Raw genomic sequence first — 84,357 nt, 5'->3', positions numbered from 1 at the left:
GCGGAGAAATCTTTGCAAGCTTATCAATAATCCCCTCAGCAACCAATCGTTGTGTTACCCGTGTTCTGTATTTCTGTGCTCACGTCGTTATGACTTGTGATTAAAGCGGAGAAATCTTTGCAAGCTTATCAATAATCCTTCTCAGTAACTAACATTACTGTGTTTTTTACTTCTTATTAGATTATGGTGAAGTAGATGACAATATTTTGATTTTTCTAGTTAATGAATTGATTTTATTATTTTTTATTAATTAATTTGAATTGGTAGACCCTTTTGGTTAAGGGAAGAAGAAGATTAGATTAGCTCTAATTAATATCAAAAGTGTATAAGTTAAATCAGTATCTATAAATTATCATGAGTAGATAAAAAATATATAAAATCAGCTAGTTGCGTCTCTGCTATATTTGAAAAGAAATCAAGACAAGTCACTTGGCATGAAATTATTTCAATCACCCTTGAAATACTCGACAAGGTGCTTAACATTGGTTAGATTATTTAGCATTCTAGAAGTCTAAACGTATAAAAGTGTAAAAAGGGGATGAACGATGCCGATTCGTTTACCAGACGAGTTACCTGCTGTGAATTTCTTGCGCGAAGAAAATGTTTTTGTCATGACAACGACAAGGGCTAGCCTTCAGGAGATCCGTCCCTTGAAAGTATTAATATTAAACTTAATGCCCAAAAAAATAGAAACTGAAAACCAGTTCCTAAGGCTATTGTCGAATACACCTTTACAGGTTGATATTCAACTATTGAGAATTGACCAAAGAGAGTCAAAAAATACACCGATAGAGCATTTGAATAATTTTTATTGTGATTTTGAGGATATTAAAGGACAAAATTTTGATGGTTTAATTGTCACTGGAGCTCCTTTAGGTTTAGTGGAATTTGATGATGTGTGTTATTGGAGCCAAATTGAAAAAGTGATTACATGGGCTAAAGATCATGTGACTTCAACACTTTTTGTTTGCTGGGCGGTACAAGCAGCATTAAAAGTGCTTTATGATTTGCCAAAATGGACACGTACAGAAAAACTTTCGGGTGTTTATCAACATGATACATTAGAGCCACATGCATTACTAACTCGGGGATTTGACGCCTCATTTTATGCGCCTCACTCACGGTATGCTGATTTTCCGGAGGAGCTTATTCGAGAGTATACGGACTTGGAAATACTAGCGAGTTCTGAAGAAGCTGGAGCTTACTTATTTGCGTCTAAAGATAAACGCCTTGCTTTTGTTACAGGGCACCCTGAATACGATAAAGATACGCTTGCTCAGGAGTATTGGCGTGACTTTGATGCGGGGATATCTCCAGAGATCCCATGTAATTATTTTAAAAATAATGATCCAAACAACCCGCCATTGATCAGTTGGCGGAGTCATGGGCACTTACTTTTTTCTAATTGGTTGAATTATTATGTGTACCAGATCACACCTTTCGATCTTAGTCACATGGAGCCGACTTTAGACTAAAAAAGAATCATTATTTTGCTGGTTTTTTAATAATCATTAGGAATGTGGGACTTTATTAATTTTTATGGGGTTAAATTCCAGTTAAAAGATCATTTACAGTATAAAAGCAGCTACTTTGTAGCTGCTTTTTTGTTTTTCGGACAAACTATTCTAATTATAAATCGTTTGATAATTACTTTATTTAACAGATAGTTAACATATTTTATTTTAATAACGAAAATAAAAACCTAAAAAAATTTATAAAAAAACTCATATTTATCATTTAGTTATTAGTGTTTTTCATTAAAATGGAAATCGTTTTTGATTTATTTTGTTTTTGAGATTAAGCTTAATTCATAAACAAATATGAATGAGGGTTGCTCAATGGAACACCAATTATTAGCATCAGATTTAATATTTACTAAAGGAATAGCTGATCGAGATAATCGAGTATTACATAATGATTCTATTGAATTTCTTGTTCATTTAGTTGAGGTTTTTTTACCTCGCAGAAATCAATTACTGAAAGAAAGGCTGGAAAGACAGGCAAAAATTGATGCAGGTGAATTGCCAGGTTTTATTTCGGAATCGAATTCCATAAAAAATGAAAATTGGAAAATACAAAATATTCCAGAAGACTTACGTGATCGTCGTGTTGAAATTACAGGCCCTGTGGAACGCAAAATGGTTATTAATGCCTTGAACGCTAACGTTAAAGTTTTTATGGCAGATTTTGAAGATTCTCTTTCGCCTTCTTGGGAAAAGTTAATTGATGGGCAGATCAACTTAAGTGATGCTATTAACGGTGATATTTCCTATACCAATGAGAATGGTAAGGTTTATCAGCTTAAATCAGATCCTGCTGTATTAATTGCCCGCGTCAGGGGTTTGCACCTCGATGAAAAGCATGTGTTATTTGGTGACACGCCAATTCCTGGCGGGTTATTTGATTTTGCACTGTATTTTTTCAATAACTATCAAGCATTGTTAAAAAAAGGCAGTGGTCCTTATTTTTACATTCCAAAGCTAGAATCTTGGCAGGAAGCGAAATGGTGGAGTGATGTTTTTAGTGCTGCCGAAGACTTTGCAGGATTACCTCGAGGAACAATTAAAGCAACGGTTTTGATTGAAACATTACCTGCCGTATTTCAAATGGATGAGATCCTTTATCACATGCGCCACCATATTGTTGGATTAAATTGTGGACGCTGGGATTATATTTTCAGTTATATCAAAACATTAAAAGAGCACTCTGATAGGGTGTTGCCCGACCGGCAAGTCGTCACAATGACCCAAGACTTTTTAAGTGCATATTCTCGTTTGTTAATTAAGACGTGCCATCGTCGCGGGGCGTTTGCTATGGGGGGGATGTCTGCATTTATTCCGAGTAAAGATGAAGAAGAAAACCAGACGATTCTAGCCAAGGTAAGAGCTGATAAAGAATTAGAAGCAATAAATGGCCATGATGGCTCCTGGGTAGCGCATCCAGGTTTAGCTGATGTTGTCATGGCGGTTTTTGATAAGACACTTGGTGAGCGGGCTAACCAACTTGATGTGTCTCGTGATTCTGACCCAGAAATCACCGCTGAGCAGCTTTTAACACCTTGTTCTGGTGAAAGAACTGATGCTGGAATGAGAGCGAATATCCGCGTTGCAGTGCAGTATATCGAAGCTTGGATATCGGGTAATGGCTGTGTCCCTATTTATGGACTAATGGAGGATGCGGCAACAGCTGAAATTTCAAGAACCTCTATTTGGCAATGGATAAGGCATGGTAAATCCTTGTCAAATGGTGAAAAGGTAACCAAGGTTCTTTTCGAAGAGATGTTAGATGAAGAGCTTCAGGTTATCCAAAAAGAGCTGGGAGATAAGCGCTTTCAAAGTGGGCGTTTCAGAGAGGCGGCAGATTTAATGAGGCGCATTACAACGCAAGACGAGCTCATTGAGTTTCTGACTATCCCTGGATACCAATTATTAGACTAATAATTGCAAATATAACATTCGATAAACCCTACATATTTTTATAAAGGAAGTGGATCATGACGACATCGCGCTTAGAGCAAATTGCCCAATTAGAAAATGAATGGAAAAAACCACGTTGGAAAGGTATTACACGCCCGTATTCGGCTGAAGACGTTATTAAGTTACGTGGTTCAGTTAATTTGGAATATACATTAGCACGTAAAGGCGCTGAACGTTTTTGGGAACAGCTGCACGGGAAATCTAAAAAAGGCTATGTTAATGCACTTGGTGCATTAACGGGCGGGCAAGCTTTGCAACAAGCAAAAGCAGGCATTGAAGCGATTTATTTGTCAGGTTGGCAAGTCGCTGCTGATGCAAATACTGCTTCGAGTATGTATCCAGATCAGTCACTTTACCCTGTTGATTCCGTACCTTCAGTTGTGCAGAAGATTAATAATACTTTTCGTCGAGCTGACCAAATTCAATGGGCTAATGGGATTGGGCCAGATAACAAAGAATATATTGATTTCTTTTTGCCTATTGTTGCGGATGCCGAAGCGGGTTTTGGTGGAGTACTAAACGCCTTTGAATTAATGAAGAATATGATAGAAGCGGGTGCGGCGGCTGTACATTTTGAAGACCAACTTGCGGCAGTGAAAAAGTGTGGTCATATGGGGGGAAAAGTTTTAGTGCCGACCCAAGAAGCTATCCAAAAATTGGTTGCTGCAAGGCTAGCTGCGGATGTGTCTGGGGTTCCAACTATTTTAATTGCTCGTACAGATGCGGATGCTGCTGACCTTTTGACTTCCGATTGTGATGAGTATGATGCAGGTTTTGTGACGGGAGAACGTACATCAGAAGGCTTTTTCCGTACTAATGCGGGTATTGAGCAAGCGATCAGTCGTGGCTTAGCTTATGCACCATATGCTGACCTTGTTTGGTGTGAAACATCAAAACCTGACTTAGAAGCTGCAAGGCAATTTGCGAATGCTATTCATGCGAAATACCCTGGAAAGCTACTGGCTTATAATTGCTCTCCATCGTTTAACTGGAAGAAGAACTTAGATGATGCCACGATTGCCCGCTTCCAAGATGAACTCGCAGCTATGGGTTATCGCTTCCAGTTTATTACATTAGCAGGTATCCACAGTATGTGGTTTAACATGTTTGACCTTGCACATTCTTATGCGCAAGGAGAAGGAATGCGCCATTATGTAGAAAAAGTTCAGGAATGTGAATTTGCGGCAATGAATAAGGGGTATACCTTCTCTTCACACCAACAAGAAGTGGGGACAGGCTATTTTGATAAGGTGACAACTGTTATTCAAGGTGGAACTTCTTCAGTGACGGCTTTAACGGGGTCAACAGAAGAAGAGCAATTCTAGTCAGTATTTTCTTTATTCGGTGTTTCTGTTTATTTGATGTATCGGTTAACTTTCAGGCACGTTAAGTGCCTGTTTTTTCTTTAAAGAAATAAATGGGGGGTCAATATGATCCTGACAACTGAGCAGATCATCGCCCAAACAATCTTGCAGGGATTTGATGCGCAATATGGGCGCTTCCTTGAAATAACATCGGGGGCTCAAGAACGGTTTGAGCGGGCAGACTGGCATGCTGTGCAATCTGCGATGAAACAACGTATTCAACTATATGATCATCATGTTGGATTAGTTGTTGCTCAGTTACAATTTATGGGGTTAGTACAATCATTAACACCTGATAAATTGGCGTTAATCAAAAATGTTTATAAAACATTGTTACCTGATTATCCACGCTTTGAAATTGCAGAAAGTTTTTTTAACTCAGTATACTGCCGATTATTTCAGCATAGAGAACTGACCCAGGATAACTTATTTATCTTTACCTCGCAGCCAGCGAGGCGCTTTTCTTCTTCTCCGCGGCCTCTCGCGAGGGAATACCATGCGGATGATAATTTAGCTTCTTTGCTGTTTTCAATTTTGAGTGGGTTGCCATTAAGGTTACCTTGGAGAAATTTAAGTTTTGATATTCAATGTATTATAAAATCTCTTGAACATCAGTTTTTGAATGCTAATTTGCAAAAATGTAGACTGCATATTGCAAATGAGCTGTTTTACCGCAATAAAGCAGCTTGGTTGGTAGGCAAAATTTATATTAACGATAAAGTGTATCCATTTTTATTACCAATTCATCAAGATGAACATGGCAAAATATATATTGATACTTGTTTAGTCACATTTGATGAGGTGAGTATCGTATTTGGTTTTGCTCGTTCTTATTTTATGGTATATGCCCCTTTTCCTGCAGCACTGGTGTTTTGGTTAAGGGAAATCCTGCCAAGTAAGTCGATTGCTGAGCTTTATATGGCGATTGGGTGCCAAAAACATGGGAAAACAGAATATTATCGAGAGTATTTAGCGTACATTAACTTTTCTAGAGAGCAATTTACCATTGCGCCAGGGGTTAAAGGGATGGTGATGTTGGTGTTCACTGCACCTGCTTTTGATCGGGTATTTAAAATTATTAAAGATACATTTGCACCGCAAAAAAATGTGACAAAAGAAAGGGTGCAAGAGTGTTATCGGATCGTCAAAGAACATGATCGAGTCGGGCGAATGGCGGATACCCAAGAATTTGAAAATTTTGTGATAAATAAAAGTGCGATTAGCCACGAATTAATGAGAGAACTGTTAAATGAAGCACCATCACAGATTGAAGATCTGGGGGACAAGATATTAATTCGTCATTTATATATGGAAAGAAAGATGGTGCCGCTGAATATTTACATGGATAACGCAAATGGTGAGCAGCTAAATAATGCATTGAATGAGTACGCCTGGGCAATTAAACAGTTGGCCGCTGCAAATATTTTCCCAGGGGATATGCTTTTTAAAAATTTTGGTGTCACACGGCATGGGAGAGTTGTGTTTTATGATTATGACGAAATTTGTTATATGACGGAGGTCAATTTTCGTCATATACCCGAAGCACAGTACCCTGAGCAGGAATTATCTGGGGAGCCGTGGTATAGCATCGGCGAGCATGATGTTTTCCCAGAGGAGTTTGCTTCATTTATTTGCCAAAATAGGCAAATTCGTGATTATTTACAGCAACATCATGCCGATTTGTTTTCAGCGGATTATTGGCAAACACGACAAAAACGTATTTTAAATGGTCATGTAGAGGATGTTTATGCATACCGTGAAGAATTACGTTTTTGCTATCAATTTAACGAATTACTACCTTGTTGAGTGATCGTATTATTCCTTGTAAGGCGAGTTAGATAGAGACTCGGTGATAGCCGAGTCGTTGATAAATTTAGGCTTGTATACCTTGAATTGCATCTTGAGCTAACTGTGTGATTTTTTCATAGTTCCCAGAGTTCAATGCATCTTCAGGGACTAACCATGACCCTCCAATACAAAGCACGTTATCTAGAGCTAGATAGTCACGATAGTTAGTTAATGATATTCCACCAGTTGGGCAGAATTTTACTTGCGAAAATGGGCCTGTAATGGCTTTGAGTGCTTTAACGCCACCATTCGCTTCAGCGGGGAAAAATTTGAATTCTTTTAAACCATAATTCATACCAAGCATCAGCTCTGAAACGGTAGAAATACCTGGAATTAAGGGGATATTTCCTTGAACTGCGGCGGCTAATAGTTCTTCGGTTAAACCTGGGCTGATGGCAAATTGAGCACCTGCTTGGGAAACTTCCATGAGTTGTTTTGCATTAATGACAGTACCAGCTCCGACAATGGCCTCTGGTACTTCTTGAGCAATTAAACGAATTGCATCAATGGCACACTCAGTTCTTAGAGTCACCTCTAACACGTTGATACCACCATCAATAAGGGCTTTTGCGAGAGGTACGGCTTGTTCTAGTTTTTTGATAACAATGACGGGGACGACAGGACCTTGTTTAAGAATAGCCTCTGCTGACGTTTTCCAATTATTCATATTTTATTCCTATTAGTAAAAATAGATTAAAAATCAATACTGCAGGCGCCTTTTTCGGCATCAGATAAATTGCGTCTTAATGCACCGAAAAGCTCTCTGCCGCAACCCATATGCTTATCACTCAAGCCATGTTTACATACGGGACGTTTCGCGATTTCTTGCTCATCAATAAGGAGTTGTAGTTCACCAGTTAGCGCATTCACTCTGATCATATCTCCATCTTTGACTTTTGATAGGAGCCCACCAGTGTATGCTTCTGGTGTCACATGAATGGCCGATGGTACTTTACCTGATGCGCCTGAAAGTCGTCCGTCAGTCACTAGGGCAACTTTATAGCCCCTATCCATTAGCACACCAAGAGGTGGCATTAATTTATGAAGCTCTGGCATGCCATTAGCGGATGGGCCTTGAAAACGAACGACGATGATACAATCCCGATTTAAAGCTCCTGACTCAAATTGGGCGGCAATATCATTTTGATTATTAAAGACAACCGCAGGAGCCTCAATAATCTGATTTTCTTCAGGAACCGCAGATGTTTTCATCATTGCACGGCCTAAATTACCAGAAAGTAATTTTGTTCCACCATGATGGGAAAAAGGCTTATCAATTTGTGCAATGACTTCGGGATTATATGAATCTTTAGGGCCATCACGCCATTCTAAATGACCGTTATTTAGCCAAGGTTCTTGTGTATAACGGGAAAGGCCAAAACCTGCAACCGTGTTAACGTTTTCATGTAATAGTCCTTTTTGTAGTAATTGATGAATTAATAATGCAACCCCCCCTGCTGCTTGAAACTGATTGATATCCGCCTGCCCATTTGGATAAATACGGCAAATCAGCGGGACAATCTCAGAGAGATCAGAGAAATCATCCCAATTAATGATAATACCTGCGGCACGGGCAATGGCAACGAGGTGCATGGTGAGGTTGGTTGAACCTCCCGTTGCAAGTAGGGCAACAATACCATTGACGATCACTTTTTCATCAACTAAATGCCCGATAGGTAAATATTGGCCTGATTGTTCAGTTAAACGAGTGATTTGTTGTGCAGCTGCGTTTGTTAATGCATCACGTAGGGGCGTTTCGGGAGGAACAAAAGATGCGCCTGGTAAATGTAAGCCCATGACTTCCATAACCATTTGGTTTGAGTTAGCTGTTCCATAAAAAGTACAAGTTCCAATACCATGATAGGATGCGGCTTCGGCTTCTAATAATTCGCTTCGGCCAACTTTCCCTTCAACATATAGCTGGCGAATACGCACTTTCTCTTTGTTGGGTAACCCTGTAGACATGGGACCTGCGGGAACAAAAATCGCGGGAAGGTGGCCAAATGATAAAGCACCAAGCATTAAACCAGGCACAATTTTGTCACAAATGCCTAAATATAGTGCACCATCAAACATATTGTGAGATAAGCCAATTGCTGTTGACATTGCGATGACATCACGACTGAGCATAGATAGTTCCATACCATCTTGCCCTTGAGTCACGCCATCACACATGGCAGGAACGCCAGCTGCGACTTGTCCGATAGAGCCTGCATTAAGTAATGCTTTTTTTAATTGTTCTGGGTAGTGATCGTATGGACGATGCGCAGACAACATGTCGTTATAAGAATTAATAATGGCAATATCCGCCCGAGTCATACTTTTGAGTATTTGTTTTTCTTCTGTCTGACAGGCAGCAAAACCGTGAGCGAGGTTACCACAAGCTAACGAAGCGCGATGAACAGTTGTGGTACGAGCCTGTTCAATTTTGCTCAGATAAGCGGCACGTGTTTGTGCTGAACGACAAATAATGCGTTGAGTGATATGTGCCAGTTCATCATGGATAGTGGTTAATGTCATGGTTTCAGAGATACTTTTGCTCATGATAATTGCTCCATAAGGCGGATAAAAAATAATGATTTCTACTTGGTTTTAGATTGTGTCTTGTTCATTCAGCAGCCGTTATTTTTTCAAAATCAAAAATTGTTACCGGTAACATTGTTTAGCTAAAAAGTTTAAATAGCAATCATCAAAGTGAAAATTAAACACTAACTGTGACTTTAATCAAAATTAGCCAATCAACAGTTCTGTGCAGAAAAAGAGCAAATCGCATGCTATAGTGATAAAAATAAAGGTGTTAATGGCTGATTGATGCTATTTATACGATGATTGAGTTAAATGTAGCGGATAAAAATACAAGAGTCTTCGAATGCTAAAACACGTTGTTATTGTTGTAGTGTGGTTATATGCATCCATTGTGAATGCACAGGTAGCGCTATCCGCAGGGTCGTATACGGTTTTGATGAATATACTCAGCCAGCAACGTGAATTAAGTCAACATCATCAGCAAGCAGAAAAAGTTGAAATGATTACTCAGTCTTTAATAGGCACACCGTATAATAAATATACGTTAAATCAATCTCGGGCCACCATAGAAACACTCGTTGTGAACTTAAAAGCGATGGATTGTATGACGTTTATTGAATATACAGAGGCATTCAAACGCTCTGAAAGTTATGAGCAATTTATAACAAACTTAACAGATATTCGTTATGTTGATCAGAATATTAGCTTTACTAATCGGCGTCATTTTTTTTCGGATTGGGCACAAGAACCTAACCCAATCGCTTGGGATATTACTCCACAAATCAGTCCACATGCGGTAATGGTAAATAAAAGACTTAATTTGAATAACCAGGGTAGTTTTTTTATTGCAGGGGTGTCTGTAAAAGACAGGCTAATCCACTATATACCAGTGAGATTTGTTGATAATACTGTCATTAATCATTTAAAAACAGGGGATTACATTGGTATTTATTCTAAAAAAAGTGGGTTGGATGTCTCACATGTCGGTATCATTATTAAACAAGGAGATAATACTTTATTTAGAAATGCATCGTCACTAAAAGGAAACTTAAAAGTCAGTGATACCGAGTTAAAGCATTATTTAGCAGGAAAACAGGGCATTATTATTTTTAGGGCAAAATAGATTAATTATCAAATCATAAGGATTAAAATAATAGCTATTTAATCATTTTTGCTGATTATTTGTCATAAATAAAAGGGAGTTTCATTTAGGTAGCCAATTAAACAGTTAGTTTCACTTTTTTTAAAAAATGAAATTAAATTAAGAATATGAATTGGTATGTGTTTTTATTAGTTACTAATTATTACCAGTAACATTAAAAGTGTAAAAGGATATTAAATTATCGATTTGATCAATAAAGTATCACAATATATTTTAAATGCATTAAATTTAAAAAAAGCTTTTATAAAGCAATAGATTGCTTTATAAATAATACGAAAGTCTCTTTTTTTTGTATATAAAAAACAGGTTTATCTATCAATTTCTGTTATTTTGATTGTTCATAACTATTTTAAATGTATTCGATTAATTTTATAATGATTAATACTAGCTAAATTTTATTTTCTTATTTAGGAGATGGTTATGCATATCGTTAACAAGAAAAATATTTATGCATTATTGGGAAATCATTTACGAAAAGCTAGAGTGAGCAAGGGGTTATCTGGGAATGAGCTAGGTTCAGTTATTCAGTTAAGCCAGCAACAAGTGTCTCGTTATGAGTTAGGAATTAACAAATTAAGTTTAGATAAATTAATTGAAATAGTCATTTTTCTAGATATCGATATTAATGAAATTACTAAATTGATCATAAAACAGGTTGAGTATGAAAAAAATGAGCTAATACCAAGTTAAAAATTTTTTATGATATTTCAATAAATTTCATGGTTAATCTGCTGTATTAAAAAGTGATTCTACCTACAAGGAACTGATTTCTCATTTATTACGTTGCCTAATAAAAATAAATTAATGGATTGTACTTACTGTTATAAGTATCGTTATGATGATAAATTCTTAAGAGTGAAAAATATTCAAGTCTATTTTGCACAACTGTAATTAATTGAATTAATATTTTTTCAAATTAAAGCGATTAATATCTTCTTAATAAATTTTTGTATTTTTATTTCATTTTTTAAGTGGGTAACAACAAGCGCCTATTAGTAAAAAATGGTGATTGATGAAAGTTTTTTTGTTTCATTCTGAACATAAAAAATGTATTGTAGTATGAAAAACAAGCTTACTTATTTTTTCTATAAGAGATAGAAGAGGGTAGGTAAGCTTTAAAAAATGCACCTATGCTAATTTATTCTACCTACAATTTTTCTATTAAGTTCTACTATAGAAAAGCTGTACGGTTTCTATAGTGTTATCGATAACCTTGTGTTTAAATATGTAACACACTACAGGTAGGATAAGGTTAAAGTTTGATGTTGAAATATATAGGGATATTTTTCATTTTCTTACTTGTTGGGTGTACAGCTCCCACGTCAAATAATGGTTATTACGTCGATAAACGCTACCCTTCTCAAAATACCAGTGAACGCATCCAGTATGTTATTTTGCACTATACGGTGTCTGATGATAATCATTCTATTAAAATATTGACGAAAGGTAAGGTCAGTTCTCACTATCTAATTCCAAGCCATCCAGATACTAAAGAGGGTAAACCTATTGTATTGCAACTCGTTCCTGAAGAGTTAAAGGCTTGGCATGCAGGTGATAGCCGGTGGCTTTACCATACCAGCCTGAATGATTCGTCAATAGGGATTGAAATTGTGAATGCTGGCTTTCAGGGAGATAAAAAAGGGGACAAAAGCTGGCCTCCTTTTAATGAGTCACAGGTTACAGCCTTAATTCCGTTATTAAAAGATATTATGCAGAGGTATAACATTCCTCCCGAGAATATCATTGGTCATAGTGATATTGCACCGTTACGTAAGCAAGACCCTGGTAGAGCCTTTCCATGGCAACGCCTTTCACAACAAGGCATCGGGGCTTGGCCTGATCCTAAAACAGTGAGTAAGTACCTTGCAGAACGAAATGTGAATGAGCCTGCTAATATACTTCGTCTCCAGAAAGCGCTGAAGTTTTACGGGTATTCAGGTATTCCGTTATCAGGTCAGTTGGATGTACAAACGAAAAAAACCTTACGTGCATTTCAATTACACTTCAGACCGCGGGATATTGAGGGGTTAGCGGATGCAGAGACAGAAGCTATCGCCCTTGCATTGATTGAAAAATATCGCGATATATCAAAATTTAAAGCCTTTGAGAGAACGAGGCAGCTAGAACATGTTCCTACTACACAGCAAGGGGATTAGTTTTTTAAACACCCTTGGTTTTACAGTGTGTTACCAATAAAAGTGCGGGTTTCCCCGCATTTTATGTTTCTGAGATGCTGAAACTAGCGATTTGCCCCATACTCGCGGCTAATTTCTTTTGCCGCTTTGATAACCATCGCACCTAACTCTGTAATGCGGTCATCTGTGATTCGAGATAACGGCCCAGAGATAGATATCGCAGCAAAAGCCTCTTTGTGTTCATCATAAATACAGGCACCAATGCATCTTAAGCCTAAAGCATGCTCTTCATCATCATAAGAAAACCCTTGTTTCTTGGCTTGCTGTAAATTTTCTTTTAATGCAGAAGGGTTGGTTAAGGTAAAGGGGGTATAAGCATGTAACCCTTTACGGCTTAAAAGTGGAATGAGCTTATCTTCAGGTAAATTAGCGATAAACGCTTTACCTGCACCAGATGCATGTAAAGGGAGTTTGCCACCAATTGGCGCAGACATGCGCATTAATGCAGTACATTGTACTTGGTCGACAATAACGGCATCGTACTCAGTATGGTCAAGAATCGCTAAATTGACGGTTTCACCAGATTCATCCATTAAACGACGTAAAATAGGGTGAACTAACGCTAACAAATTCCGACTTTCTAAGAAACTACTACCAATAATAAAGGCGTTGGAGGCGATAACCCACAAACCTAAGTCACCCGTTTGGCGTACAAAGCCGTGCTGTTCTAAGGTCATTAATAGCCGGTGTGTTGTTGAGTTTGGTAAGCCCGCTTGTAATGCGAGATCAGTTAAAGCAATGCCCCCAGTAGATTCAGAAATATATTCCAACAGTGTGAGTCCACGGCTTAATGATTGAACTTGCCCTGCTGCGGTTGCACCACTTGCTGGCCCTTTTGCTTTTTTAAGTTTTTTTGTAATTGGTGCCGTTGCCATTAAGCCTCTCCTGACTGTAATGAAATTTGATTCTATTATGAACTAACTAAGCTGAAAATACTCATCGGATCAGTGAGGAAGTGCTCGTCACATAACCTGAGAAACTCTCATCATAACAGTGAATTTCAAACACAAAAGTTATGGTAGGATGTTAAGTGTAAAAATTTGACTTATTTCTCAGTGTTTCCGATCAGGAGGGCAGTGCAGTGTCCGAAAAAATGAATCAATTAGAACAAGAATTAAAAAAACGTATATTGGTATTAGATGGTGCGATGGGGACAATGATCCAGCAGCACAAACTAACAGAAGAACAATTTCGTGGTGAGCGTTTTGGGGATTGGCCTAGTGATTTAAAAGGCAACAATGACCTGTTAGTCCTCACTCAGCCTGAGATCATTCGAGAAATTCATAGTCAATATTTTGAAGCGGGCGCAGATATTGTTGAAACCAATACATTTAACTCCACATCTATTGCGATGGCGGATTATAAAATGGAAGCAATTTCCGCAGAAATTAATGAAGTCGCTGCACGTATTGCTCGTGAATGTGCAGATGAGTGGACACGGAAAACCCCTGAAAAGCCACGTTATGTTGCTGGGGTATTAGGGCCAACCAACCGAACTGCATCGATTTCTCCAGATGTGAACGACCCTGCTTTTCGTAATATCACCTTTGATCAATTAGTTGAGGCATATAGAGAATCAACTCGATCACTTGTAAAAGGTGGCGTTGATCTGATCATGATCGAAACTATTTTTGATACGTTGAACGCCAAAGCAGCTATTTTTGCAGTAGAAACTGAGCTTGAAGCGTTGGGCGTGTCATTGCCTATCATGATTTCAGGAACAATAACTGACGCTTCAGGCAGAACACTTTCAGGGCAAACAACAGAAGCTTTTTATAACTCATTGCGTCATGCGCAGCCGATATCATTTGGGCTGAATTGTGCATTAGGGCCAGATGAGTTGCGTCAATATATTGCAGAATTGTCACGAATTGCTGAATGTTATGTGAGTGCTCACCCTAATGCGGGGTTACCAAATGCTTTTGGTGAATATGACCTTGATGCACAAAACATGGCGCAGCAGATCCAAGAATGGGCAAAAGCAGGTTTCTTGAATATTGTTGGTGGGTGCTGTGGAACAACACCGCTGCATATTCGTAAAATGGCGGAAGCTGTAAAGGGGATATCGCCTCGTCAATTACCCAGTTTACCTGTTGAATGCCGCCTTTCAGGGTTAGAACCGTTAAACATTGGGGCAAAATCGTTGTTTGTGAATGTGGGGGAAAGAACCAATGTCACAGGATCAGCAAAATTTAAGCGTTTGATTAAAGAAGAAAACTACCAAGAAGCCTTAGATGTGGCTCGCCAGCAGGTGGAAAGTGGTGCCCAAATTATTGATATTAATATGGATGAGGGCATGTTGGATTCCCATGCGGCTATGGTGCGCTTTTTGAATTTGATCGCGGGAGAGCCCGATATTGCTCGAGTGCCAATTATGATTGACTCCTCGAAATGGGACGTTATCGAGGCAGGCCTTAAGTGCATACAAGGCAAAGGTATTGTGAATTCCATTTCAATGAAAGAGGGAGTTGAGGCCTTTGTTGAACACGCCAAATTATTGCGCAAATACGGTGCTGCTGTTGTCGTCATGGCATTTGATGAGGTAGGCCAGGCTGATACACGTGAACGGAAAATTGAAATTTGCCGCCGTGCCTACCAGATTTTGACGGAAGAAGTGGGCTTTCCCCCTGAAGATATCATTTTTGACCCTAATATTTTTGCTGTCGCGACAGGTATCGAAGAACATAATAATTATGCAGTTGATTTTATTGAGGTTTGTAAGGATATCAAAGAACAGCTTCCCCATGCGATGATTTCTGGTGGTGTTTCCAACGTTTCTTTCTCATTTAGGGGAAATGATCCTGTTCGAGAGGCGATCCACGCGGTGTTCCTGTATTACGCGATCCGTAATGGCATGGATATGGGGATCGTCAACGCGGGGCAATTAGCCATTTATGACGACCTGCCTACGGAGTTAAAAGATGCCGTCGAAGATGTGATTTTAAACCGCCGTGATGATAGTACGGAGCGTTTGTTGGAGCTGGCTGAAAAATATCGCGGTTCAGGCTCGGTTGAGCAGCAAGTTCAACAGGCGGAGTGGCGCAGTTGGGATGTGGAAAAGCGCTTAGAATATGCTTTAGTGAAAGGGATTACCGAATTTATTATTCAAGATACAGAAGAAACCCGCCAGCGTGCATCGAGCCCCATTGAAGTTATTGAAGGGCCATTAATGAACGGTATGAACGTGGTCGGAGACCTGTTTGGTGAAGGGAAAATGTTCTTACCCCAGGTGGTGAAATCGGCTCGTGTGATGAAACAAGCAGTGGCTTATTTAGAACCGTACATTCAAGAGCTTAAGCAGTCAGGTAGTAGTGCAGGGAAGGTATTACTCGCCACCGTAAAAGGCGATGTCCATGATATTGGCAAAAATATTGTTGGGGTAGTACTTCAGTGTAATAACTATGAAATCATTGATTTAGGTGTAATGGTACCATGTGAAACAATTTTAAAAACGGCGCGTGAGCAAAATGTCGATATTATTGGGTTGTCTGGTTTGATCACTCCATCTCTTGATGAAATGGTGCACGTCGCAAAAGAGATGGAAAGGCAAGGTTTCACATTGCCATTATTGATTGGTGGCGCAACAACCTCGAAAGCACATACTGCGGTAAAAATTGAGCCAAATTATACAGGGCCAACTACCTATGTACAGAATGCATCACGTACTGTTGGGGTTGTTGCTGCACTCTTATCTGAAACACAAAAAGAGGATTTTGTTGCGCGCACGCGTCGTGAGTATGACACTGTGCGTATACAACATGGGCGAAGAAGGCCGAAGACCCCACCCGTTACGCTGGATATCGCACGAGCGAATGCCGTGAATATTGACTGGCAAGCTTATCAACCTCCTGTACCAAAATCGCTAGGCGTTCAAGAAGTTAGTGCCTCAATAGCGACCTTGCGAGAGTATATCGACTGGACGCCATTTTTTATGACATGGTCATTGGCAGGCAAATACCCGCGTATTTTAGAAGACGAAGTCGTCGGGTCTGAAGCTCGTAAGTTATTGAATGATGCCAATGAGATGTTAGATAGACTTGAAAAAGAGCATTTACTGATTCCCAAAGGTATTTTTGGCCTATTCCCTGCCAACCGTGTTGGTGACGATGTTGAAATTTATACGGATGAAACTCGTGCTAACGTTCAAGCGCGGAGTTTGAATCTACGCCAGCAAACCTTAAAAACGGATTTTCCGAATTATTGCTTATCAGATTTTGTGGCACCAAAAGATAGCGGTAAAGCAGATTATATTGGGGCATTTGCTGTTACAGGTGGCCTTGAAGAGGATGCGCTGGCGGATGAATACGAAAAACAGCATGATGACTATAATAAAATTATGGTCAAAGCGCTGGCGGATAGGCTCGCGGAAGCATTTGCAGAATATTTACATCAGCAGGTGCGTACCCAATATTGGGGCTATGCGGCGGATGAAAATTTGAGTAATGAAGAGCTAATCCGCGAAAATTACCAAGGTATTCGTCCTGCACCAGGGTATCCTGCTTGCCCTGAGCACACAGAAAAAGAGAAAATTTGGCAGTTATTAGACGTTGAAAACCAAGTGGGGATGAAATTGACAAGCTCCTATGCAATGTGGCCAGGGGCGGCGGTATCGGGCTGGTATTTTAGTCACCCAGACAGTAAATACTTTGCGGTGGCGCAGTTGCAAAAAGACCAAATAATGGACTATTCACAGCGTAAAGGGATGTCGGTAACGGAACTGGAGCGCTGGTTAGCCCCTAACTTAGGCTATGACCCTGAAGATTGATAAAACAGTGTATTGATTTTTCAGGTGTTTGGCACCATCTTATGGATAAAGACATTAAAGGGGTCCAATGATGAGCTATGAATTTATTATTGAAAATGAACTGCCACAATCTGTGGCATTTCCTTATCAGAGCCAAAACAGTGCGGCACCTGGCACTTTTCTGATGAGTGAAGATGCGGTTAGTGCCATGATGAGCATCTTACAAATTATGGATAAGCTCGATACAGATGAGTCCCTTGATGAGCACTGTTTTAACCAAATTTGGTTAAAAAGTGAGTTAACCCCCGCACGTGCAGAAGAAATTTATTTGTTTTTGGAAGAGCGTTTAGCGGTAGAACCCTTGCCTTCGCAAGAAGAGATTGCGGCATTTCATCAGGCACAAGTGGATGAAAACAAGCTACTATCGCAAGAAAGTAGCAAAGAGGGCATGATCCCAGTCCATAAGTTCTCCACTAATGATGGTTGGTTAGTGACGACGAAAGAGTGCGAATGGATAGCAGAGGTATTCGCTCCCGAGTTGGTGAGTGAAAACCACTTTGTGGTGTCGCAAATTTCTGAGTTATGCAAAATTAGCCATCAAAAACTGGAGCATTTACTGATTGAATGGGGCAAATTTAATTTATTTGCTAGTAAACATGGTGGTTACCGTGTTAATTAAGTTTCTGATGGTTTAATCTTTGATTTAGGTGGTGGTCATTTTAGTCGTGAATGAACATCACCTAAGCTTTTCGACGAAATTCCTTTCTAATCGTGTTTTTTCAGCTTGAATCCCTTATGAATTTTTTATTGGAGTGTTATGTTAGCAATATAACGCCAATGAATAGGTTGTGGTGATGAAATTACGGTATTTATTTTTAGTAGTTTGTTTGGGTATAACTTCTCTTGCTCAGGCGACTTCTGAAGCGCCTTCCACAAAAAATAAACCAGCAGAAACGACAGCGCAGAGTCGTGATGTGGTGCTTCCCGATGATTTTAAAGCTCAGTTAAGATCGGCTAAAGCAGGGGATGTTGATGCGATGGTGGATATTGGGCTTGCCTATATGGAAGGAACTGATTTTTTAAACATTGATGATAAAGAAGCTTATCGTTGGTTTAAAAAAGTGTCTGATTTGGGTAATACTGATGGGGATTATTATCTCGGTATGTTATTGCAAAATCAGGAAAAATATAAACAAGCTGAGCGTTGGTATCGGCGTGGTGCAGAAAAAGGGGATGCATATTGCCAATATGCGCTGGGCTACTTTTATGAGCATGGTTTAGGTGTTACACAAAATTTCAAGCAAGCCAAAGCGTGGTATTCGGAAGCTGCAGAGCAAGAACATGCTAATGCACAATTTGCTATGGGGCTTTTTTACCATGATGGTCTTGGTGGGAATGTGGATTACCAAAAAGCTCGTGAATGGTATGAGCGAAGTGCCGTCAATAATATCGCCGCCGCCGTTAACAACCTTGCCGTGATGTATGAAAATGGTGAAGGTGTTGAAAAAAATGATGAAACCGCTATTTATCTCTATCGCCAAGCGGCCAATATGGGCTCTGCGATTGCGCAAAACAATATGGGTGACTTTTATCAGCAAGGCCATTTGCTCATCGAAAAAAATGGCTATCAAGCAATGTACTGGTATAAACGAGCCGCTCAGCAAAATAACGTTGATGCGCAACTGGCTATCGCAAGTGCCTATGAAGCTGGAGATGGCGTCGGAAAAGATTTAGCCGAAGCATTTGTTTGGTACGAGCGTGCTGCACAAAATGAGTCACTGGATGCGGGTATGAAAGTGGCTGAATTTTATGAAAAAGGATTAGGTGGTATTGAGAAAAACCCAGCAAAAGCCATTGAGCTATACAAAGCGTTAGCCAAGAATGAGTCTGATGATGCGCAAATTAAATTAGCGAAGATGTATGTTGCTGGTGAAGTAAATGATGTGAATATCAAGGATGTCGTCAATTGGCTGCAGCTGGCGGAAGACGATAGCCTTGAAGCCAAAAACCAATTAGCGATTTTCTATTTAACGGGAACGGGTGTTGCGCAAAATACACAGAAAGCACGCCAACTATTGGAAAAAGTGGCTTTTAAGAAAAATAGTGATGCGCAAAATAACCTTGCGGTGATGTATGCCCGAGGTGAAGGCGGAGAGAAAAACATTTTTCGTTCTGTGATGTGGTTTGAGCGAGCAGCAGAGTTAGGGAATGAAACGGCAAAACGTAATTTATCGCTCTTGCAGAATAATAAACAGGTTAAGGCCTCGATGCTGCGCTATACCGATAATATCAATCAATCGATGGAAAACTTGAAAAAGCGTTAAGTTTCCAATTAAAAGGCGATCATGAAGATCGCCTTATCGTTTTTTGATCGGATCGTGTGGATTATTCGAATAAGTTACTGTGTAATGTACGAACGATATCTTCCGCATCATCACCTGGAACTAACAAGCAAATATTGTGGCTGCTTGCTCCGTAGCTGATCATACGAATATTGAAGGACTCTAATGCACCGAAAATTTGTTTCCCGAGTCCATTCACTTGCGACAGTTCATTACCGATAATTGCCACTAACGCTAAGTTTTCTTCCACTTCAACACGGCATAATGCAGAAAGCTCTGTCATGAGAGCGTTGGTGAGTAAGCTGCCATTTGTCCCTGTTGAACCTGTGGTATCTAACGTTAATGCAACGCTCACCTCTGAAGTGGTAATTAAGTCCACGGAAATATTGTGGCGCAATAAGATAGTGAAAATTTCTGCTAAGAACCCACGCGCATGCAGCATTTTCAGGCTATGTAATGTTAATAATGTTTGTTTACGACGCAGTGCCAATGCCCTAAATTGCGGTGGATTCGTGGTTTTGTCACTGACAATTGTCCCACCCGCTTCTGGAGCTTTACTGGAGCCTACGAACACAGGGATACCTGAGCGTACCGCGGGTAGTAATGTGGCTGGATGCAGAATTTTTGCCCCAAAAGTTGCCATTTCTGCCGCTTCATCGAAGGCGATTTCATCAATACGCTGTGCATTTGCTACTACGCGCGGATCAGTGCTGTAGATACCAGGAACGTCTGTCCAAATATCGACACGAGATAAATTCAATACTTCAGCCAATAGGGCTGCGGTATAGTCGCTACCACCGCGTCCCAATGTGGTTGTTCGGCCTTTTTCATCGCGGCCAATAAAGCCTTGCGTAATCACGACTGACTCGCCTAAGCGAGTTTGTAAGTGTTGTTCTGCAAGGGCTTTTAACTGGTTGAGATCAGGCTCAGCACGTCCAAAACTGTCGTTGGTTCTCATGATCTTACGCACATCAAACCATTGTGAGTTGGCATTGCGTTGGCGTAGAACTTCAACAAAAAGCAGAGTCGACATCAATTCCCCATGGCTTACCATTTCATCTGTCAATGCATCTGAAGTGGCAAGAGATGCAGAATCTGCTAAATGGGCAATGTTATCAAGTAAGCGATTGATTTCTTCACGAATAACCTCTGCAGTCTGTAAGTTATCAATAATTGCATATTGAATATCTTTAACCTTTTGTAGTAGCGCATTGCGTTTATCAGCGTCACAACCTTCAGCCAATTCAATCAATAAGTTAGTAATGCCTGCGGAGGCGGAAAGTACCACAACGCGCACGTTGGGGTTGGAAAGAACAATATTTGCGCTGTTGTTCATTGCCTCAAAGTTCGCGACACTGGTGCCACCAAATTTTGCAATAACAAACTGATTGTTGTCTGACGAAGACGCTACGGTATTCATGGTGTCAATCCCTTTGGTTAAACCTAAACTTTATATAGATTTATCGGGTAAATAGAATCGCGTCAATCAAGAATCGAAGCAAATCAGTAATTCTAATGATGGGGGGGTTATTATCGGTTTTCGTCATACGCGTCATCCTTCAAGCTGCATGGGTGTTGACTGCGTTTAGATAGCCGAATCACATACTTGTGTATGCTCATCGGTCTATCTTCACTTATCGCCTACATGCAACTCGAATGATTTAGCGTATGTAGATTAGTCGCTTTTTTTAAGCTAAATGGCATTGAAAGTGCGTATTTCATATAAAAGGGATAATTAAGTCTGGAAAAGTACGGCAGAATTGGGGAATATCAATATAACGCAGAAAACCGATAAGCCCTGTTTCCTTGACGGGTTACAATCTATTTCTATTGAAAATTGTTTGGAGAGTGTTATCCATGAGAAGTATTAATCCAAGCCAGACGGCTGCATGGCGGGCGCTAGAACAACATTTTGCGCAAATAAAAGATGTGCATATGCGTGATTTGTTCGAGCAAGATAAAGACCGCTTTACCAAATTTTCGGCAACGTTCGATGGTCAAATCTTAGTGGATTTCTCCAAAAATAGAATAACGCAAGAAACCTTAGACAATTTATTAGCACTGGCAAAAGAAACTGAGCTAGAAAGTGCCATTAATAGTATGTTCAAGGGTGAAAAAATCAACCGCACGGAAGACCGTGCTGTGCTGCATACGGCTTTACGTAATCGCGACAACACACCAATTTACGTAGATGGCAAAGATGTGATGCCTGACGTTAATGCTGTGCTGGAAAAAATGCAGCAATTTAGCCAACGCATTATTAGTGGTGAATGGAAAGGCTTTACGGGTAAGGCGATTACCGATGTTGTTAATATCGGGATTGGCGGTTCTGACCTTGGCCCATTCATGGTGACTGAAGCATTACGCCCTTATAAAAACCACCTGAATATGCACTTTGTTTCTAATGTGGATGGCACGCAAATCGCTGAAACGTTGAAAACACTGAATCCAGAAACGACATTGTTCTTAATTGCGTCTAAAACATTCACTACGCAAGAGACAATGACTAATGCGCATTCAGCTCGTGATTGGTTCTTAGCATCTGCAAAAGATGAAAGCCAGGTTGCTAAGCACTTTGTGGCACTTTCCACCAATGGTGAAGAAGTCGCTAAGTTTGGTATTGATACCAACAATATGTTTGAGTTCTGGGATTGGGTTGGTGGCCGCTATTCATTATGGTCAGCGATTGGTTTATCCATCATTTTATCCGTCGGCTTTGATAACTTCGTTCAATTATTGAATGGCGCTCATGCAATGGATAAACATTTCACTCAAACACCGCTGGAGAAAAATATCCCCGTATTGTTAGGGTTGATTGGCATTTGGTATAACAATTTTTTTGAATCAGAAACTGAAGCGATTCTGCCATACGACCAATACATGCATCGTTTTGCGGCATACTTTCAACAAGGCAATATGGAATCCAATGGTAAGTATATCGGCCGTGATGGAAAACCCGTTTCATACCAAACTGGCCCAATTATTTGGGGCGAGCCAGGGACGAACGGGCAACATGCGTTTTATCAATTGATCCACCAAGGGACAAAAATGATCCCTTGTGACTTTATTGCACCAGCAGTCACACATAATCCACTGGGTGACCACCACGAGAAGCTGCTTTCTAACTTCTTTGCGCAAACAGAAGCGCTAGCATTTGGAAAAACGCGTGAAGTGGTCGATGCTGAATTTGCTGCGCAAGGCAAATCAGTGGCCGATATGGAATATGTGGCACCGTATAAAGTATTTGAAGGTAACCGCCCAACGAACTCGATTTTACTCAAAGAAGTTACGCCATATTCATTAGGTGCGTTAATCGCGATGTATGAGCATAAAATCTTTACTCAAGGGGCGATTTTAAACATATTCACGTTTGACCAATGGGGCGTAGAATTAGGTAAACAATTAGCGAGCCGCATTCTGCCTGAATTAGAAAGCAGTGAAAAAGTCAGCAGCCACGACAGTTCAACCAATGGCTTAATTAACAACTATAAAGCTTGGCGTTAATGGTTTATTGAAATTACGTCGTGAAATTAAGCGGGAAGCGTCGGTGGCTTCCCGTTTTCTTTATTGGAAGAAACATCAGAATAAGTTAATGTAAGCTAGATTATTAAAGTATTAACGAATTTTATTTTTGTTTATAACATGTTATTAATTATGGAATCTTTCACTATTTTTTTACAATTTGTGTTGAATTTGTGACTTTTTATATAAATTGTTAGCTAACTTTAACCTTGTAGCAAAACAACGTGATATTCTACTTGGTAAGAAATACAGAAATCATAACCATGTTATTCATGGTGGAATTTACGTAATGGATGAAACGCTATTTACCTCGCAGCCAATTGAATGGATTGCGCAGGATGATGAAAGAGTTCCCGCTAACATGCTCGATTGGTTACTTGAACTTGGCTCCATGACAAAACGTTTTGAACAACATAGCCAGAAAGTGACTGTCATTCCATATTTAGAACGCTATGTATCGCAAGTGATGCTGAGTACGGAAGAAGCACAAAATTTACCTGCAAGTCATCGTTACTGGGTGCGCGAAGTGGTTATGTATGGAGATGGTACTCCGTGGTTGCTTGGTCGTACGGTCATTCCGGAAGAAACACTCACCGATGATGACCAGCAATTAGTGGATATTGGTCGGATGCCATTAGGGCGCTATTTATTTAGTCGAGATAACCTAACGCGTGATTACATTCATATTGGTCGTTCCGCAGAACGTTGGGTTCGCCGCTCTCGATTAAGGTTATCCGATAAACCTTTATTGTTAACCGAGATATTTTTACCAGAATCACCTGCATATCGTTAATTATCCAAACTATTTCAAATTATAGATTTTGGCAAAACACGACACTAATACACAAAAATCCGTGATTTGCTCAACTGAGTGGTGTGAACACCTACCTATTTTGAAGTATGATGGAGTGAGAAAAGGAGCACGACAAAGTGGAGGGAAGTATGACGCTAAGTAAATGGCATGCATACAGCCGTTTAATGCGTATTGATAGACCCATCGGTTCACTGTTATTACTTTGGCCGACGTATTGGGCACTCTGGATAGCTGCTCAAAGCACGCCCAATTTGCACATTTTGATTGTGTTTACTGCGGGGGTGTTTTTCATGCGCGCCGCAGGTTGTGTGATTAATGATTTCGCTGACCGACATTTTGATGGTCATGTGGAACGCACCAAACATCGCCCATTACCCAGTGGGGATGTGACGGAAAAAGAAGCTAAAATTTTGTTTGCAAGTTTAGTCGGTCTCTCATTCCTATTGGTTTTAACTCTTAATTCAATGACGATTTGGTTGTCTATTGCAGGGTTAGCTCTAGCATGGATTTACCCTTTTGTTAAAAGAGTCAGTCATTTACCTCAGGTTGTACTGGGCGCAGCATTTGGCTGGTCGATTCCAATGGCTTTCTCTGCGGTGGGTGAAACACTTCCGTTAGTATGCTGGGTATTGTTTTTCATAAATATTATTTGGTCAGTGATTTACGACACGCAATATGCCATGGTTGACCGTGACGATGATTTAAAAATTGGTGTGAAATCAACAGCGATTTTATTTGGTCAATATGACAAATTAATTATTGGGTTACTGCAATTACTGATGGTCGGCTTGCTGGTGGCTGTGGGATCATTGGCTGCGCTGGGGAGCATCTACTATTTTTCTCTGGCGCTAGTTGTGGGGTTATTTGTTTATCAGCAAAAACTGATGGTCAATAGAGAGCGAGCTCCTTGTTTTAAAGCTTTTATGAATAATAACTATGTTGGTTTTATCTTATTTGTCGGAATTTTTTTGAGTTATTGGTAAACAGGTTGTTGACGATTAAAAGGAACATGCTTTTCAGCTGTTCCTCTCAATGGCTGGAAAAACCCTAACCAAATGGCTAGGGTTTCGAGTGAGCAAATTACCTACGCTGCAGTACTATGTTAGACGATTTCGCCTGGGCAAGTTTGCCGTTTGGAAAAGAAACGTGGACCACAAGATAAATAGTATCCCCGATACTGGATTGTGCATTCTTTCCAAACTTTATAGTGTTTCCGTCGTCAGTAACAATTGAACCACTGGAAGTCTTCTTACCAACCGAATACGTATTTTTCCCAATGAAATTTCCGTGTTTGTATTCATTGACGGTTATTGATATCGGTTTGCCATAACCGAGGTGCGAATAATTTATCACCATATTGTACCCATATCCAGAGCGATCCCCTATTTGGTTGCCGTTATATATTTCTACTAGATGTGATGGTATTACTTTAGCTACAGTGACCTTATTCGATTGAACTTGCGCACCTGTACTCGGTGTTCCGCTTGATGAGCGAGGGATGACATTGAAATAAATTTCACACCCTAAATCTGCATCTTGTATGTGATAAGTTCTGCTTGTTGATATCGCCTGATGATTCTTGTTACGCAAACAGAACCACTCGAAACTGGTTCCACTCTCAGGATCGCTCGGGCTGTCCCCATCGTGGTAGCGATAATTTCCGGTCAGTAATTCACCAGGCTCTGGCTGACCATCAATTTTCACATCATGAGCTTCTGGTGCCAGCCCTCTAGTAGTGAGAGTTGATGAAGTGAATATAGCGCCAGTTGCTGGTTCTGTGATTTTAGGGTCGGTTTGTGGCGTGACCTCGACCGACAGTTGTTTTCCATTGCCATCGCCGGGGACGAGTTTATAGCTATTTTGCGTGGCTCCTGAAATATTTTTACCATCGAGTTTCCATTGAAAAAGTGATGTCTCTAATGCATCCTTATCTGCATCCGTTATCTTTGGATCAGCGGTGACCGTGTCATTAACGGCGGGTGTCTTATTATTAAATTGAATATCAGTCACGACAGGTGCATGACCGATAACGGGAAGCGTTTGGGTATTGACTTCGATCACAGAAGCGGATGCGCCTCCTACGATGACCAATCCTGCTGCCAGCGTTATCAGACGAATAAGGGGGATAATTTTTGTCCTCTCTGCCATTTTATGAATATCCTCTTCTGTTATCGCAGTGTGTTATGGGTGCTTATTATCAAAAATACCGCAGCGAAATGTTTCGTTGCGGGGGATAGTGATTATTTGTTCGAAACGATAACCTGAATTTTTCGTTTCTGCTCTGTGCCCTTAACCGTGTATGTTGCTGCGGTTGCACCTGCAATATCTGTGTATTTGCTCGAATTCACAGAGTCTTGAATCTGCCACTTGTAAGTCAGGTTATTATCACAAGTCCCGTGACAGGTGACATTTGCTTTCAGCGAATCACCAACCAGCGGTCGTGACCCAGCTCCAGTGAGACCCGAAATAGTTACTGATTTCACGATATTGCCATTCACTGTTGGGATATTAGTGCCGCCCGCTATTGTCTTACCACTGATATCGATGAAGGTTGCTGCTGCTACGGCTACACTCTCTGACGGCTCCGTCTTAGCTGGATCCGTTTTTGCGATGGCCTTTACGGTAATGGTTTTACCTAACAACGCCGATGTCAGTCTCAGCATGTCGCTCGTTTGCCCTGCAATAACATTTTTGCCGTCATGCCATTCATAGACGATAGACACGAGTGTATCGTTGTCTTTATCACTGAAGTCAAAACCTGACGCTTTCAACTCATCATTCTCACCTAATACACCGTCATTGTTCTTATCTGTGGCCGTGATGGAACCCGCTTTTAGCTTTGGTGCATGACCAATAACCGCAGTTGTTGCTGGGGAGGTTATCGAGATCGGAGTCTGAGTCGTGGCAGCGAGTGCCGATGTACCAAAAGTCATGCCTAACACGGCTCCCGCAATCAGGACAGATAGGTTGTTTTTGCGGATCATTGGGGGTTGTTGATTTTTGTTGCTCATCTAATTATTACCTTATATTTTAAATTTATTAAGTTGCCCTATAGGCGTATTTATTTTGCGGTCACTCGCAACCTGCGTTTTTGCGTGTCTGCGGTGACTGTATATGTCATGGCTGTAGCGCCATTAATCGCTTGAAACTGTCCTGATCCTGGTATTGTCTCCACTTCCCATTGCCAAGCTGTCGGCAAAATGCAGTTGACTTGGCACTCTGGTGTTGCTGTTAGGACATCCCCAACGACGGGGCGCTTTTTTATAACACTGCCGTTATGAAATATTTGTAATCCTACGGGTGCTGCCATCACTTCTATTTTTGTTGACGCTAGATTGATCCCCTCTACCTTCGGACTAAAAATGAGGGTGCCTGGCAATTTTCCAGTGGTGATGATGGTGGTATAAACACCCAGTGCTGTTTCTTTCAATGCTTCCAACTTAACGCCACTTTGCGAAGGCGATAGTGATGACCCGCCTTTTTGTGTCGTGAAGGCGAACGGCAACTGAATCGATGAAGCTAATCTAGTCATCGGTGCATTCTGCTCATCCCGCATCGTCAGCGTTAATACCTCTGACTGACCGACATTCAGTACACCTGATCCAACAGTCAAACTTGAGTAGCGGTTAGAAAACCCTGCGTCGACAATCACTTTTATATAGGCTGGTTTTGATGCATTTCCCTTTCCATCCCATGCAATAGCCCTTAGGGTATAAGTATTGCTTTTACCCGCCTGCCAAGCAGGTAGGCGAATTTGCCAAGCTGTTAAACTTTTGCCAACAGACTGTACTTTCCCACCGTTGGATGAAAATTCTGTCAGCATTCCCCATTTCACACGTTCAGCACCATATTTTGCTTTTAAGATAGCGCTCAGTGACTGCAGGCTGGCACCTCGACCGCGGATTTCCTGCGGCAGTATTAAACTGATCAAATCCTGTTTACGGTATTCGAGTACAATGTTGTTATTGCGCTCAACCAGTGCCATTAGGCTGCCTGAGAGCGAACGCAGGCGAGCAACTGAACTCGATGATATTTGGTCTTTCCAAGGCACACCGAATGAATAGGTCAGTTGTGCCTGAAGTTGCAGATCATCAGTTCCTTGTCCTGTACGCCAGTCAGCCCCAAGGGTAATTAATGGAATAGGGGTGTAATTCAACCCTACAGTCATTGTTTTTGGCGACTTACTACGAGAGTCCTTGCCTTTCATTGCCACTTCATCACCGAAATATTGTTCATATTTCAGTTTGCCACCAAGTTGTGGATAAGATGGCAGCCAACCACTGGCGGTCATATCAAATCCGTTGGCGGGGCGTTCATCATAGTCGTCAAAATCCCGTGACTGATGCCAGTTGTTGAGTCGCAGATAACCATTGGTTGAAAAGCGTAGATTATCGGACCACAATTCTCCGCCAATACCGAGTCGGCTGTTCCCACCTGTAATATCAGCGTCATAAAAGGTGTTGACGCCATACATCCATTGCTCATTGAACCGACGAGCGCCCACCCCTAAGTTTAGGGTAGTGCGATCATTAAGGTTCCGACCTCCTAACTGGGTAAACACCAGCCAATCTGGGTTTTGATATACGGGTAATAGCATGTCGGCAGACAGCGTACTCTGTGACAGTTTATCTCCCGGCTGTACACTAATTTGTGCAGTACCATATTGATTTAACCAACTCTCCATGGTTGATGACGCTGTGCTCACCGCCATATCCTTGGCCTGTTTAGTCAGGTACTCCTCTGCACTTTGTGTGTTCATCGCTTGGAAAAAATTAGGGGCAGTTTGGGCCAACCAGTTCTCAATTTCACTATCTGAGTCGTTTACTTGTACACCTTTCTTCGTCGTTTTGTCTGTCGTATTGGCGATGTAAGTGCTTGGTACATCGATTTGATCTCCAGCTGAGAGTTGTTCAAAAGCGCGGGCGAAATTGCGTTTTTGATTTAATGTTTTTAATTCCTCCACCGTCAGATTGTATTGATGAGCCACACTGTGAACGGTCTCTCCTGTCTGCAGGTGGTAAGGCTTCACTTTTATTCCATCTACAAACCCAGTAGCAAAGACTGAACCAGTTGGTATGATGGATACGGACAGTAAAACGGGAATCAATAAGGGCATCTGAGATGATTTGATACTGTAGCGGTTAATACCAAAAATCATTTATTTATTCCTTTTATTCCTTCCTTTAAGTTGTTGTTTCCATAATGAGGATATTTCCATTGTGAATGAATGAACTATCAAAGGTGCTAAACACCAATAATAGAGTGAGATAAGCAGATATTGAGTTGCTGTTATAAATTTAAGTTATGTAATCTAATCTAATGCTTTATTTTGGTGATGGATGTTAATACTCGACTCAATGATTGCATTTCGTCTTGCGGTGAAATTTATATATTTAGATTGATAATGTGAACGTACTTGTTTGGACTAAATAAGAAGTCATAGAGAGTGGGATTAATTAAGAAATGATAATTGATTATGAATTGAAATTATTTTTTGATATTTACCATATTTCAAATTGCGTATTTTTTTGAACTTATTTTTTATTTATCAATTTGTTATGTTGTTTTTTGGCGGCTTTTCTTTTATTGAAATAATATTGAACACACATAAAAATCGCCTATCCTTCTAGCTATCAATATTAGGTATTGGCTGTTTTGGTTAGTGTGGCGGAATTCGATACTTTTTCAATGAGCCCTATATCTAGGAACCAAAAGTAAGCGCCATTGGTTTGGATTTTTTTAACGAAGCGATGCTCAGAGATAATACTAGATAAATAATTCAGCAACATCACCTTGATTAATCGAACTCAGTGGTTTCAAAAAACAATTCATCATTGATGCGGCACTTCGAATTATTTAGGACATAGATTATTGTTAGCACTAGCTCTATTAAATCAAAGGGGTAATGTGAATAACATTACCCCTTTTACTTATTTAGCTCCAAGATTTCTAGTCTGCATTTTTTTCAGCTTCTGTACTCTTCTCTATCGCAGTGGAAAGCTCATCGTCTTGGCTAACACTTTCAATGGTTAAACGGATTTCTGGGGACATTAACCGTGCAAGAACCGCATACAGTTTTTTAGCGTTAGTGGTGAAGATATCATTTTCATTATTATCGATATAACCTTCTTCTCTTAGGGTATCGACAAGTGTTGAAAACACTGCTTTATCAAAGAACTCTGGTGCGTTAATACCATGCAGAACGGAAAGACGCTGTGCGAGAATACGGCTTTCTTTTTCCAACGTATTACGGCTTATTTCAGGGCTGGCATTGAGTAATGACAGCGTGATTGCGTAGCGTTGTAATGTTTCACGGACACCAGCGGCTAAGAGTTGTAATGGACGAATACGGCGTGGGTTCAATACCACCATTTCGTCGTCTCTTAGACAGATAAGTTTTTGATTATTTAGCTCATCAATCAGAGTATCGACTGTTTCACGCAGCTGTTCGTCGTTATAACGCATAAACAGTTCAGCTTTTAAGAACGGATAGATTTGGCTGACTTGATGGTGAATTTCTTGACGACTGATACGCTCATGGTGCAACACTATACTGGTGATCAGTGACGGTAACACCAATAAGTGGTGGATATTATTACGGTAGTAGGTCATTAATACGGCATTTTCACGAGGAAGAATAATAATATCCCCCATGCTGTCTTTTTCTACCTCGAATTTATCCATTTGCAACGCGTGTTCGAGCAGTTGTTCAGCCGTTTTATTTGGCGTAGTCGCATCGGCGGTGTATGGCACATTGCGTAATAATTGCAGATAACATTCCACTTGCTCAATTAACTGCTCACGGGTTAATGAACGTTGACGTGAGGCCAGTAAAGCCGTTGCGCACAAGTTGATAGCGTTAGCTGCGGCAGCATTATTGATATTCACCATGATGTTATCTGCTAACGAGCTGACTGTTGGGTTTAACCAAGTTGGGCGCTGCGGCTCAATAGGGTCAATCGAATCACGCCAATCTGGCACGCGTTGGTTAAGGTAATGAGAAAGGGAAATTGGCTGGCCAAAGTTCACATACCCTTGACCTAAGTTACGCAGCTTGCGCAAGCCGCGGATCATTGAAAATAAGCCTTCTTTCTCTTTTTCTGCACCGCGCAGCTCTTTTGCGTAAGTACCTACTTCCATCACATGTTCATAACCAATATAGATAGGTACGATAGTGATAGGGCGCGAATCACCACGTAGCATGGCTTGCAGTGTCATTGATAGCGTTCCCGTTTTTGGCTGTAATAAACGGCCAGTTCGGGAACGTCCACCTTCAACAAAATACTCAATAGAGTAACCGCGAGCAAATAACTCACTTAAATACTCACGGAAAACCGTGGAATAGAGTTTATTTCCTTTAAAGGTGCGGCGGATAAAGAAGGCACCAAGGCGGCGGAAAATTGGGCCAGCGGGCCAAAAATTCAAGTTGATCCCTGCGGCGATATGCGGCGGGACTAAGCCTTGATGATAAAGAACATAAGACAGCAATAGGTAGTCCATGTGGCTTCGGTGGGAAGGCACATACACAATTTCATGGCCATCTTGCGCTAATTGGCGAACGCGCTCAGCATGCTGCACATTAATGCCTTGATAGAGGCGGTTCCATGTCCAGCTCAGTACACGGTCAGTTAAACGCACGGCTTCATAGGAGAAGTTCGCAGCAATTTCTTCCATCATATTCACCGCATTTTGCTGTGCTTTTTTCAGTGGAATTTTTTTACTGCGTGCTTCATCCTCGACTGCTTTTTCAATCGCTTTTGAGGTCAAAAGCTTATTGAATAGTTCATAGCGTGCGGGCAATTTCGGGCCGACAGCCGCAAGGCGTTGGCGGGAATAGTGAATGCGGGCGACACGTGCTAATTTATTCGCAATAATGGTATCTGTGCCGTGGTCTTGCGCCATTTTCCCGATGGAAACGGGGGGCGATAGGCGAACAAAGCTATCACGACCTAACCACAGGACAGCAAAGAATTTTTGCACCCCGTTTAATAGCTTCAGTGGTGGTGCAGGGGTATGCCCTTCACGACCTGGAGAGCGCCCAAACATAACCGATGCGGGGAGCATTTGAATATCCAGATTCGGATTGTTTTTATGCAAATCTAAATACGCATGGAATGTTTTGACGGAATCTTTACGCGGATCTGGTGAGTAATAACGAAATACGCGTGGGCCATCATCGATAAACACATAAGCAGGAAGCTTTGTTCCATTGATGTCGTTATCAACCAAAGGGTCAGGCAGACCGATAGCCAAGCATTGATGCCGTAGCGTTAGGAGGTCGGACTTAGAGTGATAAGGCAATACATACAGCGTCGGCCTGTTGGTATCAAGCTGCAGCTCTGTAATTGGGTCCGATGGAATTAGTTTACTTTTTACCAATAATTTAAGTGGTAAATTCAACGTGTTGTAATATATTTTACGCCATAGTGACATAAATGATTATAGCCTCTTGTTAACAATGCTGCTCAATCATACCAGAAATCCACTGGTAGATCTGTTACTGACGATTCACTTTGACTGTAAAAATCGATTATTGTTTGAATTTTTTAAGGAATAAATATGGCAAGTCAAACTAAGGGTTTTACCCGCGTGATTAAAGCAGCAGGGTACTCCCTTAAGGGGTTAAAAGCGGCTTGGATAAATGAAGCGGCATTTAGGCAGGAGTCTGTTGCCGCAGTCATTGCGATTATTATCGCCTTTTGCTTAGATATCAGTTACGTGGATAGAATATTGCTGATCAGCTCCGTTGTGCTGGTGGCTATCGTCGAGTTACTAAATAGTGCAATAGAAGCTGTTGTTGATCGTATTGGCAGTGAATATCATGAACTTTCAGGGCGCGCTAAAGATATTGGGTCAGCGGCTGTATTCATCAGTATTGGTTTAGCGTTATTTATATGGGCACTGATTTTATGGCAGCGTTATTTTTCTGCCTAGCCAATAAACCTTGTTTAGAGTCGAGAAAAGAGAGTCAATCGATAGCAAATGCCTAAATTCAGCAATTTAACTGTTTCAAATCTTCATTTACCTGTATATACTCACAGTTTGACTGTATAAACAAACAGGGGAACGGAATGAAAGCACTGACGGCTCGACAACAGCAGGTTTATGATCTGGTGCGTGACCACATTTCGCAAACAGGTATGCCTCCTACACGTGCTGAAATAGCAGCAAGTCTTGGTTTTCGTTCGCCTAATGCGGCAGAAGAACATTTAAAAGCCTTGGCTCGCAAGGGTGTAATTGAAATTGTTTCTGGGGCATCACGAGGCATCCGCCTACTTCTTGAAGAAGAGGCTGAAGATCAAGGGTTACCTTTGATTGGGCGCGTTGCCGCTGGCGAACCTTTACTGGCACAAGAACATATTGAAAGTCATTATCAGGTTGATCCTGAACTTTTCAAACCTCACGCAGATTTCCTATTACGTGTGAATGGTATGTCGATGAAAGACATCGGTATTATGGACGGTGACTTATTAGCAGTTCATAAAACACAAAATGCGCATAATGGCCAAGTGATTGTTGCGCGCATTGATGATGAAGTGACTGTTAAACGTTTTAAACAACAAGGTAATCGTGTTGAGTTAATCGCTGAAAATCCTGAGTTTGCGCCGATTGTTGTCGATTTACGCGAGCAAAGCTTCACCATTGAGGGTTTAGCAGTTGGGGTGATCCGTAATAGTGATTGGTATTAATTCTTAGATTATCAGGTAGGTAGCGGCGCGCTGCTTGTTTGATTTTTCCATTATTGCTGGCAGATTTCACATTGATGTATAGAGATCTGCCTGCTTTACTTAGTTCTTATCTTTTATATCCTTTTATATCCTACTTTTCGTATTCTTTTCTTATATAAGTAATGTCGTGGATTCTACAACGTTATTTGCTACTTTTTTTTGCAGTGATCGGTTGCTCATGGTCATGGCTACAGTGTGCGTGGTCTTTGCAGCTATCAATTTCATCACATTTTTTACATAAACCATGGTTTTCCACAACAGTATGCCTTAAACGGAACTGATTAGTTTCCGCTAGGCTAATAATGGCGGCTTCTATTGTTGCGCAATCACTTTCAGTCACACTACCGCAATGATCACAAATTAGCATCACTGAGATATGACTTGGGTTATCAAAGTGATGGCAAACAACGTAGCTGTTGGTTGACTCTATTTTATGAATAAAGCCTTGCTCCATTAAAAACTCAAGCCCACGGTAAACAGTGGGTGGTTTTGCTTGTGGTTCAACTTCACGCAGTAAATCTAATAAATCGTAGGCACTGATAGCACCGTGTTGCTGTGCAATAAGACGTAACACGGTTTCTCTCTGTGGAGTCAATCTAACGCCCCTTGATTGGCAGATACGCTCTGCCATCACAAGTATCTTATCTTCACTCATTTTTTTCATTTTTGACTCCAACTTCGAAAACTAAGTATCGACTATAGGAACAAGTTTATCATAGTTTTCTGACTGAAATAGCTTGAAAAGAGAAAGTAGAAGGGAGAAGGGCATGTACTCAACTGAATTTTGTTAGATAAAAATGAAAAATAAAAGAAATAATAAATGGAGAAAACAATGAATATATTTTTATTTATTAATAATAAATATTGGCATTCTATAGATACGATAATAAATATTAGGCAAAGAATTAAATCTCTACCTAATATATTATGGGTTAGTATTTATATTCAACACCTAACCAATAGTTGCGACCTTCTTCAATATAGCCATTGGTATATTCATAAGACTTATCAAATAAGTTATTCACTGAGCTATTGACGGAAACGCCTTGCCCTAAGTCATAATCTAAACGCAGGTCAGTTTTAGCAAATCCGCGCACTTTACTTTCAGCATCCACATAGTTAAATGCCCAGCTTCTGGCTTCTTCAGTCACCGTAATACTAAACGGTTCGTAAGGCGTAAATTTCACCCAAGCAAAGGCTTTATGGGTTGGCAGCTCAGCCACATGTTTGACGCTGTAGTGCTTAGGATCGGCATGAATATACCCGTAGCTTAAACCTGCTTCCATCCAATCGGTAATTTGGCCTGTCGTGCCTAAATCAATACCGAAGTAGTCGACTTTTCCGCTATTGCGGTTTTGTAGTAAATCGCCACCATCGTTATTTTTTCCGATATGGTGTGCCATGATGGCATCCGATACATGATTATAATAAGCGCTAGTTGTATAGGTCCATTGAGGAGTAACGTATCCTTTATAGGTTAAATCGTAGGTTAGTGCACGTTCTGCATCAAGATGAGGATTGATCTCGAAGGAGTCTTTATTTCTGATTTTATTCTTTGTATAGCGTTCTTTTTGTGTAGGGAAACGACTTCTTTCAGAAATAGAGAATTGTACTGTGTCTTCATTTGCTAAGTGGTAACGCGCCATGACTTCCCAATTAAAGGCATTTTGGTTGTTGCTATCATAGGTTTCAATGCCAGTGACGACATTCTGCTTATTATAAATATAACGTTTTCCATCATCGCTTTTACGCCAGTCGTAACCAATACCACCAATAATATCTAGTTTATCAGTTGCAACCCATTGGTATTCAGCAGCAGTAGACCACGTTTGGTCTTTATAACGATCAAATGGGACAACCTTATTACCACGAGAACGGTGAACGTCTTCTTTCCAGTGTGCGGCGAATGACAACATATCGAGTTCACGCACGGTGAAATCAACACGCATGTCGGCACCGTTGCTGTAGTCATCGTAACGACTGTAATTCATATTCCACTTTTTGTATTCGTCATAGCTAGTGCTTTTCACCTTACTTTTAGCATCAGTATATTGGTGAAGGGTATTTTTAAAGCTATCGTGATAAATCCGGCTTTGTAAGGCAATATCACTGGTTATCTGTGTTGTTCCGTTAAAGTAAATACTTTCTTTATCGTATGCAGGCCATTGCCAACGTTGTAATCCTTTTTTTACATCGGGAGCAATATCTGTAGCGCTATCTTTTTGTCCATCTTGTTTAATATAGGTCACCACATACTCATCGCTTTCTCGAGGTGTCCAACCTGCTTTAATCATTAAGCGTTTATCATCACTAGATGAGTTTGTTCTGCGGCCATGTGTGCCTGCAAAAGCATTATTATCATCAGAGCCAGGTAAGCCAGCAAAACGCTGCTTATACTGGCTACCACTGACTTGAATAAACCCTAAGTCATTGCGGCCACCTAATCGTGCGCTAATATTGTGGGCGTTATCTGCACCGCGGGCAAAACCTTGGTTTAAGCTGATATTGGCTTCAAACGGTTTTTTCGGTGTTGCGGTGGTTAAGTTAATTGCACCACCCATCAAGTTTGGCCCTTGCAGTAACGAGGTATAGCCCGTCGAAAGCTCAACACTCGCCAACTCGCTAGTCATAAAGCGGCCTAAGTCCAACGTACCATCATAGGGCACGTAGGTTGGGATACCATCAAAGAAGATAGGTACTTGGCGGCTATCGAAACCACGCACATTCACCTGTGTTTCGTTACGGTTACCTGATTTTTGAATAGAGACCCCTGGCATGGTGCTCAATGCTTGCGCTACGTTGGTTTTATTCAATTGCTTCATTTGTTCTTCAGTGATGACATTGGCATCCGCTGCAAGTGGCGTACTCCAAACAGACATCACGTCAGTATTTTTCTCTGCTTTAGGGTCAGATGCAGCGTGCCCTTGTGCTGCGAATAAAGCCATCCCAACTAAATAGGTTATTTGTTTTATTTTCATTATGTCTTTCCAGTTTCATTAATTACGATATGTTATTTTTTATATAACGATGTGCGTCATTAGCCATAAGTCAGTACAGCCTATGGGGGTAGGCTGTTTTAGCGAATGGTTTTTTTAACGCAGACTTCTTAGGTTACTGCTTAAAAATCTTCACTTTTATATCTCGAGGTGCCGCATAATATGGTGCGGAAGTCACCAACAATGGCACGCCTGTTTGGGCGAATTCTTCAATGGTTTTTAAATTGATTCCACCCGCTAAAGACAACTGACAAGGCCGATTCTGCGCGTTAGCCAGCTGCTGTAATTGCTGAATTTGGTTTGTTGGCAATTTATCGAGCTGCACAATATCTGCTTGCGCTTTGATGGCAAGTTCAGCTTGTTGATAATCGTCGGCTTCCACAATGATTAACTTTTCGGGTGCATTTTGGCGTAAAGCTTGCACATGCGCATTCCAATCATCTGGATTTTCAAGGCACTGGCGATGGTTAGTAAACAGCAAAATACTTTCTGCGCTGCCTGTTCGGTGAATAATGGCGCCTCCTGCCAAAATCGCAGTTAAGGCAAGAGGCTTAGTGTTTGGAATGGTTTTTCGCGTACAAGCGAGTTGCCCATTAGGTTGATACTGGCGCAAAATAGAGACCATTTGCTGGGTGTAGTGGCTAACACCCCCGCACCATTCAAGGACGTTTTGCACCGCTTTCCAGCCTTGATGTAACGCTTCAATCGGCCCTGTGGCACGAACTAAAATACTTTGCGGTTCGACAATCTGCCCATCATGAAAATGGCATTCACAGGTAATCCCTAGCTTTTCTAGCATGCGTTTTGCAATGTGAATACCACTGACGCAGCCCCCTTGCTTGGAGGCAAATGTCATTACGCCAAGTTGTGAGTGCAGCCCCAAGGCGCGAGTGGTTAAGTCTCCATATTGAATATCGTCTAACAGCAGCTGGTCAATTAATGCATCAGGTAGATAAATCATAATGTCAGTTCCGATTCATCCACAACATCCCACGAGACCATCGCCCAGTCCCTTGATGGATAAGATATTTTCTTACCTGATGCTGTTTGAACATCGTAATAGTGGCGAAGAATATCCGTTTCTTCTGGCGTGATATTTTTGAGTGACCAATTGACACTATCTACAAAGGCTTCAAAGTTATCAAAGCCGCCTTTATTTGGGCTCTTAATGAAATCGACACGGGCATTGATACCCATTTGATGCAGGATGTTCACCGCATAAATATAGGTTGGCAAACGAATTACTTCACGGCCAATTTCACGGATAATATTTTCATCAATAAAGGTTGGGTTGATGGTATGCGTGGTGTAAACGCGCAGTTTTGTCTGGCGATTTAGCTTAAGTAGTGCCGCTTTTAAATCATCGACTAACGTTGAGCGGGAAGCGACGGATATATCCACTTTAGGCAGGGTTGCCCAACTGTCTTCCCAGGCAAGTTGCTCAAAGTGGGCATTGGGAATACCAAGTTCTTTAGCGCGAAGCCGTGCCATCTCTAGCATGCCACCGCTGTAATCAATACCAATAACCTCTTTAAATTCATTGGCAAGGCACAGGCTAATCGAACCTGGGCCACAGCCCACATCTAGCAAAGTGTGTGCGCCCGTAAAATCCATCAGTTCACGAAAGCGTACTAAATAGGGGTCATTAGGATTTGCACAATTTTGTGCCATTTGCTGGGCTTTTTTATCCCAATGTTCGGGTTCTTTGCGGGTTCTATGCGCTTGCTGCATATGCTCTTGGTACATTTTAGAAAAATCAATTTGGTTGATTAACATGATCCCTGACCTTAATAAGAAAACGTTGATGGAAGCTGGAAGTGAGCTTGAATACTGCGCTCATCCACATTATAAAGTGCTGCCAAGTTAGTAAGTGTTAACATACTTTTTGATAAGCCTTGTCGCGCTTTTTGTTGTTTGTCTAGCAAAATGACGTTGTCAGCGATGGCGGCGGCGTGTTGTGGGTGGTGGGTCGACATCAACACGGTCATGCCATGGGCTTTCAATTTCTCAATTTGCTCAAGTAGGCGAATTTGGTTACCAAAATCGAGGCTAGCGGCAGGTTCATCCATAATCAGTAGCAAGGGTTTTTGTATTAACGCGCGGGCGATTAAGACTAATTGTTTTTCGCCGCCACTGAGTGTGCTGTAAAGGCGAGTCGCAAGGTGAGGGATGTTCAGCCGTTCGAGTTGTTGAAGAGCTTGGTTTTTTTCGCTATCACCAGGGACAGAAAATAAAGAAATATGAGGGGTTAAGCCCATCATAACCATATCTAATACAGTAAAGGTAAAAGGCGTATCGTGGGCTTGTGGTACGTAAGCAATCACTCTTGCGATGTCCCGCTGTTTTAGCGTTTTTATGGACTGATTATTGAGCGAAATTTCGCCATGGATTGCGGGTAGCAAACCTAATAACGTTTTCATTAAGGTGGTTTTGCCGCAACCATTTGCACCCAGCAGGCAAGTAATTTCCTTTTCAGGTAAGGAAAGATTGATGCCATCAATGATTGTGGTGTTGTGGTAGCCAATGGCAACGTTATTAAGGGTCATTATCGTCATTTGACCCGCCTTGTTTGCAATAAAATAGCCAAAAAGAACGGTGCACCGACCGCAGAGGTGAGGATCCCCAACGGTAGTTCAATGGCGGCAATTGTACGAGCGAGGGTATCCGTGATCAGCAGCATAATTGCTCCAATCGCCAGTGATGCAGGGAGCTGGTAACGAAAGTTAGCGCCCACTATCATCCGAGTGATATGGGGGACAATCAACCCTATCCAACCAATAATCCCCGCAATGGATACCGCACTCGCCGTGAGTAACGTGGCGCAGACGATAAAGATAGCGCGCATTAAACTCACATTAATACCAAGGCTTTTGGCTTCTTCATCCGATAAGCTCAGCAAATTCATTCGCCATCGTAATAATAGCAGGGGAATGATGCCGATTATCATTAATGGCAAGACGGACAAAAGGTCTTCTTGCGTAATGGATGATAACCCGCCTAACAACCAAAATGTAATTGAAGGTAATTGGGTGTAAGGGTCTGCCAAAATTTTCATCAAAGAAATGGCAGAGCCACAAATGGCGCTGATGGCAACACCGACAAGGACTAACGATAAAATTGGATCATGTTGGCGTGCAAGACGCGCAATAAAACACACGACGGCCACGGTGATTAAGCCCCCAATAAAGGCGGCTAACTGAATATAAATCAATGATTGTCCAAAGAAAATACCGACAACAGCGCCAACGCCAGCACCTGCTGAAACCCCTAAAATATCGGGGGAAACCAGTGGGTTGCGAAACATACCTTGGTAAGCCGCACCTGCAATGGATAGTGCTCCGCCAATAATAATTGCAGCTAATGTGCGAGGGAAACGTATTTGCCAAAAAACGGTTTCATTACGTGGGTCACTAACATCAACTTGAGAGGAAAATAAACTGGCAAATAGGCGGTACAGTTCATCGAGGGTAAGTGAATACTTACCACTCGTTAAAGCAATCACTAAGCTAACGAATAAAATGAGAATTAATAATAAGGGTTTAACCCCTTTGTACGTCATTCCACTCATGATTTTTCCATCAGTAAATCAACCTGCTCAGAGGTTAATGGTGAATGATAGAAAAGGTCAAAGAATTCAGCGATATCTTGCTTTATCGTCGCGGCAATATGGCCATCAAAGTGGCTTTGTAAACGGCGCATGCCAAGAAGGCGGTTAACGCCAGGAGGGCCATCTAACCAGCCAAATGGCATGCCCGTAAAGACAAGCAATTGCTGATTGGCGATAGCATCTAGCCCTTTCCACAGTGGTGAGGACGTCATAAATTCAATGGCTTCATCATATTGCGTTATAATAATATCAGGGTTCCATTGATAAAGTTGCTCCATGGAAATGGAGGTGAGCCCGCGAAAATTAGGGATATCTACGACGTTACGCAAACCGAGCATTTCTATGGCTTCGGTATGAATCGAGCCTTTAGCGCCTGTTTCTAGCCCTTTTGCCCCACGAGCAAGGTAAAAACTTAATGGTTTTTGTTGGGGTTTATTAGCAAAGGCAACCGCATCATCCAGATAACGCTGGGCGAGTTGGCTGAGTTTTTGTGCTTGAGGTTCAACACCGAGAGTTTCACCAAGCTGAGTGAGTTGTTGGGGGGAGTCTTTTAATCCACCGGCAATCAATAAATAGGGAATATTGGTCTGTTTCGCCACTTTCTCTGCTTGTGAGCGATAAGTATCATCAATATTGCCAGTGTCTATAATTAAGTCAGGGTTATAGGATAAAAGTTGTTCTAATGATAGCGTACTGCCTCGACCCGCTAAGCGGCCGTAAACGGGAAAATTGCGCCATTGTTGTGCGAAAAGCCCAGTATGGCCTTTGTTTAGTGAAATCGAAGCAAACCCCACCATTTTTTCTGGGGCAAGAGCAAACATCAGTAAATCAGAGGGTGGTCCCGAGCTGATAACGCGCTGAATATGGCTTGCAAGAGGAAGTTCGCCAAAGAGTGCTTCTTCGACAAAGCGCTGGCCTTTAGCGAAACTAGGCAAACTGTAGAAAGCCGCAAGTAAGGCACTGGATTGAAGAAATTGTCTACGATTGATTGCCATAATAAATATGAACACACCCGTTATGATAATAGTTATATAGCGCGAAAATTAGCGGAGTCATAGTAGAGAGTCAACCTGAAAAGTCGAGTTGTTAGAAAAACTCGACATTTGTGTGATGTAAATCAGTAACAAACATTGCTATCAATAAAAAGATAGCTGAACATAGAGAACGTTAATTTAATGAATATCACTTTGGACTTATGAAGAAGAAAAGACCCTCACTGCAGGATGTAGCAGATCAAGTCGGCATCACGAAAATGACGGTGAGCCGTTTTTTACGTAATCCAGAGCAAGTTTCAGAGCCTTTGCGCGAGAAAATTGCCGAAGCGCTCGAAAGTTTGGGCTATATTCCCAATAAAGCCCCTGATATTTTGTCAAATTCAACTAGCCACGCGATTGGTGTTTTGCTTCCTTCATTAACTAACCAAGTCTTTGCGGAAGTGATCCGAGGGATAGAAGCGGTCACTGATTGTCATGGCTATCAAACCATGTTAGCTCACTACGGTTATTTACCTGAAAAAGAAGAAGAAAGGCTAACTTCATTACTCTCTTATAACATTGATGGCGTGATTTTGGCTGAGAGGACGCACACTGAGCGCACCTTACGTATGCTAAAAACTGCAGGCATCCCTGTTGTTGAGATTATGGACAGTGTTTCACCTTGCTTAGATGTTGCCGTGGGGATTGATAACTTTGAAGCTTCTCGCCAAATGACACATGCGATGATAGAACGAGGTTGTTGCAAAGTGGTGTATATCGGGGCGAGGCATGATGAGCGAACGTTTATCCGCTTAAAAGGCTACGAGCAAGCCATGTTAGATGCCCATTTAGAGTTCCGTAATGTGATGACACAGGAGAGCTCATCTTATTCGCTAGGGGCGAAGTTATTGCATGATTGTTTAGAGAAGTACCCCGATACAGATGGGTTGTTTTGTACCAATGATGACTTGGCGATAGGGGCGATATTTGAATGCCAGCGGTTGGGGATTCATATTCCGCAAGACTTAGCTATTTCAGGTTTCCATGGGCACGATGTGGGTCAAGTGATGACACCGAAATTGGCCAGTATCCTTACGCCAAGAGATCAAATGGGGCGCAAGGCGGCAGAAGTGCTCCTAGCCCGCATGTCAGGTAAGAAGCTTACGGAGACGCACTTTGATGTGGGGTTTTCTGTCCTTACCGGCGAAAGCATCTAATTATTCCTCGTCATACTTCGCGCTGTCGCGTTGTTGCCTGCACTCGCCAACCCTAGTCACATACTTATGTATGCTCCCAGGCTTGGCTTGTTTGCCGCCTAGCGACAACACGAATTATTTAGAGGAATGTTTGAAGGGGAATGCTTGAAGAGAAAGAATAAATTTTAAATATACTTTTTGTTTTTTTATTTACGAGTTTTGCTTTGTTCTTCACCTGCCTTTTCTGATTACAGATTGAGAGTGGTATCACAGATCTGTTCTCTTATTCGCCAATTTGATTGCAATAAATCCGTACTGATAATAATGTTACCCGTAACAACGTTACCGGTAACATATTACTGGATGATGAAAAGAATAGAACAACAATAAAGCCTAAGGAGTTTCCTATGAGTGATACCCAAAAACAAAACTACACATTTGTCCTAATGGGGGTATCGGGTAGCGGTAAATCTGCTGTAGCAAGCGGTGTTGCTCAGCAATTGCAAGCGGCCTTCCTTGACGGTGACTTTCTGCACCCTAAATCAAATATTTTAAAAATGGCATCAGGGCATGCTCTAAATGATGAAGATCGTCAGCCTTGGTTGGTGTCGCTGAACCAAGCCATTTTTGCTATGCAAAGAACGAATGAGATTTCGTTAGTGGTATGTTCTGCACTGAAGAAAGCCTATCGTGATATTTTAAGAGAGGGTAATAAGAACTTATTTTTTATCTATTTAAAAGGCGATGCTAGCGTTATTGAAGAACGACTCAAAGCGCGTAAAGGGCATTTTTTCAAGCCAGAAATGCTCAAAACGCAATTTGCTACTTTAGAAGAGCCAAATGAAGCAGAAACTGATGTGCATGCGGTTGATATTCGCCAGCCTCTTGAAGACGTCATCGGTAATACCTGCTCAACGATTACACAGGTTGTCGCAGGAGATAAAGTATGAATACCGTTGAAACGCTCAGTACGCTCACGTTGGTACTCACCGCAGTGGGCTCTGTTGTTCTGCTGCTATTTCTAGTGATGTACGCACGCTTGCATGCTTTCGTCGCGTTGATGATTGTTTCCATAGGTGCAGGACTATTTTCAGGGATGCCTGTGCAGCAAATCACGGAAACCATGCAAAAAGGGATGGCGGGAACATTGGGGTTCTTGGCAATTGTGGTCGCACTCGGTGCGATGTTCGGTAAGATTTTGCATGAAACAGGCGCATTAGACCAGATAGCGAATAAGCTACTTAACTTGTTTGGTGAGAAGAATGCCCATTATGCAGTGGGTGTTGCTGGGCTAATTTGTGCACTGCCTCTTTTCTTTGACGTGGCTATTGTTTTGTTAATCGGTGTGGTGTTTGCCGTCGCAAATCGTACTGGTCATAATGTTGTTCGCCTTGCTATCCCATTATTTGCTGGGGTTGCAGCCGCAGCGGCCTTCTTATTACCTGGGCCAACACCGATGTTGGTTGCATCGCAAATGGGTGCTGACTATGGCTGGATGATTTTAATCGGCTTGTGTGCAGCTATCCCTGGCATGATTTTAGCCGGACCTTTGTATGGCAAGTTTATCAGTAACTATGTTCATATTGATATCCCAGCAGATTATCAAGCACCAAAAACTGAACATAGTAAAATGCCAAGTTTTGGATTCAGCCTGTGCTTAGTATTATTCCCATTGGTATTAGTGGGTTTAAAAACAATCGGAACGCATTTAGTTGAAAAAGGTTCCACACTAGAGCATTGGTTAGAATTTATCGGCCATCCTTTTACCGCATTACTATTAGCCTGCTTGCTAGCAATTTATGGTTTAGGTTTCCGTTATGGTATGGATAAAGAAAAAGTCATGGCGGTGTGTTCTGCGGCTATCCAACCTGCTGGGATTATCTTGCTTGTAACAGGTGCTGGTGGGGTATTTAAACAAATTTTGGTGGATTCTGGTGTTGGCCCTGCGCTAGGTGATTCTTTAATTGGTGCAGGTTTACCTATTGCTGTTGCGTGTTTCGTTCTCGCGGGAGCTGTTCGTGTTATCCAAGGTTCTGCAACAGTTGCCTGTTTAACCGCGGTAGGTTTAGTGCTACCAGTTATTAGTGAGCTTGGTTACTCAGGAGCACAGCTGGCTGCTTTAGCTGTCTGTATCTCTGGTGGTTCATTGATCTTAAGCCATGTGAATGACTCTGGTTTCTGGCTGTATGGCAAGTTTACTGGTGCGACAGAAGCACAAACCCTTAAAACTTGGACGGTGATGGAAACTATTTTAGGGACAATAGGGGCGATTGTTGGGATGATCTTCTTTGTCTTTTTATCATAGTAAATCGCTTTTTAAATAATAAAATTTTATATTCAAAATATCCCTCAATTGATGATTGAGGGATATTTTTTTTAGCTTCCTATTGAGATTTTTGGGATAACTATTTCATGACTACGGCGTGGGGAATTAGCGACTACCTGAATATTGACAGCATTGGGTGATAGGGCGATGTGCTGGGTAAACAATGGGGTAAGGCTTAAATCGTGGGTTGAAAAGAATATAATTGATTGCTCCAACTGTAATTCTTTTCTTAGCTGAGTTAAAAAATTTAGTGCATCATTTGATGCCATAAAGGATGTCGATTCATCTAAGAAAATAATGCTAGGTTTTTTTAACAAGGTAATCGCCAACATTAACTTCTGTTTTTCCCCTGTAGATGCTCTCACGTCACTAATTAAAGTATCCTCTAGCGTTTCTTTACTGATAGTGAGTTTTGGGCAACACAGTTGTGTGAGGCGAATAATGGTTTCATTATCAAAGACCCCATATAGATTAAAATTATCTCGAATGCTGCCATTAAAGAATATAGAGCTACCTGAGTGATAAGCGATTTTTTCTTGAAAAAATAAGCTAGAAATTTCATTGAGTTTGACATCATTGATGGTTATCTGCCCTGAATTATGGGCTAATGCGCCACAAAGGGCACTGATTAGCGTGGTCTTGCCTGAGCTGGATATCCCTGTAATACCAATAATATCACCGGATTGAGCGTCAATATCTAACGCATTGATCACTTTTTTGCCATCAAATTCAATAGAGATTTTCTGAGCTCTAAAGCTATCTACCGTATCAATATGTATACCATTTTCTTTAAAAGGATAATGGGTATTATCGACTAATTGAGAAACACTGGTTTGAATATGAAATAAATGTGTTTTCACTAAGAAGATGCGATTAATTGCGCTAGTAAGTGCCCCTGATAGTCTGCCGTTAATGATCATGACGGCGATAATAGATGAAAGACTGAGGTTTCCACCACCGATTGCTAAATAGCTAGCGACATACATGACAACCATGGATAAAAATGAATTCGTTTTGATGATTTCCATCCAATGGTGGTTTGCTTCATTTAATTTTAGTTTTATCTTCTCATCTTCATGTGTTTTTTGGTCAATATAGTGTTTAAAGTGAGTATCATTCAAAAATTTCAGTTCTTGTCTTTTTTGTTCTAAAGAATAATACAGTGCTGATTTTTCATAATTAAAACTGTTAGCTTGCAACATGTTTTGGTATGAACGAAAACGGATACTCAGACATAGGAACACAAAACCGGCATAGTAAGCGAGAAGTAGCACAGAGTAAAAACCCAGCATGCCACAGATACAAACGGTGAACAAAACCGCTAACCCAATATCATAGATGATTTGTGGTCGGGTTTCCCAAATTTGTAAAATCGACGCTTCGGCGGTTCTAACTTTAATTGAAGCACTTTTACAGTTGGTACATTTGAGTAAATTGACAAAGTAGCGATTAAAGATACCTATGTTACACTTTATTTTTTTGAGGTTTTTTTCATAAATAATGTGCTTAAGAAAAAACTCTAAACCAACAACAAAAATAAAGATAAAACTAATATACAGTAATGATGCAATAGATTCACTATAGACCAATCTTGAATTAAATAAATTGGAGTATAGCGGTAATAGTAAGGCAAAGACGACTAAAGGTAGCGTGAATAACGTTGATTTTGGTGTTAAGTTAATTAATGACTGAAAAATACTTTCTTTGCTTAGCTTTTTTGCACTAGAACGAAAGTAAAATAAATTTTTACTTTCTAGGAGTGAACTGGTTATTTTTGTATTTGTGGTTAAATTAATTAATGTTCCATCTTGGTTTCTAATGATGACATAATTACCATCGGTTATTTCCATAATAAATTCGGATGGCATTGTTATTTTATTACTATAGTCGATGCTAGTGTATTGATAGGTGAAAAATTCATTATCAATAAACTCGTTAATATTATTTAAAATGTATTTTTGGTCATGGGATTGGACTGATTGGCAAAAGGATTCACCCAATGAATTAAAATAGCTATAGATCGCATTGTGAAAATTAATTTCTTTCATCGTTGTTACTCTTAAAAAAGCATGTATTTAAACCAACAGTGTCCTTAATGGGTTTTTGGGCATCAATAATAATTTCTGGAATATTTCTCTTGAGTAAAACTGTGTTATATACAGTATAGGTCATTGCTGCATCTTGGGTTATATTATTCCCATAGCTACAATAAATTGCTAAAGATTTTACCTTTTTACTATCGATAACGTTTAATACTTCATTATTAAAGATCAATGATTGCATCATGCTACCCGCCATGATGTTATCTTCTTTGGCAACATAATTACTTTCAATGCCTTCTAACGTGGCTTTATTTTTATTTTTTCCCATTTCTAAGGCAGTAGATAATACATTTGCTAACAGTACAGACATTAACAAAACCATAACGGCAACAGAAGCCGATAACGCAGAAACAAAACCCAACATAGCATCACCAAACATTAAATGAAATATTGTCACCAATTAACGCAGTTAGGTAACTGAATACAGATATTTTTTTACTTGAGATATACACCATCACTGGCAACCCGTCGTGCTCTGATGAAAGGATCGTTTCCTGCTCTGGGGTAACTTGTACCGAATAAAAACGTTCTTGGCTCATCCTTTCTTTATCCGCAAAGGAGTCAGCACTGATTTTAGTCACCGTGCCGCGAATAATTTTTTTAAACCCTGGTGAGTTTACGACGATTTTTACTGGCAATTGCGGGGCGATAAAAGGGCGATATTTCGCTAATACTTTTGCCTCGATGACTCTTGAATCACGATGTTTTTTTAATACCATCACTAAGTTCGAAGCTTCAACATAGGAGCCTTTCTCGAGGTCTTTTTCAATATTTAAGACAACGCCATCCGTCGGGGCAAGAACACTGTTTGCCCTGATTTTGTTTCTTAGTAACTCCATTTGCCCATTGTTTTCTAGCATTTCTTTTTTTAGACGATTAAGCTGATCTTCATTATCTTGTATTTCACTAATTAATTTAGTGGTGTATTTTTTTTCAGATAATGACATTTCCCTGATAAGTCCTTGGGCATTTAATTCCCCTGTTGTAATCAGCGTTATTGTTCGGCTAATATCTGAATTGTTATTGAGTTTTTCTATCTCTGGAGCGCCTGCGGAAGCGAGCAAGTTTCCTTTTCTTTTTAATATCTTAATCTGATTTTGTAGTTCATTTAATTCTTTAATTTGTGAATCGTGTTTTGCACTTAGATTAAGAATTTCCATTCTCAATAACAAATATTCAGAAAGTTGTTTATAGGCGCTTAGGCTTTTGCTTTTTTCATTTTTGGCGATAGAAAAAAAATCAACTTCACTTTTAATTATGCCGTTAAGAATACTATTGAGTAATTTTTTGTTTTCCTCTAGGTCGCTAATTCTTTCATTTGCAAAATTCACTAAATGAGACAGTGTTTTCTCTTGATGAAAGGCATCTAAGTTGGTGTATGAAAATAGCACTTGGTCTTTTTCTACGGAGTCACCCGTTTTTATATTAAAGACATTAATGAAGCCCGATGCAGGACTAACGATGTCTAAACGGTTTGATACCCCAGAAATAATTCCTTCCCCAGGCGAGGCAATATCAATTTCTGCAAAGGTAATATAGGCGATAAATAAAGATGTTACACAAAGTAATACCTTAACCTTTTTCGGTACAAATCGAATTTTATCAATCAGGCGTTTCACTTTTAATTAATCTTCCTGTTAGCTGTAAGTATTCTATTTTATTCTTAATGTCTGAAATCATAAGTTCAGTTATTTTTCTTTCTATTGTTAACATGTCGAATAATGTATTAACCATTTCATAGAAAGAAGATTGAGAAATTTCATATTCACGTTTTTTACTTTTAATAATCGAATTCATTGTCTTAAGTTGTGCTTTTAGACTGGATAATTCGATATCATTTGAGGATGAAATAAGTTGTAAGTTTTTAATTCTTGCAATGATTTCTTTATGTTTATAATCTTTCCTATTTATTGCCGCATCATACACTTTAAGTTGAGCGATTTCAGACATTTTTTTATCTAAATCAAGAATGTTGAATTTAACTTCCAAGCCAATATAGGATTCATTATATGATTTTTGCTTATCAACATATCTTTCTTCTGCAATAACATGAACGTTGAATAATGAGTTTTGCTGGTAAGCACTTTCTTTCATGACGTTAGCTTGTGTACTGAGTATATTTAATTCGGTACTATTTTCGATGTTTTTATTATCAATCACTGTTGAGCTCAATTGCTTAATCAGTGTTTGAGGAATTAAAACTCCGTCTTTAGGGAAAAGAATGCCGGATGTTAGCTCAATATTAGATTTATACTGGTCAATCTCTGTTTTGATATTTTTTTGTTCGGTCTCTAGGCGCTGCATCAATAATGTCGCCTGCTCAACATCACTCATCTTTGCGATACCGCTTTGGTAGCGACGATTAATTAAGCTAAAAATATCTTGGGCATTATGATGTAAATCAGACGTGGTTTTTGTTAGCTCATTAAGAAAATGAATACCGATTAGATTGTTAGTGATAGAGGCATATAGATCTTCTTTTTCTTTTGCTAATAAAAGTTTTGCGGCGCTTATCTTTAAGTTTTTTTCGTTAAATCTATGGTGTAGTGCGCTGTCGTACACTAAAGAAGTTGCAGTTAGTTGGCTATTGGCCGTGTTATCGTGCTTTTTTACTTTTGTTGTTGCTGTCAATTTGGGTGCATAAAAATATTCAGTTTGTTTTGCGCGATATGTTTCCGCCTCAAGTTCTAATTTTTTAATTTGAATAGGGGTTGAGTTATCTAATATGCGTGCAATAAACGAGTCAAAATGTTCTTTTCTACTTTCCGCAAATGAGAAGTTGCTTGTTATTAGGGCGATAGTTAGCCCTGTTATGATATTTTTGATATACATAAATTAGTCCATTGATAATAGCGTGAGTAGTTTTTTTCGATTTTCTAATGACTTTTCTTGTAACCAATGTGTTGTTTGGCTAATTTCAAGGATGCCGTCTGCAAGTTTTTTACTGTCATCAGCTCGATGCTGTTGTTCTGCTAATAAGTAAGCTTCTAACTTTAATTTCCAATCATCATTTTCCGTTTTCGCAGATTTTAAAAAGTGAAGTTGCTCTTGGGCTACAGACGATAGGATTGACAGGCTACTCGAAATTTCTTTCGTTAGATCATTTCCTTCTGGTATCGAAATTAATTTATTTGCCGTACTAATATTAATTTCTTGCAGTGAAGCAAGAGCTTGTTGAATATGATTGAGTTCATTCGAGTATTTTCCAGTCGTAGACGGTTTTTTCTCAGATTTAATTTCTTTTTTATAAAAGAAATTAAAAAAGTTAAGGCTGACCAATAATAAAACGGAGATGGATACCCCAAGAATCGAAGTTAAGAATGCGAAGGACATCGAATTCAGCGCCATCGAAATGGATGAAATCATCGCGCCCATTTTTTCAGATACATCACCATCTCCAGATAGTGAAGCAGAAATCGCAGTGATCATTCCCGTTAAACCAATAAAGGTCCCGATTAAGCCTAATGAAACGGTGACGGAGGCCGAAAGTTTGGTTTGGTTAGAAAGAAACACATAATGCCCCTGTGTATTTTGCTTAAATACCTTATGGCATAGAAAAATCACTAAGGGGTAAATATAAATGCCAATCATGGCATAGCTAATTTCAGGTGCGAGTTCAATACATTGCAGAACCATTTCCCCAATACCTTGAAAAAGAAAACAAGCAAGAAATGTGACTGCGTAAAAAAATAATCCAATATAATACATTTATTTATAATCCCAATAGATACATGAATTCCACTCTGGGCAATATTCATCATTTCCTTGTTGTAGGACGACTTCTTTATTGCTACCAATCTTTTTAACTAACGATGACATATACAGAAGGTTATATGCGTTTTTTTCTTGGCTATTCTTAATTATATTATTGACATAGCCATTGAATATTATTTTTTCTCCGCGACTCTGATTGAATTCATTTTTAAGTAACGTGATCTCATCAACAGAGAGACTTATTCCACCTTTGAAATAAATAACTTTTTTTTGCATGTCAATTTTGACGCTTTCAAAGTTTAGATAGCCATAATTAATATAGGTACTTGCTGTTTTTAGTGCGCTAAAAATAAAAACCATAGAGACTAAAATTATGATACATAATGTTCCACTTAGCCCATCGACCATGGGGGCAAGTTCTTCGTCTGAGTTATCATCCTCTTGTTCTTCCATTTATACTATTACCTCATTTTTATAAAATAGCCGCTATCTTTAATAATGTTTTTTAATTTAAGGTAGCGATATTAAGCGTAATTTAGGCTTTAAGTATAAGTATTATTTTTTCAGGGCTCACTGGAGTATTGGCTCAAAATTAATGAAAGAAAGCTCATTGTATAGAGTTGGCATATTATTTTTTTGGGCGTGAATATATTGTAGAGGTAGAAAATATTTATACCTTTATATTTAAATTGAATCTTTCAAATAACACAATAAAGAAATGACAAAATGACGAAGATAACCGAATCAAATGACATAATTATCAAAAGCTTTAAAGTTCAGGGATTAGATTTAATCATCACAACACCGAATGGAATGGTGGAAAAAATTGCCAATGGACTTTCCGATATTATTTTAGGAAATATCACCTTATCCACAGAAAAGGGTGTGAAATTATCACAAGATGAAGTGTTGTCCTCCATCACGATGAATCTAGGTGCTGATGCGGTCTATATCAAAGAGCAATTCACCAGTGAGATGGTAAATGTCTCTGATCATCAGAAAATTAATGATGAGGAAGAAAATGAAGCTGAGAAAACATTTGGTGAACAACTTTCTGAATTAAATCAAAAAAATAAAGAGCTAGCTCAGATTATTCTTGAATTGGAATCGACGAATGAGGAAAAAGAGCAGCAGTTAAGCTCTTCCATGACAAAGCTAAATCAGGTAAAGAACCAAGCCAATCAAAAAAATAAAACTGAAAATGTAGTACCAAAAAATGACAAGGTATCAACAGTTTTACCGCAGCCACCAGTAAAACCAGTGAGCTCATCATCGTCGAGCCCCTCCGCAGAAAAACCCAAAGAAGCCCCGGTTATCATTCCTCCCAAAAGCAAACTATACCTTCAAGGTTCACTGAAGGAAGACGCTGATTCAGGGAAAACCGGTGATCAAATTACTAATATTAATAAGCCTATTTTTACAGGGAAAGTCTCTCTTGATGCTACAGCGCATTTGGTGATCAATGGTAATAAATATCCGATTACGGCGGATAAAGACGGAAATTGGTCGTTGGAAATTTCAACACCGCTTAAAGATGGCGATTATGATTACCAAATTGTTGCTTCGCGAGGTAATGGGGACTCCATCACGGTTGACGGAAAAATAACCATCGATACCCATTTAGAAACCTTGTCCGTTGAGCTTGATAGCCACTCGGACAGTGGTGATAAGGGCGATAACCTTACCAATCAATCCCGACCGATGTTCTCAGGTAAAGCAGAAGTCGGCAGCAAAGTCACGCTGACTATAGGCAAGCAAACTATTTCCACCTTGGCAGATAAGGACGGTAATTGGCAAGTCACAGCCAAAGATCCTTTACCTGAGGGGCTATCAAGCTATGAAGTTACCGCACTAGATACGGCAGGAAATAACAAAACCGTGAAGGGATCAGTGACGGTTAAAACCTCAGTACCTGATGCCACGGCGAAGCTGGACGGCAAAGATAATTTTATTACTCAGGATACCACCCCGACCCTATCCGGTAAGACAGACCCCTACGCCGACGTTATCGTTAAAATTGGTGACCAACAGCAAACAGCAAAAGCGGATAAAGAGGGTAATTGGAGTGTCATATTCGATAAGCCATTCAAAGATGACCATTATGGACTCACCGTTACCACAACGGATGCGGCGGGTAACCAAGGCTCGTTTGTAAAAGAAATACAAATTGATACGGTTCCTCCTTCAAGCCTATCGTGGATTTCGAGTGATCATGATTCAGGGACAAAAGGGGATCATATTACGCAGAATAATCAGCCTTTTTTAACTGGGCTGACTAAACCTTATGCGGTCGTTACACTGAGTTTGATGGGGGGAGAACAGACGGTCATCGCTGATGCTTCAGGCAAATGGCAAGTGAAACCAACCAAAGCGTTACCTGATGACCGTTATGAATACACGATTACGGTAAAAGACCCCGCAGGTAATGAGTCAACAACACCGAATTATTTTATTGTTGATAGCAAATTGGATAATTTATCCGTTGAACTCAGTTCACATTCCAACAGTGGTGATAAGACAGACAATCTCACTAATCAATCCCGACCGACGTTCTCAGGTAAAGCAGAAGTCGGCAGCAAAGTCACGCTGACTATAGGTAACCAAACCTTATCTACGGTAGCAGATAAAGACGGGAACTGGCAGGTGACGGTAAAGGATGCGCTACCAGAAGGAACGTCAACCTACCAAGTCATTGCAGAAGATGCAGCAGGGAACAGCAAAACGGTGACGGAGTCGGTGACGATTAAAACCTCGGTGCCCGATGCTACGGCGAAGTTGGACGGTAAAGATAAGTTTATCACCAATGACACCACTCCGACCCTGTCAGGTAAGACAGACCCCTACGCTGACGTTCTCGTTAAAATTGGTGACCAACAGCAAACAGCAAAAGCGGATAAAGAGGGTAATTGGAGTGTCACATTCGATAAGCCATTCAAAGATGACCATTATGGACTCACCGTTACCACAACGGATGCGGCGGGTAACCAAGGCTCGTTTGTAATAGGTAACCAAACCTTATCTACGGTAGCAGATAAAGACGGGAACTGGCAGGTGACGGTAAAGGATGCGCTACCAGAAGGAACGTCAACCTACCAAGTCATTGCAGAAGATGCAGCTGGGAACAGCAAAACGGTGACGGAGTCGGTGACGGTTAAAACCTCGGAGCCCGATGCTACGGCGAAGTTGGACGGTAAAGATAAGTTTATCACCAATGATGCCACCCCGACCCTGTCAGGTAAGACAGACCCCTACGCCGACGTTATCGTTAAAATTGGTGACCAACAGCAAACAGCAAAAGCGGATAAAGAGGGTAATTGGAGTGTCACATTCGATAAGCCATTCATAGATGACCATTATGGGCTCACCGTCACCACAACGGATGCGGCGGGTAACCAAGGAATATTCACCGAAAGCTTCTTGATTGATACAGTAAAGCCCTCCGCAGAGGCAGCTATGAGACCTAGTCATGACTCAGGTGTAGTGGGGGATAATATTACGAATGAATCGCGACCATTTATCTGTGGAACAACAAAGCCATATGCAAAAGTGACGGTTTCTTTTCCAAGTTATGCTGGCGGCGAGATGGTAAGATTTGCCGATAAAAATGGGTATTGGGAAGTTCGGCCTACGGCTCCACAATCTGATAAGATTATCAATTATACTGTGAAAGTAACAGACTTAGCAGGTAATACGTCATCGTATCAAGGTAAGTTTGAGATTGATTCAAAAATGGAACTCACCTCGGAATTAAACCTTGCAAGCCAAAGTGATACGGTAAAGGATGGGGTAACCACCCATTTAATCCGCCCTCAAATTAGTGGAACATCAGACCCTGGGGCTAAAATCACAGGGCAGTTTAAAGGAACCACAAAAACTGTATATGCTGACGAAAACGGAGAGTGGTCGTTAACCTTTGATATTGATGCGGATGCAGGGCCAAATAATGAATATACTATTAGCGCTGTTGATGGTGCCGGTAATAATAAGACGTTAACACAGAGTTTTGTTTTTGAACCAATTCTTGTGGAAAATGAAAAAAAACCAGACCTTATAGTAGCATTAGACAAGGATAGCGATAGTGGTGTAGTGGGCGACTATATCACCAATATTGTGAAGCCTAAATTGGAAGGAATAGCAACGAAGGATGCAAGCATTGTTGTTACCATCAATAATGAAACATATCAGACTACAGCGGATAGTGTGACAGGAAAATGGGAAATTATCACATCATCACTACCTGAAGGAAATAATAGTTATACAGTAACGGCGACACACCCTGACTTTAGTAAGCCAACCGAAGTAACTGGACTGGTCTTTATTGATTCTACTTCCCCTATCTCCACCATTCAATTAACCGATGACACTGATTCTGGCATAAAAGGAGATTTTATTACCAATAACCGTAGACCAGTGTTTACAGGGAAAGGCGAGCCTAATTGTGAGGTTATTTTAACCGTTTCTAACCAAGTTATTTCAACAAAAACGGATAAAAATGGTCATTGGTCATTAACATTGGATAGCGATTTACCAGAACACTTTTCGGGGAAGTTTAATGTGTCGCTGGAAGATGCCGCAGGTAATCTTTTTGAGCAAGATGGCATGTTAATTGTTGATAATACCAAACCTGTCATCTCTAATATTGGGTTGAAATCTCCATATAATAAAGATTGGTCTGACGGCTCTCTTGCGACGAATGATTTGACCCCAGCTTTTTCGGGTAAGGTGTCGCCAGGCTCAAGCTTGGAGTTTTCACTTACGATACGATTTAGCGGTCAGATACATAAGCATACGTTCAAAATTACCGATATTGATGAAAATGGCAATTGGACGTTTACCTTGCCAAGCGGAATGATGCAAGAAAAAACGACTGCTTATTATCACATTCTCGATATGGAGTTTAAAGCTACATCCCCATCCGGTATTGAGACAACTGAAAAATACCACACACAAGGTGTGAGGATCCGTGACTCAAACCTGATTATCACAGGGGGGGTTGCAGCAGAGTCAAGTTCGACGGGTATGGACGACCCTCACTTAAGCTTTTCTCGCAACCCGACATTGCAGGGGACCTTGACTCATACTTGGGATAGGGATCAGTTAACAGGGCATCTTTATATTGGTAATAAAAAATACCCAATATCATTTATGTCTAATAGTACTAAATGGTCGGTTGTACTACCGCCTGACACACAGTTACCACAAGGTGAAAATAACTACCATATTGTTATTACTGATTTATATGGTACTAAACACGAATACTCATCTTTTATTACTGTTTCAGATTTTAAATATTGGTTAGACAATGATTCTGGGTTCACCGGTGATCATGTGACTAATGATGTTAAGCCTGTATATAAAGGTGTTGCAGAGCACGGCGCAAAACTATCCGTAATAGTCGATGGCGTATTACATTCAATCGATATTGATAATAATGGGAAATGGAGTTTTGAAGTCCCAATAAAAGGGGACGGGGATTATCAAATTGAATTTATTTATGCGAATAATGGCTTAACCGTAGTGAAAAATACGCTTACTATTGATACGCTCGCCCCTGAATTTATTGATGGTAGTGTTTATTCTGGCAATGCCCACCCTGGGACTTTAGTGGCGAATAGTAATAAATTTCATATTTTCTTAAATTACAAAACGCCAGTTGATTATTATATTATTGAAATTGATGGTCAAAAAGTGACACATGATAGGGTGGAAAAACCCTTTGATGGAAACAGTACGCAAGTTGGTGGGATATTGACCCTACCTAATGGTGTACATCATGGTAAAGTCATTGCTTATGATAAAGCGGGTAATAAGTTGGAACATGACTTTATCGTGCCTGTGTTAGCGGGGGATCAAGGTAGCTATCCCCCTAAAATTTCAGTAGGTTTACATGAAAAGCTGCTAGTATCTGAATCAGATAAACATGTGGCATTTAATGATAATACATTGAAATTAATCGGTACTACGACACCGGGTAGTAATATCGAAGTCATGGATGCACAAAATAATTTATTAGGAACAGCGACGGCGAATAATGCGGGTGTATGGGAGCTACAGCTACCTGAGCACCTTATCCCTGTAGGGATCCAACATGATGATAGTATTCAGTTGGTCGTTAATGTAAAAGATCTACTCGATCGCGAAAGTCAATTAAACTTTAATCTTACTTATGATAATCAACCGCCTGAAATTACAGGTGATGTTGATGATGTTCTATTGAAAGATATACAGCAAATTAATGTCAATACTCCTAGCTTTAGTGGTAAAACGGAGGCTTATGCTGAAGTCACTTTGCAGATAGCCAATGAAAGTTATTCAACGGCTGCTGATGAACATGGTGTTTGGAATATTACCATACCTGAAAACAACGCTCTTAACGAGGGATCTCACTCCTATACGATAAGTGCAACAGATACCCTTGGGTTATCCAGTACTCAAAATGTGATCAGAGATTTGATTGTTAAGACAACACCGACTTTGTCTGGTTACCTAAATGAAGATAGTGATTCTGGTGAATTAGGCGATTTTATCACTCATTTCAATAAGCCCGTATTTAAAGGGATCACAGAACCTAATGCATCAATTCGTTTAGTTTTCGACAATAAAATTGCAGATGCTTATACAACCGTTGCGGATGCAAATGGGCATTGGAATATTCCTGTTAGTAAAGAATTTAATGATGGCACATATAAATATGTCATTAGTGTCAGTGATCCTGCACAAGGGATTGATGGAAAGATTGAAGGGGAATTGGTGATCGATACTGTCGCTCCGAATAGCCTTACTGGTGGAATATGGAATACAACCAGTGGGGTGCTAGAAGAGTCTGCAATGGCCAACACCTCAAGGCCTATTTTCAAAGGTACCAGTGAGCCATTAACATTTATTCATATCAACATTGGCAGAAATATGTATGAGGGTATTCTTGTTGATGAAAATGGGAATTGGGAATTTGTTATTCCAGAAGAATTATCACTACAAGATGGTGAACACGATTATCAAATTATAGTGGAAGATGTGGCAGGGAACCTTCAATTGAATTCCCCAATTATTGGTAAGATCACGGTCGATACTACTCCCCCCAATCTGTTGAATCATCAATTGGATAGTTCATCTGATTCTGGTGTATCCAAAGATGCAATCACTAACATTAATACTCCAACCCTAACAGGGACTACAGAAGCGGGTGCGAAGGTAATTTTAAGTATTAATAACGAAGGTTATGACGTAATTGCGGATGATAAGGGGGAGTGGTCTATCCTAATTGACAATCCACTCCCCGATGGCTCTTACCATTATCATGTTTTTGCACAGGACAGTATTGGAAATAAAACACCACAACAAACTGGGAAAATTACCATAGATACTCAGGCTCCAGATACGCTTATCGCTGGCGTGAAGGGGAAACTCGTTGACACAGTTGAGCAAGATATACTCACAAATGTGAAAACGCCAACGTTCAGTGGCACCAGTGAAGCTTTTGCTTTAATTACGATTAAGATTAAGGATAGCAGCTCCTCTGAGCACGCAACTAAAATCGTCACGGCAGACGATCAGGGGCACTGGAAATGGACGGTAGACGCTTCAGAGGCACTAACACAAGATGGGACATATACTTACCATATTACCGCAGCGGACGCAGCGGGTAACATCAGTGCCGTTGATGCCTCGGGGAAAATTACCATAGATACAACTCCCCCTCAACTTGTCGATACTCAAGTTAACATACAAGATAATAATCATAATAATAAGGTTACGCTCAATTTTTCGGGAATGGCAGAATCTAACTCATCAATAAAGATCACAATTAATGACCAAGACGTAACGTCTAAGGCTATTAATGTAGACTCTCAGGGGAAATGGTCATTTAAATCTGACGATTATGAAAAACTGAATGTTTATCAATATAAGATAGATGTTATGGATACCGCTGGAAATATTCATTCGGCGGGGGGGGAAATTTCGGCTAGTGAGCAGATAATTTTACCTGTTCAAGGTAGTTCAAGAATGATGCCAGATACTTTGATACATGAAGTAAATAATATGGTGATTGAGGATGAAACTTATTTCTAGGAGTACTTTAAGTGGGTATGGATGGAATTTAAGTATTGAATAAACATGATAGACTCACTGTAACCTAACTCTCTAACAATCATAGCTTTTGTAACTCAGGGCTATGATTGTTGAGAAATTCAATCAACAGTATGAGTGTTATTCTCACTTTAAATAGGGTGGAAGCCAGTCTCTATATTATGGAAATTTTTAAATGTGAGCAAAAAATAAGGGACATCATCATAACCGACTTCTTGTGCGATACGCGTCATTGGTAAATTATTGGTTTTAGATAACATCATGGCTTTATTCATTCGTGACATTAAACTTATTTTTGAAAAACTGGTTTGCTCTCGAGCAAGATGACGCTTTAAGGTTGAGGTACTCATATGCAGTTTTTTTGCGATAACATCTAAAGTGCAACACTGTTTTCCTGCATTATGGAAAATCAAATCATAGACTTTATCTTTTATGGAGCGATGAATTGATGCATGGAGTATTGGAATAAAATCGTCCATCAAGAGAAAAAATGAAAGAATGAAATTTAAATAGATATTGACCTTATGAGTCGCTATAGATGCCGATATTTCTTTTCTAGCAGAAATAAATACATTCTCGATAATCGGATTTTCATGTAAATCAATGCAACAGACTCTAGCTGTTGGTTTTGTTTTTCCATAAATCAATAGTGCAGCATGTTGCTGGTAAAAATATTTCAGCATTTCATCGGTGATTGGAATAACCTCAACAATAGGGGCATGATGTCTATCATTATTAATTATTTCAACGAGTTTACCTTTCGGGAGATAACAAATATTTGAAGTTGTAAATGTTTGCCATTCCCCATCTTCTAAACGTATTCCAATATCAGTTTCACAAGTTCTCAGTAATAGCGAATGTGTAAGATAAAACCGATTTCTTCCTATATCGGGTGATGAGTTTATGTAAGAACAAAATGTCTTTTCACAGAAAAAATTTGACATAAAGTAAACCTAAAAAATATTACTTACGGTAGTTAGTCATAGCATTCTTCAAGCTCCATTGAGGATGTTGATATTTATTTATCATTAAGCCTCGTGTTTAGAATTCTCTTTTCTGCCACTTATTAATAGTGTGTTGACGTGAAAATATGCTATCCATAAAATGAAAATGGATATTAATTTTATGTATTGGAATATTATTTAATAAATTAGGGGGATTTTTTTATGTTTTATGAACTGTAAAATAAAATCAAAATAAGTCAGGGAATATCCGATGGAGTTTATTTAATTTATTAATATTTAATGATTTTTTCTGTTTTCCATAATGTGGAATTTAATTAAAGATAAACAAGTAAGAAAAAATCAAAGGTGAAATAACAAAGCAGAGGGGACTGCTTTGTTATTTTTGGGATTATATCGTTAGATGATTAGTTCAGTAGCTGATTTAGTTGATTATATAACCCTTGCGCACTTTTTTTATAACCATCCACAGACAAATGAACGTTGTCAGGTCGTGCTAAGTCTTGTGCTGCCCATGTACGAATTGAACAAGGGCCTCCCATAAAGGCTTGCCAGTCCCAGAATAAAGTATTTTCTTGCGCAGCAACTGTTTTTTGAATTTGAATGACACTCATTAAATTCACTGGCATTTGTGCTTGGCAACTCAGGGCATTATTAAATTTAATTGAATCATTAGGTCCAACTAATAAGATAACACTATTTGGCATTTGCTGGCGGATTAAGCGTATTTTCGCCCGCAAATTTTGCTCATAAGCGGCTAAATCTAATGTGTCATTAAATGCTTCGTTGGTACCGTAGGCCAAAATGATCATATCAGGGGACATTTGTGCTAACGTTTCGCTCCACTGAGGCTGCCATTTATCGACCATCGTTAATGTCGCGCCGTTAATTCCCAGTGCAGATACCATCACGCCTGGTTTTGTTGAGCGCACTAACCAACCGCCAATTTTTAGGTTGTTATCTTTGCTCACGGAAATCTGCGCAGGTAACTGGGTATTTACTGGCGTTGAGAAGCGCCACTGGTTCCCTGTTGCAGGTAACGCCACATTTGGGGAAGCTGCGGGGGATACACGCATTTGTGAATCATTTGAACCTTGATATAGCGCCTGTAACTGATAAGCCCCCAGCGCGGGCTGTAATGGTTTTAACAATACATTGCTGTTCACTGCTTGGGGCTCTGCAATAAAGCCCCCTAGAGGGTAATCAAAGCGTTCATCTTTACGGCTTGAAGATAGCGACCACTCTTTTTTCTCGCTCATGCGGTTAATGGTTGCAGTGCGTTGACCTGGTACTGAAATTGGTGGGATAAAACCAGGGCCAGCATCACCGTAGCGTTGCTGAAATAACGTTCTCAGATTGCCACTGAAAAAATCAGCAGCAGTATGAGAGTCACCAATTTGGACAATGTGCACTTGCTGGTTGCCTTGGTGCAATTTATTGGCAAATTGACGCAGGTTTGGTTCTGCGTTATTTACAAGTTGCCCTCGCTCAACCGCGTCCTGACCTTTCGTCGAGCTCGGTGTTCGCGTTTTGTCTGATGTGTTCTGGCAAGACAATAAGCCTAATGACAGCAGCGCAATAACGCTACCAGCCAAAATTTTGGACTTAGCTTGACGCAGGTTGTTCAGTTTCATGAGGTTCCTTTTCTTCCTCTACGAAGTGGATCAGAGAAAATACTTTTTCCGCGATGAGCTGTTGGCCTTTTCCGCTGAAATGAATGCCATCACCACTTCGTAATTTAATTGTGCTGCTTTCATCGCCGATATAGTCAGAGTAGGTATCGCCTTTATATTTAAAGACATCATTGACGGAGAAGTAGATTTCACCGTTGCTCTCGACTTCAGATTGGTAGAGGCTTCGTAAGAATTTCATACCATCAGATAGCGCATTTTTACGCATATTAGGGGGGCCAACCCAAATAACATCAACATTGTGCTGGCGGGCGGTGGATATTATATCACTAATCCGCTCACGGTAAACATTTTCCCAATCTTCACTCTTAAATTTGACGTATTTATAACCTGTTTGTGGTGGCATATCCCAAGGATCATTAGGCCCTAAAAATACCACTAATACTTTAATATTTGGATTGTCATTCAACGCTTTGGCAATAGTCTGTGGCCAGTTGAAAAAGCGTGGGTAAGCGAGCCCCGTACTCTGCTTACTTAAATTAATGCTATCGATATTATACTTTTTCAACAGCATATTTTTCACATGAGGAGCAACGCCTTGCATCATCGAATCACCAGCAAATAACACCTTCTGATCTTTTTCGATATTGGCGATGTGTTTGGCAACAATCGGCTGATTCTTTTTGATAGCCAAGCCGCTAAAATTAACCCCTTTTGCTTTTTCTCTGGCTTGTGGGCGTTTCAGTAATTCAGGGAAAGTGACAGACAAGCTTTCTGCTGGGTAAGTGTAGCCATGAAGAAAGTGCAGACCCACTTGGAAATCCGTTGGAAAGACTCGTTTTTTGCCTTGGTTTTCCAGCGCGAGCTGCGTCGCTTCTTTCTCTTCTTTGGCCTTTTGCCCTGATGCATGATAAGCAAATGTTGTTCCCGCTTCTAACGCGCCATCATGCAAAGAAGCCCCATAATCCCAGATAGGATTACCTGCCATTTTTGCCCATGGGGTATCTTGGTGGTATTTCTGCTGCCAGAAACGCTCTAGAGAGCTTTGGTTTAACCAAATCAAGAGTAAACCTGCCACTAAGACAATTAACAGCACCTGAACCATTTTAACGAGGGTCTTTTTAAACTCAGAAGTTAGCATAAATGAACCCCGGCATTCCTGAAGGCGAAAGCATAAACATAATCGTTAAAATAATGGCAAGGGGAATAGGGTAATAATACCAAGGCACGCTTTGATAATGTTTCGCGACAACATGGTAGCCTTGCACAAAATAAGGATAAGCAATTAATAAGACCCAGAACGCAATTAACAAACCAAGGCTGGCTTGAATAGAAGCAATAAAGCCTGGCGCAATGATTTGGTTGAGCATTAATATTGCGTCATCAAAGGATTGACTGCGGAAAAAAATCCACGCAAAACAGACAAAATGGAACGTAATAATCCGCGAAACCCAAATGGATAGCGTTTTGTTAGGAATAACTTTTGTCCACCCCAACTTTTCCATGCACAAAGTCTTAAGGTTGAGTAATACAATCCCTAAGCCATGAATTGCACCCCATACGACAAATGTCATTGCCGCGCCATGCCAGAGCCCTGAAATGACCATTGCAAGGAAGACGTTAGTATTCATTCGGCTGAAACCTTTGCGGTTGCCACCAAGGGGGATATAAATATAATCGCGAATAAAGGTGGATAAACTGATATGCCAACGAGCCCAAAACTCTTTTAAATTAGCGGCTAAATAAGGCGCATTAAAGTTAACAGGTACTCTGAAACCTAATAATAAGGCAATCCCAGTGACAAGGTTGGTATAACCTGAAAAGTTAAAATAGATATTCCAAGCGTAAGCGTAGGTGGCTATAAGGATCTCTCCTGCGCTATAACCGACTGGCGCATCAAAAATAGGGTTAACATAGTTTTCAGATAAATAAGAACTAAATAAGAAAAGTTTTACCAACGCTAATGAAATTAAGAGGATGGCTTTGCGGCTATCTAGAATTGTGCGAGTTTCAGCTTGGATTTGCGGAAGAAAGTTTTTCGCACGGTTAATCGGGCCAGCAACGATGCTTGGGAAAAATGCAAGGTATAGTGTTACATCAAAAAAATCGGCTTTTTGAATCTCTTTTCGACACACTGAAACCGTATAGCTGACGGAATGAAAGGCATAGAAAGAAAGCCCCAACGGCGCCAGTATTTCTAAAATAGGCAGCCCAACGCTAAAACCGAATTTATCTAATGTTTGTTGGATGCTTTCTTGAAAGAATGAATAATATTTAAAATACGTAAAGCACCCGATAATACCTGTAGCGAGAATGACATAAATCCAACGATTGGAGAGCCAGTTCGTTATCCAATTAGTTAATAAGTAGATAAAAAGGGTATAGCCAAATAAAATATAAGCAAAGTCAGGACTAAAAGAATAAACAAAAAAGTAACTAGCAGTAATTAAGAGCCCATTTTGTAGTTTTGCGCTGGGCTGACAGCCCCAATAAATAAGAAAAAAAATTAAAAAAGAGCCAAGAAACTCAAACGAGAAGAAATTCATATTAGACTCAAAGATGTTAATTATTTTGGTAGAAGATAGCCTATGATATTTATTATCTGGTTCTATGCAATCAGAATATTGCTCGTCATAGTTAAAGCGGTGACTTTGTTGGTTGCGTTCAGCTACCCTAGTCACATACTTGTGTATGCTCCTAGGGATATCTTCTCTTGCCGCCTTGCCACCACTTTATCTATTTAGAGCAACCCTTGAGATCTGAAAAAATCAAAAATCAAAAATCAAATAAATGCGACTCAAAAAGAATAAAAAAAATCCACTTAGCAAAGTGGATTTTTTTATGTCTTGTACCTGGTGATACAAAAATTTAGATGCGAGTGGATGCTCTTTTTTGAGCTTGTGTAATCAATTCTTCGTTACTCGCGTACATTTCTTGTAGATAGCGGTTATAGGATGAACCTAACTCAGAGTACCCTTTCATATCGTTGATAAGTTTATTGGTATCTAACTCATCTTTTGATAAACGTTGCTTAGCTCGCGATGTACGTAGAGACTCATAAGCATTGTGGGTATTCATATTTTTCATATAGGCGGTTACTGTTTCTTCTACAGTTGAGTAGGTCGAATAACCTTTAATCTTACCTTTGTTGGCCTTACAGCCGCTACCGCAGCGCATACCAAATAAATTACCATTTTGTTGAGCGAGTTGTGATGTACCCCAACCAGACTCTGTTGCTGCTTGTGTTGCAACTAAGTGCGTCGGCATGATGTCAACACGACTAAGTAGTTTGTCCCAATTAATGCGTTTTGGGTTACTACACTTCACACCATAGCTATCACAAATTTGGCTAAGACGGCGCAGTTCTTGAGCGCTCCACTTCTTATTTGCACGAACGGATAACAACCAATTACGTTCTTCCAAAATTTGCTTATTCACTTTTTCAATTACAGGGACAACCGTTTTCAAAAATGCTTTCTTTCGTGGCGTACCAGAGGGATATTTTCGCAAATCAGGCAGTGAGGTTTTAGCCTGACTGACATTTTGCACAGTGCTACTTGAGTAGTCTTTACTGAGCATTTTGCTGGTACTGGTGGAGCCGAGACTTAAGCTCGAAAATAATAATAAAAATAAGAAAGCGAAGACGGCTTTTGTCCTCATCGTTCGAGAGGGCATTTGCTTCTCCTAAGTTTCTCTGAACAAAATTCGAGCGAATAGTAGCAGAATAATTTTTCACGAGCTACATTTATCAAGTCAACATTAGCAAAACTACTGTATTATTTTGTTGTGTTTTTTATGTTTTTGTGTTTTAAATGATTTTTAATCAGATTTCAGTCATTAATGGTATGTTCATGTATGTGTATACATAAATAAATCTTCAGTGTTTCCTTTGCCATTCCTCTCACTTAAGCTAAATTAGATTGAAAAACGAACAAATTGCACAGTTATTTTATGGTTATTTTGATTAAAAAATAAGCGATCGGTAGGTTGTTTTTTAGCCAAAATAAGAAACTCATCCTTTTCTTAGATGTGATAGAGAAGACCTAAGCTAAATAAAAATGACGTTCGATAACGAAAAAAAGTGCAAAGAAATGACTTTTTTTCTTGCCAAATAATGGGTGGAGATATGAGAAATTTGACGCGTTAAAATTGCAGGAAAAACGGTTTATGGTTGCAATATTTGTTGCTGTAAATCCTGTTTTTTTGCATCTTCAGCTAACCAAGAAAAATCGTTCTTAGTCCAATACTGAATAGGAATGGGTAAATTCGCCATATGTTTTGTGGGGAGCAAGCGCAGTTGTGCCAGTAAGGATAAATCATACTGATGGTATTGGTTTGGTAAGGTTAGCATTAAGCGTTGCGTGGGTACCACTTGCATAGGAAGTAGAGGGAAACGGCTATCACCTATTTCGTAGTCCCTTGTTAAAACAAGAAATTTTTCAGGTACGCGTCGGTAACTGTTCCACCATAAGCCATCTACACTATCAAACATCTTCTGGGTCGTTTTTTTATCCGTATTGCTTAATTGTTCAAGGGCTAACGGTAAAATATCTTCCATTGATTGTGAGTAAATTGGTAAAGAAGCTGCACGTCCCTGTAGAATTAAAGTCATCGCAAGGCGTGCCCCAAGGAGATTCGAGTAAAGGTCTTCAGGTGAAAATGCAGAAATACCCTCAGAAAAACCTGGGACAGATTGATAACCATACCATTGTGCGATTTCATGCCAAGCCGCTAGCTGAAAAGCAAGCTTCGCGGCAAGATAAGCGCTGAGGGTATAGCGTTGTTCAGGGGATTGCGGCGGAGTGAAAGCGCTAAAATGGATTTGCCTGCCTGCAAGTTCATCACTGAGTGTTAGTGACCATGCTTCACCGAGGCGCGAATAAATTTGGCTGAACAAATAGAATGTATAATCTGCGGTATCCCTAACATGGGAGATATCAATAAATCCGCCTTGCTCAGTATAGAGTAAGCCAATTTTCTCATTGCTTATCCCCATCAATGCTGCAGATGCACCCAAAAAACTATCATTATAATGGTGTTCGCCAAGTTTATCGGCTTCGACAATATTATCGATAGTATAAAATGGAACGGGGAGCCCCCACAGTTCCGCTTGTAGGTTATAACCGAAAGCGCAGCAGGCGCGTAAGCCTTGTGGAGGAGGCAATGACGTTACCACAGGCCAGGCTTGAGGTGCTTCTTCGAATGAATATGTGGTTAACACAGGTTTTATGGTGGAAAGCTCAAGTGGCTCGCGGCTTTGGCAAGCGGCTAAAAATAGTGTAAAACTTAGAGCAGTCAACCACTTACCCATTAAAATGCCTCTCCCACCTGAAAATAAACCCCAGAGCTGTTACGGCCCATGCCAAAATCTAAACGCACATTCATTCTTGGTTTAAATTCAAATCGATAACCTACACCGACCGTTGGTAGCCAGTGCCCTTTACCTAAGTCCGATGATGCATCACTCATCGTCCCTGTGCCTAACCAACCGACAACACCATGGCGCCAATCCAGCTTCTGGCGCACTTCTATTTGGCTGGTGAATATATTGTTATCGCGATAACGCCCTTCGTAATAACCACGCATGCGGTTGCCATTACCTAATAGGGAAAGCTGGTTCCATGGTACATTCCCTGTCGCAAAACGAGCATAGTTATCAAGGGCAACAACGGTGTTTGGCGTTAGCTCATGATAGTAGGCATATTGTAACTGTGTGGTTTGAAAACGCGTATCGCTACCAAGATTTGGTGCAAAATAAGTATAAACTACCTCAAAAGTTTGGCCTTTATGTGCGTTGGGTAAAAAATCGCGGGTATCAAAGCTATAGTAAGCGCTGATCCCTGAATTTAAGACTGACCGTCCACCCACGGATTTTGCAAAGTAGGTTTTTGCGCCATCATCAGGATCACTGGCATTGATGGATGAAAAGTTCCAGCCAAGGCCAACATAGGTAGCATCGGTTAGCTTATAAAGTGCTCTTGGGGTAATTTGAAATTCTTGAGAATGGTACTTTTCTTTATTATGGTCATTCTTTCCTGCCGCATAGCCTTTTCCCCAATAATAGGTTGGCACGTTGTTTATTGTGCCAGAGACAAATAGGCGCCACTGGTCATTATCGAGAAAATTATAATTGGTGAAATTTAAACCAAAAGCACCTGTAGAGGAGGCAAAGCCACTGAGCCCAATCGAAGAAGGCTGTGTTGTTTTATCGTCTTTGTCTATTCGATAGAGCCCGACCAGTGCGGTGCCAATACCAATGCCCATTTCTGGGGTATAAAATGGGCCAGGCAAAACGCCCCAATCAATCGTTTTGCTTTCATCAAAGTGGTTTTCTCCCCCAAGCTCATTTAGCCAGCCATCGATTTGCGGGCGTTCGGGGAAAATATCTGCTTTTGCAGGAAAGAGCATAAAAAGGCTAGCGAGTGCCAGCCCCTGTATAAGAGCCAATCGCTTCATTAAAAACGAAATTCTCCAGAAATAAAGAAGCTATTACGGTTATTAAAACCAATTTCGGTTAACACATTAAAGTTTCTAGTGAGCTCAACTCGTGCCCCAACAGTATTATTCCATTTATGAGCAAGATGTTGTTTAACATCGAATTTTGTATCATCAGGAGCTAAAATCATCCACTTGTTTAATTCTGGAGGTAAATCTAGCTTACTGACGTCACCCTTGAAGCGTTGAGTGATATCTTGGTACATCGCCCCTGTCCAAACTTGAACTTTTGTATTCCCTTGTCCTGCAATTAATGGTTCAAAAACAAATTCATAACCAATTCTTGGTGTAACCACAAAAGCGGTAATGTCGCCATCTAAAATATCAAGGCTTGTCCTTGTGTAGTTAAAATCTAATGTGCTGAAAAATTGGTTGTAAGCACCAGCGAAAGTTACTCCACCACCATAAGATTTCCCTTTGTAATCTAGTTCGAATGGCAAATCTTTACCAATGGGGATAGTGAGTGGCCCGAGCTTAGCTTCTACATTATTTAAGTTGGTTTTGGAAGTGCCTTTAGTATGACCGTATAAGCCATAAACATTCATAAATGGTAGAACCCAAGCATCCAATTTGAGCATATGAGATTCATTTTTACTGCGGGTATGCCCTGTTTCAATATTCAATATTTTACCAAGGTCTAAACCTGAGCTTGAGCTAAAACCTATTTTATCAACTTTAATATCCTGACGAAGATTCATATACCCATAACTCACCCCAAAAGGTTCAGGTAAGTCATAACCTCTGGCACGGGCTTCATCCCCCCAAATAGGCAATACTCGTGACTCTGAGGAAGAAGAACGAGTAATACCCCCTTGGCCATTATTTTGAGGGACACCAGACTCACTCATGGTGACTGAAAATAAAGGGCGGTCACTGTCGGCAAAACTGGTAGAAATGCTTATAAAGGATGAAAGGATCAGCGCAGTGCTGAGTTGAATGCGTTTCATAAAGTTAACTCAATATTTAGGGAATCATGAAGTGTATAAAGCGGTTTATTGATAATCTCACAATATTAGTCGGAATTTTATCATTGATGTTGATTGTTTGGGTGGCGCTTAATGCTTTTTAAACCACGAAGTCAAGTTAACCCAAGTATGTTGAAGGAATATTTAAGATGGTTATTCTGTTGTAAAGAATAAGGCCGATATGAACCATATCGGCTTAAATAAAAAATGGGTTTATGGCTTATTTTGTTGGTGAAAACGGACACGCTCATGGAAATAGGCTTTTAGGTGATCTTCCATCTGATGGATTTTTTGCTCTAACGCATTTACAAATACATCGTCATTATTCATATCGAAAACACGCTGCATCGCGAGGTCATCAACGTATTCTTTTTGTTCTTTTGTTAAGTCAGCCATATTTTCATCACCTATATTGGAATGGAGTTATTTACCCGTTATTTTAAGGGAAATAAAAGAAAGAGCACTATTGTGCCTTAGCCAATAGCGTATGAAAAGTAGAATAAATCATTGTCGAATAATGATAATTTATCTACTTAGATGAAATGTGAGGGATCAAATCACAATCTGAATTGGTTAAGAATATTCACAATATTCTTAATGAATATAAGCTGATATCCTCGCCTCAGTCACTTATTAACGGGTCTGAATAATGAACAATAAACAATACTACCTTGATACAGCTGCAGGTGAAGGTGAAAAAGAAGCCTCCATGATGGTTGCTATTCCTGCATCTGAATTGACCTCTGCATTACTTGAACAGCGTTTAGAAGAACAAACCTATTTCACTGAAGGTGAAATTGATTATATTCCTGATGAAGATGGTTTTTTCTTTAATTGTAAAAAAGGGGAAGAAGAGCTGCGCTTTTATGTGGCGTTAGTGGATAGCGACCCAGATTATACAATTAATCCTTATTTTGCGACTGACCCCATTACCCCTGAACTCTATGCCGAAGCGAGTGCTGCGGCACAAGCGGTTATTGTCGAGTGTGTTTTCCATGATCAACCGCTGGTTAATTATTTGCAGCAATTAAAAATCATCCAAATTCTAGTGCCCGATTTATTATTAGGGCTGGATATTTCAGCGGCAGGGAAAGTCTTTACTCGTGAGTGGTTAAATTTCCAATTAATTGATGATTTAATGCCAAGTATTGATTCTTTATATGTTGTTCATGCGATTTATGACCAAGACGATAACGAAGATAAACCTGAAGAAGAACGCGCGCCGACTATGTACTGGTTCCATACCCATGGTTTAGCGCGTTGTGGGTTATCCGAAGCTGAAATTATTATCCCGCATCCGATTTCTTCTTATTATGGTATTCCCGAACTGTTTTGGAGTTTTGTGAATAACAGCATCACCCACGGTAAAATTGTCTTTAATGAGCCAATTTTTATTGGGCAAACACAATCAGGTTATGAATACTTGGTGGCATTACCTTTTGAGGAAGGATTGTTGCACGTGGGTAAATCAACGCCAGTGGATGATTTAAAACCGCTGGAAGAGATGAATTTCGAATTTGGTGATGAAACATCTGAACGTTTTATGGGGGATTGGCATGATAGAGACGAGTCTCACCAGCACCCGTCCGCCATGTTATTTCGCGTAACGCAAGAAAACCCAACGCTGGAAAGCTTCTTTGAAGGGTTTGAAGAGCAAAATGCGATGATGTTTATGCGCACAGATGAAGAAACGGCGGATATGTCCCGTAAAGCGAAGCTGCGTTGGGAATATTTCACCCATATGTTGGATAACTATGGCCCGAAACCCGCGGTGCAGAAAAAAGGTTTCTTTGCTAAGTTCCTCGGTAAAAATGATGAAGAACAAGGGTCAGAATGGCGTTTCTTGGTGAAGTGTGGCATTGGTTATCACGATGCGGAAGAGGACTTTGATGGCCATGAACACATGTGGTTCGAGCCTGTCTCATGGAATGGGGATCAATTTGAAGGGCGCTTAATCAACCATCCTTTCTATGTGCAAACAATGCAAGAAGGGGAGGTTTATCCATTAACCCGTGATGACATTACGGATTGGACAATTTATTTCCAAGACGGCAGCTACACCCCTGACACGATTTACAAGTTGCTTAGTGGCGCACAAGTTCATTAGTCGCGTTTGGCATGATAGACTGGGCGCGCAATGCGCCCAATTGACAGTTAAAAGCTTAATTTGATGAATGAATCTGATCTTTACCAATACGCCCTGTTTATGCTTTCACGCCGTGATTATGGAAAAGCTGAGTTATTTGCTCGGATGAAACGGCGTATGTACGAAAAAAATGACGGCATCATTGATGAAACTGTGATTGAACAGGTGTTGGAGAGATTAAGCGAGCAACATTTTCTCGATGATAACCGTGTGGTTGCTCTATTACTGCAAGGCTATGTGCGTAAAGGTTACGGGCCGCTACGTATCAAACAAGAAATGCGCCAAAAGGGGTTTTCTCAAACACTTGTCGATCAACATCTTGCCAATATTGAGGTGGATTGGTTTGAAAAAGCAGCTGAAGTGCGCAACAAAAAATTTGGTGATGTATTGCCCGATGATTTTAAAGAGAAAAGTAAGCAAATTCGTTATCTACAATATCGCGGTTTTTTTGGTGATATGATTTACGAACTCTTTAATAGGTAAATTTACGCATTTAATTAGCGATGATAAACAGACATGTTGTTAAGTTGGCCTATCACGCTCATCATTTCCTTATGAATAAAAGCCTTATCCTCCAGTGTTCAAATAATAATCGATAAAATTATCTGCAAAGTAAGTTAGTAAAAAGATTTATTATTTATTTCTCTTGTATTTTTACTCATTTCTATATTAAAAAACATCTGCTGACATGATCATCGTCAGTGAATTTTGCTTAACTATTAGGCAGAGTAATTTTTTTATAATTACAAAATAAGACAGGCAGGAGAAACAAATGATTGAGCTCTTAATCGGCGTCATTGTCGCCATTGGAGTTGGGCGTTATATCATCAAAGGGTATTCGGCAACGGGCGTGTTAATGACAGGCGGTATTTTACTGCTGATTATTACCGCTATTATGGGAAAAAGTATTTTACCTGGTTCTGTTCCAACGACGGGGTGGCGTGTAACAGACATTCTGGAATACATTAAATTCCTCCTAATGAGCCGAGGTGGTGACCTTGGTATGATGATCATGGTGCTTTGTGGGTTTGCGTCGTATATGACACACATTGGTGCCAACGATGTCGTGGTAAAAATCGCGTCGAAACCACTGAAAATGATCAACTCACCGTATTTATTAATGGTAGCGGCTTATATTGTAGCATGTTTGATGTCACTGGCGGTTTCATCGGCAACTGGCTTAGGGGTGCTATTAATGGCAACCTTATTCCCCGTGATGGTAAACGTTGGGATCAGCCGCGGTGCAGCTGCTGCAATTTGTGCTTCACCTGCTGCAATTATTTTGGCTCCAACATCGGGTGACGTGATCTTGGCGGCACAAGCTGCAGAAATGCCATTAATTGATTTTGCCTTTAAAACCACATTACCGATTTCCATCGCTGCGATTGTTGCGATGTCGATTGCACATTTCTTCTGGCAACGTTATCTCGATAAAAAAGAGCACGTTAAAACAGAAATGTTAGATGTGAATGAAATCAAAACTCATGCGCCTTCTTTCTATGCCATCTTACCTTTCACACCCATTATTGGCGTGTTAGTGTTTGACGGAAAATGGGCACCTGAATTGCACATTGTTACGATTATTGTTGGCTGTATTATTTTAGCTGCAATTATTGAATTTTTACGCAGTTTCAGTGCTAAACACGTCTATGGTGGTTTGGAAGTTTGCTATAAAGGCATGGCGGATGCATTTGCAACGGTGGTCATGCTGTTAGTGGCTGCTGGGGTATTTGCGCAAGGTCTAAGCACAATTGGCTTTATTTCAGGGTTGATTAACCTTGCACAATCTTTTGGGTCAGGCGCTATTGTGATGATGATTGCATTAGTGATTATCACCATGTTAGCGGCGATGACTACGGGTTCAGGTAATGCGCCATTTTATGCTTTTGTGGAATTAATCCCACACTTAGCAAAACAAATGGGAGTTAACCCTGCTTACTTGGTTATTCCAATGCTACAAGCATCTAACTTGGGACGTACTTTGTCCCCAGTTTCAGGGGTTGTGGTTGCAGTTTCTGGTATGGCAAAAATTTCACCGTTTGAAGTAGTGAAAAGAACTTCAGTTCCAGTCTTAGTGGGCTTGGTTGTTGTGGTTATTGCTACTGAAATTTTAGTCCCTATTCATCTGTAAATTTTTAATGATTGCCATAAATGGCTGGGTTAACTTTACCCAGCCATTTTTTTTGTTTGCATGAAATTAAATGCTTTATATATAAAAAATACTATTTTAATAACGTAGGAAAATATTTTTTAGCAGAACAATGACAACTCATTTTTTTGTTTAACGTTATTAACGAGATCTACGCCAAAAAGTTGAGTGAAATAACGCGATTAAATTAGGTACTGGTACGCATTTAATGCAAAATCGGCTCATCTTTTTTTAATAACGTTAATGATGAAAAATACACTATGAGCACAATTGAAAAAGCAGTGGTTGCTACGGATAAGCCAGCAAGTAAATGGACGTATAAAGATTTTACGTGGGTACTTTCTTTATTCGGTACCGCAGTTGGGGCAGGCGTTTTATTTTTACCTATCAAAGCGGGAGCCGGGGGGTTTTGGCCATTAGTCGTGTTGGCATTAATTGCAACGCCAATGATTTGGCTAGCACATAAAGGGCTTGCACGTTTTGTTTTATCATCTAAAAATCCAAATGCAGATATTACCGATACCGTTGAAGAGCATTTCGGTAAAACAGGCGCAAATATTATTACTTTTGCCTATTTCTTTGCGATTTACCCAATTGTATTAATTTATGGTGTTGGGATAACAAATACGGTCGATTCTTTCCTCGTGAATCAAATCGGTATGGACCCGCTTCCACGTTGGTTATTATCGGGTGTTTTGATTGCAGCAATGACAGCAGGCGTGGTTTTTGGCCGTGATTTAATGTTAAAGCTGACCTCGCTTATGGTCTACCCGCTGGTATTTATTTTATTAGCACTATCTTTGTATTTAATTCCTGAATGGAATATGTCAATGCTAGAAGTCGCACCAGACTGGGGTTCAATGCCAGTTGTGGTGTGGATGGCGATCCCATTGATCGTATTCTCATTTAACCACAGCCCAATCATTAGCCAATTTACCAAAGACCAACGTCAACAATTTGGTGATAAGGCAATTATCAAAACTGATATGATCACTGGTGGCGCAGCTCTGATGCTCACGGGTTTTGTGATGTTCTTCGTTTTCTCTGTGGTGCTATCGTTGAGCCCAGCAGAACTGGCTATTGCCAAAGAACAAAATATCAGTGTGTTATCGCATATTGCGAATATTAATCCATCCCCGATTCTGTCTTATTTAGGCCCAATTGTTGCCTTCGCCGCAATCGTATCAAGTTATTTTGGGCACTTTTTAGGGGCTCATGAAGGCTTAGTGGGTTTAATCAAATCACGTTCTTCTTTCTCACTAAAGAAAATTGAAATGGTATCGATGCTGTTTATCGTGATTACTACATGGATTGTCACCATTCGTAACCCAAGTATTTTAGGCATGATTGAAACGATGGGGGCACCAATGATTGCTGCTATCCTGTTCATTTTGCCTGTAGTATCGATGAATATTATTCCTGCAATGAAGAAATTTAGCACATCAAAACTGGCGCAAATTTTTACCTTTATCTGCGGATTAGCTTCTATTACATCGGTTATTTACGGCGCGTTTCAGTAAATATCTGAGAAAATAACGTACAGAGAAAGCCACTACCTTACGGGGCGTGGCTTTTTTTATATCAAGATGCAATAGGTTATAAGCATCGACATTGATATAACCTGATGGTTAAGATGAAGAGGATGAAAATCACGCACAGTTATAACAAAATGAACTAACTCATATGAAATAATTTCAAGTTCAGATAGTTGTCTATCAAAGAGTCTTAGGTAATATCTAGTGTTAACACAGCATCGAACCTCTTACTCGATACCTAATCTGGCAGTGTTTTTCCAGTGCATCATAACAAGGATAACAAATGAAATTAGAAACATTATCGATTCACGCCGGCTACTCTCCAGACCCGACAACGAAGTCTGTCGCCGTTCCGATTTACCAAACCACCTCTTATGCTTTTGATGATACGCAACATGGTGCGGATCTGTTCGATTTAAAAGTTGCGGGTAATATTTACACGCGAATTATGAACCCGACTAATGATGTGCTGGAAAAACGTGTTGCTGCACTGGAAGGCGGTGTCGCTGGGCTGGCGGTTGCCTCTGGGATGGCGGCGATTACCTACGCGATTCAAACTATTGCTCAAGCTGGGGATAACATAGTTTCTGTTGCAAAGCTGTATGGCGGAACTTATAACTTATTAGCTCATGCTTTGCCTCGCTTAGGGATTGAAACTCGTTTCGCAGAACACGATGATTTAGCGGCATTAGAAGCGCTGATTGATGAAAAAACCCGTGCAGTTTTTTGTGAGTCTATTTCGAACCCCGCTGGGTTTATTGTCGATATTGCTGCGCTGGCGGAAGTTGCACATCGTCATGGCGTACCACTCATTGTGGACAATACGGTCGCAACGCCGTATTTATGCCGACCTTTTGAACATGGCGCGGATATTGTTGTTCACTCATTGACTAAGTATATTGGCGGTCATGGTACATCACTGGGCGGTATGGTCGTTGACTCTGGGAAATTCCCATGGACACAATATTCAAATCGTTTCTCACTACTGATTGAGCCCGATGTGGCTTACCACGGAGTCAGTTATACTGAACACTTTGGTGCAGCAGCCTTTATTGCTCGTTGCCGTGTTGCCCCTTTACGTGGAACGGGGGCTGCATTATCCCCATTTAATTCATTCTTGATTTTACAAGGTTTAGAAACCTTGGCATTAAGAATGGACAGACACACAGAAAATGCGCTAAAAGTGGCTAATTTTCTTGAAAAACACCCTCAAGTAGAGTGGGTTAAATATGCGGGATTACCCAGTAATCCCGAGCACGCGTTAGCGCAGAAATACATGAACGGTAAGCCTGCGAGCATTATGTCGTTCGGTATTAAAGGCGGACAAGAAGCAGGGGCTCGTTTTATTGATGCACTGCAACTGATTGTTCGACTGGTGAATATTGGTGATGCCAAGTCACTGGCGTGTCACCCTGCATCGACAACTCATCGTCAGTTAAATGATGCAGAGCTCGCCCAAGCAGGTGTTTCACGAGATATGATCCGTTTATCTATCGGGATTGAACATATTGACGATATTCTTGCAGACCTTGAGCAAGCCTTAGTCGCTGCAAAATAGTTGTTAGTTGTTATCAAGAAAAACCAGTTATGGGTAATACCATGACTGGTTTTTTTGTTTGAGCATAAATAAAAAGGTTTTTATTTTAATTTTAAACATTAAGAATTAATTAATTTTTAAATATTAATAGAATCCCCTTCGTGAATGAACTATTTTTTATATAACGAGTCTTAACACTCGATTCTTATCTCTTTTTTAAGATGAATAAAATGTGGTATTCATTTATTGATTGTTTATAAATATCAATGTGAAAAACAGGGTAATCATTGATTTGTTTATGCGGGGTTTAATTGTCGCAATGATAATAACCTAATAGAAAATGGCAAGCGTTGCTTTCACGCTAACAGCTTAAAAGTATTAAATATTAATAACAAGAATGGTTGAGATGAGATGATTATGGCAAATAATAAAATTGCCTGCCTTAAGTGGTGTCTACTATTTGTATTTATTGTTGCAACCTATTTTTTGCCGTTAAACGGGCGACTGTTATGGCAGCCTGATGAGCTCCGTTATGCTGAAATTAGTCGTGAACTAATCATCAGTTATAATTGGAGTGTGCCAGAACTGCTGGATGTTCGTTATTTCGAAAAACCCATTTTTGGTTATTGGGTTGGTGCTATTTTTCAAATGTTATTTGGTGAAAATAATGTTTCTGTTCGCCTTGGTGTTGTATTTAGTACACTAATCAGTGGGTTATTTGTTTACCTTAGCGCTAAAATGGCGTGGAAAAACCCACGTATCGCGTTTAATTCCACGTTTATTTACCTTTCTATGTTGATGGTGTTTACCATTGGCACTTATAACATTCTTGACCCTATCGTTACCACATTTATCACGATGGTGATTTTCTTTTTCCAATGGGGGTTGACCACTAAACGATTTTCCCACCAGCTCTTGGCCTATATTTTACTGGGGGTGGCCTGTGGTTTAGGGGTATTAACGAAGGGGTTCTTAGTTTTAGTTTTGCCAGTGTTAGTGTGTTCAGTCGCTGGAATTTATTTTAAAAAATTTAAAGATGTTTTTGTTTTTTCATTTGTGTCGATTTTCACGGCCTTTGTGGTTTGCTTGCCATGGGCATTTGTGATTGCCAGCCGTGAACCTGATTTTTGGCGTTATTTCTTCTGGGTCGAACACATTCAGCGGTTTATGGCTGATAACGCTCAAAACAAATCCCCATTTTGGTTTTATATTCCTATCATGATGGCGGCAGTTTTGCCGTGGTTAGGTTACTTATTTGGTGCTTTGCGCCAAGCATGGCAGCAAAAAGGGATGCATTTTTATTTCTTATTATGGTTCCTTGCGCCGTTTATTTTTTTTAGCATCACTAAAGGTAAGCTACTCACGTATATTTTGCCGTGTATTGCACCCATCGCGATCTTAATGGCTGCGTATATTGAAAAAATGCTAACAGAGAAAAAAACACTCGCCATCCGTGCAAACGCGGTGATTAATATGGTGATTGGCGGGCTGGCTGCGGGCGTAATCATTGCATCACCATATATACCTAAAATTAATATTTATCAGGCAGATGAAAGCTATAAATTAGGGTTGGCGGCAGGGGCCTTTATTTTTTGGCTAGTGGTTGCTTTTATTTCAATGAAGCCGCGGTTTTGGTATTTAGCCGCTGTATGTACGGTAGCGATTAGTTTAAGTGTGGGCCATGTGATCCCAAATTATGTGGCAAGTAACAATACCCCTCAGAAGTTAGTCGCCAAGTATTCGCATCAACTGGAAAATAAATCGGTATTATTGACCAACAATGTGGGTTTAGGCACGGCACTAGCTTGGGTACTAAAACGCAGTGATATTACGATGTTGCATCAAACGGGGGAATTAGGCTACGGGCTGCAATATCCTGATGCTGCAAACCGTTTTTATCGCTTGAGTCAATTACCTGCATTGTTAGAAAGCTATCAATACAAAAATGTAGCTGTCGTTGTGGAAGGCTCACAACATGAATTGGTTGATGCGCTTCCTGGTAATCCAATAATTATTCGAGAGGGCAATTTGATATTTGCCTTTTACGAAGGGTAGTGATGAAAAACCGCATAACTCATAATGAATTATGCGGTTTGGTTTGAAAAGGCTAATTAACGAGTTGGTTTAGTCGTCATTATTTCATTATCTGCAATGCTGGCCTTGCCAGTGTTAGTCGCTACCCCGTGGTAAATTAACAGCATTGCCATACTGTTACTCATCGTATTCATCTCTACAGTATGAGGCGTTTGGCGAAGGTTTTGCTTGTTACTTGCTGTATTTCTCATTGTGAAGTCTCCTGAGTTTCTTTGATCAGGCGATTGGCTTCAGCAAGCTCATAACGCCTAGGTGTCAATGTGGTAGCACTGTGATTGCGTGCTAATACTGAATAAATGGTTGGTAGAACAAATAACGTAAATAGTGTCCCAACTAACATCCCTGTGACAATGACTAACCCGAGGCCAAAGCGGCTGTTAGCACCCGCACCCGTGGCGAATAACAACGGCACCAAGCCAATCACCATGGCCGCTGTTGTCATTAAAATTGGGCGTAAACGAATTTGCGCGGCTTTTAAAATGGCATGACGGCGGTCTAATCCTTCATTAGCCTGTAATTCATTGGCAAATTCCACCATCAATATTCCATGCTTACTGATTAAACCAATCAAGGTTACAAGGCCGATTTGGGTATAAATATTTAGTGTGGCATAGCCCAAGGCTAGTGGGATTAGTGCACCACAAATCGATAATGGTACAGTGATAAGAATGATCAGCGGGTCGACCAAGCTTTCATATTGCGCGGCGAGTACTAAATAAATAATGATAAGCGCCGCCATAAAGGCGAAGGCGAGGGTGTTACCTTCTTGTTTATATTGGCGCGAATCGGATTGCCAGTCATGGCTAAAGCCAGCTGGAAGTTCATTGGCAATTTCATCAAGGTAAGCAACTGCCTGTCCTAAAGTAACACCAGGAGCAGGAATGGCTTGGAATATTGCCGCATTTTGTTGGTTAAATTGCGTGAGTTTGTTCGGCTCAACTTGTGTATGAATATCTACTACCGTAGATAACGGTATCATTGAGCCAGTTTCTGCTTTGACATAGTGGCGTGAAAGCGCTTCTGGCGTCAGGCGTTGGTTGCGCATACTTTGTGGGATCACATCGTAAGAACGGCCATCCATCCCAAAGCGGTTAATATAGTTTTCGCCGACTAATAAAGTCAGGGATTCACCAATATCTTGCATGCGAATGCCTAAACTGTTGGCTTTAGAGCGGTTAATGCGTACTTCTACCACAGGGTTGTTATAGTCGAGGTCACTGTCCACGACCATAAATAAACCACTTTCCCGCGCTTGTTGCTTGATTTCTTCCATGGTTTTATATAGCACCGAGTAATCTTGCGGGCTTCTTAACACCATTTGAATCGGCAATCCGCCTGTTGAACCAGGTAAGGCTGGTAATTGGAAAACAAAAATACTGTTTCCTTCCACATCGCCAACGCGCCCCTGTAAATCCGTTTGAATAGCAGAAGCTGGTCTATCCCGTTTTTCCCAAGAAGACAAGTTGGTACCTCCAAAACTGGCGGAAGGGCCATCAGTTCCGTTAATAATCCACGTACTTTCGGTTTCAGGTAGTTCCATGAAAACATCATGTAATTTACGAGAAAATCGTTCGACATACTCAAGGTTGGCATGTTGTGGGGACTTAATCGCGGTTAATACGCTCGATTGGTCTTCAACAGGGGCTAATTCGCGCGGTGCGGATTGGTAAAGCATTGGCAAGCTGATGAATACCGCCACGGCAATCACACCCGTTATCCAACGGTTTTTTAATGAAAAATTCAATAAAATGGTGTAATAGTGCGCCAGTGTGGTGAAGAATTTTTCTGCCATCCGTGCCATGCGGCCTTCATTCTGTTTTGAGTTCAGCATAAAGGAGCTCATGACAGGGGAAAGGGTTAATGCCACGATACCAGAAACAATCACCGCACCTGCAAGCGTTAGGGCGAATTCTTTAAATAACGCACCCGTTAGGCCAGACATCAAGCCAATAGGCGCATAAACGGCGGCTAAGGTAATGGTCATCGCAATGACGGGCCCTGCCACTTCTCTGGCACCAATTAAGGCAGCTAATACAGGGGATTTCCCTTCTTCAATATGGCGATGGACGTTTTCTACCACCACGATGGCATCATCGACCACCAGTCCAATCGCTAAAACCATTGCTAGTAAGGTTAATAAGTTGATACTAAAGCCAAAAGCCATCATAAGAGCCGCAGCACCCAGCATGGATAAAGGAATGGCTAAGATAGGAATAATCACGCTGCGAATTGAGCCTAAACATAGGTAAATTACGGCAATAACGATCAGCAAAGCTTCGACTAACGTATTGATAACTTGGTCGATAGAGGCCTTAATAAACCGTGAAGTTTCAAAGGCCATTTCCACTTTCACTCCTGGTGGCAAAGTTTTATCAATATCTGGCATTAATTTATTCATGCCATCAACGATGACAAGTGGGTTGCCTGTTGGGGTTGCAAACAAACCGAGGTAAATTGCGGGTTCACCATTCATTAAGCCACTCGTTTCTGTCGAGGCGGCTCCGAGTTCAATGGTGCCAACATCTTTTAAGCGAACTAATCCATTACCATCATTGCGGATCACTAAGTCACGGAATTCATCCACATTAGTTAAGTCGGTATTCACATAGACATTAGAAATGACATATTCGCCTTTGACTTTACCTGGTGCAGCTTGGTAGTTATTTTGGCGAACGGCTTGTGCAACATCAGCAGCAGAAAGCCCGCGGCCAGCTAGTTTATCGGCATCAAGCCATAAGCGCATGGCAAGTTGTTGCCCACCAAATACCTGTACTTTCGCGACGCCTTCAATAGAAGAATACATCGGCTCGACCACACGAGAAATATAGTCGGTTAGCGCAGGAATGGACAACTCGGTACTTGAAAACCCAATATAGGCAACCGCGGTTGATTCGCCAGAAGATAACTCGATGACTGGATCATAAGCTTCTTTCGGCAACTTGTAGCGCACTTGGTTAACTTTCGCCATCACTTGCGCAAGGGCTTGAGTTGAGTCGCGGTTTAATTCCATACGCACGGTGACAAGGCTGCTACCTTGTACAGAAGATGAAGATAAATAATCGACGCCTTCAACTGAAGAAACGGCTTGGGCGATAGGCTGGGTGACAAACCCCTGCATCAGTTTTGCTGATGCACCAGGATATTGTGTCGTAATCGTCACTGTGGCACTTTCTAGCTGTGGGTATTGGCGAATGGGTAATTTGCTCAGAGCAAATAAGCCAATCAACACGATTAACGCACTGACCACTAAGGCTAAAACAGGACGGCGTACAAAAATATCAGTAAATTTCATCACGCCTCCTTATGAACCTTGCTGGGTGTGTGCGGTGGGTTCAGACAAGGTATCTTGCGCAACTGGCGTAACTGCAGAACCATTATTGAGGCGTAATTGGCCTGATGTGACCACTTTATCGTTAGCGCTTAACCCATGTTCAACTTCAATTTTGCCATCCCAACGTTGGCCTGTTTTGACGGAAACGCGTTTGACCGTCATGGCATCACCTTCACCCTCTGTAATAAAGACTGTATCCCCGTAAGCGGTATAAGTGACAGCTGTTTCTGGGATAGTAAGTACCTGATTATTGGCTTGGCGAACCACATTCACGTTGGCGTACATACCCGCTTTGAGCGTGCCATCGCTATTTTCTAATGTCGCTTGTAGCGCAATAGTGCGTGATTTACCAATGAGAGGATCAATCGCAGTAATGCGAGCAGGGAAGGTTTTATTTGGGTAGGCGTCTACCGTAACATCAACCACTTGCCCTTGATGTAATTCAGGGGATGCTTGCTCGTCTAATGAAAAATTCAGCTTTAACGTTTTGGTATCAACCAAACTTGCGATGGTTTCACCAGGTGTTAGATACTGTCCTTCATGCACTTGACGAATACCAATCGTGCCATCAAAAGGTGCACGAATGGTTTTTTGCGCAATTAACGCTTGAGTTTGACGAATGAGCCCTTGAGCAATATCGCGCTCTGCTCGAGTACTATCCACTTGGGCTTCAGCTACTAAATGTTGCGCAGATAACGAACTGGTCCTTTGATATAAGCGTGCTGCATTACGCATCTGTGCTTGATAGCGAGATAAATCCGCTTGCTCTACGGCATCATTGAGCTGCACTAAAACTTGGCCTTTTTTGACTTGTTGTCCAGATTCAAAGGTTATTTTAGTAATGCGGCCATTCGTTTCTGCCGCAACTTGCACTTGGCTGCCAGCCTCTAATTCTCCCACACCATAAAACGTTCGTGGTGCCGTATCTAGAGTGACCGTAGCGAGTGCAACCTTGGTTGGCGGGTATTGATATGCCGCTTTTTCGTCGCCCTCATTTTGTGCGTAGGTGGAATAAATGGCGCTACCGCCCCCTGCTGCGATTAAAATAGTACATAGTGTGATTATTGTTTTTTTACTCATTTAATTTTCCTTCTATTTCTGCATTTTCAGCGAGAAATAAAGACCTCGAAAATGCCCTGCAATCGCGATGGCAATTAACCCACCAATGACAGCAATATGTTCAATAGCCCAAAACATGGCGATTTGTGCTTGTTCTCCCGTATAACTCCAAAAAGTGTGCACAATCACAATGGTGAGGAACAAAAAGGTGGCAAGTGCCCCTGTTGCAAGCCATAACAAACGGTTAAGTAATATGAAAACTGAGCCAATCAGCATCACAGCGGCAGAGGCTATATTGAAGAACCAGTCTGGATGCAGGCCAGCAGCACGCATTTCAGCGAGACTACTTTCATAGTTAAGTACTTTGGCTAACCCTGATGAAATAAATAAAACCAAGACAAGTAAGCGAGCAATAAACCATAAGCTATTGCTTTCTAACATTTTGGTGATAACCAATGGCATGAACCTATCCCCTTTCAAAAAATAACGTCAATTGACAAAGTCACAGGGTCGCACTATAAAACCTTAAGTTAAGTTGAGGTCAAGCAAAGGTAAGCAAAAATGGCAAGTAAAGACACGAAAGCGATAAAACCCCAAAAAAATGGCGGAATAAACATCGATCCTACAAGGGCACTAACGGTTGGTGAGGTCGCTAAACGTTCAGGTGTTCCTGTTTCTACTGTGCATTTTTATGAATCAAAAGGATTAATACAAAGTACTCGAACACACGGCAACCAACGGCGATTCCATTCAGTCGTATTGCGCTATATTGCCATTATTAAAGTTGCGCAAAGTACAGGTATTCCATTGCAAGAAATTCAGGATGCATTAGGCCGTTTTCCTGCAAATAGTGCACTTACGTCGGAGCAGTGGAAGGAAATGTCCACACAATGGCGTGTTTCGTTGGATAAACGTATTCGGCAGCTCACGCGTTTACGTAATGAATTGGATAATTGCATTGGTTGTGGTTGTTTATCATTAAGTGATTGCCCGTTGCGTAACCCTGATGACGTATTAGGGAAAAGAGGCCCTGGCGCACGTATTTTAGAGCGACCTTAAATAACGATAGAATTATGTCCTGCTATTAATCACACTTTTCATTTTTTGGATAGCTGCTGCGAAAAGTGGCTATTTCCCCTCATATATCATCGCTTTGTTGACTAAATTGCCGCACTGGGTGGATATTTTTTGCGCCCAGCGGCTACAGCTTTTCGCTCATTCTGCGTAATTATTAGTTATGTTAATTTTTTGTAAATTCATTGTAATAAGATGAGAGCGAAAAGAGGGCGTCAACGATGAAAGGTTTGAATAGCAAAATTGCAATTGTGACTGGGGGCGCGACCAAAATTGGCGCAACAGTGGCAAAAGTGCTGAGCAGTTATGGTGTTAAAGTCACTATTTTTGATATTGACGCAGTCAATGGTGAAAAAGTCGCACAAAGTGAGCCAAATATTGATTTCTTGCCTGTGGATATCACTGACGATCAACAACTTAAACAGGGCATTGATCGTGTTGCTCAAAAGTATGGGCAACTCGATTTTTTGGTTAATCTGGCCGCGACTTATCTTGACGAAGGCCAGCTATCTTCACGACAAGATTGGTTAACTGCATTAAATATCAATGTGGTCAGTGCCGTTATGGCGGCGCAATTTGCCAAAGCACACTTTGTGAAAGCAGGTAAAGGTGCCATCGTCAACTTTACCAGTATTTCGTCTTCTGTTGCTCAAAC

The 84,357-nt window shown here is 40.6% G+C and carries 62 protein-coding genes (1 of these 62 running past the window's edge); 27 read left to right on the top strand and 35 right to left on the bottom strand.

Annotated features, from left to right (window positions below; translation table 11 throughout):
• Positions 1-545 precede the first annotated feature (545 nt).
• From metA to aceK, 4 genes are all read left to right on the top strand, one after another.
• On the top strand, positions 546-1,475 hold the full coding sequence (metA, locus tag PSF27_RS13685) for a homoserine O-acetyltransferase MetA (protein ID WP_272539930.1): 930 nt from the start codon (positions 546-548) through the stop codon (positions 1,473-1,475).
• Positions 1,476-1,838: 363 nt separating this feature from the next.
• A complete protein-coding gene (gene aceB, locus PSF27_RS13680) occupies positions 1,839-3,437 on the top strand; it encodes a malate synthase A (protein WP_206086208.1) in 1,599 nt (532 codons plus the stop codon).
• 56 nt (positions 3,438-3,493) lie between these two features.
• Entirely contained in the window at positions 3,494-4,801 is a 1,308-nt protein-coding gene (aceA, locus tag PSF27_RS13675; RefSeq protein WP_206086209.1) for an isocitrate lyase, read from the top strand.
• 105 nt (positions 4,802-4,906) lie between these two features.
• The gene (gene aceK, locus PSF27_RS13670; RefSeq protein ID WP_272681678.1) at positions 4,907-6,646 is read left to right on the top strand and encodes a bifunctional isocitrate dehydrogenase kinase/phosphatase; all 1,740 of its coding nucleotides are present in this window, start codon (positions 4,907-4,909) and stop codon (positions 6,644-6,646) included.
• Between the two features lie 67 nt (positions 6,647-6,713).
• On the opposite strand, the gene PSF27_RS13665 is transcribed toward aceK, so the two are convergent.
• On the bottom strand, positions 6,714-7,355 hold the full coding sequence (locus PSF27_RS13665; RefSeq protein WP_206086211.1) for a bifunctional 4-hydroxy-2-oxoglutarate aldolase/2-dehydro-3-deoxy-phosphogluconate aldolase: 642 nt from the start codon (positions 7,353-7,355) through the stop codon (positions 6,714-6,716).
• 26 nt (positions 7,356-7,381) lie between these two features.
• Positions 7,382-9,208: a phosphogluconate dehydratase gene (gene edd / locus PSF27_RS13660; protein ID WP_375084293.1), complete on the bottom strand. Its 1,827-nt coding sequence runs from the start codon at positions 9,206-9,208 to the stop codon at positions 7,382-7,384.
• Between the two features lie 349 nt (positions 9,209-9,557).
• Between edd and PSF27_RS13655 the strand changes: the two genes are divergently transcribed.
• The 3 genes from PSF27_RS13655 (at position 9,558) to PSF27_RS13645 (ending at position 12,532) form a co-directional block, all read left to right on the top strand.
• Entirely contained in the window at positions 9,558-10,337 is a 780-nt protein-coding gene (locus PSF27_RS13655) for an N-acetylmuramoyl-L-alanine amidase-like domain-containing protein (protein ID WP_272681677.1), read from the top strand.
• A gap of 459 nt (positions 10,338-10,796) precedes the next feature.
• Positions 10,797-11,066 (top strand): helix-turn-helix domain-containing protein, encoded by a 270-nt coding sequence (locus PSF27_RS13650; protein ID WP_225820633.1) that lies wholly within the window; start codon positions 10,797-10,799, stop codon positions 11,064-11,066.
• Between the two features lie 572 nt (positions 11,067-11,638).
• Positions 11,639-12,532: an N-acetylmuramoyl-L-alanine amidase gene (locus PSF27_RS13645; RefSeq protein WP_206086215.1), complete on the top strand. Its 894-nt coding sequence runs from the start codon at positions 11,639-11,641 to the stop codon at positions 12,530-12,532.
• Between the two features lie 83 nt (positions 12,533-12,615).
• Here the strand turns inward: PSF27_RS13645 and iclR are convergent, their stop codons facing one another.
• Positions 12,616-13,446, bottom strand: a complete 831-nt coding sequence (iclR, locus tag PSF27_RS13640) for a glyoxylate bypass operon transcriptional repressor IclR (protein WP_225820635.1) — start codon at positions 13,444-13,446, stop codon at positions 12,616-12,618.
• A gap of 206 nt (positions 13,447-13,652) precedes the next feature.
• On the opposite strand from iclR, the gene metH reads away from it, so the two are divergent.
• The 3 genes from metH (at position 13,653) to PSF27_RS13625 (ending at position 19,639) form a co-directional block, all read left to right on the top strand.
• Complete coding sequence (metH, locus tag PSF27_RS13635; protein ID WP_272681676.1) at positions 13,653-17,336, top strand: methionine synthase; 3,684 nt, start codon at positions 13,653-13,655, stop codon at positions 17,334-17,336.
• A gap of 67 nt (positions 17,337-17,403) precedes the next feature.
• Positions 17,404-17,994 carry a hypothetical protein gene (locus PSF27_RS13630; RefSeq protein WP_206086218.1) on the top strand — a complete coding sequence of 197 codons (591 nt, stop codon included), beginning with the start codon at positions 17,404-17,406 and terminating at the stop codon, positions 17,992-17,994.
• A 175-nt stretch (positions 17,995-18,169) separates the two neighbouring features.
• Positions 18,170-19,639 (top strand): tetratricopeptide repeat protein, encoded by a 1,470-nt coding sequence (locus tag PSF27_RS13625; RefSeq protein ID WP_272681675.1) that lies wholly within the window; start codon positions 18,170-18,172, stop codon positions 19,637-19,639.
• A 61-nt stretch (positions 19,640-19,700) separates the two neighbouring features.
• Here PSF27_RS13625 and lysC read toward each other — a convergent pair whose 3' ends face one another.
• Positions 19,701-21,077: a lysine-sensitive aspartokinase 3 gene (lysC, locus tag PSF27_RS13620; protein WP_272681674.1), complete on the bottom strand. Its 1,377-nt coding sequence runs from the start codon at positions 21,075-21,077 to the stop codon at positions 19,701-19,703.
• Positions 21,078-21,514: 437 nt separating this feature from the next.
• On the opposite strand from lysC, the gene pgi reads away from it, so the two are divergent.
• From pgi to ubiA, 3 genes are all read left to right on the top strand, one after another.
• A complete protein-coding gene (gene pgi / locus PSF27_RS13615; RefSeq protein ID WP_272539935.1) occupies positions 21,515-23,161 on the top strand; it encodes a glucose-6-phosphate isomerase in 1,647 nt (548 codons plus the stop codon).
• 298 nt (positions 23,162-23,459) lie between these two features.
• A complete protein-coding gene (gene ubiC / locus PSF27_RS13610; RefSeq protein ID WP_206086360.1) occupies positions 23,460-23,972 on the top strand; it encodes a chorismate lyase in 513 nt (170 codons plus the stop codon).
• A 149-nt stretch (positions 23,973-24,121) separates the two neighbouring features.
• The gene (gene ubiA, locus PSF27_RS13605) at positions 24,122-24,976 is read left to right on the top strand and encodes a 4-hydroxybenzoate octaprenyltransferase (protein WP_272681673.1); all 855 of its coding nucleotides are present in this window, start codon (positions 24,122-24,124) and stop codon (positions 24,974-24,976) included.
• Between the two features lie 97 nt (positions 24,977-25,073).
• On the opposite strand, the gene PSF27_RS13600 is transcribed toward ubiA, so the two are convergent.
• From PSF27_RS13600 to plsB, 5 genes are all read right to left on the bottom strand, one after another.
• A complete protein-coding gene (locus tag PSF27_RS13600) occupies positions 25,074-26,141 on the bottom strand; it encodes a hypothetical protein (RefSeq protein ID WP_272681672.1) in 1,068 nt (355 codons plus the stop codon).
• A gap of 92 nt (positions 26,142-26,233) precedes the next feature.
• On the bottom strand, positions 26,234-27,004 hold the full coding sequence (locus PSF27_RS13595; RefSeq protein WP_272681671.1) for a ZirU family protein: 771 nt from the start codon (positions 27,002-27,004) through the stop codon (positions 26,234-26,236).
• 50 nt (positions 27,005-27,054) lie between these two features.
• Complete coding sequence (locus PSF27_RS13590; protein WP_272681670.1) at positions 27,055-29,151, bottom strand: inverse autotransporter beta domain-containing protein; 2,097 nt, start codon at positions 29,149-29,151, stop codon at positions 27,055-27,057.
• Positions 29,152-29,632: 481 nt separating this feature from the next.
• Positions 29,633-29,785 (bottom strand): transposase, encoded by a 153-nt coding sequence (locus PSF27_RS21220; protein ID WP_442958949.1) that lies wholly within the window; start codon positions 29,783-29,785, stop codon positions 29,633-29,635.
• A gap of 157 nt (positions 29,786-29,942) precedes the next feature.
• Positions 29,943-32,426 carry a glycerol-3-phosphate 1-O-acyltransferase PlsB gene (gene plsB / locus PSF27_RS13585; protein ID WP_272681669.1) on the bottom strand — a complete coding sequence of 828 codons (2,484 nt, stop codon included), beginning with the start codon at positions 32,424-32,426 and terminating at the stop codon, positions 29,943-29,945.
• 126 nt (positions 32,427-32,552) lie between these two features.
• On the opposite strand from plsB, the gene PSF27_RS13580 reads away from it, so the two are divergent.
• Both PSF27_RS13580 and lexA read left to right on the top strand, forming a co-directional pair.
• On the top strand, positions 32,553-32,927 hold the full coding sequence (locus tag PSF27_RS13580; RefSeq protein ID WP_206086228.1) for a diacylglycerol kinase: 375 nt from the start codon (positions 32,553-32,555) through the stop codon (positions 32,925-32,927).
• A 137-nt stretch (positions 32,928-33,064) separates the two neighbouring features.
• The gene (gene lexA / locus PSF27_RS13575; protein ID WP_206086229.1) at positions 33,065-33,682 is read left to right on the top strand and encodes a transcriptional repressor LexA; all 618 of its coding nucleotides are present in this window, start codon (positions 33,065-33,067) and stop codon (positions 33,680-33,682) included.
• Positions 33,683-33,863: 181 nt separating this feature from the next.
• Here lexA and zur read toward each other — a convergent pair whose 3' ends face one another.
• The 7 genes from zur to PSF27_RS13540 all read right to left on the bottom strand — a co-directional run bounded on the left by zur (position 33,864) and on the right by PSF27_RS13540 (position 41,319).
• Positions 33,864-34,385: a zinc uptake transcriptional repressor Zur gene (gene zur / locus PSF27_RS13570; protein ID WP_272539939.1), complete on the bottom strand. Its 522-nt coding sequence runs from the start codon at positions 34,383-34,385 to the stop codon at positions 33,864-33,866.
• 268 nt (positions 34,386-34,653) lie between these two features.
• Complete coding sequence (locus PSF27_RS13565; RefSeq protein WP_272681668.1) at positions 34,654-36,699, bottom strand: TonB-dependent receptor plug domain-containing protein; 2,046 nt, start codon at positions 36,697-36,699, stop codon at positions 34,654-34,656.
• Positions 36,700-36,832: 133 nt separating this feature from the next.
• Positions 36,833-37,678: a ModD protein gene (gene modD, locus PSF27_RS13560; protein ID WP_272539941.1), complete on the bottom strand. Its 846-nt coding sequence runs from the start codon at positions 37,676-37,678 to the stop codon at positions 36,833-36,835.
• Positions 37,675-38,493 (bottom strand): class I SAM-dependent methyltransferase, encoded by an 819-nt coding sequence (locus tag PSF27_RS13555; RefSeq protein WP_206086233.1) that lies wholly within the window; start codon positions 38,491-38,493, stop codon positions 37,675-37,677. Before PSF27_RS13555 ends, modD begins: the two co-directional genes overlap by 4 nt.
• An 11-nt stretch (positions 38,494-38,504) precedes the next feature.
• Complete coding sequence (locus tag PSF27_RS13550) at positions 38,505-39,272, bottom strand: ABC transporter ATP-binding protein (protein ID WP_206086234.1); 768 nt, start codon at positions 39,270-39,272, stop codon at positions 38,505-38,507.
• Positions 39,269-40,276: a FecCD family ABC transporter permease gene (locus PSF27_RS13545; RefSeq protein WP_206086361.1), complete on the bottom strand. Its 1,008-nt coding sequence runs from the start codon at positions 40,274-40,276 to the stop codon at positions 39,269-39,271. Before PSF27_RS13545 ends, PSF27_RS13550 begins: the two co-directional genes overlap by 4 nt.
• Positions 40,277-40,281: 5 nt before the next feature.
• Positions 40,282-41,319 (bottom strand): ABC transporter substrate-binding protein, encoded by a 1,038-nt coding sequence (locus PSF27_RS13540; RefSeq protein WP_206086235.1) that lies wholly within the window; start codon positions 41,317-41,319, stop codon positions 40,282-40,284.
• A gap of 200 nt (positions 41,320-41,519) precedes the next feature.
• On the opposite strand from PSF27_RS13540, the gene gntR reads away from it, so the two are divergent.
• The 3 genes from gntR (at position 41,520) to gntU (ending at position 44,799) form a co-directional block, all read left to right on the top strand.
• Positions 41,520-42,515, top strand: a complete 996-nt coding sequence (gntR, locus tag PSF27_RS13535) for a gluconate operon transcriptional repressor GntR (RefSeq protein ID WP_272681667.1) — start codon at positions 41,520-41,522, stop codon at positions 42,513-42,515.
• 386 nt (positions 42,516-42,901) lie between these two features.
• Positions 42,902-43,444 carry a gluconokinase gene (gene gntK, locus PSF27_RS13530; RefSeq protein WP_206086237.1) on the top strand — a complete coding sequence of 181 codons (543 nt, stop codon included), beginning with the start codon at positions 42,902-42,904 and terminating at the stop codon, positions 43,442-43,444.
• Complete coding sequence (gntU, locus tag PSF27_RS13525) at positions 43,441-44,799, top strand: gluconate transporter (protein ID WP_272681666.1); 1,359 nt, start codon at positions 43,441-43,443, stop codon at positions 44,797-44,799. The genes gntK and gntU overlap by 4 nt, the downstream gene beginning before the upstream one ends.
• A 71-nt stretch (positions 44,800-44,870) precedes the next feature.
• Here the strand turns inward: gntU and PSF27_RS13520 are convergent, their stop codons facing one another.
• Genes PSF27_RS13520 through PSF27_RS13495 form a run of 6 tightly spaced genes read right to left on the bottom strand, consistent with a single transcriptional unit; the run spans position 44,871 to position 51,089 of the window.
• Positions 44,871-46,868 carry an ATP-binding cassette domain-containing protein gene (locus PSF27_RS13520; protein ID WP_272681665.1) on the bottom strand — a complete coding sequence of 666 codons (1,998 nt, stop codon included), beginning with the start codon at positions 46,866-46,868 and terminating at the stop codon, positions 44,871-44,873.
• Entirely contained in the window at positions 46,855-47,286 is a 432-nt protein-coding gene (locus PSF27_RS13515) for a hypothetical protein (RefSeq protein ID WP_272681664.1), read from the bottom strand. Before PSF27_RS13515 ends, PSF27_RS13520 begins: the two co-directional genes overlap by 14 nt.
• A gap of 4 nt (positions 47,287-47,290) precedes the next feature.
• A complete protein-coding gene (locus tag PSF27_RS21080) occupies positions 47,291-48,541 on the bottom strand; it encodes an HlyD family efflux transporter periplasmic adaptor subunit (protein ID WP_272681663.1) in 1,251 nt (416 codons plus the stop codon).
• Positions 48,525-49,754: a TolC family protein gene (locus PSF27_RS13505; RefSeq protein WP_272681662.1), complete on the bottom strand. Its 1,230-nt coding sequence runs from the start codon at positions 49,752-49,754 to the stop codon at positions 48,525-48,527. Before PSF27_RS13505 ends, PSF27_RS21080 begins: the two co-directional genes overlap by 17 nt.
• A 3-nt stretch (positions 49,755-49,757) precedes the next feature.
• Positions 49,758-50,630, bottom strand: coding sequence for a hypothetical protein (locus PSF27_RS13500; protein WP_272681661.1), 873 nt, complete (start codon positions 50,628-50,630; stop codon positions 49,758-49,760).
• Positions 50,631-51,089 carry a hypothetical protein gene (locus PSF27_RS13495; RefSeq protein WP_272681660.1) on the bottom strand — a complete coding sequence of 153 codons (459 nt, stop codon included), beginning with the start codon at positions 51,087-51,089 and terminating at the stop codon, positions 50,631-50,633.
• Between the two features lie 273 nt (positions 51,090-51,362).
• On the opposite strand from PSF27_RS13495, the gene PSF27_RS13490 reads away from it, so the two are divergent.
• Positions 51,363-58,706 (top strand): Ig-like domain-containing protein, encoded by a 7,344-nt coding sequence (locus PSF27_RS13490; protein ID WP_272681659.1) that lies wholly within the window; start codon positions 51,363-51,365, stop codon positions 58,704-58,706.
• 149 nt (positions 58,707-58,855) lie between these two features.
• Here PSF27_RS13490 and PSF27_RS13485 read toward each other — a convergent pair whose 3' ends face one another.
• From PSF27_RS13485 to PSF27_RS13445, 9 genes are all read right to left on the bottom strand, one after another.
• A complete protein-coding gene (locus PSF27_RS13485) occupies positions 58,856-59,668 on the bottom strand; it encodes a helix-turn-helix domain-containing protein (protein ID WP_272681658.1) in 813 nt (270 codons plus the stop codon).
• Between the two features lie 425 nt (positions 59,669-60,093).
• The gene (locus PSF27_RS13480) at positions 60,094-61,320 is read right to left on the bottom strand and encodes an SGNH/GDSL hydrolase family protein (protein ID WP_272681657.1); all 1,227 of its coding nucleotides are present in this window, start codon (positions 61,318-61,320) and stop codon (positions 60,094-60,096) included.
• On the bottom strand, positions 61,292-62,458 hold the full coding sequence (locus tag PSF27_RS13475) for an SGNH/GDSL hydrolase family protein (protein WP_272681656.1): 1,167 nt from the start codon (positions 62,456-62,458) through the stop codon (positions 61,292-61,294). The genes PSF27_RS13480 and PSF27_RS13475 overlap by 29 nt, the downstream gene beginning before the upstream one ends.
• Complete coding sequence (locus PSF27_RS13470; protein ID WP_272539609.1) at positions 62,445-63,863, bottom strand: MBOAT family O-acyltransferase; 1,419 nt, start codon at positions 63,861-63,863, stop codon at positions 62,445-62,447. The genes PSF27_RS13475 and PSF27_RS13470 overlap by 14 nt, the downstream gene beginning before the upstream one ends.
• Positions 63,864-64,185: 322 nt before the next feature.
• A complete protein-coding gene (locus PSF27_RS13465) occupies positions 64,186-64,992 on the bottom strand; it encodes a protein bax (protein WP_206086256.1) in 807 nt (268 codons plus the stop codon).
• A 490-nt stretch (positions 64,993-65,482) separates the two neighbouring features.
• Entirely contained in the window at positions 65,483-66,628 is a 1,146-nt protein-coding gene (locus PSF27_RS13460) for a DUF4056 domain-containing protein (RefSeq protein ID WP_272681655.1), read from the bottom strand.
• A complete protein-coding gene (locus PSF27_RS13455) occupies positions 66,628-67,773 on the bottom strand; it encodes a BamA/TamA family outer membrane protein (RefSeq protein WP_272681654.1) in 1,146 nt (381 codons plus the stop codon). Before PSF27_RS13455 ends, PSF27_RS13460 begins: the two co-directional genes overlap by 1 nt.
• A complete protein-coding gene (locus PSF27_RS13450; RefSeq protein ID WP_272539607.1) occupies positions 67,773-68,759 on the bottom strand; it encodes a hypothetical protein in 987 nt (328 codons plus the stop codon). Before PSF27_RS13450 ends, PSF27_RS13455 begins: the two co-directional genes overlap by 1 nt.
• A gap of 231 nt (positions 68,760-68,990) precedes the next feature.
• The gene (locus PSF27_RS13445) at positions 68,991-69,173 is read right to left on the bottom strand and encodes a hypothetical protein (RefSeq protein WP_206086260.1); all 183 of its coding nucleotides are present in this window, start codon (positions 69,171-69,173) and stop codon (positions 68,991-68,993) included.
• Positions 69,174-69,426: 253 nt separating this feature from the next.
• Between PSF27_RS13445 and PSF27_RS13440 the strand changes: the two genes are divergently transcribed.
• The 6 genes from PSF27_RS13440 to arnT all read left to right on the top strand — a co-directional run bounded on the left by PSF27_RS13440 (position 69,427) and on the right by arnT (position 78,199).
• Complete coding sequence (locus PSF27_RS13440; RefSeq protein WP_272539606.1) at positions 69,427-70,884, top strand: DUF4026 domain-containing protein; 1,458 nt, start codon at positions 69,427-69,429, stop codon at positions 70,882-70,884.
• 63 nt (positions 70,885-70,947) lie between these two features.
• Entirely contained in the window at positions 70,948-71,406 is a 459-nt protein-coding gene (locus PSF27_RS13435) for a regulatory protein RecX (protein ID WP_272681653.1), read from the top strand.
• A gap of 289 nt (positions 71,407-71,695) precedes the next feature.
• Entirely contained in the window at positions 71,696-73,054 is a 1,359-nt protein-coding gene (dcuC, locus tag PSF27_RS13430; RefSeq protein ID WP_206086263.1) for an anaerobic C4-dicarboxylate transporter DcuC, read from the top strand.
• A gap of 278 nt (positions 73,055-73,332) precedes the next feature.
• The gene (locus PSF27_RS13425) at positions 73,333-74,592 is read left to right on the top strand and encodes an aromatic amino acid transport family protein (protein ID WP_272681652.1); all 1,260 of its coding nucleotides are present in this window, start codon (positions 73,333-73,335) and stop codon (positions 74,590-74,592) included.
• 298 nt (positions 74,593-74,890) lie between these two features.
• Positions 74,891-76,165: a bifunctional O-acetylhomoserine aminocarboxypropyltransferase/cysteine synthase gene (locus tag PSF27_RS13420; protein WP_272681651.1), complete on the top strand. Its 1,275-nt coding sequence runs from the start codon at positions 74,891-74,893 to the stop codon at positions 76,163-76,165.
• Between the two features lie 390 nt (positions 76,166-76,555).
• On the top strand, positions 76,556-78,199 hold the full coding sequence (gene arnT, locus PSF27_RS13415; protein WP_306803785.1) for a lipid IV(A) 4-amino-4-deoxy-L-arabinosyltransferase: 1,644 nt from the start codon (positions 76,556-76,558) through the stop codon (positions 78,197-78,199).
• Between the two features lie 56 nt (positions 78,200-78,255).
• Here arnT and PSF27_RS21075 read toward each other — a convergent pair whose 3' ends face one another.
• Genes PSF27_RS21075 through PSF27_RS13395 form a run of 4 tightly spaced genes read right to left on the bottom strand, consistent with a single transcriptional unit; the run spans position 78,256 to position 83,090 of the window.
• Positions 78,256-78,429 (bottom strand): hypothetical protein, encoded by a 174-nt coding sequence (locus PSF27_RS21075; protein WP_206086267.1) that lies wholly within the window; start codon positions 78,427-78,429, stop codon positions 78,256-78,258.
• On the bottom strand, positions 78,426-81,530 hold the full coding sequence (locus tag PSF27_RS13405) for a MexW/MexI family multidrug efflux RND transporter permease subunit (protein ID WP_272681649.1): 3,105 nt from the start codon (positions 81,528-81,530) through the stop codon (positions 78,426-78,428). Before PSF27_RS13405 ends, PSF27_RS21075 begins: the two co-directional genes overlap by 4 nt.
• 9 nt (positions 81,531-81,539) lie before the next feature.
• Positions 81,540-82,649, bottom strand: coding sequence for an efflux RND transporter periplasmic adaptor subunit (locus PSF27_RS13400; RefSeq protein ID WP_272681648.1), 1,110 nt, complete (start codon positions 82,647-82,649; stop codon positions 81,540-81,542).
• Positions 82,650-82,661: 12 nt separating this feature from the next.
• The gene (locus tag PSF27_RS13395; protein WP_272681647.1) at positions 82,662-83,090 is read right to left on the bottom strand and encodes a DoxX family protein; all 429 of its coding nucleotides are present in this window, start codon (positions 83,088-83,090) and stop codon (positions 82,662-82,664) included.
• Positions 83,091-83,189: 99 nt separating this feature from the next.
• Between PSF27_RS13395 and soxR the strand changes: the two genes are divergently transcribed.
• On the top strand, positions 83,190-83,687 hold the full coding sequence (gene soxR / locus PSF27_RS13390) for a redox-sensitive transcriptional activator SoxR (RefSeq protein WP_225820685.1): 498 nt from the start codon (positions 83,190-83,192) through the stop codon (positions 83,685-83,687).
• Between the two features lie 236 nt (positions 83,688-83,923).
• Positions 83,924-84,357: the 5' portion of an SDR family oxidoreductase gene (locus PSF27_RS13385; RefSeq protein ID WP_206086271.1), read on the top strand. 352 nt of this gene lie beyond the right edge of the window; the window shows 434 of its 786 coding nt (coding positions 1-434); the start codon lies at positions 83,924-83,926; the stop codon falls past the right edge of the window.

Origin of the sequence: Providencia sp. PROV129, from assembly GCF_028482245.1 — a bacterium.
Lineage (GTDB): Bacteria > Pseudomonadota > Gammaproteobacteria > Enterobacterales > Enterobacteriaceae > Providencia > Providencia vermicola.
Note: the sequence above shows the minus strand (reverse complement) of the source record. Positions and strands in the feature narration are given on the sequence as shown.

Excerpts from the sequence above, each read along its gene's own strand:
- PSF27_RS13595 (WP_272681671.1), bottom strand. The coding sequence starts at position 27,004 with ATGAGCAACAAAAATCAACAACCCCCAATGATCCGCAAAAACAACCTA.
- dcuC (WP_206086263.1), top strand. The coding sequence starts at position 71,696 with ATGATTGAGCTCTTAATCGGCGTCATTGTCGCCATTGGAGTTGGGCGT.
- PSF27_RS13580 (WP_206086228.1), top strand. The coding sequence starts at position 32,553 with ATGGCAAGTCAAACTAAGGGTTTTACCCGCGTGATTAAAGCAGCAGGG.
- gntR (WP_272681667.1), top strand. The coding sequence starts at position 41,520 with ATGAAGAAGAAAAGACCCTCACTGCAGGATGTAGCAGATCAAGTCGGC.
- PSF27_RS13405 (WP_272681649.1), bottom strand. The coding sequence starts at position 81,530 with ATGAAATTTACTGATATTTTTGTACGCCGTCCTGTTTTAGCCTTAGTG.
- gntU (WP_272681666.1), top strand. The coding sequence starts at position 43,441 with ATGAATACCGTTGAAACGCTCAGTACGCTCACGTTGGTACTCACCGCA.
- modD (WP_272539941.1), bottom strand. The coding sequence starts at position 37,678 with ATGATTTATCTACCTGATGCATTAATTGACCAGCTGCTGTTAGACGAT.
- PSF27_RS13665 (WP_206086211.1), bottom strand. The coding sequence starts at position 7,355 with ATGAATAATTGGAAAACGTCAGCAGAGGCTATTCTTAAACAAGGTCCT.
- PSF27_RS13505 (WP_272681662.1), bottom strand. The coding sequence starts at position 49,754 with ATGTATATCAAAAATATCATAACAGGGCTAACTATCGCCCTAATAACA.
- PSF27_RS13455 (WP_272681654.1), bottom strand. The coding sequence starts at position 67,773 with ATGAAGCGATTGGCTCTTATACAGGGGCTGGCACTCGCTAGCCTTTTT.
- aceB (WP_206086208.1), top strand. The coding sequence starts at position 1,839 with ATGGAACACCAATTATTAGCATCAGATTTAATATTTACTAAAGGAATA.
- PSF27_RS13540 (WP_206086235.1), bottom strand. The coding sequence starts at position 41,319 with ATGGCAATCAATCGTAGACAATTTCTTCAATCCAGTGCCTTACTTGCG.
- iclR (WP_225820635.1), bottom strand. The coding sequence starts at position 13,446 with ATGGCAACGGCACCAATTACAAAAAAACTTAAAAAAGCAAAAGGGCCA.
- PSF27_RS21075 (WP_206086267.1), bottom strand. The coding sequence starts at position 78,429 with ATGAGAAATACAGCAAGTAACAAGCAAAACCTTCGCCAAACGCCTCAT.
- soxR (WP_225820685.1), top strand. The coding sequence starts at position 83,190 with ATGGCAAGTAAAGACACGAAAGCGATAAAACCCCAAAAAAATGGCGGA.
- PSF27_RS13590 (WP_272681670.1), bottom strand. The coding sequence starts at position 29,151 with ATGATTTTTGGTATTAACCGCTACAGTATCAAATCATCTCAGATGCCC.
- PSF27_RS13625 (WP_272681675.1), top strand. The coding sequence starts at position 18,170 with ATGAAATTACGGTATTTATTTTTAGTAGTTTGTTTGGGTATAACTTCT.
- pgi (WP_272539935.1), top strand. The coding sequence starts at position 21,515 with ATGAGAAGTATTAATCCAAGCCAGACGGCTGCATGGCGGGCGCTAGAA.
- PSF27_RS13555 (WP_206086233.1), bottom strand. The coding sequence starts at position 38,493 with ATGTTAATCAACCAAATTGATTTTTCTAAAATGTACCAAGAGCATATG.
- arnT (WP_306803785.1), top strand. The coding sequence starts at position 76,556 with ATGATTATGGCAAATAATAAAATTGCCTGCCTTAAGTGGTGTCTACTA.
- PSF27_RS13545 (WP_206086361.1), bottom strand. The coding sequence starts at position 40,276 with ATGACGTACAAAGGGGTTAAACCCTTATTATTAATTCTCATTTTATTC.
- PSF27_RS13655 (WP_272681677.1), top strand. The coding sequence starts at position 9,558 with ATGCTAAAACACGTTGTTATTGTTGTAGTGTGGTTATATGCATCCATT.
- lysC (WP_272681674.1), bottom strand. The coding sequence starts at position 21,077 with ATGAATACCGTAGCGTCTTCGTCAGACAACAATCAGTTTGTTATTGCA.
- lexA (WP_206086229.1), top strand. The coding sequence starts at position 33,065 with ATGAAAGCACTGACGGCTCGACAACAGCAGGTTTATGATCTGGTGCGT.
- PSF27_RS13565 (WP_272681668.1), bottom strand. The coding sequence starts at position 36,699 with ATGAAAATAAAACAAATAACCTATTTAGTTGGGATGGCTTTATTCGCA.
- edd (WP_375084293.1), bottom strand. The coding sequence starts at position 9,208 with ATGACATTAACCACTATCCATGATGAACTGGCACATATCACTCAACGC.
- PSF27_RS13465 (WP_206086256.1), bottom strand. The coding sequence starts at position 64,992 with ATGCCCTCTCGAACGATGAGGACAAAAGCCGTCTTCGCTTTCTTATTT.
- aceA (WP_206086209.1), top strand. The coding sequence starts at position 3,494 with ATGACGACATCGCGCTTAGAGCAAATTGCCCAATTAGAAAATGAATGG.
- PSF27_RS13445 (WP_206086260.1), bottom strand. The coding sequence starts at position 69,173 with ATGGCTGACTTAACAAAAGAACAAAAAGAATACGTTGATGACCTCGCG.
- PSF27_RS13490 (WP_272681659.1), top strand. The coding sequence starts at position 51,363 with ATGACGAAGATAACCGAATCAAATGACATAATTATCAAAAGCTTTAAA.
- PSF27_RS13470 (WP_272539609.1), bottom strand. The coding sequence starts at position 63,863 with ATGAATTTCTTCTCGTTTGAGTTTCTTGGCTCTTTTTTAATTTTTTTT.
- PSF27_RS13460 (WP_272681655.1), bottom strand. The coding sequence starts at position 66,628 with ATGGGTAAGTGGTTGACTGCTCTAAGTTTTACACTATTTTTAGCCGCT.
- PSF27_RS13395 (WP_272681647.1), bottom strand. The coding sequence starts at position 83,090 with ATGCCATTGGTTATCACCAAAATGTTAGAAAGCAATAGCTTATGGTTT.
- PSF27_RS13475 (WP_272681656.1), bottom strand. The coding sequence starts at position 62,458 with ATGCTAACTTCTGAGTTTAAAAAGACCCTCGTTAAAATGGTTCAGGTG.
- aceK (WP_272681678.1), top strand. The coding sequence starts at position 4,907 with ATGATCCTGACAACTGAGCAGATCATCGCCCAAACAATCTTGCAGGGA.
- PSF27_RS13550 (WP_206086234.1), bottom strand. The coding sequence starts at position 39,272 with ATGACGATAATGACCCTTAATAACGTTGCCATTGGCTACCACAACACC.
- PSF27_RS13420 (WP_272681651.1), top strand. The coding sequence starts at position 74,891 with ATGAAATTAGAAACATTATCGATTCACGCCGGCTACTCTCCAGACCCG.
- PSF27_RS13650 (WP_225820633.1), top strand. The coding sequence starts at position 10,797 with ATGCATATCGTTAACAAGAAAAATATTTATGCATTATTGGGAAATCAT.
- PSF27_RS13480 (WP_272681657.1), bottom strand. The coding sequence starts at position 61,320 with ATGAAACTGAACAACCTGCGTCAAGCTAAGTCCAAAATTTTGGCTGGT.
- gntK (WP_206086237.1), top strand. The coding sequence starts at position 42,902 with ATGAGTGATACCCAAAAACAAAACTACACATTTGTCCTAATGGGGGTA.
- plsB (WP_272681669.1), bottom strand. The coding sequence starts at position 32,426 with ATGTCACTATGGCGTAAAATATATTACAACACGTTGAATTTACCACTT.
- zur (WP_272539939.1), bottom strand. The coding sequence starts at position 34,385 with ATGAAAAAAATGAGTGAAGATAAGATACTTGTGATGGCAGAGCGTATC.
- PSF27_RS13450 (WP_272539607.1), bottom strand. The coding sequence starts at position 68,759 with ATGAAACGCATTCAACTCAGCACTGCGCTGATCCTTTCATCCTTTATA.
- PSF27_RS13485 (WP_272681658.1), bottom strand. The coding sequence starts at position 59,668 with ATGTCAAATTTTTTCTGTGAAAAGACATTTTGTTCTTACATAAACTCA.
- PSF27_RS13400 (WP_272681648.1), bottom strand. The coding sequence starts at position 82,649 with ATGAGTAAAAAAACAATAATCACACTATGTACTATTTTAATCGCAGCA.
- PSF27_RS13500 (WP_272681661.1), bottom strand. The coding sequence starts at position 50,630 with ATGTATTATATTGGATTATTTTTTTACGCAGTCACATTTCTTGCTTGT.
- metA (WP_272539930.1), top strand. The coding sequence starts at position 546 with ATGCCGATTCGTTTACCAGACGAGTTACCTGCTGTGAATTTCTTGCGC.
- PSF27_RS13630 (WP_206086218.1), top strand. The coding sequence starts at position 17,404 with ATGATGAGCTATGAATTTATTATTGAAAATGAACTGCCACAATCTGTG.
- PSF27_RS13645 (WP_206086215.1), top strand. The coding sequence starts at position 11,639 with ATGTTGAAATATATAGGGATATTTTTCATTTTCTTACTTGTTGGGTGT.
- PSF27_RS13495 (WP_272681660.1), bottom strand. The coding sequence starts at position 51,089 with ATGGAAGAACAAGAGGATGATAACTCAGACGAAGAACTTGCCCCCATG.
- PSF27_RS13520 (WP_272681665.1), bottom strand. The coding sequence starts at position 46,868 with ATGAAAGAAATTAATTTTCACAATGCGATCTATAGCTATTTTAATTCA.
- PSF27_RS13515 (WP_272681664.1), bottom strand. The coding sequence starts at position 47,286 with ATGTTGGGTTTTGTTTCTGCGTTATCGGCTTCTGTTGCCGTTATGGTT.
- PSF27_RS13600 (WP_272681672.1), bottom strand. The coding sequence starts at position 26,141 with ATGGCAGAGAGGACAAAAATTATCCCCCTTATTCGTCTGATAACGCTG.
- PSF27_RS13425 (WP_272681652.1), top strand. The coding sequence starts at position 73,333 with ATGAGCACAATTGAAAAAGCAGTGGTTGCTACGGATAAGCCAGCAAGT.
- ubiA (WP_272681673.1), top strand. The coding sequence starts at position 24,122 with ATGACGCTAAGTAAATGGCATGCATACAGCCGTTTAATGCGTATTGAT.
- PSF27_RS13440 (WP_272539606.1), top strand. The coding sequence starts at position 69,427 with ATGAACAATAAACAATACTACCTTGATACAGCTGCAGGTGAAGGTGAA.
- PSF27_RS13435 (WP_272681653.1), top strand. The coding sequence starts at position 70,948 with ATGAATGAATCTGATCTTTACCAATACGCCCTGTTTATGCTTTCACGC.